Annotated in this window: 103 protein-coding genes and 3 pseudogenes (2 of these 106 only partly in view); 55 read left to right on the top strand and 51 right to left on the bottom strand. The window is 58.3% G+C overall.

What is annotated here, in order from left to right; all coding sequences use genetic code 11:
* Nucleotides 1-294, top strand: partial view of a bacterioferritin gene (bfr, locus tag ACW4TB_RS14525; protein ID WP_046787762.1) — the 3' portion only. 180 nt of this gene lie to the left of the window's left edge; the window shows 294 of its 474 coding nt (coding positions 181-474); its start codon lies beyond the left edge, outside the window; its stop codon occupies nucleotides 292-294.
* A 56-nt stretch (nucleotides 295-350) separates the two neighbouring features.
* Here the strand turns inward: bfr and grxD are convergent, their stop codons facing one another.
* Entirely contained in the window at nucleotides 351-686 is a 336-nt protein-coding gene (gene grxD, locus ACW4TB_RS14520) for a Grx4 family monothiol glutaredoxin (protein ID WP_012313029.1), read from the bottom strand.
* A 91-nt stretch (nucleotides 687-777) separates the two neighbouring features.
* The gene (locus ACW4TB_RS14515) at nucleotides 778-2,886 is read right to left on the bottom strand and encodes a molybdopterin oxidoreductase family protein (RefSeq protein ID WP_279929667.1); all 2,109 of its coding nucleotides are present in this window, start codon (nucleotides 2,884-2,886) and stop codon (nucleotides 778-780) included.
* 363 nt (nucleotides 2,887-3,249) lie between these two features.
* Between ACW4TB_RS14515 and argF the strand changes: the two genes are divergently transcribed.
* Both argF and ACW4TB_RS14505 read left to right on the top strand, forming a co-directional pair.
* On the top strand, nucleotides 3,250-4,170 hold the full coding sequence (gene argF, locus ACW4TB_RS14510) for an ornithine carbamoyltransferase (RefSeq protein ID WP_012313027.1): 921 nt from the start codon (nucleotides 3,250-3,252) through the stop codon (nucleotides 4,168-4,170).
* Nucleotides 4,167-5,276, top strand: coding sequence for an ABC transporter ATP-binding protein (locus ACW4TB_RS14505; RefSeq protein WP_012313026.1), 1,110 nt, complete (start codon nucleotides 4,167-4,169; stop codon nucleotides 5,274-5,276). Before argF ends, ACW4TB_RS14505 begins: the two co-directional genes overlap by 4 nt.
* Nucleotides 5,277-5,313: 37 nt before the next feature.
* Here ACW4TB_RS14505 and ybaK read toward each other — a convergent pair whose 3' ends face one another.
* Entirely contained in the window at nucleotides 5,314-5,784 is a 471-nt protein-coding gene (ybaK, locus tag ACW4TB_RS14500; RefSeq protein WP_279929662.1) for a Cys-tRNA(Pro) deacylase, read from the bottom strand.
* 300 nt (nucleotides 5,785-6,084) lie between these two features.
* Between ybaK and ACW4TB_RS14495 the strand changes: the two genes are divergently transcribed.
* The 4 genes from ACW4TB_RS14495 to glpD all read left to right on the top strand — a co-directional run bounded on the left by ACW4TB_RS14495 (nucleotide 6,085) and on the right by glpD (nucleotide 11,049).
* On the top strand, nucleotides 6,085-6,936 hold the full coding sequence (locus tag ACW4TB_RS14495; protein ID WP_012313024.1) for an MIP/aquaporin family protein: 852 nt from the start codon (nucleotides 6,085-6,087) through the stop codon (nucleotides 6,934-6,936).
* A gap of 41 nt (nucleotides 6,937-6,977) precedes the next feature.
* On the top strand, nucleotides 6,978-8,477 hold the full coding sequence (glpK, locus tag ACW4TB_RS14490) for a glycerol kinase GlpK (RefSeq protein WP_042111211.1): 1,500 nt from the start codon (nucleotides 6,978-6,980) through the stop codon (nucleotides 8,475-8,477).
* A 113-nt stretch (nucleotides 8,478-8,590) separates the two neighbouring features.
* Nucleotides 8,591-9,346 (top strand): DNA-binding transcriptional repressor GlpR, encoded by a 756-nt coding sequence (gene glpR, locus ACW4TB_RS14485; RefSeq protein ID WP_012313022.1) that lies wholly within the window; start codon nucleotides 8,591-8,593, stop codon nucleotides 9,344-9,346.
* Between the two features lie 173 nt (nucleotides 9,347-9,519).
* A complete protein-coding gene (gene glpD, locus ACW4TB_RS14480) occupies nucleotides 9,520-11,049 on the top strand; it encodes a glycerol-3-phosphate dehydrogenase (RefSeq protein WP_279929655.1) in 1,530 nt (509 codons plus the stop codon).
* 35 nt (nucleotides 11,050-11,084) lie between these two features.
* Here glpD and ACW4TB_RS14475 read toward each other — a convergent pair whose 3' ends face one another.
* Nucleotides 11,085-15,215 (bottom strand): NEL-type E3 ubiquitin ligase domain-containing protein, encoded by a 4,131-nt coding sequence (locus tag ACW4TB_RS14475; protein ID WP_279929653.1) that lies wholly within the window; start codon nucleotides 15,213-15,215, stop codon nucleotides 11,085-11,087.
* A 337-nt stretch (nucleotides 15,216-15,552) separates the two neighbouring features.
* Here ACW4TB_RS14475 and ACW4TB_RS14470 point away from each other — a divergent pair, with 337 nt between their 5' ends.
* The 6 genes from ACW4TB_RS14470 (at nucleotide 15,553) to aauR (ending at nucleotide 22,061) form a co-directional block, all read left to right on the top strand.
* Nucleotides 15,553-16,470 carry a glutamate/aspartate ABC transporter substrate-binding protein gene (locus tag ACW4TB_RS14470; RefSeq protein WP_254467220.1) on the top strand — a complete coding sequence of 306 codons (918 nt, stop codon included), beginning with the start codon at nucleotides 15,553-15,555 and terminating at the stop codon, nucleotides 16,468-16,470.
* Between the two features lie 142 nt (nucleotides 16,471-16,612).
* Entirely contained in the window at nucleotides 16,613-17,359 is a 747-nt protein-coding gene (locus ACW4TB_RS14465; protein WP_012313018.1) for an amino acid ABC transporter permease, read from the top strand.
* Nucleotides 17,360-18,031, top strand: a complete 672-nt coding sequence (locus tag ACW4TB_RS14460; protein WP_012313017.1) for an amino acid ABC transporter permease — start codon at nucleotides 17,360-17,362, stop codon at nucleotides 18,029-18,031. It abuts the gene before it with no gap.
* Entirely contained in the window at nucleotides 18,028-18,762 is a 735-nt protein-coding gene (locus ACW4TB_RS14455; protein WP_012313016.1) for an amino acid ABC transporter ATP-binding protein, read from the top strand. The genes ACW4TB_RS14460 and ACW4TB_RS14455 overlap by 4 nt, the downstream gene beginning before the upstream one ends.
* Before the next feature lie 69 nt (nucleotides 18,763-18,831).
* Nucleotides 18,832-20,736: a two-component sensor histidine kinase AauS gene (aauS, locus tag ACW4TB_RS14450; protein ID WP_279929649.1), complete on the top strand. Its 1,905-nt coding sequence runs from the start codon at nucleotides 18,832-18,834 to the stop codon at nucleotides 20,734-20,736.
* Nucleotides 20,733-22,061 carry a two-component response regulator AauR gene (aauR, locus tag ACW4TB_RS14445; RefSeq protein WP_012313014.1) on the top strand — a complete coding sequence of 443 codons (1,329 nt, stop codon included), beginning with the start codon at nucleotides 20,733-20,735 and terminating at the stop codon, nucleotides 22,059-22,061. The genes aauS and aauR overlap by 4 nt, the downstream gene beginning before the upstream one ends.
* A 29-nt stretch (nucleotides 22,062-22,090) precedes the next feature.
* Here the strand turns inward: aauR and ACW4TB_RS14440 are convergent, their stop codons facing one another.
* A complete protein-coding gene (locus tag ACW4TB_RS14440; RefSeq protein ID WP_279929646.1) occupies nucleotides 22,091-23,086 on the bottom strand; it encodes an alpha/beta fold hydrolase in 996 nt (331 codons plus the stop codon).
* A 196-nt stretch (nucleotides 23,087-23,282) separates the two neighbouring features.
* Between ACW4TB_RS14440 and metR the strand changes: the two genes are divergently transcribed.
* A complete protein-coding gene (gene metR, locus ACW4TB_RS14435; protein ID WP_012313012.1) occupies nucleotides 23,283-24,200 on the top strand; it encodes a transcriptional regulator MetR in 918 nt (305 codons plus the stop codon).
* Here the strand turns inward: metR and ACW4TB_RS14430 are convergent.
* The gene (locus ACW4TB_RS14430) at nucleotides 24,184-24,597 is read right to left on the bottom strand and encodes an NUDIX hydrolase (protein WP_254467218.1); all 414 of its coding nucleotides are present in this window, start codon (nucleotides 24,595-24,597) and stop codon (nucleotides 24,184-24,186) included. The genes metR and ACW4TB_RS14430 overlap by 17 nt on opposite strands.
* Before the next feature lie 116 nt (nucleotides 24,598-24,713).
* On the opposite strand from ACW4TB_RS14430, the gene ACW4TB_RS14425 reads away from it, so the two are divergent.
* From ACW4TB_RS14425 to ACW4TB_RS14405, 5 genes and pseudogenes are all read left to right on the top strand, one after another.
* On the top strand, nucleotides 24,714-28,988 hold the full coding sequence (locus ACW4TB_RS14425) for a DEAD/DEAH box helicase (protein ID WP_279929642.1): 4,275 nt from the start codon (nucleotides 24,714-24,716) through the stop codon (nucleotides 28,986-28,988).
* A 101-nt stretch (nucleotides 28,989-29,089) separates the two neighbouring features.
* Nucleotides 29,090-29,830: pseudogene (locus ACW4TB_RS14420) on the top strand (glutamate synthase-related protein); the annotation flags it as partial.
* Between the two features lie 738 nt (nucleotides 29,831-30,568).
* Nucleotides 30,569-31,483, top strand: coding sequence for a hypothetical protein (locus ACW4TB_RS14415; RefSeq protein WP_023661794.1), 915 nt, complete (start codon nucleotides 30,569-30,571; stop codon nucleotides 31,481-31,483).
* Nucleotides 31,483-31,926 carry a hypothetical protein gene (locus tag ACW4TB_RS14410; protein ID WP_023661793.1) on the top strand — a complete coding sequence of 148 codons (444 nt, stop codon included), beginning with the start codon at nucleotides 31,483-31,485 and terminating at the stop codon, nucleotides 31,924-31,926. The genes ACW4TB_RS14415 and ACW4TB_RS14410 overlap by 1 nt, the downstream gene beginning before the upstream one ends.
* 2 nt (nucleotides 31,927-31,928) lie before the next feature.
* The gene (locus ACW4TB_RS14405; protein ID WP_347882138.1) at nucleotides 31,929-34,040 is read left to right on the top strand and encodes an AAA family ATPase; all 2,112 of its coding nucleotides are present in this window, start codon (nucleotides 31,929-31,931) and stop codon (nucleotides 34,038-34,040) included.
* A gap of 132 nt (nucleotides 34,041-34,172) precedes the next feature.
* Here the strand turns inward: ACW4TB_RS14405 and ACW4TB_RS14400 are convergent, their stop codons facing one another.
* Nucleotides 34,173-34,538: a histone-like nucleoid-structuring protein, MvaT/MvaU family gene (locus ACW4TB_RS14400; protein ID WP_023661791.1), complete on the bottom strand. Its 366-nt coding sequence runs from the start codon at nucleotides 34,536-34,538 to the stop codon at nucleotides 34,173-34,175.
* A gap of 293 nt (nucleotides 34,539-34,831) precedes the next feature.
* Between ACW4TB_RS14400 and ACW4TB_RS14395 the strand changes: the two genes are divergently transcribed.
* Nucleotides 34,832-35,524, top strand: coding sequence for a DUF421 domain-containing protein (locus tag ACW4TB_RS14395; RefSeq protein WP_023661790.1), 693 nt, complete (start codon nucleotides 34,832-34,834; stop codon nucleotides 35,522-35,524).
* Between the two features lie 139 nt (nucleotides 35,525-35,663).
* On the opposite strand, the gene ACW4TB_RS14390 is transcribed toward ACW4TB_RS14395, so the two are convergent.
* Together ACW4TB_RS14390 and ACW4TB_RS14385 are read right to left on the bottom strand one after the other, a co-directional pair.
* Nucleotides 35,664-35,873 carry a hypothetical protein gene (locus ACW4TB_RS14390; RefSeq protein WP_128637189.1) on the bottom strand — a complete coding sequence of 70 codons (210 nt, stop codon included), beginning with the start codon at nucleotides 35,871-35,873 and terminating at the stop codon, nucleotides 35,664-35,666.
* Nucleotides 35,874-35,938: 65 nt separating this feature from the next.
* Nucleotides 35,939-36,166: a hypothetical protein gene (locus tag ACW4TB_RS14385; protein WP_128637187.1), complete on the bottom strand. Its 228-nt coding sequence runs from the start codon at nucleotides 36,164-36,166 to the stop codon at nucleotides 35,939-35,941.
* Between the two features lie 290 nt (nucleotides 36,167-36,456).
* Between ACW4TB_RS14385 and ACW4TB_RS14380 the strand changes: the two genes are divergently transcribed.
* The 3 genes from ACW4TB_RS14380 (at nucleotide 36,457) to ACW4TB_RS14370 (ending at nucleotide 38,309) form a co-directional block, all read left to right on the top strand.
* Nucleotides 36,457-36,690, top strand: a complete 234-nt coding sequence (locus ACW4TB_RS14380; RefSeq protein WP_128637185.1) for a hypothetical protein — start codon at nucleotides 36,457-36,459, stop codon at nucleotides 36,688-36,690.
* 288 nt (nucleotides 36,691-36,978) lie between these two features.
* Nucleotides 36,979-37,689, top strand: a complete 711-nt coding sequence (locus ACW4TB_RS14375; protein WP_023661786.1) for an OBAP family protein — start codon at nucleotides 36,979-36,981, stop codon at nucleotides 37,687-37,689.
* A 287-nt stretch (nucleotides 37,690-37,976) separates the two neighbouring features.
* Complete coding sequence (locus tag ACW4TB_RS14370; RefSeq protein WP_128637183.1) at nucleotides 37,977-38,309, top strand: stress-induced protein; 333 nt, start codon at nucleotides 37,977-37,979, stop codon at nucleotides 38,307-38,309.
* A gap of 89 nt (nucleotides 38,310-38,398) precedes the next feature.
* Here the strand turns inward: ACW4TB_RS14370 and ACW4TB_RS14365 are convergent, their stop codons facing one another.
* The 3 genes from ACW4TB_RS14365 to ACW4TB_RS14355 all read right to left on the bottom strand — a co-directional run bounded on the left by ACW4TB_RS14365 (nucleotide 38,399) and on the right by ACW4TB_RS14355 (nucleotide 41,580).
* Entirely contained in the window at nucleotides 38,399-38,671 is a 273-nt protein-coding gene (locus ACW4TB_RS14365; protein ID WP_023661784.1) for a PepSY domain-containing protein, read from the bottom strand.
* 56 nt (nucleotides 38,672-38,727) lie between these two features.
* Nucleotides 38,728-39,162, bottom strand: coding sequence for an NUDIX domain-containing protein (locus ACW4TB_RS14360; protein WP_023661783.1), 435 nt, complete (start codon nucleotides 39,160-39,162; stop codon nucleotides 38,728-38,730).
* A 96-nt stretch (nucleotides 39,163-39,258) separates the two neighbouring features.
* Nucleotides 39,259-41,580, bottom strand: a complete 2,322-nt coding sequence (locus ACW4TB_RS14355; RefSeq protein WP_260777131.1) for an ATP-binding protein — start codon at nucleotides 41,578-41,580, stop codon at nucleotides 39,259-39,261.
* A gap of 946 nt (nucleotides 41,581-42,526) precedes the next feature.
* Here ACW4TB_RS14355 and ACW4TB_RS14350 point away from each other — a divergent pair.
* A pseudogene (locus ACW4TB_RS14350) lies at nucleotides 42,527-42,727 on the top strand (general stress protein); the annotation flags it as partial.
* A gap of 1,032 nt (nucleotides 42,728-43,759) precedes the next feature.
* Here ACW4TB_RS14350 and ACW4TB_RS14345 read toward each other — a convergent pair.
* Both ACW4TB_RS14345 and ACW4TB_RS14340 read right to left on the bottom strand, forming a co-directional pair.
* On the bottom strand, nucleotides 43,760-44,050 hold the full coding sequence (locus tag ACW4TB_RS14345) for a hypothetical protein (protein WP_023661778.1): 291 nt from the start codon (nucleotides 44,048-44,050) through the stop codon (nucleotides 43,760-43,762).
* Between the two features lie 177 nt (nucleotides 44,051-44,227).
* On the bottom strand, nucleotides 44,228-45,778 hold the full coding sequence (locus ACW4TB_RS14340) for a sensor histidine kinase (protein WP_023661777.1): 1,551 nt from the start codon (nucleotides 45,776-45,778) through the stop codon (nucleotides 44,228-44,230).
* 157 nt (nucleotides 45,779-45,935) lie between these two features.
* Here ACW4TB_RS14340 and ACW4TB_RS14335 point away from each other — a divergent pair, with 157 nt between their 5' ends.
* The 4 genes from ACW4TB_RS14335 to tnpC all read left to right on the top strand — a co-directional run bounded on the left by ACW4TB_RS14335 (nucleotide 45,936) and on the right by tnpC (nucleotide 49,162).
* Complete coding sequence (locus ACW4TB_RS14335) at nucleotides 45,936-46,310, top strand: response regulator (protein ID WP_031324634.1); 375 nt, start codon at nucleotides 45,936-45,938, stop codon at nucleotides 46,308-46,310.
* Between the two features lie 590 nt (nucleotides 46,311-46,900).
* Nucleotides 46,901-47,233, top strand: coding sequence for an IS66-like element accessory protein TnpA (tnpA, locus tag ACW4TB_RS14330; RefSeq protein ID WP_009684096.1), 333 nt, complete (start codon nucleotides 46,901-46,903; stop codon nucleotides 47,231-47,233).
* Nucleotides 47,230-47,565, top strand: a complete 336-nt coding sequence (tnpB, locus tag ACW4TB_RS14325; RefSeq protein ID WP_009684097.1) for an IS66 family insertion sequence element accessory protein TnpB — start codon at nucleotides 47,230-47,232, stop codon at nucleotides 47,563-47,565. The genes tnpA and tnpB overlap by 4 nt, the downstream gene beginning before the upstream one ends.
* A gap of 61 nt (nucleotides 47,566-47,626) precedes the next feature.
* Nucleotides 47,627-49,162: an IS66 family transposase gene (gene tnpC / locus ACW4TB_RS14320; RefSeq protein ID WP_009684098.1), complete on the top strand. Its 1,536-nt coding sequence runs from the start codon at nucleotides 47,627-47,629 to the stop codon at nucleotides 49,160-49,162.
* Nucleotides 49,163-49,195: 33 nt separating this feature from the next.
* Here tnpC and ACW4TB_RS14315 read toward each other — a convergent pair whose 3' ends face one another.
* The 4 genes from ACW4TB_RS14315 to ligD all read right to left on the bottom strand — a co-directional run bounded on the left by ACW4TB_RS14315 (nucleotide 49,196) and on the right by ligD (nucleotide 55,650).
* Nucleotides 49,196-49,729, bottom strand: a complete 534-nt coding sequence (locus ACW4TB_RS14315) for an NUDIX hydrolase (protein WP_009684099.1) — start codon at nucleotides 49,727-49,729, stop codon at nucleotides 49,196-49,198.
* A 92-nt stretch (nucleotides 49,730-49,821) separates the two neighbouring features.
* Complete coding sequence (locus ACW4TB_RS14310) at nucleotides 49,822-50,673, bottom strand: universal stress protein (RefSeq protein ID WP_012316922.1); 852 nt, start codon at nucleotides 50,671-50,673, stop codon at nucleotides 49,822-49,824.
* 11 nt (nucleotides 50,674-50,684) lie between these two features.
* The gene (locus tag ACW4TB_RS14305; RefSeq protein WP_455828367.1) at nucleotides 50,685-52,172 is read right to left on the bottom strand and encodes a SulP family inorganic anion transporter; all 1,488 of its coding nucleotides are present in this window, start codon (nucleotides 52,170-52,172) and stop codon (nucleotides 50,685-50,687) included.
* Between the two features lie 697 nt (nucleotides 52,173-52,869).
* Complete coding sequence (gene ligD, locus ACW4TB_RS14300) at nucleotides 52,870-55,650, bottom strand: DNA ligase D (RefSeq protein WP_023662656.1); 2,781 nt, start codon at nucleotides 55,648-55,650, stop codon at nucleotides 52,870-52,872.
* Nucleotides 55,651-55,857: 207 nt separating this feature from the next.
* Between ligD and ACW4TB_RS14295 the strand changes: the two genes are divergently transcribed.
* Genes ACW4TB_RS14295 through ACW4TB_RS14285 form a run of 3 tightly spaced genes read left to right on the top strand, consistent with a single transcriptional unit; the run spans nucleotide 55,858 to nucleotide 58,665 of the window.
* Nucleotides 55,858-57,060: a zinc-dependent alcohol dehydrogenase gene (locus ACW4TB_RS14295; RefSeq protein ID WP_023662655.1), complete on the top strand. Its 1,203-nt coding sequence runs from the start codon at nucleotides 55,858-55,860 to the stop codon at nucleotides 57,058-57,060.
* Nucleotides 57,061-57,073: 13 nt separating this feature from the next.
* On the top strand, nucleotides 57,074-57,307 hold the full coding sequence (locus ACW4TB_RS14290) for a PLD nuclease N-terminal domain-containing protein (RefSeq protein ID WP_014859183.1): 234 nt from the start codon (nucleotides 57,074-57,076) through the stop codon (nucleotides 57,305-57,307).
* A gap of 32 nt (nucleotides 57,308-57,339) precedes the next feature.
* On the top strand, nucleotides 57,340-58,665 hold the full coding sequence (locus ACW4TB_RS14285; RefSeq protein WP_023662654.1) for an SDR family oxidoreductase: 1,326 nt from the start codon (nucleotides 57,340-57,342) through the stop codon (nucleotides 58,663-58,665).
* A 57-nt stretch (nucleotides 58,666-58,722) separates the two neighbouring features.
* Here ACW4TB_RS14285 and ACW4TB_RS14280 read toward each other — a convergent pair whose 3' ends face one another.
* Nucleotides 58,723-59,001 (bottom strand): hypothetical protein, encoded by a 279-nt coding sequence (locus tag ACW4TB_RS14280; protein ID WP_023662653.1) that lies wholly within the window; start codon nucleotides 58,999-59,001, stop codon nucleotides 58,723-58,725.
* 268 nt (nucleotides 59,002-59,269) lie between these two features.
* Between ACW4TB_RS14280 and ACW4TB_RS14275 the strand changes: the two genes are divergently transcribed.
* Nucleotides 59,270-59,722: a response regulator gene (locus tag ACW4TB_RS14275; RefSeq protein WP_023662652.1), complete on the top strand. Its 453-nt coding sequence runs from the start codon at nucleotides 59,270-59,272 to the stop codon at nucleotides 59,720-59,722.
* A 136-nt stretch (nucleotides 59,723-59,858) separates the two neighbouring features.
* Complete coding sequence (locus tag ACW4TB_RS14270; protein ID WP_128637320.1) at nucleotides 59,859-60,077, top strand: con-10 family general stress protein; 219 nt, start codon at nucleotides 59,859-59,861, stop codon at nucleotides 60,075-60,077.
* A 59-nt stretch (nucleotides 60,078-60,136) separates the two neighbouring features.
* On the opposite strand, the gene ACW4TB_RS14265 is transcribed toward ACW4TB_RS14270, so the two are convergent.
* A complete protein-coding gene (locus tag ACW4TB_RS14265) occupies nucleotides 60,137-61,480 on the bottom strand; it encodes a cation:proton antiporter (RefSeq protein ID WP_023662650.1) in 1,344 nt (447 codons plus the stop codon).
* Between the two features lie 165 nt (nucleotides 61,481-61,645).
* On the opposite strand from ACW4TB_RS14265, the gene ACW4TB_RS14260 reads away from it, so the two are divergent.
* A complete protein-coding gene (locus tag ACW4TB_RS14260; RefSeq protein WP_023662649.1) occupies nucleotides 61,646-62,062 on the top strand; it encodes a low affinity iron permease family protein in 417 nt (138 codons plus the stop codon).
* On the opposite strand, the gene ACW4TB_RS14255 is transcribed toward ACW4TB_RS14260, so the two are convergent.
* The 7 genes from ACW4TB_RS14255 to ACW4TB_RS14225 form a co-directional block, all read right to left on the bottom strand.
* The gene (locus ACW4TB_RS14255; RefSeq protein ID WP_023662648.1) at nucleotides 62,059-62,496 is read right to left on the bottom strand and encodes a response regulator; all 438 of its coding nucleotides are present in this window, start codon (nucleotides 62,494-62,496) and stop codon (nucleotides 62,059-62,061) included. The two genes, ACW4TB_RS14260 and ACW4TB_RS14255, sit on opposite strands and share 4 nt — an antisense overlap.
* 83 nt (nucleotides 62,497-62,579) lie before the next feature.
* Nucleotides 62,580-63,014, bottom strand: a complete 435-nt coding sequence (locus tag ACW4TB_RS14250) for an HhH-GDP family DNA glycosylase (protein WP_023662647.1) — start codon at nucleotides 63,012-63,014, stop codon at nucleotides 62,580-62,582.
* On the bottom strand, nucleotides 63,011-63,235 hold the full coding sequence (locus ACW4TB_RS14245) for a DUF2188 domain-containing protein (protein ID WP_031325469.1): 225 nt from the start codon (nucleotides 63,233-63,235) through the stop codon (nucleotides 63,011-63,013). Before ACW4TB_RS14245 ends, ACW4TB_RS14250 begins: the two co-directional genes overlap by 4 nt.
* A gap of 17 nt (nucleotides 63,236-63,252) precedes the next feature.
* Nucleotides 63,253-63,411, bottom strand: a complete 159-nt coding sequence (locus ACW4TB_RS14240; RefSeq protein ID WP_014859190.1) for a hypothetical protein — start codon at nucleotides 63,409-63,411, stop codon at nucleotides 63,253-63,255.
* Between the two features lie 45 nt (nucleotides 63,412-63,456).
* Entirely contained in the window at nucleotides 63,457-63,741 is a 285-nt protein-coding gene (locus ACW4TB_RS14235) for a DUF6555 family protein (protein WP_023662646.1), read from the bottom strand.
* A gap of 96 nt (nucleotides 63,742-63,837) precedes the next feature.
* The gene (locus ACW4TB_RS14230; protein WP_023662645.1) at nucleotides 63,838-64,893 is read right to left on the bottom strand and encodes a zinc-binding metallopeptidase family protein; all 1,056 of its coding nucleotides are present in this window, start codon (nucleotides 64,891-64,893) and stop codon (nucleotides 63,838-63,840) included.
* 32 nt (nucleotides 64,894-64,925) lie between these two features.
* On the bottom strand, nucleotides 64,926-65,450 hold the full coding sequence (locus ACW4TB_RS14225) for a hypothetical protein (protein ID WP_004573937.1): 525 nt from the start codon (nucleotides 65,448-65,450) through the stop codon (nucleotides 64,926-64,928).
* A 196-nt stretch (nucleotides 65,451-65,646) separates the two neighbouring features.
* On the opposite strand from ACW4TB_RS14225, the gene ACW4TB_RS14220 reads away from it, so the two are divergent.
* The 7 genes from ACW4TB_RS14220 to ACW4TB_RS14190 all read left to right on the top strand — a co-directional run bounded on the left by ACW4TB_RS14220 (nucleotide 65,647) and on the right by ACW4TB_RS14190 (nucleotide 71,502).
* A complete protein-coding gene (locus tag ACW4TB_RS14220; RefSeq protein ID WP_023662644.1) occupies nucleotides 65,647-66,504 on the top strand; it encodes a glucose 1-dehydrogenase in 858 nt (285 codons plus the stop codon).
* A gap of 367 nt (nucleotides 66,505-66,871) precedes the next feature.
* Nucleotides 66,872-67,375, top strand: coding sequence for a CinA family protein (locus tag ACW4TB_RS14215; protein ID WP_023662643.1), 504 nt, complete (start codon nucleotides 66,872-66,874; stop codon nucleotides 67,373-67,375).
* A gap of 65 nt (nucleotides 67,376-67,440) precedes the next feature.
* On the top strand, nucleotides 67,441-67,893 hold the full coding sequence (locus tag ACW4TB_RS14210; protein WP_128637318.1) for a hypothetical protein: 453 nt from the start codon (nucleotides 67,441-67,443) through the stop codon (nucleotides 67,891-67,893).
* Between the two features lie 9 nt (nucleotides 67,894-67,902).
* A complete protein-coding gene (locus ACW4TB_RS14205) occupies nucleotides 67,903-68,346 on the top strand; it encodes a DUF421 domain-containing protein (protein ID WP_023662641.1) in 444 nt (147 codons plus the stop codon).
* A 457-nt stretch (nucleotides 68,347-68,803) separates the two neighbouring features.
* Entirely contained in the window at nucleotides 68,804-70,618 is a 1,815-nt protein-coding gene (locus tag ACW4TB_RS14200; protein WP_164842906.1) for a glycoside hydrolase family 15 protein, read from the top strand.
* A 93-nt stretch (nucleotides 70,619-70,711) separates the two neighbouring features.
* Nucleotides 70,712-71,176 (top strand): hemerythrin domain-containing protein, encoded by a 465-nt coding sequence (locus ACW4TB_RS14195; protein ID WP_023662638.1) that lies wholly within the window; start codon nucleotides 70,712-70,714, stop codon nucleotides 71,174-71,176.
* Nucleotides 71,177-71,253: 77 nt separating this feature from the next.
* Complete coding sequence (locus ACW4TB_RS14190) at nucleotides 71,254-71,502, top strand: hypothetical protein (RefSeq protein WP_169774830.1); 249 nt, start codon at nucleotides 71,254-71,256, stop codon at nucleotides 71,500-71,502.
* A 90-nt stretch (nucleotides 71,503-71,592) separates the two neighbouring features.
* Here the strand turns inward: ACW4TB_RS14190 and ACW4TB_RS14185 are convergent, their stop codons facing one another.
* Both ACW4TB_RS14185 and ACW4TB_RS14180 read right to left on the bottom strand, forming a co-directional pair.
* Nucleotides 71,593-72,732, bottom strand: a complete 1,140-nt coding sequence (locus tag ACW4TB_RS14185; protein WP_023662637.1) for a glutathione-independent formaldehyde dehydrogenase — start codon at nucleotides 72,730-72,732, stop codon at nucleotides 71,593-71,595.
* Nucleotides 72,733-72,967: 235 nt separating this feature from the next.
* Entirely contained in the window at nucleotides 72,968-73,309 is a 342-nt protein-coding gene (locus tag ACW4TB_RS14180) for a hypothetical protein (RefSeq protein ID WP_023662636.1), read from the bottom strand.
* Nucleotides 73,310-73,448: 139 nt separating this feature from the next.
* On the opposite strand from ACW4TB_RS14180, the gene ACW4TB_RS14175 reads away from it, so the two are divergent.
* On the top strand, nucleotides 73,449-73,727 hold the full coding sequence (locus ACW4TB_RS14175; protein WP_128637316.1) for a hypothetical protein: 279 nt from the start codon (nucleotides 73,449-73,451) through the stop codon (nucleotides 73,725-73,727).
* Between the two features lie 37 nt (nucleotides 73,728-73,764).
* Here ACW4TB_RS14175 and ACW4TB_RS14170 read toward each other — a convergent pair whose 3' ends face one another.
* The 5 genes from ACW4TB_RS14170 to ACW4TB_RS14150 all read right to left on the bottom strand — a co-directional run bounded on the left by ACW4TB_RS14170 (nucleotide 73,765) and on the right by ACW4TB_RS14150 (nucleotide 76,188).
* Complete coding sequence (locus ACW4TB_RS14170) at nucleotides 73,765-74,151, bottom strand: hypothetical protein (protein ID WP_023662634.1); 387 nt, start codon at nucleotides 74,149-74,151, stop codon at nucleotides 73,765-73,767.
* Between the two features lie 25 nt (nucleotides 74,152-74,176).
* Nucleotides 74,177-74,905, bottom strand: coding sequence for a metallophosphoesterase family protein (locus ACW4TB_RS14165; protein ID WP_023662633.1), 729 nt, complete (start codon nucleotides 74,903-74,905; stop codon nucleotides 74,177-74,179).
* Between the two features lie 252 nt (nucleotides 74,906-75,157).
* Nucleotides 75,158-75,397 (bottom strand): hypothetical protein, encoded by a 240-nt coding sequence (locus tag ACW4TB_RS14160; RefSeq protein ID WP_128637314.1) that lies wholly within the window; start codon nucleotides 75,395-75,397, stop codon nucleotides 75,158-75,160.
* 17 nt (nucleotides 75,398-75,414) lie between these two features.
* A complete protein-coding gene (locus ACW4TB_RS14155) occupies nucleotides 75,415-75,810 on the bottom strand; it encodes a DUF6957 family protein (RefSeq protein WP_023662632.1) in 396 nt (131 codons plus the stop codon).
* Between the two features lie 3 nt (nucleotides 75,811-75,813).
* Complete coding sequence (locus tag ACW4TB_RS14150) at nucleotides 75,814-76,188, bottom strand: hypothetical protein (protein ID WP_256667764.1); 375 nt, start codon at nucleotides 76,186-76,188, stop codon at nucleotides 75,814-75,816.
* A 301-nt stretch (nucleotides 76,189-76,489) separates the two neighbouring features.
* On the opposite strand from ACW4TB_RS14150, the gene ACW4TB_RS14145 reads away from it, so the two are divergent.
* Nucleotides 76,490-76,900, top strand: a complete 411-nt coding sequence (locus ACW4TB_RS14145; RefSeq protein WP_256825424.1) for a helix-turn-helix domain-containing protein — start codon at nucleotides 76,490-76,492, stop codon at nucleotides 76,898-76,900.
* A 470-nt stretch (nucleotides 76,901-77,370) separates the two neighbouring features.
* Here the strand turns inward: ACW4TB_RS14145 and ACW4TB_RS14140 are convergent, their stop codons facing one another.
* The 4 genes from ACW4TB_RS14140 to ACW4TB_RS14125 are packed head-to-tail and all read right to left on the bottom strand — an operon-like array spanning nucleotide 77,371 to nucleotide 83,555.
* A complete protein-coding gene (locus tag ACW4TB_RS14140) occupies nucleotides 77,371-78,561 on the bottom strand; it encodes a site-specific integrase (protein WP_128637312.1) in 1,191 nt (396 codons plus the stop codon).
* Nucleotides 78,562-78,598: 37 nt separating this feature from the next.
* Complete coding sequence (locus ACW4TB_RS14135; RefSeq protein ID WP_169774834.1) at nucleotides 78,599-79,537, bottom strand: hypothetical protein; 939 nt, start codon at nucleotides 79,535-79,537, stop codon at nucleotides 78,599-78,601.
* Nucleotides 79,534-81,540 carry a site-specific integrase gene (locus tag ACW4TB_RS14130; RefSeq protein WP_128637062.1) on the bottom strand — a complete coding sequence of 669 codons (2,007 nt, stop codon included), beginning with the start codon at nucleotides 81,538-81,540 and terminating at the stop codon, nucleotides 79,534-79,536. The genes ACW4TB_RS14135 and ACW4TB_RS14130 overlap by 4 nt, the downstream gene beginning before the upstream one ends.
* The gene (locus ACW4TB_RS14125; RefSeq protein WP_128637060.1) at nucleotides 81,540-83,555 is read right to left on the bottom strand and encodes a hypothetical protein; all 2,016 of its coding nucleotides are present in this window, start codon (nucleotides 83,553-83,555) and stop codon (nucleotides 81,540-81,542) included. Before ACW4TB_RS14125 ends, ACW4TB_RS14130 begins: the two co-directional genes overlap by 1 nt.
* Before the next feature lie 40 nt (nucleotides 83,556-83,595).
* Between ACW4TB_RS14125 and ACW4TB_RS14120 the strand changes: the two are divergent.
* A pseudogene (locus tag ACW4TB_RS14120) lies at nucleotides 83,596-84,483 on the top strand (glutamate synthase-related protein); the annotation flags it as partial.
* Between the two features lie 114 nt (nucleotides 84,484-84,597).
* Here ACW4TB_RS14120 and ACW4TB_RS14115 read toward each other — a convergent pair.
* On the bottom strand, nucleotides 84,598-86,016 hold the full coding sequence (locus ACW4TB_RS14115) for an amino acid permease (RefSeq protein WP_279929578.1): 1,419 nt from the start codon (nucleotides 86,014-86,016) through the stop codon (nucleotides 84,598-84,600).
* Nucleotides 86,017-86,409: 393 nt separating this feature from the next.
* On the opposite strand from ACW4TB_RS14115, the gene ACW4TB_RS14110 reads away from it, so the two are divergent.
* The 3 genes from ACW4TB_RS14110 to ACW4TB_RS14100 all read left to right on the top strand — a co-directional run bounded on the left by ACW4TB_RS14110 (nucleotide 86,410) and on the right by ACW4TB_RS14100 (nucleotide 90,933).
* Nucleotides 86,410-89,547 carry a transglycosylase domain-containing protein gene (locus ACW4TB_RS14110; protein WP_279929576.1) on the top strand — a complete coding sequence of 1,046 codons (3,138 nt, stop codon included), beginning with the start codon at nucleotides 86,410-86,412 and terminating at the stop codon, nucleotides 89,545-89,547.
* Nucleotides 89,548-89,636: 89 nt separating this feature from the next.
* Nucleotides 89,637-90,182: a PadR family transcriptional regulator gene (locus ACW4TB_RS14105; RefSeq protein ID WP_012313006.1), complete on the top strand. Its 546-nt coding sequence runs from the start codon at nucleotides 89,637-89,639 to the stop codon at nucleotides 90,180-90,182.
* Entirely contained in the window at nucleotides 90,175-90,933 is a 759-nt protein-coding gene (locus tag ACW4TB_RS14100) for a siderophore-interacting protein (protein ID WP_279929572.1), read from the top strand. The genes ACW4TB_RS14105 and ACW4TB_RS14100 overlap by 8 nt, the downstream gene beginning before the upstream one ends.
* Nucleotides 90,934-90,942: 9 nt before the next feature.
* Here ACW4TB_RS14100 and ACW4TB_RS14095 read toward each other — a convergent pair whose 3' ends face one another.
* Entirely contained in the window at nucleotides 90,943-91,623 is a 681-nt protein-coding gene (locus ACW4TB_RS14095) for a Pr6Pr family membrane protein (RefSeq protein WP_279929570.1), read from the bottom strand.
* Between the two features lies 1 nt (nucleotide 91,624).
* Complete coding sequence (locus tag ACW4TB_RS14090; protein WP_279929568.1) at nucleotides 91,625-91,846, bottom strand: VF530 family protein; 222 nt, start codon at nucleotides 91,844-91,846, stop codon at nucleotides 91,625-91,627.
* Between the two features lie 241 nt (nucleotides 91,847-92,087).
* On the opposite strand from ACW4TB_RS14090, the gene ACW4TB_RS14085 reads away from it, so the two are divergent.
* From ACW4TB_RS14085 to cmoB, 7 genes are all read left to right on the top strand, one after another.
* Nucleotides 92,088-94,061, top strand: coding sequence for a TonB-dependent receptor (locus ACW4TB_RS14085; RefSeq protein ID WP_455843000.1), 1,974 nt, complete (start codon nucleotides 92,088-92,090; stop codon nucleotides 94,059-94,061).
* Between the two features lie 317 nt (nucleotides 94,062-94,378).
* Complete coding sequence (locus tag ACW4TB_RS14080) at nucleotides 94,379-95,725, top strand: carbohydrate porin (protein ID WP_012313001.1); 1,347 nt, start codon at nucleotides 94,379-94,381, stop codon at nucleotides 95,723-95,725.
* Between the two features lie 28 nt (nucleotides 95,726-95,753).
* On the top strand, nucleotides 95,754-98,165 hold the full coding sequence (locus ACW4TB_RS14075; protein ID WP_012313000.1) for a glucose/quinate/shikimate family membrane-bound PQQ-dependent dehydrogenase: 2,412 nt from the start codon (nucleotides 95,754-95,756) through the stop codon (nucleotides 98,163-98,165).
* Nucleotides 98,166-98,334: 169 nt separating this feature from the next.
* On the top strand, nucleotides 98,335-100,761 hold the full coding sequence (gene lon, locus ACW4TB_RS14070; protein ID WP_279929563.1) for an endopeptidase La: 2,427 nt from the start codon (nucleotides 98,335-98,337) through the stop codon (nucleotides 100,759-100,761).
* A 108-nt stretch (nucleotides 100,762-100,869) separates the two neighbouring features.
* Nucleotides 100,870-101,262, top strand: a complete 393-nt coding sequence (locus tag ACW4TB_RS14065) for a protease inhibitor I42 family protein (protein ID WP_012312998.1) — start codon at nucleotides 100,870-100,872, stop codon at nucleotides 101,260-101,262.
* Nucleotides 101,263-101,351: 89 nt separating this feature from the next.
* Nucleotides 101,352-102,095 carry a carboxy-S-adenosyl-L-methionine synthase CmoA gene (gene cmoA, locus ACW4TB_RS14060; RefSeq protein WP_012312997.1) on the top strand — a complete coding sequence of 248 codons (744 nt, stop codon included), beginning with the start codon at nucleotides 101,352-101,354 and terminating at the stop codon, nucleotides 102,093-102,095.
* Nucleotides 102,092-103,048 (top strand): tRNA 5-methoxyuridine(34)/uridine 5-oxyacetic acid(34) synthase CmoB, encoded by a 957-nt coding sequence (gene cmoB / locus ACW4TB_RS14055; RefSeq protein WP_012312996.1) that lies wholly within the window; start codon nucleotides 102,092-102,094, stop codon nucleotides 103,046-103,048. Before cmoA ends, cmoB begins: the two co-directional genes overlap by 4 nt.
* Before the next feature lie 161 nt (nucleotides 103,049-103,209).
* Here the strand turns inward: cmoB and pdxJ are convergent, their stop codons facing one another.
* The 10 genes from pdxJ to rpoE all read right to left on the bottom strand — a co-directional run bounded on the left by pdxJ (nucleotide 103,210) and on the right by rpoE (nucleotide 113,116).
* Nucleotides 103,210-103,932, bottom strand: coding sequence for a pyridoxine 5'-phosphate synthase (gene pdxJ / locus ACW4TB_RS14050; protein WP_420094545.1), 723 nt, complete (start codon nucleotides 103,930-103,932; stop codon nucleotides 103,210-103,212).
* A 61-nt stretch (nucleotides 103,933-103,993) separates the two neighbouring features.
* The gene (gene recO / locus ACW4TB_RS14045; RefSeq protein WP_012312994.1) at nucleotides 103,994-104,677 is read right to left on the bottom strand and encodes a DNA repair protein RecO; all 684 of its coding nucleotides are present in this window, start codon (nucleotides 104,675-104,677) and stop codon (nucleotides 103,994-103,996) included.
* Nucleotides 104,678-104,730: 53 nt separating this feature from the next.
* Nucleotides 104,731-105,633 (bottom strand): GTPase Era, encoded by a 903-nt coding sequence (gene era, locus ACW4TB_RS14040; protein ID WP_012312993.1) that lies wholly within the window; start codon nucleotides 105,631-105,633, stop codon nucleotides 104,731-104,733.
* Entirely contained in the window at nucleotides 105,626-106,315 is a 690-nt protein-coding gene (gene rnc / locus ACW4TB_RS14035; protein WP_012312992.1) for a ribonuclease III, read from the bottom strand. The genes era and rnc overlap by 8 nt, the downstream gene beginning before the upstream one ends.
* Nucleotides 106,316-106,476: 161 nt before the next feature.
* On the bottom strand, nucleotides 106,477-107,331 hold the full coding sequence (lepB, locus tag ACW4TB_RS14030; RefSeq protein WP_012312991.1) for a signal peptidase I: 855 nt from the start codon (nucleotides 107,329-107,331) through the stop codon (nucleotides 106,477-106,479).
* A 5-nt stretch (nucleotides 107,332-107,336) separates the two neighbouring features.
* Entirely contained in the window at nucleotides 107,337-109,127 is a 1,791-nt protein-coding gene (gene lepA, locus ACW4TB_RS14025; RefSeq protein ID WP_455843005.1) for a translation elongation factor 4, read from the bottom strand.
* A gap of 191 nt (nucleotides 109,128-109,318) precedes the next feature.
* Nucleotides 109,319-110,758: a DegQ family serine endoprotease gene (locus ACW4TB_RS14020; RefSeq protein ID WP_012312989.1), complete on the bottom strand. Its 1,440-nt coding sequence runs from the start codon at nucleotides 110,756-110,758 to the stop codon at nucleotides 109,319-109,321.
* A gap of 176 nt (nucleotides 110,759-110,934) precedes the next feature.
* Nucleotides 110,935-111,900 (bottom strand): MucB/RseB C-terminal domain-containing protein, encoded by a 966-nt coding sequence (locus ACW4TB_RS14015; protein ID WP_012312988.1) that lies wholly within the window; start codon nucleotides 111,898-111,900, stop codon nucleotides 110,935-110,937.
* 12 nt (nucleotides 111,901-111,912) lie between these two features.
* Complete coding sequence (locus ACW4TB_RS14010) at nucleotides 111,913-112,503, bottom strand: sigma-E factor negative regulatory protein (RefSeq protein ID WP_012312987.1); 591 nt, start codon at nucleotides 112,501-112,503, stop codon at nucleotides 111,913-111,915.
* 31 nt (nucleotides 112,504-112,534) lie between these two features.
* Nucleotides 112,535-113,116 (bottom strand): RNA polymerase sigma factor RpoE, encoded by a 582-nt coding sequence (rpoE, locus tag ACW4TB_RS14005; protein WP_003252049.1) that lies wholly within the window; start codon nucleotides 113,114-113,116, stop codon nucleotides 112,535-112,537.
* Between the two features lie 435 nt (nucleotides 113,117-113,551).
* Here rpoE and nadB point away from each other — a divergent pair, with 435 nt between their 5' ends.
* Nucleotides 113,552-114,811, top strand: the 5' portion of a protein-coding gene (nadB, locus tag ACW4TB_RS14000) for an L-aspartate oxidase (protein WP_012312986.1). The gene runs 345 nt beyond the window's last position; only the first 1,260 of its 1,605 coding nucleotides appear in the window; the start codon lies at nucleotides 113,552-113,554; its stop codon lies off the right edge, out of view.

Below are 114,811 nucleotides of genomic sequence, written 5' to 3'. Positions count from 1 at the left end.
CGTATTCTCTTTCTCGAGGGCATCCCGAACGTACAGGACCTGGGCAAGCTGCTGATCGGCGAGCACACCAAGGAAATGCTTGAGTGCGACCTGAAGATCGAGCAGAAAGGCCTGGTCGATCTCAAAGCCGCCATCGCCCACTGCGAAACTGTCGGCGACTTCGGCTCGCGTGAACTGCTTGAAGACATCCTCGAATCCGAAGAAGAACACATTGACTGGCTGGAAACTCAATTGAGCCTGATCGACAAGATCACCATCGAGAACTACCTGCAGTCTCAGATGGGCGAAGAGTAAATTTCGGCCCATAAAAAAACCCGCCATGAGCGGGTTTTTTTATGCTTGCCGAAAGATCAGGCTTCGGAAGCCTTGGCCTTGGCAGCGGCGTCCTTGATCAGCGTCTGCAGCTCACCGTTCTCGAACATCTCCAGCATGATATCGCTACCGCCGACCAGCTCGCCGGCTACCCACAGTTGCGGGAAGGTCGGCCAGTTGGCGTATTTGGGCAGGTTGGCGCGGATTTCCGGGTTCTGCAGGATATCCACGTAAGCAAACTTTTCGCCACAACCCATCACAGCTTGCGATGCCTTGGCCGAGAACCCGCATTGCGGGGCATTCGGCGAGCCCTTCATGTAAAGCAGAATGGTGTTGTTGGCAATCTGCTCTTTGATCGTTTCGATGATATCCATGGAACACCTCGTCTGAACTTTCCGACTCGATGGTCGGCACGGTGACGCATTGTATCGGAAACCTGAGCCTTGTGCTCGGCCTTGCCAGAGCTCACGCGGCGCTTACTTGTACGGGCACGCCATTGAGCGCCGCATTCCCGGAAACAGCATCACGCAGGCGCTCATCAGTCAGGTCATTGGCACTGATGCCGGGTTGCGCCTGGGCGATCTGCATGTTGACGCCACCGCGACCATGACCGAAGCCATGGGGCAGGCTGACCACGCCAGGCATCATGTCCTCGCAGGCCTGGACCTCGACTTCCAGGTCACCGGTGCGCGAGCGGATTCGTACCTGCTGGCCATCCTCCAACTGCCGCTGACGCATATCCTGCGGATGCATCAATAACTGATGACGTGGCTTGCCTTTGACCAAGCGATGGTAGTTGTGCATCCACGAATTGTTGCTGCGTACATGACGGCGGCCGATAAGCAGCAAATCACCCGTTACTGCCGGTACGAATTCGGCCAGACGGCGCAAGTCGTCCAGCACGACCTGGGGCGCCGCTTCCACGGCTTTGCTGGCAGTCGCCAAACGCCCTCGCAGGTTAGCGCACAGGGGGCCCAGATCGAGGCCATGCGGGTATTGATCAAGTGTTTCAAGCGACAGGTTAATAGGACTTTCGTCGCCATAGCGGCCCTTGCGCAAAGCCAGATCGATCATCTGCGCAGGTGGGATGGTCGGTTTCAGTGCCAGTTCTGCACGCTTGGCAAAGGCTTGCGCCAGGCCAACGAAAATTTCCCAGTCGTGCAGGGCGCCTGCAGGCTTGGCCAGTATGGCCCGGTTGAAGCGGGTGACATTGCGCACAGCCAACAGGTTGAAGGTGCTGTCGTAATGGTCGTTTTCCAGTGCTGAAGTGGATGGCAGGATCAGATGGGCGTGACGGGTCGTCTCGTTGATGTACAGGTCGATGCTGAGCATGAACTCCAGCCCCTGCAGCGCCACATCCACCTGCCTGCCATTGGGTGTAGACAGCACCGGGTTACCAGCGACGGTGACCAGGGCCCGCACCTGCCCCTCGCCCGGCGTGAGCATTTCCTCGGCCATGGCCACAACGGGCAGCTCACCACCGTATTCGGGCAACCCCGACACGCGGCTCTGCCAGACATTGAAATGACCGCCGGAGGTGCTCGCGACCAGATCCACAGCAGGCTCGGTGCACAGCGCACCACCTTGACGATCCAGGTTGCCGGTTACCAGATTGATCACTTGCACCAGCCAGTGGCACAGGGTGCCGAAAGCTTGTGTCGATACGCCCATGCGGCCATAACAGACCGCCTTGTCTGCAGCGGCGAAATCCCGTGCCAACTGGCGAATGCTGGCAGCGTCGATCCCGCACTGGGCGCTCATGGCCTCGGCGGTGAACGGCTTGATCGCCGTGCGCACCTGCTCCAGGCCGCTGACCGGCAAATGCGAACCACGCGCCAGGCCTTCGTCGAAGAGGGTATTGAGCAAACCGCACAGCAACGCTGCATCGCCGCCGGGGCGCACGAACAGGTGCCGGTCTGCCATGGCCGCGGTTTCACTGCGCCGCGGGTCCACCACAACCAGTTGCCCACCTCTCGCTTTCAAGGCCTTGAGGCGCTTTTCCACATCCGGCACGGTCATAATGCTGCCATTGGAGGCCAAAGGGTTGCCACCGAGGATCAGCATGAAATCGGTATGGTCGATGTCCGGGATCGGCAACAGCAGGCCATGGCCATACATCAGGTAGCTGGTCAGGTGCTGGGGCAACTGGTCCACCGAGGTGGCGGAAAAGCGGTTACGCGTCTTGAGCAGTCCCAGGAAGTAGTTGCTGTGGGTCATCAAGCCGTAGTTGTGCACGCTCGGGTTACCTTGGTAAACCGCCACCGCGTTGCGCCCATGTGCCTGCTGTATCGACCACAGCTTGTCAGCGGCCAGGGCAAAAGCCTCCTCCCAGCTGATGGCCTCCCATCGTTCACCAACCCGTCGATGCGGTTGGCGCAGACGGTCCGGGTCATCCTGGATATCCTGCAAAGCCACGGCCTTGGGGCAGATGTGACCACGGCTGAACGGGTCCTGGGGGTCGCCCTTGATTGCGCTGATGCGCGCGCCCCCGTCGATTTCATGACTAACTTCGATATTCAGCCCGCAGATCGCCTCACACAAGTGGCAGGCACGGTGATGCAGGGTCTTGGTCATGGCTGCCTCTGCCTCGCAATTGTCGAGCGTCGACTATGCCCCCTGCCCCCTGCACCCTGCCAGCGCGCTTCGCAGCGTGAATCTCCCGACATCAGGCGCACGATTTGCGACAGCCATTTGCCAAATTGCCAGCAAGCCGTGTACAACCTCTGTAGCAAATAAAAAACAGCGCAGGCTCAAGGGGTAATGACACCCTTTGCAACAGAGCCGCTGTTCCCCCTCTTGGTTTCAGGCGACATTTAATTATAGTATTGCGCCTTTCCCTATTTCGTCCGCCCCGTGCGGCTTACGCCGCAGGTCACTCCCGTTGTCAAAAAAACCATACGGTCGACCTGCATACCGTTGCAGATAAGGTAGTCAATCATGAGCGCTAGGCACTTTCTCTCCCTGCTGGATTTCACCACCGACGAATTGCTCGGTGTGATCCGCCGAGGCATCGAGCTGAAGGACCTGCGTAAGCGCGGCGTGCTGTTCGAACCGCTGAAAAACCGTGTCTTGGGCATGATCTTCGAGAAATCCTCCACCCGGACCCGGGTGTCGTTCGAAGCCGGCATGATCCAGCTCGGTGGCCAGGCTATCTTCCTGTCGCCACGCGACACACAACTGGGCCGGGGCGAACCGATCAGCGACAGCGCCATCGTGCTGTCGAGCATGGTCGATGCGGTGATGATCCGCACCCACGCGCACAGCACCCTCACCGAGTTCGCCGCCAATTCACGCGTACCGCTGATCAATGGCCTGTCCGATGAGTCGCACCCCTGCCAATTGCTGGCCGACATGCAGACGTTCCACGAGCACCGTGGCGCTATCCAGGGCAAGACCGTGGCCTGGATCGGCGATGGTTTCAATATGTGCAATTCGTACATCGAGGCTGCCCGCCAGTTCGATTTCCAACTGCGCATCGCCTGCCCGGAAGGTTATGACCCGGACCCACGCTTCATGGCACTGGGCGCAGATCGCGTACAGATCATCCGCGATCCGCGTGAAGCCGTACGTGGTGCGCACCTGGTGACCACCGATGTCTGGACTTCCATGGGCCAAGAAGAGGAAACTGCACGGCGTCTGGCGCATTTCGCGCCTTACCAGGTCAACCGCGAACTGCTTGACCTGGCGGCACCCGATGCCCTGTTCATGCACTGCCTGCCCGCCCATCGCGGCGAGGAAATCAGCCATGACCTGCTCGACGACCCCCGTTCGGTCGCGTGGGACCAGGCTGAAAACCGCCTGCATGCACAGAAGGCCCTACTCGAATTCCTTGTCGAACCGGCTTACCACCACGCATGAGTCCACCCCTACTGCTAAACCTGCGCAACCTCGCCTGCGGCTACGGCGACCAGCGCATCGTCCAGAACCTCAACCTGCACCTGAACGCAGGCGACATCGGTTGCCTGCTGGGTTCTTCGGGGTGCGGCAAGACCACCACCCTGCGCGCCATCGCCGGCTTCGAGCCGGTACACGAAGGTGAGATCCAGCTCGCGGGCGAAGTCATTTCCCGCGCCGGTTTCACCCTGTCCCCGGAGAAACGCCGCATAGGCATGGTGTTCCAGGACTATGCGCTTTTCCCGCACCTGACCGTGGCGCAAAACATCGCCTTCGGCATCGCCAAGCACCCATCCCAAGGGCATGTGGTCGAAGAAATGCTCGAGCTGGTCAAGCTCGGTGGCCTCGGCGGGCGGTATCCGCACGAGCTCTCAGGCGGCCAGCAACAGCGCGTGGCCCTGGCCCGGGCGCTGGCGCCCGAGCCACAATTGCTGCTGCTGGACGAGCCTTTTTCCAACCTGGACGTCGAATTGCGCCGCCGCCTGAGCCACGAGGTCCGTGACATCCTCAAAAGCCGGGGTACCAGTGCGATTCTGGTTACCCATGACCAGGAAGAAGCTTTCGCGGTCAGCGACCATGTGGGTGTGTTCAAGGAAGGCCGCCTGGAACAATGGGACACGCCCTACAACCTCTACCATGAGCCGCAGACACCATTCGTTGCCAGTTTCATCGGCCAGGGTTATTTCATCCGCGGTCAGATGAGCAGCCATGAGTCAGTCAACACCGAGCTCGGTGAACTGCGGGGTAACCGCGCCTACACCATGGCCCCCGGCAGCTCGGTAGACGTGCTGCTGCGCCCTGACGATATCGTTCCTGACGCGGACAGCGCACTGCGCGCAAACATCGTCGGCAAGAGTTTCCTGGGCGCATCGACACTGTATCGCCTGCAGTTGCCGACAGGCAGCCAGCTGGAAGCGATCTTCCCGAGCCATATCGATCATCAGGTAGGCGAGCAGGTCGGTATTACCGTCAAAGCTGACCACCTGGTGTTGTTCCCGGTACCCGGCAGCGTCGCGGCGCAGTTGCCGCGGCAGGAAAACGGGGTGCGCCGCTTCAGCTCGGCAACCTGATTCGGCAATGTGGGGCCGCAAGTCGGCCCCATGCCGGTCAACCCCGACCGATACCGGCGAAAGTGCCCTGGGTCTGCTCGGCAAGTACAGCTGCAGCCAGTTCCACTTCCAACCCCCGCCGCCCGGCACTGACATGGATGGTTGCAAAATTCCGCGCCGAATCGTCGATGAAGGTGCGCAGACGCTTTTTCTGTCCAAGCGGACTGATTCCACCCACCAGATAGCCTGTGGCACGCTGAGCTGCCGCGGGGTCAGCCATCTCGCATTTCTTCACGCCTGCGGCATGGGCAAGCGCCTTGAGGTCCAGCGTCCCCACAACAGGCACCACGGCAACCAACAACTCGCCCTTCTCACTGCTGGCCAACAAGGTCTTGAACACCTGCTGCGGTTCCAGCCCCAGTTTTTCAGCCGCCTCCAGCCCATAAGACGCCGATTTTGGATCGTGTTCATAACTGTGCACGCGATGTTGCGCGCGCGCCTTTTTCAAAAGTTCGAGGGCCGGGGTCATGCAGTGCTCCGCTCCGAGACAATTCGGCGGCTACTTTAGGGCAAATCCTACACTCCAGCCAGTTCGCAGCTGACACGCCGCTCTAGCTCGGGATTCACACCCGCATTCAATGCTCAGATCGTGACCGACCGTTCACTTTCGACCTTTGACATAAGCGTTTCTTGTCTATATTTTTTCGTTTCTGAATAAATGGTGCACTTTTTAAGTGCATTCCTACCTGCGCCCGAAGTCAATGGGGATGGACGCCGGGCTTTGCTGTCGAGCGCTTAGCGCCTCACAACAAAAAAAAAGAGGTCATACATGACGACTGCTCTACGCGAACCTACGCTGTCCAGCCAGTGCCTGGCCGAATTCCTCGGCACGGCGCTGCTCATCTTTTTCGGCACAGGATGCGTCGCCGCCCTCAAGGTCGCGGGCGCCAGCTTTGGGCTGTGGGAAATCAGCATCATCTGGGGCGTCGGCGTGAGCATGGCGATCTACCTCACCGCCGGTGTATCCGGTGCGCACTTGAACCCGGCCGTCAGCATCGCCCTTACCCTGTTCGCAAGCTTCGACAAACGCAAACTGCCGTTCTACATGCTGGCCCAGGTTTGCGGCGCCTTCTGCGGCGCGGCGCTGGTCTACACCCTCTATAGCAGCCTGTTCTTCGATTTCGAACAAGCCCACGCCATGCTGCGCGGGAGCAGCGAAAGCCTGGAACTGGCGGCGGTGTTCTCCACCTACCCGCACCCTTCGCTTTCCATCGCACAGGCGTTCCTGGTCGAAGTGGTGATCACTGCAATCTTGATGGCGGTCATCATGGCCCTGACCGACGACAACAACGGCCTGCCCCGTGGTGCGATGGCACCGCTGCTGATCGGCCTGTTGATCGCCGTGATCGGTAGCGCCATGGGCCCGCTGACCGGCTTTGCGATGAACCCGGCCCGCGATTTCGGGCCCAAACTGATGACCTTCCTGGCCGGCTGGGGCGAAATCGCCTTCACTGGCGGTCGGGACATCCCTTATTTCCTGGTTCCGGTGTTCGCACCGATCTTCGGCGCTTGCCTGGGTGCTGCGACCTATCGTGGCTTGATCGCCCGCAACCTGCCGACGGCGCAAAGCGCGAACCCAGAGACAAACGGCAATCGCCAGGGCGATACTCAAGCCAACTGATGCTGGCGCCCTGACCTCCTCATTTTGCAAGGCCTATGACCATGACAGATACCCAGGACAAGAACTACATCATCGCCCTGGACCAGGGCACCACTAGCTCGCGGGCCATCATCTTTGACCGCGACGCCAATGTGGTTGGCACCTCCCAGCGCGAGTTCGCCCAGCATTATCCGCAAGCCGGCTGGGTCGAGCATGACCCCATGGAGATCTTCGCCACACAGAGCGCGACTATGGTCGAAGCCTTGGCGCAGGCCGGCATCAGCCATGCGCAGGTTGCCGCACTGGGCATCACCAACCAGCGTGAAACTACAGTGGTGTGGGACAAGGAAACCGGGCGCCCGGTATACAACGCCATCGTCTGGCAGTGCCGCCGCAGTACAGAGATCTGCGCACAACTCAAGCGCGACGGGCATGAACAATACATTCGCGAGACCACCGGCCTGGTCACCGATCCGTATTTCTCCGGCACCAAGCTCAAGTGGATCCTCGACAATGTGGAGGGCGTACGTGAACGGGCCGAACGCGGCGAACTGTTGTTCGGTACCGTGGATACCTGGCTTATCTGGAAGTTTTCCGGCGGCAAGGTACACGTCACCGACTACACCAATGCCTCGCGCACGCTGATGTTCAACATCCACAGCCTGCAGTGGGATGAAACGCTGCTCGGCATTCTCGGCATCCCGCGCCAGATGCTGCCACAGGTCCGCCCCTCCTCCGAAGTCTACGGCCACACCAAGAGCGGCATAGCCATTGCCGGCATTGCCGGTGACCAGCAGTCCGCGCTGTTCGGCCAGATGTGCGTGGAACCCGGCCAGGCCAAGAACACCTACGGCACGGGTTGTTTCCTGTTGATGAACACGGGCGACAAAGCCGTAACCTCGTCCCACGGCCTGCTCACTACCATTGCCTGCGGACCACGTGGCGAAGTGGCCTATGCCCTGGAAGGCGCGGTGTTCAACGGTGGTTCCACCGTGCAATGGCTGCGCGACGAACTCAAGATCGTCAACGACGCCCTGGACACCGAGTACTTCGCCAGCAAGGTCAAGGACAGCAACGGGGTTTACCTGGTGCCCGCCTTCACCGGCCTGGGCGCACCGTACTGGGACCCTTACGCCCGCGGCGCGCTGTTCGGCCTGACGCGCGGCGTGAAAGTCGACCACATCATCCGCGCAGCGCTGGAGTCAATCGCCTACCAGACCCGCGACGTGCTGGACGCGATGCAGCAGGACTGCGGCCAACGCCTGTCCGAGTTGCGTGTCGACGGTGGCGCGGTGGCCAACAATTTCCTCATGCAGTTCCAGGCGGACATCCTCGGCACCTGCGTGGAGCGCCCGAAAATGCGCGAAACTACAGCTCTTGGCGCCGCTTACCTGGCCGGCCTGGCCTGTGGTTTCTGGAGTGGCCTGGACGAGTTGCGTGACAAGGCGATCATCGAGCGCGAATTCAGCCCGCAACTCGAGCAAGCGCAGAAGGAAAAACTGTACGCCGGCTGGCGCAAAGCCGTCGAGCGTACCCGCGACTGGGAAGATCACGAGGCCTGATCGCACTGGACAGGGGCTGCTTCGCGGCCCCCGTCAGCCCATGGCCCACTGGCCGTAGTCCCTTTCGTACGGCATCATTGCAGAATTTGTCCGGCAGCCCATAAGGACCGCCCATGAATCTGCCCCCACGCCAACAACAAATCCTCGAGCTGGTCCGCGAACGCGGCTACGTCAGCATCGAAGAAATGGCACAGTTGTTCGTCGTCACCCCGCAAACCATCCGTCGCGACATCAACCAGCTCGCCGAACTCAATCTGCTCCGCCGCTACCACGGTGGCGCCGCCTATGACTCGAGCATCGAGAACACTGCTTACGCCATGCGCGCCGACCAGATGCGTGATGAAAAACAGCGCATTGCCGACGCCGTGGCCCGGCAAATTCCCGACCATGCCTCGCTGTTCATCAACATCGGCACCACCACCGAATCCATTGCCCGGGCGCTGCTCAACCATAGCCACCTGAAGGTCATCACCAACAACCTGCACGTTGCTGCGATCCTTGCCGCCAAGGATGATTTCGAAGTATTGGTCGCAGGTGGCACTGTACGCCGTGACGGGGGCGTGGTCGGCCAGGCCAGCGTCGATTTCATCAGCCAGTTCAAGGTCGACTTCGCCTTGGTCGGCATCAGCGGTATCGATGAAGACGGCAGCCTGCTGGATTTCGACTACCAGGAAGTACGCGTTTCTCAGGCAATCATCGCCAACGCCCGTCAGGTCATCCTGGCTGCCGACTCCAGCAAATTCGGGCGCAACGCCATGGTACGCCTGGGCTCGATCAGCTTGGTCGACTGCCTGGTGACCGATCAGCCTCCATCACCTGCACTGGGTGAGCTGCTCAATCAGTACAAGATCCGGCTCGACGTGGTTTGAAACGCCAGCGGGTCTACAAGGGCCCGCCATTTTCGATATTGTTCACTTTCGTGCCATCTCATCAGTTTTTTCTATGAAGAGCGACTGGCGATGGGCGTTCTGTTGCGCTAGTATTTTCGAAAACGAACATTAATGTTCATATTCGCTGTGAACAGCCTCAGGAGGCCTTGCCCGTGTCCCAGCCCGTTTCGTCCCAGCCCCTACTTGCCGATTGCTATGATCTTGCCGTGATCGGCGGTGGCATCAATGGCGTGGGCATTGCTGCCGACGCCGCCGGGCGTGGCCTCAAGGTCTTCCTCTGCGAAAAGGACGACTTGGCCGAGCACACCTCCTCGGCCAGCAGCAAGCTGATCCATGGCGGCTTGCGCTACCTGGAACACTATGAATTCCGCCTTGTACGCGAGGCCCTGGCCGAGCGCGAAGTGCTATTGGCCAAGGCACCGCACATCGTCAAACCGATGCGTTTCGTGCTGCCGCACCGTCCGCACCTGCGCCCGGCCTGGATGATCCGTGCCGGCTTGTTCCTCTACGACCACCTGGGCAAGCGCAAGCGCCTGGGCGCGTCGCGCAGCCTGCGCTTTGGCCCGGGCTACCCGCTCAAGCCGGCCATCACCCGCGGTTTCGAATATGCAGACTGCGCGGTAGACGACGCCCGCCTGGTGGTGCTCAATGCCATGGCTGCACGCGAGCAAGGCGCGCACATTCATACCCGCACCCGCTGCCTGCGCGCAGAACGCGTCGATGGCCTGTGGCAGGTAGAGCTGCAGCATGCCGACGGCAGCCTGCAGACGATTCGCGCCCGTGCCTTGGTCAACGCCGCCGGTCCATGGGTCGCCAAGTTCATCAAGGATGACCTCAAACTCGATGCACCATACGGCATACGATTGATCCAGGGCAGCCACCTCATCGTGCCGCGCCTGTACGAGGGGGATCACGCCTACATCCTCCAGAACGAGGACCAACGCATTGTCTTCTGCATCCCGTACCTGGACCGCTTCACCCTGATCGGCACCACCGATCGCGAATACAGCGGCGATCCGGCCAAGGTGGCGATCACCGAGCAGGAAACCGACTATCTGCTCAAAGTGGTCAACGCACATTTCAATCATCAGTTGAGCGCCAGCGATATCCTGCACACCTACTCCGGCGTGCGTCCGCTGTGCAACGACGAATCGGACAACCCGTCTGCAGTCACGCGTGACTACACCCTCGCGCTGTCCGCAACCCAAGGCGAGGCGCCGTTGCTATCGGTGTTTGGCGGCAAACTGACCACATACCGCAAACTTGCCGAGTCGGCCATGGCAGAGCTCAAACCGTTCTTCAGCCAAATGGGCCAGAGCTGGACTGCCAGTTCAGCGCTGCCCGGCGGTGAAGGCATGAGCACGCCCCAGAACCTGGTCGACGAGCTGCTCTCCCAGCATCAATGGCTTGCACCGGATATCGCCAAGCGCTGGGCAGTGACCTACGGCAGCCGCACCTGGCAGCTGCTGAAGGGCGTTAATGGCCCTGACGATCTGGGCCAGGCGATCGGCGGTGGCTTGTTCACCCGTGAAGTTGATTACCTGCGCGAAACCGAGTGGGCCTTCAGTGCACAGGACATACTCTGGCGGCGTACCAAACTGGGCTTGTTCACCAGCGAGGGCGAGCAACGGGCACTGGCCGATTACCTTGCGCAAAGCGACGTTCGCAGCGACGCCGCCTGAATCTTGCACGGCGACCGCCTGGCGGTCGCCGGCTCTCAGACTTCCCGCTGGTATGCCTCTCTGGCCAGCTCAAGGTAAAGCGCACGCTCTTCGGCATTGAGGGCTGCCATCAATACGTCGGCACGTTCAAGGTAAAGCTGCTCGCCAGACTCGCCCGCCTCGCGCTCATACCCCTCCAGCTGCTCATGAAAAGGCGCAGCGAGCGCTTCAAAACGCTCTGGATAGCGATTGCGTGCATACCCTTGCCAAAACTCCCGCTGTGCCAGCGCATTGCTCAATACCTCGATATTCTCACCGGCAAGGACCTCCGCGCGGGCGCGCAGTATGCGTGTTCCTGTTACGCCGCTATGCTCGGGGTAATTCATATGCCGTGGCTGGGCCGGCAAGCCGAGCCTGTCAGCCAGGTTGACCCGATAGGCAAGGTAAACCTCAATGTCATCCACCACCGCGTAAGGATTCTGGCGCATTTCCTCAATATGCCGGGCGGCGATACTGTCTACCTGATCCAGACGATAGAGTGAGCGCCCCAACCGTAACAAGGTTGCTTCGGCGCGCTCAGTGCTGGCGTCTGCGCTATGCAAGGCGATGTGCGTTCTGACTTCCAGTTGGCTGAGTATGAGCAGCAGCTGATCCTCACAGGTTCTGGGGCCTCGCACTTGCCAGAAAACTGCCTCACGCACGTCGGTGTTGTCTGCGCAAAGTTCGAGGACCCGCCATACCCTGGCACGGTAGTAGCGCGGGTGGTCTTGAAAATCGTCAGAACCGGCAAAATCCGCCAGAAATCTGAACAGGTCTGCCGATTGCGGTTCCTCGGACAACCTCGTCCAGAGTTCTCTGCGCTGCGCTAGCAAGTCACCGGAAACGCTGCCCATCCATTGATTTTGCAGGTTGGTATCTGCGATGGCGTGGTGGTAAGAGCTGCGCCGATTCGCTGGGTAGTCATCACTGCTGCTGCGCGAAAGCAGTGACTCGCTTGCCTCGTCCAGCGGGTTGTCGTGTAACGACAGGCGCTGCAATCGACCATTCAGGCTGCGCAAATCACCGGTGACCTGGCGGATCTGGTTTTCACGAATATCCACAAGGCCCCTCCACGGCATCACGGCAGCTTCAGGCAAGGCTTGTAGCCCAGTGGCGCGTAACGATACTTCGCGCAAGTGGCGTAACCCGGAAAGGTCGGGGACCAGGCCCAGCGGGTTATAGGTCAGATCAAGCTGCTGCAGCATGGAAAGGCTTGCCAGCCGGAGGTTGCCCTGAGCATCGAAGGCAATCCGATTTCCTGCCAGATGCAGCCTGCGCAGACCGGTCAGGCGCTCCAGGCCCTCCGGTATGGTGATCAACTGATTGTCGCGTAGGTCGAGTTCACGAAGGCCGGTGAACCTGAGCAGGAAATCTTCATCAACTCGGTCAAGGCTCATGTTGCGCAACGTCAACCGCTGCACATGGGCGAACTCGAGGCCTGCTGGTAAATTCGGCAGGCTGCCTACCAACTCACCCTCGATATGCAGGCTGAAATCGTCACCTGCCAGGCCTGCCGTCTTGCGGCGCCAGGCGCGACGGATCTGGCTGGCCACGCGCTGTCGCCTGCGCCCATCCATGAAGCTCACGCGCTCACGCTGCCAGGCATCCAGCGCTTCGCGCAAGCTATCCAGCTGCTGCCGCAGCCTGCTGAGGTGGTCCCAGAGTCCGATGCGGCGCTCCATCAGGTCGCCCAGGTAAGCGTCAAGTTGCGCGTCCGTCAGGGTTGGGAAAATTTCATGTATCCCGCGGCGAATAGCCTGACGGCTACTTTCTCCACCTCCACTGAGTGCATAGCCGACACGGCCGTCGGCGAGGCGCTGCGGCGGGCGAAAGCGTTCTCCGATCGGCCGCAATCCCAGCAACTGCGCTGTCTTTTGCCGGTCAGCGCTAGCCACTTGAGCAACCCTGTTGCCTAGAGTGCGGGCATCTATCAGGCCATCCCCGAGCGCCACTTTCTGGCCCTCCTCAAGTGTCTGGATCAGGCAGGACAATAATCCTTGTCCAATTGTTGGTTGCGTAGCATCACTCAACTGGTAGCCCTGCTCGGTCTGAACAAGGCACCGGATCCGTGTCGCAGTGTTGCTCCCTACCGATGCAACCAACCGCCCCTTCGCTTCGCCCAGCCGCAGTTCAATGCGAACTGAAGCCGGCCAGGGCGCGAGCTCGTTGACCCACTTCAGAACCAGCCGCTGAGTAGCATCATTGATCGCGCCTTCGTGCTCGAACCCCAACAACGCACGATCCAGGCGACTCTCGCGCAAGATCCAACGAGCTCGCTCAGCCATTTCCAACGGTATACGGCTGCTGGTCAGCAGCGCCTTGATCTGCTCACCACTGGCCTGTTCCAGGACGCTTTCAGCGCCGCGAACGGAAAGGCCGGGGAATGCCCTGATCAGCAACGCGCCAGCAGCAGAGGGCTGGTCTTGCCGAGCTGCCAGCTCACGCTCCAAGGCGGCCCCCTGCAGGTGCGGCTCCAGAGCATGGAGTTCGTGGCGCTCATGGGCATCGAGCAGGCGAGCGGGGGGAGCATCCCCCTGCAGATGCAGGTTGCGCAAGTGATCCTGCTCAAGCCCGGTGACGCGCAGTACAGTTTCGGCAGCTTGGTCTGATGTTTGCGCCCAGCGCCCACCAAAGCGGCGCAAAAGTGCCCCTCCACCGTCGATGTGGTGAGCCGAAGCGGGCCAGTCCGCCAGCCGGTACCGGCCCTCGCCCTCGTACAAGGGGGTGAGCGCATCGACAAAGGGGACGCGCTCAAGCACCCGGCCCACGCCTATCTGTGCGGCGCCGACCACCGTACCGACCGCCAGGTTCTCTGCCACACCGAACAGGTGATCCAATGCCCCCTGGCGGTCGCCAATGCGCCAATCGGCATAGCCTTTATACACTTCACTGACAACGTCCACCGCTGCCACTGCGAACATCACCTCGCCCAGTACCGGAACGAAAAGCGCAGCCAGGTTGAGCAGATCGAAGCCAGCGCTCTTGAGCACTTCCAGCCGCTGATGCCGCTCGATCGCAGTCTCGTCAGCGGTGGGCACTGCCAGGACTCTTGCGTCATCGAGCATCTTGTCGACCTGCTGGCCCCGCAGATAGGCGAACAAGGACGTATCGATCGAGAAATTGCGCCCATCCAGATCAACCGGCACCTTCGCAGTGCTCGCCCGGATCAGGCGCTCGAGGGTTGCCGTAAAGGTCGGTTTATCACGCTCACTGATGAATCGACGGAAAAAAGAACGGTAATGAGGCGCACGCAGCTGTTTGGCCAACGACTGATAGAAGGCAGCCCAGGTAGCGTACCTGGCGATCTGCCGATAGGGATCTTGCGGTATCCAGCTGATGATCCCCGACAGCGGCCCTCCGGCACTGTCGCGCATTTCGAAGACAATGGGCCCATGGATGCGTTTGCCCAACAGGTACAGTTGGCGAGGCGTGGCAATACCTGAGACCGCCGGCACGATGGGTTTGCTTGCGCACACAGGCAACAAACGCAGGTAGTCGGCATCGTCCAGCTCGGACTTGATCCTTGCCATACGCACCGCAACTTCCATCTTCGCGCGCAGATTTTCTTCGAGCAAGCGCTCCACCCCTGCGCGGGCAAAACCCTCTGGCGCGGGGGGTCTGCTTTTCGGAAACAGCCGCGCGCGCAACACTTGCTGATAGCGCCCTCCTATATCCAGCGTTCTGCAACAGCTGGCAAATGCTTCAAATGCCAGCGGCAGCTTACTGCCGTCAGCATTCTGCAGATGAGCACGGCGATGAATGGAGGGGAGCGTCTCGTCCTCGTGAAAGTTGTGCAGTGCCGCCGTCAGCAAGGGCTGCACGCTATGTAGCGTCCTCCACGGTGTATGCAGACGTGGCGCGGCACTAGGCAAAGGCACATCGTCCTCAATGTAGACTTGCATGTTGCGCACGTCTGCGTCGGCCAGGCCACTTTCTCGCAGCGCGCTCTCGAGCAGCGGCGTGGCAAAGGCCTCAAGGCTTGGCGTCTGCGCCAACATGTTTCTGACGCCTTCAGCAGCGGCCTGCTGATGACGCAACGCTCTGTGCAGGGTCAGAAGCAGGTCGACATCGGCAGACCTCAACCAGCCTGACAGCTGGCCAGCGATGAAGGCATCGACGGAATCGGAAGGAATCGAAATGGCGGACACGGTATGAGCTCCTGGTGATTAGCCAGCGAGCTCATCATTTGCTCCGCGCCCTCAGGTATTACTTAAATCTGGCGACAGGAGACTGCGGGAGCAATCGTTCGGATTGCCGAACACCATCCACCAACTCATTCGGCGTTCCGACCGATGGATAATGCGGAAAAACCTTCACAGAGGGTTCATGCCCAGGCTTTGCGCGGGGTTATGATCATTCGCAGAGCTTGGCACGACTCATGCTCTACACTTGGTAGCCGAATGCACTCGCTTCTTGCTGTATTCGTTGAACGAAAGAGTCCGCCAACGGCTCCATAAAAAAAACAAACACGTCGAGGAAAATTTGATGCGTATCGTTCGTCAATTGCTGGGCGCCGCCATCGCGGCCGCTGTGATCGCTTCGCCGGCCATGGCCGAAGAACTCACAGGCACCCTGAAGAAGATCAAGGAATCGGGCACCATCACCCTGGGCCACCGCGACTCCTCCATCCCGTTTTCCTACCTGGCCGGCAAACCCGAGCCCGTGGGCTACTCGCATGACATCCAGCTGGCTGTCGTCGAAGCCCTGAAGAAGCAACTGGGTACTGACATCAAAGTCCGTTACAACCTGGTCACTTCGCAAACCCGTATCCCGCTGGTGCAGAACGGCACCGTAGACCTGGAGTGCGGCTCCACCACCAACAACGTCGAGCGCCAGCAGCAGGTCGCCTTCTCGGTGGGTATCTTCGAAGTCGGCACGCGCCTGCTGACCAAGGTCAAGGATGGTCAACCCTCCTACAAAGACTTTACGGACCTGGGTGGCAAGAACGTGGTAACCACCGCCGGCACTACCTCCGAGCGTATCCTCAAGGCAATGAACGCCGACAAGCAGATGAAGATGAACGTGATTTCCGCCAAGGACCACGGTGAAGCCTTCAACATGCTCGAAAGCGGCCGTGCCGTGGCCTTCATGATGGACGACGCCCTGCTGGCCGGTGAGATGGCCAAAGCGCGCAAGCCTGCGGACTGGGTCATCACTGGCACACCACAATCTTACGAGATCTATGGCTGCATGATGCGCAAGGGTGACGATACCTTCAAGAAAGCCGTCGACGATGCCATCGTGGGCTATTTCAAGTCGGGCGACGTCAACAAGAGCTACGACAAGTGGTTCCAGCAGCCGATTCCGCCAAAAGGCCTGAACCTTCAGTTCCCGATGAGCGATGAACTGAAAAAGCTGATCGCCGAGCCGACCGACAAGGCCGCAGACGAGAAGAAATCCTGATCCTCAGTTAGTGGCTTGGTGCGCAAGCGCACAAATCAACGCTGCAAGCCGCTCATTAGTGTCTAACCTTTGGTCCGAGGGCGCCAAGCGCCCCCGGATGCTCGAAGGTGCCCGTGAAACAACCGTCTGAGGGGAAATCCCGATGAATTACAACTGGGACTGGGGCGTGTTCTTCAAGTCCACCGGCGTGGGCAGCGAAACCTATCTGGACTGGTACATCACCGGCCTGGGCTGGACCATTGCCATCGCCATTGCCGCCTGGATCATCGCGCTGCTGCTGGGCTCGCTCCTTGGTGTCATGCGTACCGTGCCGAACCGCCTGGTATCGGGTATCGCCACCGCCTACGTGGAGCTGTTCCGCAACGTGCCTCTGCTGGTGCAACTGTTCATCTGGTACTTCCTGGTACCAGACCTGCTGCCTGAAGGCCTGCAGGAATGGTTCAAGCAGGACCTCAACCCGACCACCTCGGCATTGATCAGCGTGGTCATCTGCCTGGGCCTGTTCACCGCTGCGCGCGTCTGCGAACAGGTGCGCACCGGCATCCAGGCATTGCCGCGCGGCCAGGAAGCTGCAGCACGCGCCATGGGCTTCAGCCTGCCACAGATCTATAACAACGTACTCTTGCCACAAGCGTACCGGATCATCATTCCGCCGCTCACCTCCGAGTTCCTCAACGTGTTCAAGAACTCTTCGGTAGCCTCGCTGATCGGCCTGATGGAGCTGCTGGCACAGACCAAACAGACCGCAGAGTTTTCCGCCAACCTGTTCGAGGCGTTCACCCTGGCCACGCTGATCTACTTCACCCTGAATATGGGCTTGATGCTGCTAATGCGCCTGGTCGAGAAAAAAGTCGCCGTGCCTGGCCTGATTTCCGTGGGGGGCAAGTAAATGGAAATGGATTTCAGCGAAATCATCCCGGCCCTGCCCGCCCTCTGGGAAGGTATGGTCATGACCCTCAAGCTGATGGTCATGGGCGTGATCGGCGGTATCGTGCTGGGCACCCTCCTGGCATTGATGCGCTTGTCGTCGAACAAGCTGCTTTCGAACATCGCCGGTGCCTACGTCAACTACTTCCGCTCGATCCCGCTGCTGCTGGTGATCACATGGTTCTATCTGGCGGTGCCGTTCGTGCTGCGCTGGATCACCGGCGAGGACACCCCGGTGGGTGCCTTCACATCCTGCGTGGTCGCCTTCATGATGTTCGAGGCCGCGTACTTCTGCGAAATCGTCCGCGCCGGCGTACAGTCGATCTCCAAAGGTCAGATGGGCGCGGCACAGGCACTGGGCATGAACTACGCCCAGACCATGCGCCTGATCATTCTGCCCCAGGCCTTCCGCAAGATGACCCCGCTGCTGCTGCAGCAGAGCATCATCCTGTTCCAGGACACCTCGCTGGTCTACACCGTGGGCCTGGTGGACTTCCTCAACTCGGCACGCTCCAACGGCGATATCATCGGGCGCTCCCATGAGTTCCTGATCTTCGCCGGGGTCGTCTACTTCCTCATCAGCTTCTCCGCTTCGTGGCTGGTCAAGCGCCTGCAAAAAAGGATCACCGTATGATTTCCATCAAGAACGTCAACAAGTGGTACGGCGACTTCCAGGTACTGACCGACTGCAGCACCGAGGTCAAGAAAGGTGAAGTGGTAGTGGTATGCGGCCCCTCGGGCTCGGGTAAATCAACGCTGATCAAGTGCGTAAATGCCTTGGAACCGTTCCAGAAAGGTGACGTCGTGGTCGATGGCACCTCGATTGCCGACCCCAAGACCAACCTGCCCAAGTTGCGTTCGCGGGTCGGTATGGTGTTCCAGCACTTCGAGCTGTTCCCGCACCTGACCATCACCGAGAACCTGACCATCGCCCAGCGCAAGGTACTGGGCCGCAGCGAAGCAGAGGCCACCAAGAAGGGCCTGGCCTTGCTCGAGCGGGTTGGTCTGAGCGCCCATGCCAAGAAGCACCCCGGCCAGCTCTCAGGTGGCCAGCAGCAACGTGTGGCGATCGCTCGCGCCCTGGCCATGGACCCGATCGTCATGCTGTTCGACGAACCGACCTCGGCGCTGGACCCGGAAATGGTCAGCGAGGTGCTGGATGTAATGGTGCAATTGGCCAACGAAGGCATGACCATGATGTGCGTGACCCACGAGATGGGCTTTGCCCGCAAGGTCGCCAACCGGGTCATCTTCATGGACAAGGGCAGCATCATCGAAGACTGCACCAAGGAAGAGTTCTTCGGTGACCAAGGTGCCCGCGACCAACGCACCCAGCACTTCCTCAGCAAGATCCTGCAACACTAAGCCGGCCACAGTATCCGCTGCCCCAGGCCCCACCGGGCAGCGGATGCTGGTCGTGACAAGGCCACTGTGATGAAATGCGACCCCTCGCTACTTCTCCCTGCCAAGCCTGCCGTGAAATCCCGCCTGATCCGCCAATTGCTGCTGCCGCCCCTGATCATCCTGCTGATGGTCGGGCTGGGCCTGGCTGGCTACCTGATCAGCGAAAGCAACGGCATACGCGCCCTGAGTGAAAACGGTGAGCGGCAGCTGGAGTTGCACGCGCGTACGGTCGAGAGCGAAATCAGCAAGTACACCTACCTGCCAAGCCTGCTGGAGCTGGAAGACAGCGTCTCGCACCTGCTCACCGACCCAGACGGCGGCTCACGCCAGGCCGTCAACGAATACCTCGAAGGCCTCAACCGCCGCAGCCGCAGCCGGGCTATCTTCGTCCTCGATACCAATGGCAGGGTACAGGCCACCAGCAACTGGCGCGATGCCGACTCGTTCCTCGGTGAAGACCTGTCCTTCCGCGCCTATTTCCAGACCGCAGTGCGCGGCGAGCCGGGCCGTTTCTACGGCATTGGCAGCACCACCGGCGAGGCCGGCTATTACCTGGCCCATGGCCTGGAAGAGCACGGCAAGATCATCGGCGTGGCGGTGATCAAGGTGCGCCTGGACACCTTGGAAGAGCGCTGGCAACGCGCCCGCCTGGAAGCGTTCGTCAGCGACGAAAACGGCATCATCATCCTCTCCAGCGACCCGGCGCGGCGCCTGAAGTCGGTGCGCCCCATGACACCGCAGATCAAGGAGCGCCTGGCGCGCAGCCTGCAATATTACTGGTGGCCGCTGAACGAGCTGCAACCGCTGGCCCGTGAGACGCTGGCCGATGGCGTAGAGAAGCTGACCTTCCCGGCCAACAGTGAAACCGCCCACGGCAAACCTCATGAGGTGGCCTACCTTGCGCAAACCCGGCGCCTGGTGGATACCCCCTGGCATTTCACCCTGCTCACTCCCCTGCAGGACCTGCGTCGCGAGTCGATGGTGCAAGGCATTCTGGTAGGCGTCGCGTTCGCCCTGCTGGCGATCCTGGGTATCGCCTGGAATGAGCGACGCAAGGTGATCGCGACCCGACTGGCTGCACGCGAAGCGCTCGAAGAAGCCAACAGTCAGTTGGAGCGGCGCATTGCCGAGCGCACCGCCGACCTGCGTGCCAGCAACGAAAGGCTCAAGGGGCAGATCCGCGAACGCCGTCACGCCGAACAGACCCTGCGCCACGCCCAGGACGAACTGGTTCAGGCCGGCAAATTGGCAGCCATCGGGCAGATGTCCACCAGCATCGCCCACGAGCTCAACCAGCCGCTAGCGGCGCTGCGGACACTGTCCGGCAACACCGTGCGCTTTCTCGAACGAGGCGCGCTGGACACCGCCAGTACCAACCTGCGCACCATGAACGAACTGATCGACCGCATGGGCCGCATCACCGCCAGCCTGCGTTCGTTCGCCCGGCGTGGCGACGACCACGGCCAGGCATCGCTGGCCAAGGCAGTAGAGGCCACCTTGCAGGTGCTGGCCACTCGCATCAGTGGCTGCCACCTGAAGCTGCACAGCCAGTTTGAAGACCTGCAACTGGCCATTGACCAGACCCGCCTGGAGCAGATTCTGGTCAACCTGATCGGTAACGCCCTGGACGCCATGGCTAGCCAGCCAGCACCTGAGCTGTGGCTGGAAGGCGAATTGCAGGGCGACAAGTATCGCCTGCGGGTACGCGACAATGGTCACGGCATTGATGACGAGGCGCGCAAGCACCTGTTCGAACCCTTCTTCACCACCAAACCGGGCGAACACGGCCTGGGCCTGGGCCTGACCCTGTCGGCGAGCCTTGCCGCCGCCGCCAAGGGCAGCCTCAACGTCGAGCACCCTGCCAGCGGCGGAACGGCCTTTGTTCTAGCCCTGCCGCTGGTGTCCCCCTCTAATGAATCGGCAGAGCTCCCATGAACCAAGCGCCTCTAACCGTCCTGATCGTCGAAGACGACCCGCATGTGCTGCTCGGCTGCCAGCAGGCGCTGGCCCTGGAAGACATCGCCTGCGAGGGTGTCGGTAGCGCCGAACAGGCGCTGGAACGGATCGGTGATGACTTCGCCGGTATCGTCGTCAGTGACATCCGCCTGCCGGGCATCGACGGCCTGGAACTGCTCAACCGCCTCAAGGCGCGCGACCGCAGCCTGCCGGTGGTACTGATTACCGGCCATGGCGATATCGACATGGCCGTCGGCGCCATGCGCAATGGTGCCTACGACTTCATGGAGAAACCCTTTTCGCCGGAACGCCTGGTCGACGTGGTGCGCCGCGCACTCGAACAGCGCGGGCTATCGCGCGAAGTGCTGGCCCTGCGCCGCCAGCTGGCCGAACAGAGCAGCCTGGAGGGCCGCATCATCGGCCGCTCGCCTGCCATGGAGCAACTGCGTGAGCTGATTGCCAACGTTGCCGACACCTCGGCAAACGTGCTGATCGAAGGCGAGACCGGCACCGGCAAAGAGCTGGTCGCCCGTTGCCTGCACGATTTCAGCCGGCGCCAGGGCCAGCCTTTTGTGGCGCTCAATTGTGGCGGCCTGCCGGAAAACCTGTTCGAAAGCGAGATCTTCGGCCACGAGGCCAATGCTTTCACCGGCGCGGGCAAGCGTCGTATCGGCAAGATCGAGCACGCCAACGGCGGTACCCTGTTCCTCGATGAAGTCGAGAGCATGCCGATCAACCTGCAGATCAAACTGCTGCGGGTATTACAGGAGCGCACCCTGGAACGCCTGGGCTCAAACCAGAGCATTGCAGTGGACTGCCGCGTGATCGCTGCGACCAAGGCCGACCTCGATTCGCTTGGCAAAAGCGGGCAGTTTCGCAGCGACTTGTACTACCGCCTTAACGTGGTGACCCTGGAGTTACCACCGTTGCGCGAACGCCGTGAAGACGTCCTGCAGCTGTTCGAACACTTCCTGCAGCAATCGGCACTACGCTTCGACCGTGAAGTGCCGACACTCGACAGCCAGACACTGTCGCGCCTGATGGCCCATGACTGGCCCGGCAATGTGCGTGAACTGCGCAACGTTGCAGAGCGCTATGCCCTGGGCCTGCCAGCGTTCAAGAAAGGCCCGAGCGGTGGCGCCAGCCAAGGGCTGGGCTTTGCCGAAGCGGTGGAGGCGTTCGAGCGCAACCTGCTCAGCGACGCCCTGCAACGCACGGGCGGCAACCTGAGCCAGGCCAGCCAGGAGCTGGGCATGGCCAAGACCACGCTGTTCGACAAAGTGAAAAAATACGGGCTGGGCTGAAAGGCTGTGAGAGGGGGCCTACGCCACTTTCATAACCCTGCGATATGTGTCACGTCCTCGCGATGTGATTGCAGGTAAGGCAGCACGGCCCCCAGCAACGGTGCCTTGAATGGCTCCTGGAAACGATGCGCCAGCCCCGGAATCAACCGCAGCTGACTACCGCGGATATGCGCCGCCAAGTGCACCCCATGCATCACCGGCAACAAAGGGTCAGCCGTACCATGCACCACCAATGTCGGTACGCGCAGCTGGTTGAGCAGTGCTACCCGGCTTGGCTCGGCCAGGATCGCCATGATCTGACGCTTGGCACCTTCAGGGTTGAACGCTCGGTCATAGGCCTGCGCAGCCTGCTGCAACAAAGCGGCCCGATCATCACGCACCTGGGGGCTGCCCAACGCCGCCAGCAGGTCGGCCTGTTGCTCGATGGCCACTTCCCGATTGGGCGCACTGCGCCGGGCCAGCAGTTGCACCAGCGCTGGGGCTGGCGCCGGCAGTCCGGCAGCGCCAGAGCTGGACATGACCAGTGTCAGGCTGCGCACCCGCTCCGGCGCCATTGCAGCCATGTGCTGGGCGATCATCCCACCCATGCTGACACCCAGAACATGGAATTGACCAATCCCCAATGTGTCCATCAGGCGCAGCCCGTCACCCGCCATGTCGGTCAGCGTATAGGGCGCGGCAACCGGCAGGCCGAACTTGTAGCGCAACAGCTCGACCGTGAGATTGGCCGAGGGGGGCTGTTGGTTCCAGCGCGACAGGCCAACGTCACGGTTGTCATAGCGAATGACACGAAAGCCTTGTCGACACAACGCCTCGACCACATCATCCGGCCAGTGGATCAGTTGCCCACCCAGGCCCATGACCAGCAGCAAAGCCGGGTCCCGTGGCGCGCCGACACTTTGGTAAACCAGGCTCAGATCGCCTGCTTCGGCCCGTTGAACCGGCACATGAGCATCACAACGCTGATCGGCGAAGCTCGCCGGCACGCTGACAAGGAACAAGAAAAAAAGCAAAAAAGCCCGCATGAAAGAAACACCAGAATGCAGATCCCCAGTAGAGCGCGAGTCTGATGAAATTCGTTCGGGCGCGCTGCCACAGTTCCGTGACAGTTTGATGAAGCCTGCCCAGTGGTCCGGCGCAAGGTCCAGTCGACAGCGGGACCAACATGAGAGAAACTCAACTCATTCGCTATTCACTCAAATTATGTTCTCGGAGTCAGCCGTGCTGGAGATCCGCCACCTGAAAACCCTTCATGCCCTGCGCGAGGCTGATAGCCTGGTGGAGGCCGCCGAACGTCTGCACCTGACCCAGTCGGCGCTGTCGCATCAGTTCAAGGAACTTGAAGAACGCCTGGGCCTGCCGCTGTTCGCACGCAAGACCAAACCTATCCGCTTCACCAGCGCCGGCCTGCGCTTGCTGCAACTGGCAGATGCCACCCTACCGCTGCTGCGCGGCGCAGAGCGTGACATCGCCCGCCTGGCCGGTGGTACTGCCGGGCGCCTGCACATGGCCATCGAATGCCATAGCTGCTTCCAATGGCTGATGCCCACCATCGACCAGTTCCGTGATGCCTGGCCGGAAGTGGAGCTGGACCTGGCTTCGGGCTTCGCATTCGCGCCGCTGCCCGCCCTCGCCCGTGGCGACCTGGACCTGGTAGTGACCTCCGACCCACTGGACCTTGCCGGCATCACTTACGTGCCGCTGTTCACCTACGAAGCCATGCTCGCCGTGGCCAACCAGCACCCACTGGCCAGCAAGCCTTACATCGTGCCCCAGGACCTGCTCGACCAGACGCTGATCACCTACCCAGTGGAGCGCGACCGGCTGGACATCTTCACCCGCTTCCTGGAGCCGGCCGACATCGAGCCGGCGGCCGTACGCACCTCGGAGCTGACCGTGATGATGATGCAACTGGTGGCCAGCGGCCGCGGTGTGTGTGGCATGCCGCACTGGGCGCTGCACGAGTACAGTTCGCGCGGTTATGTGAAGGGCAAGCGCCTGGGCGAGAAAGGCCTGTTCGCCACGCTCTATGCGGGAGTGCGCACCGACATGCTCGATGCCCCCTACATGCGCGACTTCCTGCTCACCGCCAAGGACACCTCGTTCGCCACACTCGATGGGGTCAGCGCGGTACGCTGAGGGCCTTGCGGTAGAGCGGCAGTATCAGGTCACGGGTCAGCGGCGCCAACTCAGGCATCGGTGCCTGGTCAGCGGCCAGCCAGATCACTTCCTCGATTTCCGCCGCCGGGACCACGGCCTCGGCGCTGTCGACGCGGAACAGCTCGGCCTGCACCTCAAAGCCGGGTTCGTTGGCGGCCGGTGCGCTGAAACGGCCCATCGGGATGGCCCGAGCAGGGTCAATGCGCAACCCTAATTCCTCATGCAGTTCGCGCACCAGTGCGTCAAGCGGCGTTTCACCCGCATCGATCTTGCCCCCAGGCTGCATGAACGCCTGGGTACCACGTTTGCGTACCAGCAGGGTTCGACCCAGTGGGTCGATCAACAGGGCAGCGGCAATGCGGATAACGTTGGGCATGGTCAGGCTCACTCAGAAAAGCCCGTGAGGATCCCATGGAGCCCTGTCGCCGGCAAGCCGGCTTCACAGACGAACGGTCCCTTGCCAATCTGCCAGCGACCCTCCATAACCTTCTCATGAACCTGCCTGCCCATCAACACCCGGTGCTGGAGCTGTTCCACCCCGCCATCGGCACCTGGTTCCGTCGCCATTTCGCCACGGTCACCAACGCCCAGGCCCGCGCCTGGCCGTTGATTCACGCACGCCAATCGATGCTGCTGGCCGCGCCCACCGGCTCGGGCAAAACCTTGAGCGCCTTTCTCGCGGTGCTCGACGAACTGTTCCGTCAAGGCCTTGAGCACGACGGCGAACTGCCCGCGCAAACCCAGATAGTCTACGTTTCACCGCTCAAGGCTCTGTCCAATGATATCCGCCTGAACCTGCAGGCACCGCTCGAAGGCATCAGCCAGGCGCTGTTAGACCAGGGGCTGACGCCACCTCGTATCACTACTGCCGTGCGCACCGGCGATACGCCGCAAAAAGAACGCGCGGCCATGCGCAAGTTGGCCCCGCACATCCTCGTTACCACGCCTGAGTCGCTTTATGTGCTGATGGGGTCTGCCTCGGGCCGTGCTGGCCTGAGCGGCGTGCACACGGTGATCGTCGATGAGATTCACGCCTTGGCCGGCAACAAGCGCGGCGCCCACTTGGCACTGACGCTGGAGCGCCTCCAAGCGCTCACCGGGCAAGGCCTGCGGCGCATCGGCCTGTCCGCGACCCAGCGCCCGGTGGAGCGCGTGGCCGCGTTCCTGGCCGGTCACCAACGCCCTTGCGCAATCGTCGATATCGGCCACACCCGCCAGCGCGACCTTGCCCTTGAAGTGCCCCCCGTGCCCTTGGGCGCGGTCATGGCTACGGATGTGTGGAACCTGGTCTACGATCGCCTGGCAATTCTGGCCCGCGAACACCGCACCACGTTGGTGTTCGTCAACACTCGGCGCCTGGCCGAGCGCCTCACCCGCCACCTCAGCGACCGCCTTGGCAAAGAGGCCGTGGCCGCACACCACGGCAGCCTGGCCAAGGAGCTGCGCCTGGATGCGGAGCAGCGCCTGAAAAACGGCCAGTTGCAGGTGCTGGTAGCCACGGCTTCACTGGAGCTGGGCATCGATGTCGGTGATGTCGACCTGGTTTGCCAGATCGCCTCCCCAGGCTCCATCGCCGCCTTCTTGCAGCGGGTCGGCCGCTCCGGGCACCAGGTCGAAGGCATCCCCAAAGGGCGCCTGTTCGCCACCTCGCGGGATGATCTGATCGAGTGCACGGCACTGCTCGACTGTGTTCACCAGGGCGAGCTCGACCAGTTGCACATACCCCATGCGCCACTGGACGTACTGGCCCAGCAGATCGTCGCTGAAACCAGCAACCAGCCGTGGCAGGAACAGGCATTGTTCGACTGCCTGCGCCAGGCAACGCCCTACACCGAACTGGACACCAGGCATTACCAAGCCCTGCTAAGCATGCTCGCCGAGGGCTACAACGGGCGCCAAGGCGTCCGCAGCGCCTACCTGCACCGCGACGCGGTGAGCGGTACCTTGCGCGGGCGCCGCGGTAGCCAACTGACCGCGCTCACCAGCGGCGGGACCATCCCCGAGACCGCCGACTATGCTGTGCTGCTGGAGCCGCAGGCGCTGAACATCGGAAGCGTCAACGAAGACTTTGCCGTGGAGAGCATTGCTGGCGACATCTTTCAGTTGGGCAACGCGTCCTATCGCATCATGCGGGTGGAACCCGGCCGGGTAAGGGTCGAAGACGCCCACGGCCTGCCGCCGACCATTCCGTTCTGGCTCGGAGAAGCGCCGGGACGCAGTGATGAATTGTCCGCTGCCGTTGCCCGCCTGCAGGCACGTATCGATGAGCAACTGGGGCTTGGTAACGGCGCTTTGGCCCCAGTGCTGTCATGGCTGCAGAATACCTATGCGCTGGACGAGGCCTGCGCCAGCCAACTGCTCGATTACCTGGGGCGTACCCGTGAAGTGCTGGGCGCCCTGCCCTCGCAAGACACGCTGGTGATGGAGCGCTTCTTCGACGAGTCCGGCGGCACCCAGTTGATCATCCATTCTCCCTACGGCAGCCGCATCAACCGCGCCTGGGGCCTGGCGCTGCGCAAACGCTTCTGCCGCACGTTCAATTTCGAATTGCAGGCGGCAGCCAGCGAGGACGCCATCGTGTTGTCACTGTCGACCAGCCACAGCTTCGAGCTGGACGAAGTCTGGCGCTACCTGTCCAGCCGCAACGCCGAGCACATTCTCATCCAGGCCCTGCTCGATGCGCCCTTGTTCGGGGTGCGCTGGCGTTGGAATGCCGCAGTGGCAATGGCCTTGCCGCGCTACGTCGGGGGACGCAAGGTCGCGCCGCAGATCCAGCGCATGAAAAGCGAAGACCTGATTGCCGCCGTGTTCCCCGACCAGATCGCCTGCCTGGAAAACATCGCCGGTGAACGGCAGATCCCGGATCACCCGCTGATCGAGCAGACCCTCGACGACTGCCTGCACGAAGCCATGGACAGCGAGGGCTGGCTGGCGCTGTTGAGGCGCATGGAAAGTGGCCAGGTGCGCTTGCTGAGCCGCGACCTGCCGGCCCCCTCGCCGCTGGCCTCTGCCATCCTCAACGCCAGGCCTTACGCGTTCCTTGACGATGCCCCGCTGGAGGAGCGCCGAACCCAGGCGGTACTCAACCGACGCTGGAACGAGGTGCACAGTGGCGATGACCTGGGCGCGCTGGACGCCGATGCCATCAGCGCTGTCCAGGCAGAGGCCTGGCCGCAACCCGGCAACGCCGACGAGATGCACGAAGCCTTGATGACCCTGGGCGCGATCAGCCAGCACGAAGCCCAGGCGAACCCAACCTGGGGCTTGCTGCTCAGGCAACTGGCCAAGGCAGGCCGAGCGGCGCGCTTGCCCGACGAACACCTGTGGCTGGCCCGCGAGCGCCTGAGCCTGCTAAAAGCGCTGTATCCGGATGCACGCCTGGAGCCCGACCTCCACGTGCTCCCCGGCTTCGAACAGACCCTGGACCCGGACAGCGCTCTGAGCGAGCTGCTGCGCGCCCGCCTGAGCGGCCACGGCCCGCTGACCCTGGCGCAGATCGCCGCTCCACTGGGCAAGCCGCAGCCTGCCATCGAACAGGCACTGGCCCGCCTGGAAGCAGAGGGCTACGTGCTGCGTGGCCAGTTCAGCCCAGGTGAGGTCCAACGCCAATGGTGCGAACGCCACCTGTTGGCGCGCATCCATCGCTACACAGTCAAGCGCCTGCGCCGGGAGATCGAGCCGGTAAGCCTGCAGGACTTCATGCGCTTTATGTTTGACTGGCAGCACCTGGCGGCCGACGAAAAACTGCGTGGGCCGCAAGCCGTAGCTGAAGTGCTTGAGCAGTTGCAGGGGTTCCCTGCCGCGGCCGGCGCCTGGGAGGCAGAACTGCTGCCGGCACGGATCAAGGACTACAGCACTCACTGGCTCGACGAGGCGTGCCGCAGCGGGCAGTTCGCCTGGAGCCGCCTGGCGGGCAAGGTGTCGAGCAGTACGCTGGCGAGCACGCCACTGGTGCTGTTGCCACGTCAACACCTGGGCCTGTGGCGCAGCCTTGTGCCTGCGCCGGCTCTGGACGAGCTGAGCCCGCGTGCGCAACGTGTGCATGAAGTACTGCAGGCGCATGGCGCACTGTTCTTCGACGAACTGACCCAGCAAGCCCACTTGTTGCCCAGCGAGCTGGAAACGGCGTTACAGGAATTGGTCGGTTCCGGCCTTGCAAGTGCCGACAGCTTTACAGGGCTGCGTAGCCTGATCACCCCGGCGGCGAAACGCTCATCGCGCAACAGCCGGCGCGGCCATGCGCCGATTTCCACCAGCATGGCGCATGCCGGGCGCTGGGCGCTGTTACGCAGGGGCAATGCCGAAGTGGACGACGTGCAACGGCTGGAACACGTCGCCCGCACCCTGCTAAGACGCTACGGTGTGATCTGCTGGCGGCTGCTGGAGCGCGAAAGTGATGTGCTGCCACCTTGGCGTGAGCTGCTGCGCTGCTGCCACCGGCTTGAGGCACGCGGCGAGATTCGCGGCGGGCGCTTCATCGCCGGCTTGGCTGGGGAGCAGTTCGCCCTGCCGGAAGCGGTCGGGCTGCTGCGCCAGGTGCGCCGGCGCGAGATGGAGGGCGCGCTGGTGGTGGTCAGCGCCAGTGACCCGCTGAACCTGATCGGGTCGCTGCTGCCCGGAGCGAAGGTGCCGGCGGCCGGTGGCAATCGTCTGTTGTACCACGATGGCGTGCCGGTGGCAGTGCGAATTGCCAACCGGTACACCTACCTGGTGCAAGCGACGAATGAAGAGCAGCAACGGTGGCGGCAGAAACTGCTGCGCGAATGATTTTCGATACCCCGATTTTCATGTTCAGCGCCGCGCAACCGGGCTATGGTCGGGGTTTGCCCCAGGCCCTGAGCCTGACCGCGCCATCGTAAGGACCCCGTATGAGCCTGTCACTTCTCAGTCGCTATGCCGTGTTTGCCGCCTGTGTTCTGTTCACCGTGGCGAGCCTGCCGTTCCTGAACCATGAATGGCTGTGGCCGTTCACACTGATTACGGCCGTGCTCAGCCTGATCGGCTTGTTCGACCTGCTGCAGCGACGCCACGCGGTACGCCGCAACTACCCGATACTGGGCAACATCCGCTACCTGGTCGAGGGTATTCGCCCGGAGATCCGCCAGTACCTGCTGGAAGCCGACAGCGATGCCCTGCCCTTCTCACGCGCCCAGCGCTCGCTGGTGTACGCGCGGGCCAAAAACGAAGCGTCGGACAAGCCCTTCGGTACGCTGATCGACGTTTACGAGTCTGGCTTCGAGTTCATCGGCCACTCCATGCGCCCGGCCCCGCTGGCCGATCCATCAAGCTTCCGGATCATCATTGGCGGACCGCAGTGCAGCCAGCCCTATTCGGCATCGATCTTCAACATTTCCGCCATGAGCTTTGGCTCGCTGAGTGCCAATGCCATCCGCGCGCTCAACCAAGGGGCCAAGCTGGGCAACTTCCACCATGACACCGGCGAAGGCAGCATCAGCCCCTACCACCGCGAACACGGCGGCGACCTGGTGTGGGAACTGGGCAGCGGCTACTTCGGCTGCCGCACTGCGGACGGGCGCTTCGACCCCGAGCGCTTTGCCGCCCAGGCACGCAGCCCGCAGGTGCGGATGATCGAGATCAAGATGAGCCAAAACTTATATTGTCAAGCTGTTGATCACATCTTTATTGCCTAATATTGACTGATCAACGTAGGAAAACCGTGACCTCTAGGCCCACTAAAGCGGCCTGCTGCTACAGAATCCGGGTCAACAGATGCTCTGCTACCAACCGAATTGTGTTGACCTTCAAGCTTCTTGGCAAAGCATCCCTTTTAGGCTCTGACTTCTTGTGTGGAGAGTACGAGTTAACGATAACGAATCCTCATTCAGGTTCATCTGCTCACCCATTTCGGTGAACTGTTCATGCTTACCTGCTAGCAACGCATAGTCGATGATTTCGCTCGCGGCTACGAACGCTACACAGATCCAAAGGGGCGCCATAGTCCTCGCGAATATGCCGAAATGATGGCCGCTGACAGGGCCGTAAGACTCGTGAGATACGAGGTCTATCGCTTAAGTACTTATGAGCCCGGCCATCCCAACGCTGCGGAGGTGTTCATCATCTTCTACCGCTCCTTGAGCATTACACTGTTCAGCCAGCTTGATGAAAACAGTCCTCAACGCAGCGTAGATATTCTATGCAACACACTTTAACTGGATATATAACCAGTTAAATTAGGTTGTCAATTTACGCTCAAATGTAGACCTTAAACTGGCCATTTGATAGCGTCGTAGCACCGAGTGAGAAGTACCACCTACACGATACCCGAGGCACGGCTAAGTTTTCCTCGGAAATGGACTAACCGACACGCGTGGCAAGGCAGGCGAGCTTTGATTATTACACCAGCAGGCCCCTTCAATGGAACGACTTGGGAGGCGACGCTTCAGCTCGTTCTGAAATCGAAATTTGGCGCCGACGGCTACCAACATGTGCCTGCCACACCAGGTGACTTTGGCATCGAAGGCTTCACCAAGCACACCGGACTCGCCTTCCAATGCTACTGCCCTGATGCGTTGTATGAGCGCACCGTACTGAACAGGAAGCAGCAGGACAAAATCACCCGCGACCTCAAGAAGCTCAAGGACAACCAGGCTAGCCTCCAAGGAATTTTGGGCCCAACTAAAATCAAGGACTGGTATTTCATCACCCCGGAAATCGCCCACAATGCGCTGCTAACCCATGCGCAGAGGAAGCAGGATGAAGTCAGGGCGTGGGCCCTTCCGCACCTTGATGAAAATTTTACGGTACTGGTTCAAGATATAGACTTCTACATCCAAGAAATAAACCAGCACCGAATCTCGGCTGGAGTTCCAATCTCTATTGGTCAAGACAAACAGACAATCCCGAAAGTCAACGAGGACTTGACCTCTTATGACGAGAATCTGGAGCGAAAGACTCAACTACGTATGTCTGAAAAAGGCGAGCGAGCTATTGCCGCGCTTTTCAAAATGACCAAAAACTCCTTCCTTGATCACGATAGTTTCTTTCAAGGGCTCTATGACAAATCGCCTCAGACCTACTTCCAAGTTGCGAAGACCTTAAATGGTTTCGAGGAAAATGTTGAAGAATGGAGCTTGACCACTTCAGCGCATCCCGATGTACTGGTCGAGATGATCAAGGATCGTCTAGCCGCTCGACTGTTGGGCGATGACCAGCTGAACATTGATGGAAAACTCACGGACGACATAGTGCGCAGAACAGTCGCCCGTTGGCTCGCTGTCTGCCAACTGGACTTCTATAGCTGATGGCAACGATCAAGTTCACACCAAGACCCATGCCGGTTCTGACTGAGCTCAGGCCTATGTACAAGATTTGCCAGGCGCTGCTGATCCTCCACCTCTGTGGCCATGGTAACAAGTGCAGTTTGGTCAAACTTCACCTGATGCACTGGGCCATGAAGTCCCCTAGGCGGATGGAAACGATGACCTTGGCCGCAAAGCTTGGCCAGATTAGCCTTCCCGTCTGGGGGTTCGATCCTGCGCTCTCTATCGCCTTGCAACTTGCATTTAGAGATGGGCTGATCGAAGCTACCACCACCGGTTTCAAGTTGCTTCCCAAAGGCCTACAACTGGTAACGGACATCATGAGTGATGGCACCGTTATGGCTGACGAGAAAACCACGCTTTCCAAGATTGGCCGCAAGATCACTGAAAGCATGGTCAAAACCATATCCAAGGAATGGGAATAGCCTTGTTCATCAAACGTATCAAAATCGCAATCGAAACGACCGGAGGCCCGTTCGGCTTCATGGCTGAGTTTTCACGCAACCTCAATATTATCCGTGGTCGAAACTCCGCAGGTAAAAGCACCATTGTCCACAGCATCCTCTATGCCCTTGGCATGGAGGAGTTGATTGGTGCTCAGAATGCCGAGGCGCTGACGTATGTGCTGAAAGACCACGTTGAGTTTGATGACACGAAGCACTATGTAATTCGCTCCATGGTCATCATGGAAATAGAGTCGAACGGCAAGACGATCACCATCACTAGAAAGATCAAAGAAGATGGGGTAAACCCGAAGCTGGTCGAAATCCAAGAGTGTGCGGCCCTCCCTAAAGGGGAAACAGCTCCGATTCTCTACCGGTTCCTACATGACGGCGGAAGCGCTCAGCTGCGAGAGGGGTTTTATACCTATCTGGAGCATTTCTTGGGGCTGAGATTGCCCATGGTGCCCCACACGAACGGTAAGCAGGTCAAGCTGTACCTTCAATACATCTTTGCGGCGATGGCCATTGAGCAAAAGCGAGGTTGGACGGATTACATTGCCAACCTACCCTACTTCGGCGTTAAAGAAGCCCGGATCAAGATTGTCGACTTTTTGATTGGCACCAATGTGTTTGAGATGGATGCTATTCGTGCCCGTCTCGACCATGAGTCGCAAGAGTTGAATACGTCTTGGCAAGATACCTACAGGGCAATCACTAACGACGCACTGAAAAGCTCGATGAAGGTGCAGAAGCTCCCAAGAAGTCCGGTAGTGGAATTCCAACCGGCGAGCGTGACCTACATGAAGTCCACCCTCCAGGGCCTGATTGATCTGGACACGCACAAGAGTAATCAGATTCAAGCCCTGAAGAGGTTGACTGATGAAGAACTCAAATGGAAAGACTCTGCGCCAGAGGATACGCTAAAGCTCATTGAGCAAGAGACCGCCAAGCTTCAAGAGCTGACAGTTGCATTCGAAGCATGCATGGGTGAGCTCACGTTGCACCGTGCAGCGAGAAACGCCAACGCCCTTCACCAACGCCAAGCCGAGGAAGAGCTGTCGAAAAATCAGGCAGCCCAGAAACTGATTCGATACGGTGCATCACTGGAGTTAGATGTTGCCAGTGACGTCTGTCCGGCATGCCAGCAGAATATTGGCCACTCCCTTACCGACCTCCATGAAAGCACTCCGCACATGGATATCGCGACCAACATCGATTATCTGAAGTCCCAGATAAAAATGCTGGAGCGTGATACTGCTGGGATCGAGCAGTCCGTCAAAGAGACGATAGTTGTCAGAGAGGAGCTTTCCAAGCGGATTGCTCAGTCCAAGGACAAACTACGCGCGCTGAAAGCTGATCTCACGACCAATGCCGTAGTATCGAAGGCCAATCTGCGCCAGCAGCTGCAGATTGAGCTGAGCATTGAAGAGGCCTCCCTGTTTCTTCAACGTAATGAGGAGCAGCTGGAAACGCTGGTCGAGCTTTCGGCACGTTTCAAGCAGAACCAGAAAAGTAGGTCTGAACTGCCAAAAGAGCACTACTCAGATGCTGACCTAGCCAAGTACGACTTGTTTGGAAAGATTTTCCGCTCCAACGTCGCGTCGTTCGACTACCATAGCGCCCCTGTTTCAGACATCAAGTTCAACGTAGACAATCTGCTGCCAGAACTCGACAAAATCGAACTTCGAGAGATTTACCGGAAAGATTTCAGCGAGCGCAAGGCTGCCGCTGCCTCCAGTGCCTCCAAGACCAGTTCTAACATCGCACGCGAGTCGAGTGCCAGTGACTTCGTAAGGCTGATCTGGAGCTATATCCTCTCTCTGTACGAGACGTCGGCGCATTTTACGGTTAACGGAAATCATCCTGGCTTTATCCTGCTCGACGAGCCAGGTCAACACTCGATGGCCACCAAAAGTCAGCTCGCCTTGCTTCAAAAACTCTCCGCTTCAAAGAACCTGCAGAGCATCGTTGCCGCTTCGTTCGATGACAGTGACGCAGCCTACAACGAGGCCACTCACAACGTTCAGTTCAAGCTCATTCACCTTGGTGACAAAGCTATCGTACCGAATGGGGATACGGTGCTAACAGGGGATTGAGTGGCAGGATTTCTTGGGTGCATTGGGATGCGGCCTACGCTGTCGATTCAGTTGACATGTCGAAACACGTCACTCCAACGCCACAGAAAAGCCCCCAATGGGGGCTTTAGCAAACAACCGACAGAGCGTCTTCTAGGCGAGCCAGCCTTCAACTTCATCAGCTCCGTACTGCGCCTTCCACTCCTTTAGCAGCTTGTGGTTGCCGCCTTTGGTTTCAATCACTTCGCCATTGTACGGGTTCTTGTACTGCTTCACTTGGCGAGCGCGGCGCGGAGCCTTCTCGACATCAGCAGGAGCTGCGGTACGGCGGTTGGCCTGAGGATCCAAGATGTTGATGATGTCACGCAGGCTGTAACCATATTTGTTCAGCAGATCACGCAATTTGGTCTCAAATTCAATTTCCGCCTGCAGCTCGGAGGAGCCTTTCATAGCTTCGAGTTCGGCCAGTTGTGCGGCCAATGTTTGCTCGAGCTTACGGAATTCTGCGAGACGTGACATAGATGCTTCCTCAAATACCGGATGAAGTTAGTCGCTTACTCTAAACCATTTTCAGCTCGCCCTACTTAAATTTTGAATACGCATTTCCATTCTTGTTCAATTTCTATGCTATGGCGTTCAAGTACACGCGTCTGAATCAGCAATGCGAATAGCTGAGCCTGCCAGCGCCACGAGAGAGCGGCTTGACTCCTGGTGAGCATGAATACTTGTCTCCCTGACCCCAGCGCATGAACCTAGACCGAAAATTGCCGGTCAATCTGTAATAGGAGATAGCAACAGGTGGGAAACAGCGAATGGTTACATTTGATCTGCAAAGGATGCTCATTGGCGAGTTCCCGCTGACCTTTCTCTTGGAGGTCGCCCTTCGTGTTACAGCGGCGTTTCTAGCCGTGTTTTTCTTTTTGAAATTCAGTGGTCGACGTGGAATCAGGCAGCTGTCCCGATTCGAGCTCGTGGTGATCCTCACCTTGGGCTCAGCCGCAGGCGATGTGACCTTCTACGAAGATGTACCCCTCCTCCCGGTCGCATTGGTTTTCCTCACGCTTTTGCTGCTCTATCGCGGAACCGTCTGGATGATGAGGCGCAGCAGGACATGCGAGGCCTGGATCGATGGGTTACCCATCACGGTGGTAAAGGATGGAATGTACGAGATCCATTCGTTGCGAAACTTGAACATCTCGTCCAACGAGCTTTTCATGGAGCTGCGCCAACAAGGCGTGGAGCATCTTGGCCAGGTTCGACTCGGCCTATTGGAAACCGATGGCGATCTCAGTCTGTATTTCTATGGGCCAGACGACACCCGGCCAGGGCTGTCGGTGCTGCCAGTTGAACATCGTCCAGAATACCTAGCACCGCTGAACGCTGGCCTACACTGTTGCGTCAGCTGCGGCTTCCCGACCTTCCATGAGCCTCAAGACTCAGTCGTGTGTGAACGCTGCGGACATAACGTCTGGTCACCTGCACTGGATACCATACGCAACCGCTAGACCACATCCACTTAAGAGCGCGTTGGTTGGACGATCTGCATAGCATTTTGTGGAAAGTTCTGGAGGTCTACCCATCAGCTCCGTCGTCCCATGTTTTACATTGAGGACTCATGTTGGCGACCGACATTATGGCAGGTTGCTAATGGCCTTTCTCTGGTGGGTCGCCAAGAGTTCGGAGCTGGTAATCGGTGACAGCCTGGAATCGATGTTCAGCCATCAACCGCAGGCGCTCCAGCTCTGCTCCAATTACGCCTTCAGCCTGGGCTTGGTGGTACAGCTTGAGTGCTTCCACAGCCTCGGAATACAGAGGGTGGTCAGGCATGAGCAACTTGTCCAGATCTCTTTTCACGATCTCATCCTTTCGTCAAAGCGATCCCACACCACGCCTCGCCACTCAGGCGTGTGTTTAGCCTACTACTGCTGATCAGTTTGGACGGAATGGGCGTACATCAATGCTTCGTCCGCGAGCTCTAACATATCGGCCAAGGTTCCTGAGTCTACGGCATGCGTATCACGTAATGCGTATGCATGATGCAGAAGCTCCCTGTGATGGTTCTTAGGTGCGAGGAGCAGGGCCTCGGTGTCGTTGAGCAGCTGCCGCCACTCTTGGATCGACATTACCGGCAGATTGGTGCCTGTCATGATGGCATCCCCTTTAACTGTATGCGCATACAGTATTCTGAAAAAGCCCGGCTGCATAGGTAGTGCGGACGAAGTGCGCCTGCGATGAGACAGATCAGGCGCTGGAACGAAGTCCGTTTCGCTGGAGTGGCAATGTCTCGCCCAGATGGAGAGATTGTTCCAGGTAACTTAACGCCACGACCCAATGCGGCCACGCCCCAATGCGCGAATGTAGGATGGAAATTTGTCACACTTCGATGACGCACGATTTCGACGTGTTATGTTTGGGCTATCACCCTAGGAGCGGGATCGTGGATCAGATTACCGAACTCGACGATAGCATCGAGCGTTTGGCCAGTATCGCGGATGAGCTTGAACAGCAAGTAGCGCCGTGCCCCGCACCCCGATTGAGATTGATCGCCTGGGTCACCGACTGGGTAGGTAGTCCGTCAAGATTGACCGAGCTTGAGCAGGGTTTACCGAGCGTTCCGCAGAGCCTGGTTTCAGCTTACAAAGCATGGATTAAGGCAAGCGGTTTGCGATAGACCTCGCCCGATACCATTCATGCCCTTTTCACATGCGGTGTGGGAACGTTAGCTATCCCTACGTGTGATAGAAGCTCCCTTGCCCGCCTAGCAGCGGGCTTTCTTTTGTCCGCAATTCTTCATCGACTCGGGCCATTCGTCCGTTGGGCTGTCCGTTTCATCGGCCAAGGCTGTCCTCTAAGGACACCAGCCAGAGCCTTTCTCATGCGACAGCTATTCCAATCGATAACTCTTCCCCTCGCCTGCACTCTGCTGTGGGCCTGCTCCGCTCCCGAAACGAAGTCTCCTATGGAGACACCAGGCCGGCCAGAGTCGGCAAAAACCCAGTTGCTGGAAGCCGGCGCCGCGACGCTGCAGTCCAAGCCGCCCATTGAGGGCATCAACGCCTATTTGGATGGCTTTCACTTCTACAACGGGCATCCGGACGTGCAGATGGAAGCGCACCACTACTGCTCCATCCTCAACGAGGATGTCATTCAGTGTGTGATATTCGACGGCAATACCAAGGGTGCGAAGATCATGGGCATCGAGTACATCATCGACGAGAAGCTTTTTGCCGGATTACCACCCAAGGAGAAGGCGATGTGGCACAGCCATGGTTACGAGGTCTCTTCTGGGCAGTTGATCGCTCCAGGCATACCGGCACCTGCAGAGCATGCCCTGATGAAGCGCTTGGCGCATACTTATGGGAAGACATGGCACACCTGGCACACCGACCAGGATAAAGCGCTGCCTGTAGGTGTGCCGCAGTTGATGATGGGCTTTACCGCAGATGGGCAGGCTGACCCGGCGATGGTCGAACAGCGCAATCGGCGCCTGGGTCTGGATGCCGCAAAAACCAAAGCTGAGCGGGCTGACATCCGAGTCCCTGCAGCTGATCCCCAGGCTGATGGCTGGCAGTACGGTAACGTCATCCAAATCACCGATCCAACCGGTACCCATCTGCACCGCCCCGCTACATCGACTCCGGCAAATACCAACAGCCGTTCCAGCCAATAGCATTTGAAACAGTTGCTTGTAGCTATGCCTTGGGCGTGCCCCTACAGGGACGGCTGTCGTAAACGCTTGGTCAAATCAGCGTGCAATTTCCCATGAAGCCCGTTAAACGCGCTTAGATCGCCACAAACTGCGATGCCATGGCACCGGTCTTTATCACACGTTATGTTGCCCTAAACGACCTTTCGTGCACCCTGTCAGCTGGCACGAAAGTAAAGGGAGCGTCCCCGTACTCGCCGGCATCCCAAGGAAACACAGGTTCGCTGTGTGACTCCACGAGGTGCAAGATCATGGCAAACGATCAAGACAAGACCGGTCAGCAAGGCGGCATCACTCAAAACAATCCCGGTAGCTTCGAGAATGATCCACACCGGCCATCTGAGCCTGGTCAAAGAGGAGGACAGACGCTAGGAAGCGACCCTCAACGAGAACTCCCTCAAGGTGGTCAGGACTTGGGCGGAGGGAACCAAAGCGATCACCATGGCTCAGCTGGTGCAGCTCATCAGGGGGGCATGGGAGGTCATACCACAGGGCCCAAATCAGACAATGGGCAAAGCGAAATTGATGAAGCTTCGCAAGCAGTACAGGACGAAGACAGCGGCATGACTGAGGACAACCGATAACGTTGTTCGGGCCAAAGAGAATGGACTGCCAGCCGAAAAAAAGCCCGCGCTCCACGCGCGGGCCGCTCAGAGAGCAATAGCCGCCCTGATCAATTATCCAGTTCGTCTTTAATGATCTTGCCGTCGTGGGGATCAACCTGGAATTCATACCGCTTGCCATCAGCCTTGAGGCCTTCGCCTTCCCAGTGACCATCGTCGGCTTCAATTTTGGTGATCTGGGTGTAGCCTGCGCCTTTCAAGGCGGCCTCAGCCTGATCCTTGTTCACCTTCCAGTCAGCACCGGGCGTATCAGCCCATGCAGAAGTAGCCCCCATAGCACCAACCAAGGCCAGACCAGTGAATAGTCGAGTCATCGCTTTCATCGCTAACACCTTTTTCATGGGATTTAACGATCCGACCCGCACGCCGATCTTACCGTTCAGTTTGTGTTGAAGGCCGGCGCTGACGCCGAGCGTCCATCTTGGTGAATGAGCTCCTGCAGATCTTGTGACAGCAAGGCAGCGGCTTTTGGCTTCAGCATAGTTGGCCTCAACTTATCCCAATAAACCCATTTGCAGGCAACGATGCCTCTGCCAAGCACGACGCTACTACCGTCTGGGAGGTCTGTCGTAAAAATATGGTGGATAACGTTGCCAACCTCGACGGTGCCTACAGCGTTCAAACCTGTGCAATGAAGCGCCAAGGCCCCCCAAATCTCGCGGGCAGCGGTAACGATTGGCGCCTCACCGGTCACAAGCAGGCCGCTTGGAAACTTCCATTTGGCACCCTTCCTGCGAATCAGAAGAACCTGGTCATTTCGAGAGCAGATGATCGTTACCTTTGCCTTGGCTAGACGATGCTTGATGACGCTCATAAGGGATCGCACCTGATGAATGCGCGACATCCTGAACGCTGGGACGAACTTCCTTATGCTGATGACTGACTGGTCGGAAGTTGAGTTCCGCCCCTCTCAAATCTGGGGGTGGTGAAGCATACCGGTCACCTTATTCACGAGTACCTGAATGTCGAACGGCTTCGTGATCACAGCAGTGCTAGGCGTCAGAAATCCGCCTTTCAAAACCGATCCCTCTGCATAGCCGGTCACGAAAAGCACCCGAAGATCTGGAAAAGCCTCCCGAGCAGCATCTGCCACCTGCCGTCCATTCAATGCGCCTGGAAGCCCGACATCGGTGACAAGCAGATCATAAGGCGGACACAAGCGAAGCGTTTGCATAGCGCTGGATCCATCTTCAGCTTCGTCGACTTCGAACCCGGCCTCCATCAAGGCTTCCACGATGGACATGCGCACGATAGGCTCGTCATCGACGACAAGGATTCTTCCAGCACTTTCACTGCTGAGGATTGGCTGCTTCGATTCGCCCACTTCGGGAAGCTCCAACTGCCCCTCGAACTTGGGGAGGATGAGCCGAATCGTCGTGCCCACGCCTTCTTGGGAATGCACATCTACCTGCCCTCCAGACTGGCGAACGAAACCGTGCACCATGGAGAGCCCTAAGCCGGTACCCTGGCCCAGCGGCTTAGTGGTGAAGAACGGATCAAATATCCGCTTGATGTTCTCTTGCGAAATTCCGCTTCCCGAGTCAGTGACTGAAATAGCGATGTACTCTCCAGCAGGAAGGTCGGCACGCATTGCCATCAGGTCGTCGAGTTCGATGGTCTGCGTCGTGATGGAGATCGCGCCTCGTCCTTCGGGCATGGCATCACGCGAGTTGATCGCCAAGTTGAGCAGCGAACTCTCCAACTGGGCGGGGTCAATCCGGGCCAACCCAAGATCTGGCTCCAGTTGCGTGATGACAGTAATGGCCGGCCCAACAGAGCGGTTGATGAGGTCGACCAGATCTTCAATGAGTGCGTTGATGTCTGTAGGGCGTGGATCAAGTGTCTGCCGTCGCGAAAATGCAAGCAGGCGCTGGGTCAGCGACGCTGCTCGCTTGGCGCTGACTTGAATCCCGTCAAGCAGGCGCTCGGTAGCGTCCCATTTGCCCTGTTTCAATCGTCGGGATAGCAAATCAGCGCTTCCCAGTATCGCTGCCAGGATGTTATTGAAGTCGTGGGCAATTCCGCCGGTTAGCTGCCCTAGCGCCTCCATTTTCTGAGCTTGGCGCAGGGCTTCGTTGGCCTGTGACAGCTCATCAGTGCGTTGAGCAACCCGCTCTTCAAGCGTGGCCTTCGCTTGCTGTACCTGCCGATAAAGCTGTGCGTTGTCGATAGCCACTGCTGCCTGAGAGGCCAATGCGACCACCAGCCGTTCGTGTCGCTCTGTGAATTTTCCTGGTTCGGGGTGACCGAAAAACAGTCCTCCTAAAACATCGCCTGTTCTCGATACAACTGAGATCGCCAAGTAACTTCGCACTGGCAGATGCCCCTTGGGCATTCCGCGATGCGGCTCGAACTGGCCGTAACGAGGGTCGGCTAGGATGTCCAAGGATCGAACGACGCCCTCATTTCGGAAAGTAGGTGCAAACACTGGGGTAGCGCGCGGATGACCTAACTTTTCGAAGGCCGACCGATCAGCCCCCGACAAGGTATACAGCTTCAGGTGGGCACCGGCCTCATCAACCTCGTTGGCAAAATACGAACCAAAAGCTGCTCCTGTGAGCGATGTTGCCGCATCCGTGAGGTTTTGCACGATCCGCTCAAGATTTAAGTCACTGGCGAACGCCGCGTTGATATCTCGAAGGATCTCAAGTGTTCGACTCTCCTCTCTCAGCGCCCGCTCGGTTTCCACTCGATTAGTGACATCGAAGCCTTCGCAAAAAATACCGGTGACTGCACCGACATCATCGAAAACTGGCTCATAAACGAAATCCAGATAGCGGGTTTCAACCGCCCCTGATTCCCAGAGCAGCGAGATAGGCGTGCCTGTAGCGACGAAGCGCTCGCCCGACTTGAACACGTCATCCAGCCAAGAGAAATAACCCTGCCCCTCAAGGTCTGGGAACACTTCTCGGACAGATCGATTGATGTAGCCTCGATCACCAAAGCTTCGCCTGAAAGCCTCATTAACGAATTCGAATACGTGATCAGGGCCTCTCAGGATTGTGATGAAGCCCGGCGCTTGATCGAACATGCGTCGGTCTCGACCCAGGGTAATGTGCGACGGTAGCGGCTCAAGAGCTGATGGATGGACTTCTTGACCTTGCACCAGAACAGCGACAATGTGCCCTTCTGGGGCCCTCAAAGGACTCAAGCTGAAAGCCCACGGTTTCTCACGATCCAGACGAACCGGAAACTCCGAATCGGAGAGCAGCAACAGGCTTGCCTTTTCCATCACAGCTTCGAGCTGCAAACTGACCCGACCCCAAACCGCCGTCCAAATCTCGTGCGCAGGCCTACCTAGGCCTCGGGGATGACGATGCCCCATGGCAGGGATCCAGGTGTCGTTGTAGAGCAGTGTTCTATCGGCGCCCCAAAGAATTGCAGTGGGCAGATCTGAGCTAAGCAAGAAATTCACGGCGTGCTGTAGCGGAACCGGCCAATGCCCTGGATCACCAAGCGTGGTACTAGCCCAGTCCACTTGAAGCATCTGGTTGGCAATCTGCCCGTCGTGCGTTACGAACGATCCAATTGCTGAACGCTGATCACCGCAATCCATATGAAAAGTACCACCGGGGGAGACCTATAAATCTAACCCAAGATCTACGCATCGGCGTGTCTGTCTGACAAAGAAGCTCGCCGGCGTGATGTTTATGCTATCGCTTGACGTGAAGTTTCACCCCAGAATCGGGCTGGCCAAGTCGGCCATGTCTCAAAGTGAACGCTCAGCTCACCGCGATACTCCATGTACCGCGCCGTGTTTAGCGATCAGCACGGCGAGGGAGGTATCCTGATCACCATCCACGGAGAGGAAAGCTGTGAGCATCACCTTGAGATGTCTCAAATGCGGTGGACAAGACCTTGTAAGACCACAGAGGTTGAACAAGAAGGCCATCCTCACGTGCCGAAGGTGTGCCGCCGTTGCCAATAACGGCGATCTGATGGAGGCAGAAGGTAGAAGGCTCATCGCCGACATCCGGCAGCGCCTGCCTCTCCTTGAAGCCGGGTAGTCGCGCCCCCAGCGCGGACAGCTGCCAAAGCTACGTCGCAACCTTTATCACACGATACGTTACTCTTCACGATCTTTCGCGCACCCGGTCAGATAATACAAAAGTAAAGGGAGCCTCCAGAATTCGTCCAGTATCTGAACAGAACACAGGCTCTCTGTGTGAATACACGAGGTGCGAGATCATGCGGACGATCAAGACACGGTACGTCAGCAAGGCGGCACCGCACAAAACAATCCTGGTAATTTTGAAAACGACCGTAAGAAGGCTTCGGAGGCCGGCCATAAAGGCGGCCAAGCCTCAGGCGGCAATTTTGCCAATGATCCACAGCGGGCATCGGAAGCAGGCCAAAAAGGGGGTCAAATGTCCGGGGGAAGATCTGAGGATCAACAAACAGGTCATGGTAGCGGCAGTGAATTACAGGAAGATGATCATCAGCGTGCCGGTGGCGCAACCCAACGCGGTGGTCAGGGAGGACACACCACTGGCAGTAAAGCTGACCAGGAGCAAGGCATGGATGAAGGGTGGCAAGCTATTCAGGATGAAGACAGCGGGATGACGGAAGACAACCGCTGAGCAAATAGCCAGGGACACGGATAGCCCTGGCTTCCAAAACACCTTTGAAGCCACGCTCCCGCCTACCGTAAGGTCGGTATTGGAATAGCAATTGCACCCTTCAAAGAGACAGCTTTTTTGGGGGTAAGCTTAAATGGTACCGAGAGACCATTACTTCATGCTGATCGTGGTTATAGCCGTGATTGCTATTGATGTCGTGGCCCTGATCATCTACCGAAAAAACAAGCCTTGAACTCCCAGACTGGGGCCAACGCTCCGCTACTTAGGGGCTTATCTGCGAAGTTGTTCATTTGCCATAAAATCGTCGCCAAGCTCAAGCAGTGACCTTGCTTCCTCAAGGGAAAGTGATCCCCAAGCCAAAATTTCGCACCTCCGCCGAGAACGTTGAAGGGCGCGCTAGAAGGGCTTACGGGTGTTTTTCTGGGCCGTCAGGTCTATGGATTTGGCATACCAATCATCGGCATTCCATGTGCAGTCGACCGGTGATTCCGGTAATCTCCCGCCGCATTTTCGCCATCCTGGCGGAAATGAGTCATGCGGGAGTTGATCAATGAGCAATGAGGGCTCTGATGCAATGCTGGCATGGCGAAATCGCTTTCTTCAAAATGGCACGCTGTGTGAGGACAGATACCATGAGGCTTGGCAGGACGCTGAACAGTTGGAGCGATCACGCCTGATCAGTGTTGAGCAGTGGATTGGACTGACGAAATTGGCGAACAGGGCGTTACACGCCGGTGAGGATGCGCCGAGCTTGTAGCTGCACCTTGATCCCTAAGAGGAAGTGGCCGTACCACTTATGCAGGACGGCCACCTGAATGCTTGGCGACCGACTTAGGCTACCTGCGCAACAGCAGGCCGCTGATCCGTAGCGAGACGCCGCGCCCGCCCGACGCCCCACGCCAACGCTCGGGTCATGGACTCGCCTGGTCGGGAGTCGAAGGCTTCTTCGTGAATCGCCATACCGCTCCTGGCATACACGCCAATAAACATCTGGGTCTGACCTGTACGTGAAAGCCTGACCTGGACATCGATGGTCGTGCCGTCATCGAGTTCCTCGTCATGGCTCCGATGATGAAGCACTGGATCAGCCCACTTCCAAAAAATTTCACCGCGAATACGCATGCCGCCCTCCTACGACTTTAGTCTTATACGGACTATTAAAGATAGCCAAGCGAGACGGCTTTTCAATTGCATTGTGTCGGATGGATCACCACAAGCGCCAACGAGGTTGGTTCCGACGCTACGGTTAGAGTGGTACCACCTGTAAGAGGGTTTAGCCCCAGCCAAAACTCTGTGTCGCTACAGCTTGAAGCGAACATGAATGGTACTGTGCGTCTGCGCCCGATCAATCGTGATAGCTGTACTGCCGTAGCCCGAATAGCTTTTCACCAACCGCATGCCCAAACCGGTTCCGCTTGCTTTCGGATAGTTCTCGGGAAAGCCTTCACCCTCATCACTCACGGTGATCAGCGCATGGTCATCTTTCTCCCTGACCACGACTTCGATGGTGCCCTTGCCGTATTTCAGGGCGTTAGTGATCAACTCTGAGATCACCAGGCCCAATGGTGCCATGCGCTCTGGCGGCAAAACGAAAGCGTCGGCATCAAGCACGATGGTGCGGTCAGCCAACGCTTTGCCCAGATCTCCGAGCAAGGCACGCAGATAATCACAGGCCAGAACATCTTGTTTTGATGCGGTCTGGTACAGACGCTCGTGCACACTTGCGATGGTTACGACTCGCCCTGCGGCAGTTTCCAGTTGAAGTTTTACCGCCTCGTCTGGCGTTAGATTCGCCTGGAGCAGAAGCAAGGTGTTCACCAAGTGCAAACTGTTTTTGACGCGATGATGGATTTCTTCCATATACAAGTCACTGGTGTTCAGCTTCGAGTTCTGGGTCTCGATCAGCGAGATCAATTCGGCTTCGTGCTGATGTCGCTCGGTAACGTCCCTCGAGACCGCGATCAGCTGCTGCACTTGCCCACTCTGACTCAGAATGGGCGCCACCGTGACATCCCACCACTTGGGCTCGTCAGCTGCCGTGGGGCAGTATGCTTCGAATCGGGTGGTCTCTCCGGCAACAACCTTGGTCACTGCTTCGATAACCAGTGCAATGGACTCGTCAGGCCACAAGCTCGACCACGCCTGACCTTTGACCTGCGCCAGGTCGCCGATGTGCATCAGGCGCATGCCAGCATCGTTCATGAATTCGATATCGCCGGCAATGGAAAGAATTTTCACACAGTCTGGGCTGGCGTTGAGAATGCTTTCAGAATACGGTGCAGGCAACGCGTCCGCATGATCCCCGGCCAGGCGCTCGACAGCCATGGAGATGACGTTCGAGATTCCTTCCAGAAATACCAGGTCGCTTTCAATGAAGTCGTCGCCATTGGTGCTGTCAGCCTCAAGCACCCCGAACGGTGCCAACGTCCCTCGGATCGGCACATTGATTGCGCGCTCGATGCCATATTTTTTTAATAATTCGGGTGTTCTGAAACGATGTTCCTGACCCAGGTGGTTGGAAAGGACGGGGCGGTAGGTGGAAATGGCATAACCGGCTGGACTGGCTACATCCGCTCCAACCGTCGCAGAGCCGATGTCCGCTTCGTCCCAACCCACCCCGTGCGACAGCAGGAAACCGTCTCCTTCTCCTAACGGCACGAGGATCTTGGCGTAGCGGGTCTGCATGCCCTGGGCAACCGCTACACAGGACTCGGTGAGTAACACATCCAGATCGCTTGCCTTAAGCGCCCTGACGCCAAACTCGACCACAAGCTGATGCTGTTTCTGCAAGCGAGCATACGATTTTTTCAGTGCGGCACGTATTGTCTCGTCAAGGGGCAGCTTTTCCATGGGGAGCATCCGCAGTGGGAAATGAGAAGAATGACAGCGAAGCGGTAGAGTCATGCGGGCAAAAAACTAATTAACGATGATGTACACCGTCCATCGCATCGGAGCAACGACGAAAGCCGTCTAAGCCCTAACGGTTATGACGTGCGAGTACATAACCATGCGCAGAAGTATTCTGGTCGTTGAAGATGATGACATTCTCCGTGAGGTAACGGCGGAGTGCCTCGCTTCGTTGCCCAGTGTGCAAATAGCGGAGTGTTCCAACGCGGATGACGCCTTGTTGATGCTAGCTGATGGGTTCGCACCTGATCTCGTCTTCACCGACGTTCACATGCCTGGCCAGCTGGATGGTCTGGATCTGGCAATCGAAATCTGGAACCGCTGGCCTGCGCTGCCGGTTCTTCTCACCTCCGGTGACGTGACACCCGGCGTCGAAGATCTGCCTGGCAACACCACGTTTCTCTCGAAACCTTGGTCTATCTCAGCATTGTTCGAAGCCCTTCGTGCTCGCTTACCGGGCCTAGAGGAAGGTTGAAGCGGACGTAGGCATCAGCCACTTCTAGTGAAATTCTCTTCACCAGCCTGGTGGAGATCATTACGCATTGAGCACTCAAATTCGGCTTCAGCCCGGGTGGGGAAACCCATAGTGAGGCGAATCTTGTCGTGGGTATCGTACAGATCGTAACCCTCCCCCAACGCGCTAGGAAAACCGAGGCGCCGGGGGAAAGTCTCCTTTTCGGTAGGCACAGCGGGAATTACAACAAATCGCATCGGCATGCTCCTCCCTCTTAGCAGTTATTTAGTATTAGACCCACTACAGCAAGGCATCAACACGACTCATGCCTTGAGCGCAACCCGCCACGAATCGACACCACTGTACCCTGCGCACTAGACGAAGCAGGCTAAGCTCGTTGAACGGAGATTTAATCAGGAGGCATGGATGCGTTATCGAGGCGAAATATTTTGGGCTTGGGCTGATCCTGTACTGAAACATTACACGCACCAGGTACGGCTACCAGATGGTAACCGTCCGGCCAACTCACCTTCCTGACCCCGACGCCAAAGGCGATGGTGTCCACCTAATTTAAGTGGACACCATTTCTAGCCTTTTAAGCGGGTCTTTCCATGCAGTCACAACGCCGTTCCTATTCAAAATCCTTCAAGGCCCAAGTTGTCCAAGAGTGCGCCCAGCCCGGCGCATCGATTGCCAGCGTCGCGCAGAAGCACAGCCTTAACGCGAACCTCGTACATAAATGGATTAGGGTACTCACGAACAAAACTATGGCGCTGCAACCTGCTTTCATTCCAGTGCCCTTGCCGCTAGCCGGAGGACATTCGCAGGCAGCTTCATCAAGTATCTGCATTGAAATCCAGCACCCGCGTGGCACCGTCAAAGTGAACTGGCCGACCGAAAGCGCTGTCGCCTGTGCCACCTTTCTGCGAGACCTGTTGGAATGATTCGGATCGATGCCATCTGGCTTGCCACCGAGCCTATGGACATGCGCGCCGGTACCGAGACCGCGCTGGCCAGGGTGATCGCGGTGTTCGGTGTGGCGAAGCCGCACTGCGCATACCTCTTCGCTAATCGCCGTGCCAACCGAATGAAAGTCTTGGTGCATGACGGTGTGGGCATTTGGCTGGCAGCGCGACGATTGAACCAAGGCAAGTTTCATTGGCCCGGCATCCGTCACGGATCGGAAGTCGAACTCGATAACGAGCAACTTCAAGCCTTGGTACTGGGTTTGCCGTGGCAGCGGGTCGGCGCAGGCAGCGCGATCACAGTGCTTTAGCCCCTGCCATTAGCCCATCGGTTTATCGCTGTTGACGACCTGCTCTGACACAATCAGCGGCATGACTTCCTCGCCCAATCTCGACCAGATGACACCGGAACAGCTGCGCGGCTTGGCCGAACAGGCTATGCAGTTGCTGTCCCAGGTCGACTCCATGAGCCAGAAAATCCAACGCCTCGAAACGGTCAACGAGCAACTGGCTCATGAAATCGCCATCCTCAAGCGACACAAGTTCGCCAAGCGCAGCGAGCAACTGAGCCCCGACCAAGGCAGTCTGCTTGATGATCTGCTCGATACCGATATCGCAGCTATCGAAGCCGAGCTGAAGGCAGCCAATCCGCCGGCCGCACCGGCCGAGCCACGTCATAAGCCCAAGCGTGCACCACTGCCGCCGCAGTTTCCGCGAACCGTGATCCGTCACGAACCAGAGAATACTCAGTGCGTGTGCGGCTGCCAGCTTCAGCGAATCGGCGAAGACGTCAGCGAGAAGCTCGATTACACTCCGGGCGTGTTCACAGTTGAGCGGCATGTGCGTGGAAAATGGACGTGCCGTCAGTGTGAAACACTGATCCAGGCGCCTGTACCGGCCCAAGTGATCGACAAGGGCATCCCGACCGCAGGCCTTTTGGCCCACGTGATGGTGGCGAAGTTCGCCGACCATTTACCGCTGTACCGGCAGGAGAAGATTTTTGGTCGGGCCGGACTGCCCATCGCCCGTTCGACACTGGCGCAATGGATCGGACAGACCGGTGTGCAGCTCCAGCCTCTGGTCGATGCGCTGCGTGAGCATGTGTTGGCCCAGGGCGTGATCCACGCCGATGAGACCCCGGTTCAGATGCTCGCACCAGGCGAAAAGAAAACCCACCGCGCTTACGTGTGGGCCTATAGCACCACGCCTTTCTCGGCCCTAAAGGCCGTGGTCTACGACTTCAGCCCCAGCCGTGCCGGCGAACATGCGCGTAACTTCCTGGGCACGTGGAACGGTAAGCTGGTCTGCGATGACTTCGCCGGCTACAAGGCCAGCTTCGAGCTGGGCATCACCGAAATCGGCTGCATGGCCCATGCACGCCGCAAATTCTTCGACCTGCATGCAGCCAATAAAAGCCAGTTGGCGGAGCAGGCGCTTCACTCGATTGGCGGGTTGTATGAAGTCGAGCGACACGCCAAGGAAATGAGCGACGAAGCCCGCTGGCGATTACGTCAGGAAACAGCGGTGCCCATCGCTGAAAAACTGCATGAGTGGATGTTGGCCCAACGCGAACTTGTGCCCGAGGGTTCGGCCACGGCCAAGGCCCTGGATTACAGCCTTAAACGCTGGGTAGCGCTGACGCGCTACCTGGAAGATGGTGCTGTGCCCATCGACAATAACCAGATCGAGAATTTGATCCGGCCGTGGGCGCTTGGGCGCTCGAACTGGTTATTTGCCGGGTCGCTGCGCAGTGGAAAAAGGGCGGCGGCAATCATGAGCCTGATCCAGTCGGCGCGTATGAATGGGCACGATCCGTATGCCTATCTCAAGGATGTACTGATGCGGCTTCCGACACAGCGGGCGAGCGAAATCACGCAATTACTCCCGCAGCATTGGATGCTTGCCTGAGGCAGGCTAAGTGGACTTCGCCAAATAGTCAGCTCAAAGGCTGATTGGCATCAACAATTCGGAAGCGACTTTTCTCAGCATGTAGGTTTCGCGCAGAATTGACTGCCCCATCGAAGACTCGTGACGCTGCATGACGGCTTCATTGTGTGCGATGGCTTCATGCAGGTTGATCCAGACAGGCCGCATACCATTAGCGATTTCGTGGCTTTCCATTCTCACCGGCTCTAGCTGGGGCGCTACTTCGCATTGATAAAAATGCGAGGTCATGTGCATCAGATCGTACTGTGGCTTTTGGTAGGGCCGGTACTCCTCGATGTAACCGTAGTGCTGGAGCACCTGTATTTCACGAGCACCAGTCTCTTCCTCAAGCTCACGCTTCAGGCCTGCGACAATGTCCTCGTCACCATCAAGGCCGCCTCCAGGAAAGCTGAAATCGTTATAGCGCTCGGTGAACAGCAACAGGATCTGTTCACCCCGCATCACGATGCCGCGAGCTGCATGTCGACGGAATACTCTGCCCTGCTTGGATTTCAGCTCGGGGTGAACAATTTCAGTTATGAGTTGCATGTGGTCTCGTAGCGGCAAGATCAGTTAGTCATCGTCCAGGGTGGCCACGGTATTTCCTCAGTTCTGGAAATACTGTGGCCAGTGGAACTGGCTCAGCGAAGCAGCAATAAGGGTACAGTGGATGTACGCAGCATCGTCGTGGTCGTGCTGCCTATCAGAAACTGCCTGATGCGTGAGTGCCCGTACGCCCCCATGACCAAGAGGTCAATGCCGTGCTCTGCCTGATACGCATGCAGTGTGGACTCTACTTCGCCTGGGCGGATCTCGGAATGCACCAGCGAGCCGGAAGACGCAAGCGTGGTTCGTGCCTTCTCCAGCGCGTTCTGGTTGTCTTCAGAATCCGTTCCAACCATGACGATATGAATTGGCAGGCCTTCGCACAGCGGGCTTGAAGCAAGCATCTGTAAGGTCTTGTGGCCTGTTGCGCTGCCGTCAAATGCCACCATGACCGTTTCAGGTTTCCTGAAATGGCTGGTTGTAATCAGGGTGGGGCGGTGGATAGTTCGGACTATCGCTTCAATCTGGCTGCCAAGACTTTGGGCACTGCGCGTGCTGTCCTCACCGACTCTTCCAATCACCAGTAACCGAATATCGTCTTGGAGATCGCTCAGGCTCTCGACGAGATGGCCATGGCGCTGCTTCATATCAGGTGACATGGCGCCAGAGTGAACTGTTCGCTCGCGAGCTTTTTCAAGCATGTGCTGCCCATGCTCCAACGCCAGTTTTGCCCGCTGCGCATCCAGCATGGCCAACTCTTCCAGCAGATGTTCTCTGCTACCGAGACCGATATTGCCGCTGAGGTCAGCGGATGCAGGATATTTCTCCTTATCCAGCACATGAAGCAAGGTCAGGGGAGCGCTGAGTCGTTGCGAGGCCCATGCTGCGTAATCGCAGACCGCCAATGAGGATTGTGAGTTATCAATGCATGCCATTACGCGGGTCATTGTCGTTCTCCTTAGTGGCTCATGAGCTTGTCGATGGCACCGGGTTTGTCATGCACGCCGAAGCGGTCAACGATTGTCGCGCTGGCTTCATTGAGACCGAGCACTTCAACCTCAGCGCCTTCGCGTCGGAACTTGATCACGACCTTATCCAGCGCTGCGACGGCGGTGATATCCCAGAAATGCGCCTGTGTGAGATCGATGGTGACCTTGTTGAGCGCCTCCTTGAAGTCAAAAACCTCAGTGAACTTGTCCGCAGAGCTAAAGAACACCTGGCCCACGACGCGGTAAGTCCGATGCGATTTCGTCTCTTCAAGAGTGCTCTTGATATCCAGGTAGTGCCCGACCTTGTTTGCGAAGAACAGGGAGGCCAGCAGCACACCTACCAGTACGCCGTAAGCCAGATTGTGAGTGGCCACGACGACCACGACGGTCGCCACCATGACGAGGTTGGTCGACAGCGGATGCTCTTTCAGATTACGCAAGGAATCCCAGCTAAAGGTGCCGATGGACACCATGATCATCACAGCCACGAGTGCCGCCATAGGGATTTTGGAGAGCCACTCGCCAAGAAATACCACCATCAGCAGCAGGAAAACGCCGGCACACAATGTCGAGAGACGGGTGCGGCCACCAGATTTCACGTTGATGATCGACTGGCCGATCATGGCGCAACCTGCCATGCCGCCAAGCATGCCGGCAGCGATGTTGGCCACACCCTGGCCTTTGCACTCGCGGTTTTTGTTGCTGGTGGTGTCGGTAAGGTCGTCGACGATGGTCGCGGTCATCATTGATTCGAGTAGACCCACTACTGCCAACGCAGCCGAGTACGGGAAAATGATGCGCAGGGTTTCAAAATTCAGCGGAACTTCAGGCCAGAGGAAGATCGGGAGCGTATCAGGCAGTTGGCCCATGTCACCGACGGTGCGGATATCCAAACCGAGGTAAATGGCGATGACAGTCAGCGTCAGAATGCACACCAATGGAGAGGGAATCACCTTGCCGATTTTCGGTACATACGGGAACAGGTAGATGATTCCCAGGCCCGCAGCGGTCATGGCATAGACATGCCAGGTGACATTGGTCAGCTCAGGCAATTGCGCCATAAAAATCAGAATCGCTAATGCGTTTACGAAGCCGGTGACTACCGAGCGTGAAACAAAGCGCATCAACGAGCCGAGCTTCAGGTAGCCGGCAAGGATTTGAAGTACGCCACATAGTAGCGTCGCGGCCAGCAGGTACTGGAGTCCATGCTCTTTTACCAGCGTAACCATCAGCAGTGCCATGGCGCCTGTCGCCGCCGAGATCATTCCGGGGCGCCCGCCGACAAAGGCGATGACAGCACAGATACAGAAGGAGGCGTAGAGACCGACTTTGGGATCTACCCCGGCGATGATGGAAAAGGCGATGGCTTCCGGGATCAGCGCGAGTGCGACCACCAGCCCCGCGAGCACGTCGGCACGGACGTTGGAAAACCACGTTTGTCTAAGTTTTTGCAGCATATAAATATCCAAGGCAAAGCATCGCGCACGCCAAGGGAGTGGCGAGCGAATCGATACAAATTCAAATTTTGAGGATTTTTTGCTGTGTGCTTAAGGTGTAAAACCAGGCGTACAGCAGTGAGCACCCGCGAGCGAGGCTAGCGGAAGCAGGTTGTTGCGAGGGGGCGTAGCGCTAAGGCGGCGTAGGCTGCCAGTAGATCGTTTGGAGTACAGTCATGCTGATGTTCCTGTAGCTCAAGGGGTATGCGGAGCCGAAGTATACAATGAAGCCATCGTCGATTGCGACCCGCTGGCAGGCTCTGCATGACCTACGTCAGATACAGGCTTATTCAATGGGTATACCTGCGGGCAAGGCTTTGTTTTCCACCCGTTCTTGTCCGAGCTGGTCTGTGTGCTGAGGGGTGAGTTGGCCAGACGGTTACACCAGATGGAGCTTGGCTGGATATTCAGGCTCGCGTATCCAGCACGGACGTTACTCAGCTCTTCATTGGCATCTACGAATCCTCAGACTTTGCTCGGATTGAAGAGGCCTATGCAAAGCGACCTGGTGAGACTGTTTCCAGAGCCATTGCATGGGCGACTGACAGGGGCCGCACTCGCTTATGACCGGGCATCGGCGAGCTCAGTCGGCAGGTTAATAAGTGGATAACAGCAAAGATGACAACTGCTCAGGTCAGCGAACGAGTTGTCCATCGTTCTACTCCTCCTGTTTCATGCCGATTCGCTGGCTCATCTCTGAAGTGATGAGTTGCTTAGTTCTGGCCATGCCTGCCCAAGGATCATCGCCGGCAAGCTCATCCAGGCGCTCCTGAAGGTTGGTGATGTTCCACCTCGCTGCGGACTTGAGCTCGACGATCTCTTCTCGGTAAATCGGGACAGATACAGGTAGTCCTTCACGGGCTCGGGCCGCATAAACATTGACCGTCGTCGAGCCTTTAGCGTTTCGTAGGTAATCGATGAAGATCTTACCGATGCGGTTCTTCGGGCCAAGCACAGCGGAAAAGCGATCAGGGATGAGCTTGGCGATGTACCTCACCACAGTCTGGCTGAACGACTTCACCTCTTCCCATGAAGCCTTCGGCGTAAGCGGCACCATGATGTGGATACCCTTGCCACCGCTGGTTTTCAGGAACGACTGCAACCCCAGCTCATCCAACACCACTAGGGTCAGTTGTGTCGCCTCGACCATCGCCTTCCAGGGCAAAGCAGGATCTGGGTCGAGATCGAGTACGAAGCGATCTGGCTGATCAATGTGAGCTGTCGTGCCGTTCCAAGAATGCAGTTCGATGGTGCTCATCTGCACGGCGCCGACCAAGGCCTCGACGCTATCGATCACCATGCCTACTTTGCCTGCTTCAGCTTTCGGTACGGTCGTGATATTGGGTATTGCCAAGCGCTCAGCATTCTTCTGGAAGAACAGTTCGCCAGTGATGCCCTCAGGCGCTCGCACGAGCGCAACGGGCCGATCTTTGAGGTGAGGCAGGAGCCAAGATGAGACCTGGGCATAGTATTCGGCCAGATCGCGCTTCGTGAGGCCACTACTGGGGTCGATGACTCGCTCGGGGTGCGTAATCCTAACCTTACTGCTTGTTGGCTTGGTCGCCTCCGCCTTGGCAGATGTCGCCTTTTTTGGCGCGGGCGCCGGCTTCTCTTCCGTGATGTCTTTGGCGGGTTTGTCAGTGCGGAGGCCATGGAAGACGGCGTGCCGCACCACCCCATCTGAGGTAATCTCAGCGAACATGACCTCAGCCAGGAGCTCCGGCTTTAACCAGTGGATGCCCTTGATGTCGACACCCTTTGGCGGATTCGCCACCGGCACCTCCTTCTGCTCCAAGGGCTGCAGCTTCTTCAAGATGGTGGAGAGGGTCGACTCGGTGAACCCGGTGCCAACCTTGCCGGCGTACCGAAGCTCTCCGCTGTCCTTTTCAGTCAGGGCCAGCACCAGTGCCCCAAAGCCGCTTCGAGCACCCTTAGGATCGGTGTAGCCAACGATCACGAACTCCTGGCGATGCTTACACTTCAACTTGATCCAAGAGTCGCTGCGCCTCGATACGTAGGGGCTACCGGAGCGCTTCCCAATCAGGCCCTCCATCTTCATCTGGCACGCGCTGTTCATGAGTGCGTCCACGTCTTCGGTGAAGTCGTCGGAGAATCGGAGCAAGGGATTTTCGTTGCTGTCCATGATGTCCTTGAGAGCAGCTCGTCGCTGCTCTACAGGCACCAGGCGAAGGTCGGCGCCGTTGAGGTATGGAAGGTCAAACAGGTAGTAGATGATGCCCTGACTCTTGCCCGCGTCGAACGCGTTCTGCAGCAGCTGGAAATCGGGCACGCCGTCAGCATTCGGTACGATGATCTCGCCATCCAGCCAGGCGCTTTCCAGGCCAAGCTCCTTGATGGCTGCGGCCTGCTTCGGCAGCTTATCAGTCCAGTCATGACCATTGCGGGTGAACAGGCGCACGTCCTCAGCTTCGACTCGGCAGAGCATCCGATAGCCATCGAACTTGATCTCAAAGCGCCATTCACTTCCCTGGGGACTCGACTCGACGAGCGTGGCCAACTGCGGTGCGAGCTTCTCTGGAAGGTCTGCCGGCACGGCATGAGCCGTTCGAAGCGGCTCTGCTTTAGCTGCTGAATCAACGGACGCTGATGACTTGGATTTACCTCGTTTCTTGGGGATGAGGATACGGTCGCTTAGCACGCTGTTCGGTTGTTCCGCCACTACATCGAAGTCAGCCAGCGTTTTAGCCGACTCGTCCTGATGCTTGATGAGGAACCACTGCTCCTGCTTACCCTCGATGTTGGTTCGAACCAGGCTCCACAGGCCGGACAGCTTCTCCCCCTGAAGCTGAAATTTCAGGCGTCCCTTCTTATACGCCTCAGCTGGATCGCCTTGAGGAAGCCAGATACCACGATCCCAGACGATCACATCACCAGCACCGTAATGGCCTTCGGGAATGGTGCCTTCGAACGAGGCATAGTCCAGCGGGTGATCCTCCACGTGCACCGACAACCGCTTCACCTTCGGATCGAGGCAGGGCCCTTTGGGGATCGCCCAACTCTTCAACGTACCATCGAGCTCCAGGCGGAAGTCGTAATGCAACCGTGTGGCGTCATGCTTCTGTACGCAAAACTGGAGAGCCTGAATCGTCCGCGTCGACTGTTTACGAATTCCAGAAGGCTCAGGTGATGCGTCGAAATCTCGCATCCGGTTGTACTTTTCAAGGCTGGAGCCATTGGCATTGGTTGGTGCATCGGGCTCGATGACGGCCTTGTCCAAAATCATTTCAACTAGCTTGTCCAGGGTTTTGCGCTGAGCCTTTGCTTCAGCACTGAGGATCTGTACAGCCATGGTTTCGCGAAGATCCGGGAGTGCTTCGCCAGCTTCCAAAGCCTCCGCTTCTGTCAGCGCTCGTACCTGCGCAAGCACCTTGGGATGTGAGGCCGCGAACACCATGAATGCCAACATCGTGTCGTCCATCGCCAGGCTCCTCGTTTAATTGGCCTGCCCTTCTCGCAATGACTCAGATGGTTGGATACCTGCCTGATCAGGAATGTTCAGCTTGAAAGGGGGGCGTCGAGAATGTGTTTTAAGTACCACCGGACTTGTTGGTCTGAACTTTGCCATCTGTCATGGCTTCCCCTGCATACCGATCACGCAAATACACGGCTGCAGGAGCTGACGTTTATGAGAGCACTGACCTACCACGGAGCACACGACGTCAGGGTCGATAACGTTCCTGATCCCATCATCGAGCAAGAAGACGACATCATCCTCAGGGTCACCGCGACAGCTATTTGCGGCTCCGACTTGCACCTCTACCGAGGCAAAATCCCAGAAACCGAAGCCGGCGATATCTTCGGCCACGAGTTCATGGGCATCGTCGAGGACACCGGGAATGCAGTCACTGATCTCCAGATCGGCGACCGCGTGGTGATTCCCTTTGTGATCGCTTGCGGCAGCTGCTTCTTCTGTCAGCACGATCTGTTCGCTGCCTGCGAAACCACCAACACAGGTCGTGGCTCGATCATCAACAAGAAGGGCATTCCCCCGGGCGCCGCGCTGTTCGGATACAGCCATCTCTATGGCGGTATCCCTGGCGGCCAAGCGGATTACGTGAGGGTGCCCAAGGGTAACGTCGGCCCGTTCAGAGTGCCCACCGACCTGGCCGATGACAAGGTGCTGTTCCTCTCGGACATTCTGCCCACCGCTTGGCAGGCGGTCATCAATGCCGAGATTGGCCAGGGTTCATCGCTGGCGATCTACGGTGCCGGGCCGGTGGGCTTGCTGAGCGCCGCCTGTGCGCGAATGCTCGGGGCACAAACCATCTTCATGGTCGATGACAACGACTACCGCCTGGCCTACGCCCGCGAGGCTTACGGCGTCATACCGATCAATTTCGAGCAGGACGACGATCCAGCCGACAGCATCATCCGTCAGACACCAGGCATGCGCGGGGTCGATGCGGTGATCGACGCGGTAGGGTTCGAGGCCAAGGGCAGCACCGCCGAAACGGTGATGACGGCCCTGAAGATTGAAGGCAGCAGTGGCAAAGCATTGCGCCAGAGCATTGCTGCCGTGCGGCGTGGCGGCATCGTGAGTGTCCCCGGAGTATACGCGGGCTTCATTCACGGGTTCATGTTCGGCGACGCGTTCGACAAGGGCCTTACCTTCAAGATGGGCCAAACCCACGTTCAGAAATATCTACCTGAGCTGCTGGAACACATCGAAGCAGGACGTCTACAACCGGAATTGATCGTCACACACCGCTTAGCCCTCGAAGAGGCAGCCATGGGCTACAAGATGTTCGATCAGAAGCAGGACAACTGCCGAAAGGTCATCCTCGTGCCAGGCGCGGCAGCGGGCACCTTGGGCCCTGACTTCGTGTAAAGGAGACAAGCACATGAACGGTCTCGCCAGCTACTTCTGGATTGCCGTGGCAGCAATCCTTTTACTCATCGATCTGTGGGCCATCGTCAGCGTCTTCCGGAGCGACAAGTCAGATGCAGTCAAAGCGGCCTGGGCCCTGCTGATCGTCGCGCTACCACTGGTTGGCCTGGGGATCTGGGGCGTTGCTGGCCCACGCGGCATCAAGCGAGGTACCGGGCCCACTTCCGACGAGCACAGCAAAGGCTGACATTTCCCAGCGCCACTTACAGGGGTTTCAACATGATCGATCAAGCGACAGGCATGAAATCAGGCGAACGCTATCGCGTGGAAAACGTGGAGCGCGCTCATCAGTTCCCCGGCTTCTTTCAAGACGGGAAGTATTATCTCGGCCCTGAGCTTCTTACCGCCGTGGGCTGGCTCGAAGGTACGCGCTTCATCTACGACAGCCTGAATGCCGAAGGTGAGCCCGTATTTCCAAACCGGGAGGCAGGCACGGTCGAAGGGCTGACGTTGATTCTGGTCGACGGCACCTCCCTTGAGCTCTCGCGGATCGAGGCCAGCGACCCCATTGCACCCCTTGACCCCAGCGCCTCGGCTGCGAAACGAGAAGCGCCTGACCGTGGCGCTCCGCTCAAAGGGCCTCTGTGCGGCAAGGTCGTGGTCATCACTGGCGCTTCCAGCGGTATAGGTCGAGCCGCCGCCCATGCCTTTGCATGCAAAGGTGCTCGCCTGGTACTCGCCGCACGCGATGAAGAGGCGTTGTTCGACGTCCTCGATGAATGCACCGATTGCGGTACGGATGCCATAGCGATCACGACCGACGTCACCCACAGCGACCAGGTTCAAGCGCTGGCCGCTCAGGCTGCAGACTTTGGCCAAGGACGGATCGATATCTGGGTCAACAATGCGGGGGTCGGCGCGGTCGGCAACTTTGAAGAAACGCCGTTGGAGGCGCACGAGCAGGTCATCCAGACCGACCTGATCGGTTACCTGCGAGGTGCCTACGTCGCCCTTCCCCTCTTCAAGGCGCAGGGTAGCGGCATTCTGATCAACACGCTGTCGCTGGGCAGCTGGGTGGCTCAACCCTATGCAGCCGCTTATTCAGCGAGCAAGTTCGGCTTACGTGGGCTGACCGAGGCGTTGCGGGGCGAATTGACTGAATTCCCCAACATCCACGTCTGCGATATCTATCCAGCAGTCATGGACACACCAGGCTTCCGAGACGGCGGCAACTACACCGGGCATGCACTGACACCGCCAGGCCCCGTATACGATCCCGAAATGGTGGCGAAGGCTATGGTGGCCTGCGCAATCTCGCCTCGTGCTCACACCACGGTTGGCGCTGCGGCGCGCCTCGCGCATTTGGCCAGCTACCTGATACCAGGGCTGCCTCTGTTGTCAGGAAGGCTGTCGCGCTGGGGGATAAATCGCAGCCCCATAGCCGAAACATCGTCAGGCAACCTCTTTGAGCCTCCGAGTGGCAGGAGGGGTATCGACGGAGGTTGGAGGAAGCCAAAAGATAAAACGCCCCTGCTGATCGGCGCAGCGGCGCTGGGAATCCTTGTGGGTTTTAGCCTCACACATTCACGACGCAGGGATAGATAGAGAAGGTCTGCTTACAGAGGAATGAGCGTGGTTTCATTGCGAGATCACGTTCGATCCCTACTTTGCTAACGAGCTCGTGGGATTAACATGGCGATAGTCCTCCCCTGCTACCGCTCTCAGGTAAGCAGCGTCAGCCTCCAGACGAAGATCGCGCCATTCCTGCCAGCAGATAATCCCTCGACGATCCATCTCATCGGCCTGGCGAAGCAGTTCCTCGTGATAGTCGTCAGGCGAGTCCATGCGCAATGCCCTGTCTTTAAGTACCCGATACCAAACCGCCAAACAATTGAGCTTCAGCAATTGGGCGGCAGACAGGTTTTTCTCGAGCGTTCGCATCAGGAGGCCTCATACGCTGATGGAGGGTTGAGTCATCCTTGCTCCCAGAGGTTCAGCAGAGCGGTGTCAGCGGCATGGATGCGTCCCGAGGATCGCCCCCGCTATAGATCCGCTCACGGATGCGAATTGATGGTACTGACTCAAGTTGGAGTGAATTTCTTGAACGCTCGCGATGTCGTAGTGATGGCGCGCTGCTACGTCTTGCTGGAAGTAAGCAAGCAGACCTGGATGTCCCTCCCGTCCTGCAGCCGCATATCCGAGTACCCGTATGAAAGAGCTGCTTTCCGCTGCGAAGATAATTCGCCCAACTGTTCTTATCGTTGAGGACGAACCCATGATTCGAGAGCTTTTGACCTTGTACCTGGAAGAATGGGGGGCCATGGTGACAGCGGTGGCGACTGCCGATGACGGCAATGAGGCGTTGAGGAAGCAAGATTGGACGCTGCTGATAACGGATGTACAAACGCCCGGTTTACTCAATGGGGTTGATCTTGCCTGCATGGCAAGCCAGCAAAAACCTCAGACGCGCATCATTGTCATGAGCGGATACTACGAATTTGCAGGGAGAGTGTTGCCGCCAGGTGCGGAGTTCCTTCCTAAGCCGTGGCCAATCACCCAGCTCCAAGAACTGCTTTGCGCTCAGCTTAACCACGCCGAGGGGGCTGGAAGGTCGGCGTCTGCAAAGCTTGATCCTTTCCAAACGTTCGCGAACAAAGCTTAAGGACACCACACACGCCTGCACCGGTTCTTTCGCGCAACCTGTCGGCCTCGGCTAAAACCCTCGGAGTAAACACCCCGCGCCCCGACGTCCGAGTTGAACACAGACTTTCCTGTGTGACGACATGAGGTGAAAGATCATGGCTAACAACCAAACCCATCGTGGCCATCAAGGTGGTACTGCTCAGAACAATCCTGGCAATTTTGCCAATGATCGCGAGAAAGCGTCGGAGGCAGGTCGCAAAGGCGGGCAGAGTTCAGGCGGCAATTTTGCCAACGACCGTGAGCGTGCCTCCGAGGCAGGCCGTAAAGGCGGGCAAAGCAGCCACGGCGGCGGTCGCGGTAGCGAAAACCGCTAACTGGCGGTGATTCAGTGCCAGGGCAATAGCTGCCCTGGCACCTTTCTGTTGAATAGCCATCAGGAAACCCTCTCCTTCCACGCTTCGTATCTGGCAAGTAGCGGCTGAACGCTCAATCCATGTAGCAGAATGCTCAACGCCACCACTGACAGCACCAGGTTGATGCTCTGCGCGGCCAAGGCGGGAAGCAGCCCATGATTGAGGGCATAGAACAGGTAGTAGAAGCTGCCGATACCTCGGATGCCAAACCAACCCAAAAGCCCTCGCTGCCGGACATTAAGCATTCCCCTAACCGGAAACAGGAGGACGCTCAAGGGTCGCATCAGCAGGAACAGCGCTCCGGCGACCGGCAATGCCCGCCAGACCCAATGCTCAATCAGCACTACCCCTAGCATGGTGACGAGGAAAACTTCCATTGCCCGTTCGATCAAGCTGCCGAATGCCAACATGTCACCCAACATGATCCCCGCAGCCACCTGCGAGTCATCGAGCCCTTCCACATCACCTTTGACAGCCTGCTCCGGCGCGACATGCTGGTGTCCTACCACAGGCTGTACCAGATGTTCTGCAGCTGGATCTTCGGGGCTATTTGAGGTCTGAACCTCGGCCTGGCGCAAACCGAGGCCCGCAGCGAAAACCGCGAGAAACCCATAGGCCTGAATAGTCTCGGCGCTCACATAAGCCAGCGCGATCAGGGCAAGGGCGAGATAGTCGTTGGGCGACACGGTGCTGTCGTCATTGCGCAAACGCAAGAAAAGCGTGAACTTGCCCAAGCCACGCCCCATCCAGTAGCCCAGCAGCAGACCTGCAGTGACTGCCCACAGCATGTCCTTGAGGAGCCAGCTAGAGAACCAGGCTTGCCCGGTATCCTGTTGCAGGAACAGGCCGAGGATGACGAAGGGAAAAGCCACTCCATCGTTAAGCCCTGCCTCACCGGACAGGCTGAAACGGACAGGATCATCGTCCTGGGCATCAACCACCTGTACCAGGGTTGCCAGCACCGGGTCTGTGGGTGCCAGGATAGCTCCAATCAGAACGGACACTCCCCACCCCAGGCTGAGGCCGTAATGCAGCACCAGCGTTACCCCACCGATGCAGAGCAACATCACCGGCCCCGCCAGATAGAAAGCGCTCAACCAGCTGCGGTTGCGCAAGGGCAAGCGCAACTTCAGGCCACTGAAGAACAGCGAAAACAACACCGCGACTTCGGTGAGGTGCTCCATCCAGCCACTCGACTTGCTCAAGTCGAGCTGTAGGAAACCCAGGCCCGATGTTCCCAGAGCCATACCTAACCCAAGGCACACAACGGATGTTGTAACGGGAATCCAGCGCAGGTACGAGGATGAAAGCGAGAGCAGCAGGAGCACTGCACCCAGCATGGCGAACCAGACGATGAAGGTCATCTGCGCAGAAGCCTTGGGAGAATTTTCGATTACTTTTTGACTTTCTGGCTAAACACGTCGTTCCGCTGCACTTATTGCGTTCGTCCATCATCACGGCGAAATGTAAAAAAAGATTTCAGCGCTCCTCTGCTGTCAAAACCGATAGGTCGCATTGGAGTTACCGTCATGAAATTCGCCCAGTTCTGCCAATGGCTCGCCAACCACGCCGGTAAGCCGAGCACCTTCTTGATCGCCGTGGTGTTGATTGCCATGTGGGCTGCATCAGGCCCCTGGTTTCACTACAACGACACGTGGCAACTCATCGTTAATACGTCGACCACCATTATCACATTCCTGATGGTTTTCCTGATCCAGAATACCCAGAACCGGGACAACGACATCATCCACGTGAAGCTCGACGAGCTTATCCGTGCTACGAAATCAGCAGAGCAGTCGGTGCTCGATCTTGAAGCGCTCGACAATCGAGAGATCCATAAACTTCGCAAGGAATATCAGGCGATGGGCAGCCACTGCGAGACGCCCCACCAAATGTCTAGCGAGCAGCGGGCGGACGATGCAGATCGAGACAACCTGCAGCGCTAAAGAGCGTTATGGTCGGACGATGCGGGCAGAGCTGGCGGAACACTTGCAGAGCTGAGCGCCTGGTTGATAGCTTCAGCGAGCTCGTCAATTGACCATGGTTTGAACAGGTAAGTGACAGGTGGGGTGACCTGCGATGGATCAAGCTGGTAACCAGAGGTCAGGATGGCGGGCAGCCCAGGCCACCTTTCGTGGGCCATGGAGATGAACTCCATGCCTTTGATACTTCCAGGAACACCGTGATCGACAACGATCAACGAACAGTCGCTCTTGAGCGCCATCAAGTGAATCAAGGCGTCTTCGGCGTTATCGAACGTATCGCACGCAGCGCCCAACTCAATCAGGATATCCACCAGCAGGGTTTGAAGCGTTGGATCATCTTCCACGACAACTACTGTCTTCCCTAACAGCGACAAACCCTCGATGTCGAGCTTCATCACCCTCTCCAGTCCATAATTGATTTTTCGAGTGTTCCACTCATCTGGACGCGTGTCGACGGAGGCTAATGGCCATTATTCGCTCAATGGCTGCCAGACACAGACAAATAGACAAGTGCTTCTCGCATGAAAATCTCCACCGTCTTAGGGCCTATACCCTCGAAGCTTAGCAGCCAGCGCTTGAAGCCCTCACAACCTGGATCGTCCCGCAGCGCCTCAAGTTGAACATCCAATTCCGCGTCGGCCTTCTTACCAAGGGCATGCAATCGTCGGGCAGTGGATTCATCGTATCGCGCATACCCAGCCTGCCCGAGCAGCCTCACAAGGGTCGCATGTGTAGCCTGCGAAAGCTTATACGGCGTATCTAGTCCCTGCTCATCGGCAAGCATCCGGTATGCCCTCATGGCGACTGTAGATCGGATGCGCTTGCCCATGAGAAAGCTGGCCAGCAACCACCTGAACACTCCCCCGACATCCGTCACTTCGATGCCGAGGTCAGAGGCAGTTACGGTCTTCAACCTTCACTACGGCGCGGGTCAGCAGATCGGGGGTAGGTGCGCTCCTCTTCGATAGTGCCATCCGCCTTATGGATCTTCACCGATGCCGTCTTGCCATCGAAGAAATCTGCGAGGGCGCTGACCAATTCATGCTTAGTCGCCGCTCGCTTGGAGGCGCGTTCAGCACCGGCTTTCTTCAATTCCCATCCATTTGCTGTAGGGCTGAGGTGGTAGTTGTCCATCGTGTGCTCCTCCTAGCTTAAAGGGATTGGCCGTCATCCTCGATGTCTTCCTCTGCCTCGGCTGCCTCAGTGGCATCAGCGTCATTCAAAGGAGGCGACGTGGGCTTTTCCGGATCATTAATGAAAGGTAAGTCGCTTGGGCCTTTCTCTTCAGAGCCTTCGGTTTTAGGCTGCATGGCAACACCTCCAGGCACGTTGACGGAATGCAGGTCTCAGGCCCCTTAGGTAGCACCTGAGAATTTGCCGACATCGATAGGTTGCGGAACGAATTCGGGGCCCTCGCCAGCCACCCTCCACTTCACCTTGGCAACGCCATAACGCTCAGCCATCGGGCGACTGACCAGCTTGATGTTCTGCTGACTGAATCGCGGGATGATGCCAACACCGGCATCGCAACTGGCCCAGTGCCACGCGACGCCGTTGTCCATCTTCTCCAGACGGATGATGAATGTCCGAGGCTCACCGTGAAGCTCGTACTCAATGACATAGAGTTGCTGTCCGACCACCAGAATTCCCTCCCTAGCTCATGCGATATTGAGCAAGCACGGGAGAAAAAAATTCCATCGAAATCGCTTGTGGGTAAGGCATGCTTGCGATTCGGGCTATGTGTCTTGTGTACCTGTAAGGAATTCGAACAAGGTCTCAGCGCAGCCCGTAATCCCCCCCAGAAGCACCATCTCGAAGCCATGGGTATTTTCGGTCGGTATCGCAATGCAACCGGCCCGGGCATCGATCCCCGCACTCAATACCGCACTTGCATCCGACGCAAAATCGACGAGCAATGCCGCCTGCGGCTCATAACCGGCCTTTCGGCCAGCGGCGATCAGGCCCTGCACCACGGTGCGGCTGTAGTATCCCTTCTGGTCGCCGGTATTGATGATCGGGTTGGCCGAAAGCTCCGTGCCATATTCCTCAAGTACAGGGCCGACCTCGACCGCGATTGTGGTGTCGCCGGGCAGCCGGGAAGCTGCGTACATGGCGCCGGCATTCCACTCTTCCTCCAGCGTCGTAAGCACGAACCAGACGTCCTGCTTCAGTTTTTCTCGCCGTTCGTTCAGCAGCTTCGCGCAGAGAATGACAGCGCTCAGCGGAGCTCGGTCGTCGAGGAAGTGAGCCGCAATACAGTCATGTACCTTGAAAGGCTTACGCCAGTGCTGGCTGAGCACGACTCGAGTACCAGGCCGAACGCCCAGCTCCTGAAGTTCCGACTTGCTCTTGCGCGTGACGATGTAGACATCTTTCCACTGAACATTGCCTGCCAGCACGTCTCTTCCATTCGAAGTCCGACCGCTGTTGTGCATTGAGCCGTAGGATAAAACACCAGGCAGGATGTGTTCATCGCCCAGGATATCGACAGGGCAGACGCCGAAGCTTATCGGTTGTGAACCCCCTAGAGCGAGCACCTCCAGGGTGCCGTTCTCCAGCACATTCTTGACGATCATCGCGATCTCATCGAGGTGGGCCATAACGCGTATGGCTGCCTCTGGGCTACCAGCGCGGCCACCACGAATGACCCCCACCACGTTGCCAGCAGGGTCGATGTGCGTGTCATCACAGAATAGGCGCAGCTCGCGCAGACAAATGGCCCGTACTTCATCTTCTTTTCCGCCCGGCCCTCGGGCATTAAGGAGCTCGGTCAGTACTGCCTCAATCTTCAAAACGTTACCTCCATGTTTGCACGCAAACGTGTTCAGGCCAGCTGAATGTAAACCGAGTAGCTACCCAATAACACCCAGAACACCAGAAAGATCCATGGCGTCCGTAGCGAGAACAGCAATGACTTTCGATGCCCTGCACGCGAGGTTTCCGCCTCACAGAACAGCGGCGACTCGTCGTAAGCCAACCCCATCAACGGCTCGCTGCGCAGCAGATGGCTCTGCTTGAGCTGCCAGTGATCGATGATGTTGTATGCCGCCCGGATGCCAGGCCAGGCGTTGAGCGAGCTCAGCACCCCGAGCAAGGCGAGGAAAGCGGGTACGATCAGGGTGAACATCTCGCCCCATCCTTGATTGAGGTTCCCCATGGAGGAGACGAAGGCGATGACCAGGAACGACTGGGCCGCTAGGTACGCATCCGTGCGGTTGGCCAGGATGCTGGTTTCGTACTGGATCTCACGCCGGTAAAAATCCAGGCGCTCCTTGGGAGAGCCAAACATCCTGGCATTGTGCTCGCTGATCTCGTGCTCAGGGGTCGCGGGGGTAATGATTCGAGGCACTCGCTACTCCGGGAATTGGGCTCCGAGCGAAGAGATGAGCCTGGAGCTGAGTTCGGTAGAACAGGCGATGGGGCATGGAATTCAATTGAATTGATATCCCGCACCGCTCGTCGTACCAACCGCAGATTGAAACCAACACGAGCAGGTCGGGCCTTTCGAACCGGTATGAACGTTCTCAACTGCAGGAGCTTCTACCATGCGAGACTTCCCTACCCCGCCCTTCCCTTCGCAGCCTCAAGATGTCCCCGGCTCACAGCGCAGGATGGAGCCCTACCCGGATTGTGGCGAGCAGTCGTATACCGGCCACAATCGACTCGAAGGCAAGATTGCACTCATCACCGGAGCAGACAGCGGCATCGGGCGGGCAGTCGCGATTGCCTATGCCCGTGAAGGCGCCGACGTCGCCATCGCTTATCTGAATGAGCATGAAGACGCGCAAGAAACCGCGCGCTGGGTTGAGTCCGCAGGCCGTCAATGCCTGCTGTTGCCCGGAGACCTGGCGCAGAAACAGCACTGCTACGACATCGTCGAAAAGACAGTCACCCAGTTCGGGCGTATCGACATCTTGGTCAACAACGCGGCGTTCCAGATGTCCCACGAGACCTTGGAAGAAATCGACGATGACGAATGGGTGAAGACCTTCGATACCAACATCACCGCCATCTTCAGGATCTGCCAGGCGGCTCTGCCTTCCATGCCCAAGGGAAGCTCAATCATCAATACGAGCTCGGTCAATTCCGATGATCCATCTCCCAGCCTGCTGGCCTATGCCACGACCAAAGGAGCCATTGCCAACTTCACTGCTGGCTTGGCTCAGTTGCTAGCCAAGAAAGGCATCAGGGTCAACAGCGTCGCGCCAGGCCCTATCTGGACGCCTTTGATTCCCGCAACCATGCCGGACGAGGCCGTCAAGAACTTTGGTTCCAGCTACCCGATGGGGCGCCCGGGGCAGCCGGTCGAAGTCGCGCCGATCTACGTGCTGCTGGGCTCCGACGAGGCCAGCTACATCAGTGGCTCACGTTACGCAGTGACTGGCGGTAAACCGATCCTTTAGCGAAAAGAGGCTCGCCGAGTAGGCGAGCCTCAAACCCTTTTCGTGGGCAGTTTCAGCGTTTTTGCTGATCGTGATCACGGGCCGTTTTTTGCGCCGTGGAGTCGTGGGCTGTCCCCGTTGATCCGTCCGGACGATGAGCATCGTTGTCTCGCTCCTCTTCCCCATGCGGCCTCGTCTGCGCACCTGCCTTTTGCCTATCGCTCTCTTTCTTCATCATGCTCTCCTACCTTGTCTTTGAATAAAAAGAAGCCAATGTACGAGGGAAAGTTCAGGTCAGGTTCACTCCTCGAGATAGCCGGGCATTAGATGCGATGAACCAAATACCCGAGCATCGCGTCCACCGCAAAACAAGCGAGTCGACTCTGAAATGGAAAACGACCCTGTACTAGCCGCTCTCGGCTACCTCAAAAACAACAAACTGATTTTGAGCACAGCAGAATCGTGCACTGCGGGCTGCCTTGTGGCTTTGTTGGCGGCGGTACCGGGTACCGGAGAGGTGCTGGAAAGCGGCTATGTTGTCTACTCGCCCAGCGCCAAGAAGCGCTTGCTGGGCGTCAGCGCCGAAACCATCGAACGATATGGCCTGACCAGCGAAGCAGTAGCTTGGGAAATGGCCCTTGGCGCCTTGAGAGACAGCGATGCGAACGTGGTGATCGCCACCACCGGGATAGCCGGGCCGGCACCCGAATCCGGGATACCACCGGGGACGATGTGCTTTGCGTGGGCTTTCGCCGGCGAGCCAATTGCCGTGTTCACGCGCACTCAGCGTTTCTTCGGCGAGCGATCTGAAGTTATGCGCCAAGGCGCCCTTTTCGGGTTGACCCGGCTTTCCCACTATCACCAGCGCTGGTTACGCGGCGAGCGCGCCTGAGGGCTGTGATCATGTCGGAAGATGAACTGCTATCCAGGCGTCACCCTGTTCATGAAGATATACCGATGCAGCAGCGCGTCTGGCGCTTCGAGCGCGTGGGCTGGTACGTGCTCGTGGCCATCGTATTGCTTGCCTTGGCAGGCCTGTTCGGTAATGGCCCGTTGAGCGATGCCGAGGTGGTGAGCCAGGATGGCCGGGTACGGGTTGAGTACCAGCGCCTCAGCCGAAGCGGCACGACAGACAGTCTATTCATCACCGTTCAGGGTATCCCTGGTCAGCCGGTGGAAGTGCAAATCGAGGGATCATTGCTCCGTGACGCCAGTATCGAGACGTTGCAACCGGAGCCACAACAGTCGATGTCGCATGGCCAGGCCCTGCTGTTCCAATTGGGTACTAAAGAAGATGGGGTCGCCACCTTGTACTTGACCCTTCGAAGTGAGCACGTAGGCACTCTGGAAGGCAGCGTCAGGGCTGGCCCTGAAAGCGTCGTTCACTTCTCCACATTTCTTTACCCCTAGGAGTGCGTCATGGATTCGATCCTCCGCGCAGCCGGAATGTATGTCGCCCTCATGCTGCTGTTTCGCGTGGCCGGGCGGCGCTCGCTGGCCGATTTGACGACCTTCGACTTCGTGTTGTTGCTGATCATCGGGGAAGCCACCCAGCAGGCGCTTCTGGGTGACGATTTTTCATTCACCAATGCCATGCTGGTGATCGCCACGCTGATCGTACTGGACGTCGGCCTTTCACTCGCAAAGCTGAACTCCAAGCCCTTGGCCCGACTTCTGGACGGGCACGCTACCCTGGTTGTTGAGAATGGGCGCTTTCTGCATCACCGCATGCGTCGGGCACGACTCACGGAGGACGATATCCTCGAGTCAGCACGAGACAGCCAAGGCATCGAAAAAATTGAGCAAGTGAAGTTCGCTATCGTCGAACGCAATGGAAAGATTTCAATCATTCCTGCCGAGTAAGACAACAGGCTGCCAGTGGTAGAACCCATGTCTGTTTAGAGTGCCAATATCGCCTGGCTATGGTCGATGGTAGGGATGGGCATCAGTTCGCGCCGAGATACCAGCCAGGCCCGCATCCGCTCGGTATCAAAAATCTGACCCTCTTCCATCATCACCAGTATGAGCGCTTGGGACATTCGGTAACAGCCGCATTGAGAACAGTGTCGCTCTTCCCAGCCACCGGTGCATTCAACGGACTCAGCTTGCCCCGCGCAAATCAGACAACTCATCTAAGCCCCCTTTTGTTCTTGTTCCCTGCAGGGTAAATGCGAGGCAACGAAGCTCCCTTGTATCTCGCTTTAAATGAGATATCCATGCCAATTCTAAATTCCCTCTATTTACGCAGCGCTCACATAAGACGAACCAGACGCCAGATAGCCCTGTCGGAATCAGAACACGTGATCTCGAAGGCATGCTGATGGAAAGAGAACCGGTAGAAGCTCAACAGGGTGCACCTCAACGAGATGAGGGCGGATGGTTGCCCTTGGAGCAGTATGGTGCGCTCGGCGATGGGCGTTCCGTGGCACTGATTGGCCTGGACGGTTCCATCGACTGGTGGTGTGTGCCGCACATGGATTCACCACCCCTATTCGACAAGCTGCTGGCCCCTGAAACAGGAGGCTTCTTTTCCATTACCCCTAGCGAGCCGTTCGTTGCTGAGCGCCGCTACTTAGCAGACAGCAACGTCCTTGAGACAATTTTCATCACCAGTCAGGGTCGTGCCCGGCTGACGGAATCCTTGAACAGCGGGCCAGCCGGACGCCTGCCTTGGGCCGAACTCGCCAGGCGCATTGAGTGTGTCGAGGGTGCGGTCGATTTCGAGTTAGCCATCGACTTCGGAACCCAAGCCGACACGGTAAGCCCCTACGTGGCGCCGAATGACAATGCCTGCGTTTTTCATGCGGGGCGAATACTCGGCATGTTCCTGCACGACCATCATGTGCACATCGAACGCAAAGACGACATGGGCGTCCGTGCTGTCCTTAGCCTTGCAGCAGGACAACGCTCAGTGGTCGCAATCATCGCAGGACGAGATGAGCCCCTGGTCGTACCCCCATTGGCCTTGATCGATGAACGCGTCGACGGCTCGCATCGGGAGTGGTGCCAGTGGTCGAAGGGGCTGGTCTACGACGGCCCGTACAAGACCCAGGTAGTCCGCAATGCGCTGGCCCTCAAGCTTCTGCTGTCCTCTCCAAGCGGCTCGATCATGGCGGCAGCGACCTCATCCCTTCCCGAACGGATTGGCGGCCGTAATAACTACGACTACCGCTTCTCCTGGATACGCGATGCCGGCTACACCATCGAAGCGTTTCTGGGCATCGGCGCACAGCCAGAAGCCAAGGCTGCATTCACTTGGCTACTGCGCCGGTTGGAGGAACATGGGCCACGGGTGTTTTATACCCTGGACGGTGCAATCGGTCATTGCGTGCGCCCGGTCGACCTGCCTGGCTATAAGAACTCCCCTCCAGTCGTTGGCAATGACGCCCGCGACCAACTTCAACACGGGGTGTTCGGCGATATCTTCGAAACAGCGCGATGCTTCATCGACAGCGGCAACATTCTTGATTCCCCGAGCGCCATGCTCCTCTCGGGCCTTGCCGACCAGTGCGCCGACTGTTGGCGTCAGCAGGATGCCGGTATATGGGAGTTGCCGGAAAAGCAGCATTACACGATGTCCAAGATCAGTTGCTGGCAAGCCTTGAGCCGGGCCATCGAACTGGCAGATGGTGGCCACCTTCCCACCACCTGCCGTGAACGCTGGGATCGCGAGCGACAGCGCATCCAGGCATGGATCGAGGCGCACTGCTGGAGCGAAGAACGCCAAGCCTATGTGTTCTATCCAGACAGCGAGCGACTGGACGCTTCACTGGCACTGGCCGTCAGGTTTGGCTACCCCAGCAAGGAACGTCTGCGGAGCACGCTGCAAGCCATTGATCATGATCTGGGGGCCGGCGCTTTCCATTATCGCTACACCGATGCACAGAAAGAGGAAGGTTGCTTCCTGGCCTGTACGTTCTGGCTTATCGAAGCCTGGGCCATTCTAGGTAACCAGGATCGCGCCGACGCCGCCTATGCAGATGCTTTGAAAGGGCTATCACACGGTGTAGGCATCTACTCGGAGATGATCGATCCGCAGACTGGACAGTATCTGGGCAACCTTCCGCAGGGCCTGACTCACCTGGCAGCCCTCAAGGCCGCAATGGCAATTGGTGGTTCCCATCCTGAACGATGACGCCAAACATCATCTGCGTTGAACCGTCTCGCTTGGCGGCTACTCAACCACAGGCAAGTTCTCCATTCTTTCAATCCGTGATGAGGTAACGCCATGAACGCTATCGACTTACTGATTCAAGACCACAAGCTGGTGAAGAGGCTGCTCGAAGAGCTGTCGACCACCAGCGAGCGAGCGGTGAAAAAGCGGGCCGATCTACTCCACAGGATCGAGCAGGAGCTGCAGATTCACACCGCGCTCGAAGAAGAAATTCTCTATCCGGCCATCAAGGAAGCGGGTGGCAAGGAAGAAGCGAAAATGTACTACGAGGCCAAGGAGGAACACCGGACTGTCGATTCCCTCGTCCTACCCGACCTCCTGCATACCGAAACCGGCACCGTCGAATTCGCCGGGAGAGTCAAGGTCATGAAAGAGTTGCTGGAGCATCACATCGAGGAAGAAGAAGGCGAGCTCTTCCCCACGGCGAAGAAGCTGCTCAGCAAGGACACCCTCGAGGAGCTTGGGCAAACAATGGAAATGCAGAAAAAGATGCTCAAAGGCGAGCGCCGAGCCGCTTAGTGGAGCCATCACCTGCCAGCTCTTTAGAAGCTGGCAGGTGATCAGCTTCAGATACCCATTATCAGTTGGAAGGTTTCATGGAATATTGGATTGGGTTACTCGAATGGCCCGCCATGGTGATGACCGTGCTGGCAGCTTGGTGCATCGGTTCGCGCCGTCCTGGTAGAAGGAAGGTAGGATTCTGCTGTTTCATCGCAAGCAACCTGCTGTGGGCTGTGTGGGGCTGGCAAGCACATGCCTGGGCTCTGATCATCCTACAGTTCTGCCTCTGCGCCATGAACCTGCGAGGGTGGCGCAAGAACACGCAACTGGAAATCGCCGGGTGATAACGCCCTGACAAGCCGGTGAAGGCTAGTTTAAAGCATGCAGGTCTCCCTTCTCGCCAAGCTTCCTTCCCTGGAAGCAGAGAGAGCGGATCACGCAGCAGGCTTGAGCACCACTTTCGTCCAGCCATCATCCCGCGCATCGAAGTGCTTGTATGCATCCGGGCCTTCGGCCAATCTCAAGCGATGAGAGATGATCTGCGAGGGCTTGGCGCGCCCATGATGGATGAGTTCTGCCAGGCGGCGATTGTAGGCCTTCACATTCGCCTGGCCTGTCCGGATCTGTTGGCCCTTGAACCAGAACGCACCGAAGTCGAAGGCCATTTTGCCCTCCTTCGCCAGTTCGTTTTTCGCTCCAGGATCTTCTGGCACGAACACACCCACCACGCCGATGCCGCCTGTGGCCTTGGTTGAAGCGACCAGGTTGTTCATGGTGAGGTAATTCGCTTCATGCCCATGCTTGTCGCAGCACTGGTAGCCCACGCACTCACAGCCCCGGTCGGTGCCTTTGCCATGGGTCAGGTTCATGATCTCTTCCACGGCCTTCTGCTCGACTGCGTTGATTGGGGTTGCCCCCAGCTGCGCGGCAAGTTGCAGACGATCCGGCTGGTTGTCGATGACGAACACCTGAGATGCGCCTTTGATGATTGCCGAATGAGCCGCCATCAGGCCGACAGGCCCTGCGCCGTAAATCGCAATGCTCTCACCAGGAAGTAGCCCGGCCAGTTCAGTTGCATGCCAACCGGTGGGAAAAATGTCCGAGAGCATGACGTAGTCGTCCTCACGCTCCTCGGCATCTTCCGGCAATACCAAGCAATTGAAATCGGCATACGGGACGCGCAGCAATTCGGCTTGACCGCCTTGATATGGCCCCATCTCTGCGAAACCATAAGCGGCGCCGGCAGCACCAGGATTGGCTGTAAGGCAGAATCCGGTGAGCCCCTTTTCACAGTTTTCGCAGAACCCGCAGCCGATATTGAACGGCAGGCAGACCCTGTCACCGACCTTGACCCGGTCAACCCCCTCACCGACTTCAATTACCTCACCGAGGTTCTCATGGCCAAATACACGTCCGACCTCAAACGAGGTACGGCCTTCGTACATGTGCAAGTCAGAACCGCAGATGTTGGTAGTGGTAATGCGCACCAACACATCCGTAGGTTTCTCGATTTTTGCGTCCGGTACATCCTTGACCGCGACGTCCCGTGGGCCGTTGTACACGATTGCTTTCATGCTGAACTCCCAAAATTAGGGGCGGCAGAAATCCGCCCTACTCTGTTCAGGCGAACTGGTGAGCCAATATGTTCAGCGAGGTAGCGGTGGGCTCAGACCGGTGGCGCTAAATGCTGTCGCTCCCATACTTATAGGAAGGCCCAGACCGGCAACGAGTGGTCAGCCGCCGATCTTGTTCCAATGTCAATGGCCGAGCCTCTCGACTCATGCTTTCTGCCAAGTTGACCCTGGCATATCAATGCTTAACCGAGGAATTCTCTCGCGCATCATGACTTGCCCAATCGCAGACCACATAGCGACTGCTCAGCGTTTGCACTACCAGATACCCATGGATCTCTTCAGAGGCCATGATTAAGGAGGTTCGAATAGGGTCACCATCATCGAACCGCTTCTCACGATCACAGAACACGATGCCCTTCAGAAAGAGCTCTCCGGAGCCGTATTCAACTGATGACAGAAAAGCTGTGATCTCCCAACCAAAATCGATCTGCATCGCTTTGGTCACGCTGCTGGGCATAGCAGCCAAAGGTGTGTCGACGATCTTGGATGAGGAAAGCGGTGTCCTGCGTCTGACCATGTGAAACCTCATGTGTTGGCGCCCCCTATCTCGCCAGCTTCGCTGCGAGAAGAACGGTAACTCTATGTGCCGGCGAGTAACAGGCGAATGAGTGTGCGCATGATAACCTCGGGCCAGGTTCAACCAAGGAGCGCCCTACTTGAGCAATCCACCTGTTTCTGGCTACTACGAAACTCTTCTGAAAGCTCCTGTCTTCTCCGCCGACCCCATCGGTCGCCGGCAGAGTCAGCGCTGGCAACTGATCGTTCATGACATCCACCACAGCACCTCTGTAGATGATCTGCGTGAAGCTCGGGGCAAAGCTGAAGGCTACATTCGAGGACTTGTAGATGCTGGACACCTCTCCCACGACCGTATCCGGGATTACACAATCCTGAGTAGCATTCACCGACGTCGAACACTGCTGTCGGAAGCCTGATCGAAGCATCGTTCATCCAGCGCACGGAGGCGTCTGGCTACGTTGTTTGAATCATCTCCGCAATGAGCGCTCGTAAGCTCGCCCTTCCCAATCCCCGCTTGAACGACGTCAGTACAAACCGTCCCTTCTCCGTCGTGATCACCCAGTAACGCCCTACCTTCTTCAGATGATCGATGCGGGACGTCTGCAGAATGTGCCCATCCGCGCGTTGCTCAAACTGCCCTGGCTCGGTGTGACCGAAAACGATGCCGACCGCGCACTCCGAAGAAATGAAGACATCGCTCAAGTAGGCGGTGACAGGTGGCGAGTACCTGTAAGCCATCGCTCTCATGATCCGCTTGAGCTGGAAATCCGACAGGCTCTTGCAGTGGTACTCAATGTTGATCTCAGCTGACATCAGCTCTTCCTTTTTCAAATCTGACATTGTCCGCACCTGCAGGCGCACCCTGTCAAACCTCTATGGTGAAGTCCGGCGAAAAACCAGTGCGCTCTCCTGGATAGCCTCGCGGATTGGAGATAACCCGGCAGCCCGAGACGATAGTGTCGACTACATAGTGCGTATGACCGAAAATCCAAACGTCAGCCAAGGCAACTAGTTCGTGCCATTCATTGAAGTAGGCGGCCCCCAGATGACCTTCGTGGCCATTACCCGCGACCTCTCGGATTGGGCAGTGATGAGTGATAACCACGGTCTTCCCTACGAAATCCTTCGCGAGCTCAGTCATCAGAAAATCACGAGTGGTGATGTTTCGAGCGATGAGGTCGGCAGGTCGAAGCTTGCTGTAGCCCTCTCCGATGCGGATACGCTTGAAGTCGTTCATCCATTCCGCGCACACCCTCATTGCTACCCTGTAGTCCCCGGTCGCGGTGAAGTCTGTCCAGGCCGTTGCTACCAAAAACCTGGTGTCGCCAATGATCAGGGACTGGTTCTCCAGGATGTGTACACGTTCTGCAGCCGCATCGCGCATCTTGGTCAGCGTGCGGTCGATGTGGCCTTTGTAGAACTCGTGGTTGCCACAGACGTAGATCACCGGACAGTTGAAGGTGTCGTTGGCCCAGGTCACTCCGCGACTACGCACCGAGATGTCGCCAGCCAGCACCACCAAATCGCACTCCGTCGCAGGAGGCTGGAAGTCCGCGAACTCCAGATGGAGATCTGAGTAGATCAAAATTTTCATCGAGTCAGCAGAGTCCTGTACGAGGGCTGATCGTGTCTCCGGTGACTCCATGGAGGCCCGGCTACTGATAGTTACTTGAGGGTGCCCGGAAGCGCTGGATAAGAGCAGCGGTGTTGGCTATCGAAACCTGGTGGCGGCTGTTCAACACCGTTCAGGCATCTGATCGGAGCTCCCAGATGAATAGTCCAAATAGGGCCGCCGGCGAAAAGCTCGCTCCTTCGGCTTTAGCCGGCTAGCGGTGGAAGATTCGAGTCACTCAGGATCACCCCAAACCCGACGCATCTCGTCCTCATCTGCAATGCCCCATTTATCTTGTCGCATTCGTTCAATGAGCTCTGCTCGAAGCTCTTCAAGGCTAACTTGGCCGTCTACATAACCCTGTAATCGAGCCAGGCGTTCAGCAGCAAGCCGGCCTCCATCTAGAGCTAAACAAGCGATTTCTGCTGCCACGGCTTCACGACGGCGTTCGCGTTCGATCTCATCAATTTCCATGGCACCTCCCAAATCGGTTATGAATGCTGCGAGAAGACCACATCAAGGGTCGCTCCCTTCCTGTACCCATCGCCAAGAAGTAAATAGACGGTACTCCTCGTTTCAAACATGCTCCGATCAGGGAGAGAAACTGCATAGGTCGTTCGAACCCAATGCCCAGGATCGAAACGCCGCCTGCTGTCTTGAACAACCTCATGAGCGAAGATCACCATCGGTGGGATTTCTGCCGGCGATAGCTCACCCTCATTGGCTACGACATCGATGAGGATCCACCGCTTGATCAAGCAGAAAGGTTTGCCAGGAAAACGCTGTTGAGCTGCATGGACGAGGTCTGCAGCATTACCAGCCCATCCTTCTACCAAGTCGCCTGGGCCATAGAGAAACGACATGATCTCGTCTAGAGATGCAGCCATAGCTCAACCCCTCGCGCTCGAGTAGACCTGCCCATCACGCGTAACAAATTCGTAGATAGGGTTCGGTTGACTACCCTTCTGGATGCGAATCTCCGATAGCACCTGCATGGAAAACTCGTTCTGCTTTGTCATCGACGGAGGAGCCATCAGCTGAATCTTGTTCACGCTCAAGAACTCCGCCGTACCCCCTTTGCACAGCGAATCGACAGCCTCCACGCTCGAGACAATGCTCATAGAAGGCCCAAGGCATCCGTCGACGAAGCCACTCCCTTCTACGATGAAGTAGTAGGAATCTGCGTTCAGGCTCGCCGAGTTCCAGAGCAAGCGCAGGTGATCCGGCGCCAAAAACTGGCCTTGCAAGTCGTCTCGCTTAGTCACCAACACAACTCATCCCCCGCTTTTTCTCGGGCTATAAGCTAGTGTTAAGCCCTACAACAATTAATATAAATTGACACCTTTCCCTGCCGTTAGCTGCAATAACGCTCAATTTCACACGTTCCGGGACAGGTGAGGCACAATAACACCAATCCACATTCACTGACTATATTTCATAGATGTGGATTTTGCGCTGTGGCCTTATCCTTCCCTTTACCCGGAAGTCTTGATGCCCTCGCCCCACTCCCTAGCAGCTGTGTTGCGCACCGTGCGTGCTGCTCGAGGCCTTTCACAAGAGCAGATGGTGAAAACGCTGGAGGCCCGGCACCTGCACAACGTTGAGCATGGCTTGACGAACATGACGCTCAAAATGCTTGAGGGTATCAGCGGCCACCTGGAGGTCGACCCAGTAGCATTGCTGGCTGCCGCTTCGAGTTTTGACCGCCACGAGACTCTCGACGAGTTCATGGTCTACCTACGAGGCGAGCTGGATAAGCTTCGTGCAATGAGGGTCATGGATAATGTGCCAGCGCAGTTCTCTGATGGCGTGCTGATCGCAGCCAAGGGAGGTAAGCCAGCTACCTCTGCCGAGAAAATCAGAGCCGTTCTTGATTGCAAAGCCGATGGACTGACCCAGAAAGAGACGTCGGTAAAGCTAGGCATACCCAAGTCCACAGTGCACAAGATTTGGCACATGCCACCAGAAGGCGGCTGACAAGGCGAGGCAATGATGAGGATTGCGAACGAACGCCGCATCCTCCCGCCTATGAATCCTCACCTTCTGGCCTGGAGAATTGGGGTGAGCAGTGCTCGTGTCCCTCTTGAGCAAGCTAGCGGCCATGCCGACAGACCTAACATCCTCAAATTTCCCATGCTGCTGCTAAGGTTGTGTAAACAAACCGTGTATCGTTGCGTATAGCCCCCTCCCGAGCGCTTGAAGAAAGCTCGCCGCACCTGGGATGGCACACACCTCTCGCAGTACTTGTAGCCAAAACGCTGGAATCGTCCGCAGCTGGTTGATAACACTGTCTCCAGCTTAAGCAGCTCTTGGCATCTGTATGCCGTGAGCATGCCAATCTTGGTAATGAGGGCATTCTGGAGTAACGCAGGAAAAAACCACAGTAACGTCAGCTTCAGCTTTATGCGACGAAAATTCGGCATTCCCCTGATAGTAAAAGTAGAGGCTCAGTCTTTTTCTTTAACAGAATGAGGCTCAAAAAAATCTATCACTGCTGCCAATACCTCACTAGGCATTTCACGGTTTACAGCTTGCTCCAGATGAGGAGTTAGCTTTGGCAACCAAACATCTGTATGCGTTCGAATAACAGTTCTAATGTAGCGTTTGGTCACCTCAAAATCCGAATGCCCTAGTTGCGCGCGTAGAGCCTCATGAATGTCATGTGCATAAGCCAAGTTAGGGGTTAGCCCATGAGCCTTAAAATAGTTATAAACAATATAAGTTGCATAAGTATGCCTCATGTGGTGGGGCACAACTCGCCTGCCAAACTTCTCGGAAGCCTGTTTGAAAGCGGCCCAAATATCATTTTTCTCTACAGGTTTTCCAGTCGCTGTTAGCCACAACGGAGCTGTTTGAGAACGGAAGCGCTCAGAGAAAATTTTTATTCGATCCTTTCGGTGTCCAATGACATACTCGTTGTGCAGTTTTTTAAGCGCCGCAGCAGGCACAATGCAATCAAGAACTCTCTTATTACCTTTTGGCAAATACCTTAGCTTCTGAATAAGTGCCCCGTCAGCCTCCAATTCTGGATATCGAAGCCAGCGTGGATTCAACTTATTACTGCCGAGGGGGAGTTGCATGACGCCACCAATACGCAGACCAGTTGTAACCATCATATAGCTGATGCTGCTATATACAGGATCTACCTCATCCAGAAATCCAGCAAAACGTGCATACTCTTCCATATTTAGCACACAATCCTTATAGTCAAGAATTGTGGTAACAGCTTCCAAACCTGGATCAATCTGTACAGCACGACCGGTAGATCGATTGTTAAAGTTCCGCGACTGACCGAAAAACTGTGCTCTACCCTCAATTTTAGGCGGAAAGCTCATTACAGCAGAAATACCTTGCTCCTCACACCACTCATAAAATCCTCGCCAACTCCGATAGTAGCCATTGATTGACTCTGGCTGAACACCGTTAGAAACCAGTGCCTTTTTCAACGATTGAAGATGAAACTCATATGTCACCACATCGAAAGAAACGCTTTGATCCGCGCAAAAATCAAACCATATTTTCAAATGCTTATAAACATTACAAATAGTGGTAGGCTCTCGATATCCACCCTTTTTCATAGGAGTCTTACGTAACCATATCAAATACTGCGCTAATGGATAATGAAGCTTACCTTCCACATGCGGTATCGGCGTACCATCTAGGTTCCAAACTGACTCAACGTACAAAACTACCCTCCCCCCGCACCATCACGATTTCGTCAAAAAATTCTGATACATCCTCTAATGATGGTTGCTCGAATGATTCAAACATTGATTTTAACTTCTCAAACGGCAGCTGTTTATCGCTCTCCCGTAGATTGTTTCTTTTCTTTAGCGTTGAAAAGGTCACATAGAATACTACAGCCACAATTTTCGTGCTGGGATACTTTCGCCCCAAAGACAAGACTTCATATCTATCAGCTCTCGTCAAACAGCATGCATCAAAAATTATAGAGAAGTTATTCTGATACGATTGATTCAGCGACCAAGTGCTTTTGCCACTCCCTGGAGCACCAACGGTGATATATAAAGTCTTTTCGATAGGCCTATCTAATTCGACACGCAACTTATCGAGCGCCATTACCCAAGCCTTTTTAAGCGAAAGTGAATCCACACCCTTTCGAAATAAATCAGGACTGATGATATGTGGTTTCGAACCAAAGCCTACAATTGATCGCTTATCAGATGTCGCGAACAGCAAACTGTCCTCAAGCCTCCCCGAATGAGCTTGAAGCTCTTCAAGCTGTTTTCCCTTAGAGGAAAGTAACTCCTGCATTTTAGCTCGGGATTTCTCAAGATCACTAACAGATTCCAGAAGTCTGTAATTTTCAATTAGCGCGTTTTCAAGCTTTTTTGATATTGAAGCCTCAGACCCCACCTGTTCAGGAGATCTTTGGCGGTTCCGAAACTCATTAATTTCTTCGCCCAAGGAAACCCACGCTCGACGCTTACTTTCATCCGGCGTATTAACTTTCCCATAGAAATATTTGCGATCGACGTTAGCCAAGCGTGCCACAGCAGATATTGTAAGCCTTGCCCCAGAGTGCTCAGCGTCTTTTTTTAACTTATCAAATGCTAGCTTCGCACCTTCCAGTGTGTCTTTTTTAATCTTCATCTTATCAACTCAAGAACTGGGCTGTAGGATCCAACAAATTGCCTGGCAGAATCTATAATATGAAGATTCCGAGCATAATCTTCGTCAATTGCACCACTTAATAAATCATTATAGAAGCTTAGAGACTGTTCGATAAGTGGAGCCTGACATTTAGTCATCAGACAATGATTGCAACTAACCCCGACACAGTTACTCACCAAAGGCAAGCCACTCGACGTATCCTCGCAACCCAAGTTAGTCACAGGGACTGTCTTAGCACAAGGCTTACTCGTCTGATCTGATGGATCAAAAACGCATACGGCCATTGGCGTTAGCAGGAAATGCATATTACCGTGCTTAGCTCTTTCTCGCAGATACTCCTCCATAGTGGCCCCAAGAACGTCACCAGTTAGGCCTTTAAAAAGTGGATCCTCATTAAGGCTGTCCTTAATACGCTCACCAATAACCCCTGCTAGCTTTCCAGATTGCGCAGACTCACCAATACCCTTTACAATTTTCAAGGACTGCTCGAGTAGTATCTCCTGCCTTGCCTTGACGATCAGAGGGTTGTTCTTCAAATACATTTCGGTCATCGCAATTGAATTATGAGAAAATAGTCTCATCACCAAGAGAGGCCCCAACACTGGACTATTGAGCACAAACCAACCGGCAATTGTTTTCCTAAATTGATGAGGATGAGGCTCATACCCCACCCCTACATCTTTTGCAAAAGCCTTGACATAATTTATAATAGTGGTAGTGGTAACCTGACTACTGACATGATCAGATCTTTCGTTAGACTGCAGAGGACTAATTAAAACATTATCTCGTCGAGTTAATGTGCCTAGCTTTTCCAGTACCTTTACGGCCAGATAGGTGATCTTCGGCACTGGCAGCGAAACCACCTGACCTTGGTAGTACTCTTTGCTCGTTTTTTTCACTACAAGGGTAAGACGATAAAAGTCGTCGACACCCTGGCTAATATCAGGAACGCAACAGCCAACTTCAAGCTCACGTGCCTCCCGATTACGCAATCCAGTTGTAAAAAATATAACAGTAATAGCTGCACGCTTAATGTGAGATATGCAACGCTCTGCTTCTTTTCTTTCTAGCCTATAAGTAAACTTCGAAGGATGACTGGGCGGCCAGTACTTATTGAAGCGCAACTCAAATGGCAAACCGCTAGCTAAATCATCGACTTCAATACCAAGCGCTGCGCACTCCCTTGCGACTGCACCGCGCGATACAGATGCCTGGCTAGCTAATATACCCTCATTAATCACTTGATGGTATCTAATAAGAGGTTCAGAAAATTTTTCAATATACTCTATGGCAGCATTAGCTATAGGAAATGCATATTCGAGAGGAATGGCTTGCCAGCCAGAATCGTCGCCGTCTTCATCAGGCGAACACTCATTTTTGCTACTACTAAAGCCCTTAAAATCTTTTAGTTTTCTACCTTCAAATGGGTCACTTTCCAGCTTCATGAAATCGGGAAGTTTTTGTTCATCCCGAGAGTTCTTCCACCACTCTAATAAGAATCTAACCCTATCATGCTTAGTGTTCTCATGTAGCTTTGACGAGCTAACTTCACCAATATAATCAAGAAGAACATCCGGGGATATGTTTCTTGGTAATGAAAACCAGCCACCTTGACGATCCGCTATCAGACACTTTCGCTCCACCAACAATCTAATTAAAGGCTTTGAGGCGTATAAAATATTGTAAACTGTTCGCGGAGCCCGATCAATCAACGCATATTCTTTAAGCATGCAGTAAGCAACGATCTTAAGTAAGATTATAAGCGGCAAGCAGTCTCCATCGGAAGCTCCTACTAACGCACGAAAATTAATCCTATAACTCAAACCCTCAGTCCGAAAATCCCAAACATCATCACGCAGCACACTCAGATGGCTAACTCGCCTATCACCAAAAGATCTGAGAACTAAATTCAAAATCTTCCATCGTCTCTCGACTACGGAATTGCTTTCTACCCCTACCTCTAAATTCTTAGTGACTTCCATTACACTCTCGCAACAACCAACGGCAATTTCACTTGACCACTTTTAGCTAGTAGCCAAGCAGCATCTACCTCCTTTTGATCTGACCACTCTGCAAGGAGATTATTTGCACGCGCATGCTTCTTACCGTAATGATATTCCCATTGCTGTTCTGACATCATTGATTTCATGGAATCGTATTGCATGATTCTTGCAGCAATGCGAGGTAAATGAATGCCGAAAACGCGACTTTTGCTGCAACCGAAGCACATATCATACTCTTGGCAACTAATTCCAGTGCGCTGAGATGCTCCTTCAAAATCTGGCTCTTGGGGTGCTGAACAACTCGAGTACAGGCCTGGCACACCTACTGGCAGCCCTTGCTCTACTCTTAGCCCTCTAAATTTTCGCGCCTCACTCACATACTCGTTTTGCAATGTAAATATCCCAATATCTACAACCGCGCGAGAAATTCCTACCGACAAATAGCTGGCCAATGTGGTGTCAAACTCCTTATGACTTAATGCGTGCTTCAACCGCTCACTTAACTCACGATGATTTTCAGAAGAAGCAACTGCCTTCAAGAATTCCCTCGCAGCATAAACTTTGCGAAAACGACGACTATCCAGAGTTCTCAAACGTTCCTTGACCATTTCACCGTTGTCACCCATGACAAAGTCCCAAATAGCATGCCGACTCAAGAATTGTTTCGAGCTCGAATGAAAACCATCATTAAAAAAGAGATCAGTAACGCCATTTTTTCCAACATAGAGCCAGAGAGCATCTTTAGCTTCACCTTCTAAAAGATCCTGCAATGGATCGGTATACCAAAGTAAGAATTCCAATACCGGGTAGATCTCACTTGAATCTTGAAAGAAGGTATCGTCAAGTTCTATTGACGTCGGCCCCTTCCTATTCTTCCACCCACGCAGTCTGCACTTAGACGGATCCAATGGGTCTTTCCAGTCGAGCGGGGAAACCGCAAAATCACCGATTCTGTATTTTCGTCGCCATGACTGCACGACTTCCTTGTTCTTTCCTGAAAAAATCAAAAAAAACAACAGAAACACAAATATAGTACTTAGCGTAGGAATTTCTTTTTCTGACAACCATCCATGAGAATTTGAACTTTTCTTAAAACTAATTTTTCGTAAGCTTGCGGATCCCTCATCGTAAACCTCGGATTTTTTTCCGCAACTATTTTGAACCACATAAACTGTAGATCCAAAACCGACAACCTCAAAAGGCTTCGAAAAAAGTTCTCCATACTGCGAGAAACTTCCAGCCGAACCCATGATAGAATCAGCATCTCTCGAAGTAATATTACTTCCTTCAGAGTTCGCCTTCTGCACTTTAGACAAAGCGGACTCCCGAGCATGCTTCATCACCTTTGAAATATCGCTTACGCACGCTCCAATTAGCTGATACATCACAGAATCACTGTATAAGGGAAGGTGCTCAGGGGCGTCCGATGTATAGATTGGCATGGTAAACTTATTGGAGAGAACTTCTGTCTTCATAAGCTTCTCCAGCACTACACATACCCGTCGAAACATCGTAGCCTTGTACCTACTACCCATATTAAGCAAGCGAAGATCGCCACGCCATGCGCAGATCAGGTTATAGTCAAGATCCTCTGCAACTTCCAACTTAGCTTTTGCTTTGCGGCAATAACCAAGAAAATATCCAATGGCATTCCGCTTATATGAGGCTTCTTGGTGTGAACAACGACTCTCCAGGCAGTAACTTTTAAGGCCACGCCCTAGCACGTCTACCGCCCAAGGGTACTCGCCCTTAAATTCTGAGTAGAAATGCCTATGTTCGTTCTTACCTTTCGCTAAAAGCTCTTTGGCGGTCGCGACCCTAGCGTCAATCGTTAGAGAAACGATTTTTCCTCGTCCCTTTCCCGCCTTTGGCTGCCACCGCCAAGTAGGGGAAAATGGGTAAAGGCCATCATTATCCTTGAGGTTCAGGCGCTGCATCACCTCCTCTGCGGCTACCACCTCACCGATGTCATGCTTTACATGCTTCCTGCCCATCATGTACTCCTAGGTCAACAGATCTATAGTACATAAGTTTATGAGCCAGGGCGCCAAGCCCGGCCACGGCGGCATCCTGCCCAAGCACAAGGTTACCCGGGAAATTGCCGATACCCGCGGCATTCTCATGGGTGAGGACTGCATCTCGCCCTCTCGCCACAGCGCGTTCTCCACCCCCATCGAGATGATGCAGTTCATCGCCAGGCTACGTGAGCTGTCCGGCGGTAAGCCGGTGGGCTTCAAGTTCTGCCTGGGCCACCCGTGGGAATTCATGGGCATCGCCAAGGCCATGCTGGAAACAGGCATACTGCCCGACTTCATCGTGGTCGATGGCAAGGAAGGTGGTACCGGTGCCGCACCGGTGGAGTTCACCGACCATATCGGTGTGCCGCTGCGCGAAGGGCTGCTGTTCGTGCACAACACCCTGGTCGGCCTGAACCTGCGCGACAAGATCAAGCTCGGCGCCAGCGGCAAGATCGTCAGCGCCTTCGACATCGCCAGCGTGCTGGCCATCGGTGCCGACTGGGCCAACTCTGCTCGCGGCTTCATGTTCGCCATCGGCTGCATCCAGTCGCAGAGTTGCCATACCAACAAATGCCCTACTGGCGTGGCCACACAAGACCCGTTGCGCCAGCGTGCGCTGGTGGTCCCGGACAAAGCCCAGCGGGTCGTGAACTTCCACCACAACACCTTGCGCGCCCTGGCAGAAATGCTCGCAGCCGCCGGCCTGGAACACCCCGCGCAACTGGAAGCCAAGCACTTGGTGCGGCGCGTGTCGGCTACCGAAATCAAGCTGTTCTCGCAGATGCACGTGTTCTTGAAGCCGGGGGAGCTGCTGACTGGCGAGGTGGACGGGCAGTTCTATTCGCGGATGTGGCAGCTGGCGCGGGCGGACAGCTTTGAGCCGCACAGTGAGGTGGCGGCCTGATAGAACCCTGGGGCTGCTGCGCAGCCCTTTCGCGACACAAGGCCGCTCCTACCGGGATACGCTATCTGCTGTTGTGTCGCGAAAGGGCCGCAAAGCGGCCCCGACTATCTCACATCAGGAAGCGTTACCGGCTACACCCTGTAGTTCTTTCGGCGCCAGGCGGAACGCGTAGTACAGCACCGTCAGCAGCACCAGGAACGCCGGGCCAATATACAGAGCCACACGGGTATCCTCGAAGTACGCCATCAAGCCAACCACCAGCACCAGGAAGCCCAGCGCCAGGTAGGAGCTGAGCGGCCACAGCCACATCCGGTACTTCAGTGCCTTGCGCTCGGTGGCCGACAGCCCGGCGCGGAACTTGAGCTGCGCCAGCAGGATCATCACCCAGGTCCAGATCGCGCCGAAGGTAGCGATCGACGTCACCCAGACGAACACCTTCTCTGGCACCAGGTAGTTGGCCAGCACACCCAGCAGCAAGGCACCGATGGACAGCAGCAGCGCATTGCGTGGCACACCGTTTTTCGAAGTACGGGCAAAGACGGCCGGCGCCTGGCCATTTTGCGCCAGGCTGTAGAGCATGCGCCCGGTGCTGAAGATACCGCCGTTGCAGGACGACAGGGCGGCAGTGATCACCACGAAATTGATGATGCCGGCGGCAGTCTTGATACCCAGGCGCTCGAAGGTCATGACGAACGGGCTACCCTGGCTGCCGATTTCATTCCACGGGTAGATCGACAGGATCACGAACAAGGCACCTACGTAGAACAGCAGAATGCGCCAGAACACCGAGCCAATGGCCTGCGGGATGGTTTTTTGCGGGTTGCGGGCTTCGCCGGCAGTCAGGCCGATCATTTCCACGCCCAGGTAGGCGAACATCACCATCTGCAGCGACATCAGCACACCGGTCACGCCATTGGGCATGAACCCGCCATTGCTCCATAGGTTGGAGATACCGACTGCCACACCGTCGTTGCCCAGGCCGAAGGCGATGATGCCGATGCCGCCCAGGACCATGGCGATGATGGTGACGATCTTGATCAGGGCAAACCAGAATTCGAACTCGCCGAAAGCCTTGACCGCAACCAGGTTCACCGCGCCCATGCTGCCCAGCGCCGCCAGCGCCCAGATCCAGCGTGGCACGTCCGGGAACCAGATGCCCATGTAGATAGCCACGGCGGTGATTTCCGCGACGCAGGTCACCAGCCACAGGAACCAGTAGTTCCAACCGGTCAGAAAACCCGCCAACGGGCCAAGGTAGTCCTGGGCATAGCGGCTGAATGACCCGGCGACAGGGTTGTGCACGGCCATCTCGCCGAGGGCACGCATGATCACCAGGATCGCCAGGCCACCGATGATGTAGGAAAGCATGATCGCGGGACCGGCCATCTCAATGGCTTTGGCCGAACCGAGGAAAAGACCGACGCCGATACAGGCGCCCAGCGCCATCAGACGAATGTGCCGTTCGCCCAGTTCACGCTTGAGCGGGCCGCCTTGTGCGGTCTCGCCATGGGCAGGGTGGTTGCCGACGGGCATAGCAATACAACCTCATTTTGTTATTGGATTAGACCTTCGTGCAGCGCCGGCCATGCCGATAGGCGTGGCGTTGGCTTGCCAGGCTGGCCTTGTGGGCCGGCCCGTGTGCCGGTGTAGAGCGGCCCGGCAGGGCGAAGGGGCCGAGCAGTATAGGAAGCTCGCTGTAGGGCTTTTCACTATAAATAACCAAAAATTTGGAGAGAAACCCGCAGGCCTATCGCTATCTCCTGCCTCACCCCAGCTACCCTAGCAACTTAGTTGTCCGAAGAAACCCACACCAAAGGCGCATATCCCACATGAGGTTTCTGCACTTTCTACAAATTTTTCACCTACTGCCTTCAACGTCTAAGCTTCAGACAAGCAAGACGAAAATACCTGGCCGGATTGAAGACTATGGGCGCACTGTGGCAATCGGAACCATCCAGAACGGAAGCACCCGAAACACCTCTGGCCGACACGCCGCAGCCAAAGTCCCCACGTCAGCGTCGGCTTTGGTGGCGGCTGATCCTGCTGATCCTGCTGGTGGCGATAATCGCCATCGGCTTTGCCGCCTATGACGAGTTCCGTACGTCCGACCTGCAGTCCCGCGAGTTCAGCAAGCTGGCAAGCACCCTTACCTATTCACTGCAGCCGGGGCCCAGTGACGCCATCGTCTACCCTGGCGAGGGACCGTTCGACAAACGCCTGGGCTATAGCGCGCTGGGCGAGTTCCTGCCGCGCCTGCTCAAGCGCGACTACCTGATCAGCGAGCAGGTAAGGTTTTCGCCTGCCTTGATGAACTACGTGGATCACGGCCTGTTCGCGCCCTACATCGAGAAAATCCAGGCCGGATTGTCGATCACCGATTGCCGCGGCGACACGCTGTACCAGTACAACTATCCGCAATATCTGTATCCGAACTTCGCCGCAATCCCTCCGGTGATGGTCAACAGCCTGCTGTTCATCGAAAACCGCGACCTGCTGGACCCGAAGGATCCGAAAAACAACCCGGCAGTCGATTGGCCGCGCTTCGCCAAGGCCGCCTACAGCCAGGTGGCCAAATACCTGGCCTTGCCCGGCCAGTCCGCCGGTGGCAGCACGCTGGCCACGCAGCTGGAGAAATACCGCCATTCACCGGACGGCCTGACTGTTTCCGGTACCGAAAAGATCCGCCAGATGATTTCCGCCAGCGTGCGCGCCTACCAGGGCGGGCCAGATACCACCGAGGCACGCCAGCGCATCGTGCGCGACTACCTCAACAGCGTGCCGCTGTCGGCGGTGCCCGGCCATGGTGAAGTGCATGGCATGGCCGAAGGCCTGCGTGTGTGGTACGGCGCCGATTTCGACCAGGTCAACCAGGCCCTCACCTCGACCGCGACAGACCCCGAAAGCATGGCCGCACGTGGTTTGGCATTGCGCCAAGTGCTGTCGTTGATGATCGCCCAGCGCCGCCCCTCGCATTATCTGACCAAGGGCCGCGTCGAACTGGCCGAGCTCACTGATTCGCACATCCGCGTGCTCGCTGCCAACGGCATCATCGAGCGCGCCCTGGCCGACGCGGCGCTGGCCAGCAAGGCGCTGTACCGCGACTGGGTGGCACAGCCAACCATCGTTCCGATCATCACCAACAAAGGCATCAGCCTGGCCCGCAACCGCCTGTCAGGCATGCTCAACCGCCCGCTGTATGACCTGGACCGCCTCGACCTCTCGGCAACGAGCACCTTGCAGGCCGATCTTCAGCTTCAGGTCAGCCAGTACCTGAAGAACCTCTCCGACCCTGAATTCGCTGCGCAGATCGGCCTGATCGGTGAGCGCCTGCTGACCAGCAAGACCACCGACCAGGTGCGCTACAGCTTCACCTTGTTCGAACGCACCGCCGATGGCTCAAGGGTGCGGGTGCAGACTGACAGCACCGACCAGCCCTTCGACATCAACGAAGGCAGCAAGCTTGAGCTGGGCTCAACGGCCAAGCTGCGAGTGCTCACCACCTATCTGCAGATCATCGCCGAACTGCACGACAAGTACGCCGGCATGCCAGCCGCAGAGCTGAAGAAGGTCGAGGTCGCCGAGCTCGATCGCATCACCCAATGGTCACTGGAATGGCTGGCGCTGAACAGCAAGAACCAGAGCCTGGATGCCATGCTCGACGCAGCCCTGGAGCGCAAGTACTCGGCCAATACCGGCGAAGCATTCTTCACCGGCGGCGGCATGCACGTGTTCAACAACTTCCGCAAGGAGGACAACAGCCGCAACCCGACCCTCAAGGAAGCCCTGCGCGAGTCGATAAACCTGCCCTTCATTCGCCTGATGCGCGACGTGGTGCGCTATGTGACCTACCAGCAGCCATTCAACCGCGTGCCGCTGCTCAAGGACGATTCGGACCCGCGCCGCCAGGAGTACCTGGCACGTTTTGCCGACAAGGAAGGCACCAGCTACCTGATGCGCTTCTGGCGGAAGTACCAGCGCAAAACCTCGCAGCAACGCCTGGATACCTTCCTCGACAGCATGCGCGTCACACCGCAGCGCCTGGCCGCAGTTCACCGCTATCTGTTCCCGGCAGCTGGCCAGGAAACCTTCAATGCATTTGTCCGCGCGCACATCAAGGAAGACAAGATCGCCCTGAGCAGACTTACCGATGGCCGTCTGGCAGAGATGTACGAGGCCTACGGCCCAGGCAAATATGACCTGCCTGATCAAGGCTATATCGCCAAGGTTCACCCGCTGGACCTGTGGCTGCTCGGCTACCTGCTGAAGAACCCGAGCGCCTCACTCACAGAGATGGTCAATGCCAGCCGCTTCGAGCGTCAGGAAGTCTATGGCTGGCTGTTCAAGAGCCGCCATCAGGGGGCCCGTGACAGCCGTATCCGCACCATGGTGGAAATCGAAGCCTTCCTCGATATCCACCAGCGCTGGAAGAGCGTGGGTTACCCCTTCGATCACCTGGTGCCGTCGCTGGCCACCGCCATCGGCAGCTCCGGCGACCGTCCTGCGGCTCTTTCCGAACTGGTCGGCATCATTCAGAACGACGGTGTGCGCCTGCCCACGCTGCGCATCGATACGCTGCACTTCGCCGCCGATACGCCCTACGAAACCAGGCTGAACAGCGACCCCGACCGTGGCCAGCGAATTCTTCCGGTAGCAGTGGCCCGGGCACTCAAAGGTGCCATGTCGCAAGTGGTCGACGCAGGTACGGCGCGGCGTATTTCCGGCAGCTTCAAGCTGCAGGACGGCACCCCGCTGGTGATGGGCGGCAAGACCGGCACAGGCGACAACCGCATCGAAAGCTTCGGCGCAGGTGGCCGGTTGATCGGCTCGCGCTCGCTGAACCGCACCGCCACCTTCGTGTTCTTCCTCGGCGACAACCACTTCGGCACGCTGACCGCCTTCGTGCCCGGGCGCTCCGCGGAGGCGTTCAAGTTCACCTCGGCGCTGCCTGTGCAGGTGCTCAAGGGGATGGCGCCCATCCTCATGCCGTACCTTGAACCTGGCAATCCGAACGCGTGCAAACCGCCGCAGGTTGCGATGCTCCCAAGTGACCCATCTAAAATTTAAATGATAATCATCGGCATTTGACCGCTTGTGTTTAGATATATCTTGAGTAATATCTTGCGATATATCTAAACACACGGAGCCTCACTGCCATGCGTGAACATTCCGCCCACGACCCTTTCGAACGCCGCCCCGGCCGGGGTGAACGCGGACCAAGGGTATTCGCTCCCGGCGACCTCAAACTGTTGATGCTGTCGCTGCTGGCCGAGCAACCTGGCCACGGCTATGACCTGATCCGCCAGATCGAGAACCTGTTCGATGGCAGCTACACGCCCAGCCCCGGGGTCATCTACCCCACCCTCAACTTTCTCGAGGAAGCAGAGCTGATCAGCGGCCAGGTGCAAGGTAGCAAACGCCTCTACGCCATTACCCAGGCCGGCCGTACCGCCTTGGCTGAACAAGCCGTGGCGCTGGACGGCGTGCGCATGCGCATCGAAGTCAGCAAGCGCGCCCTGCGTGGCCACGACCGTCCGCCAGAAATTCACGAAGCGGTCGGCAACCTGCGCCATGCCCTGCACATGCACAGCGGCCGCTGGGCGCCGGACGAAATCGAACGGGTCCGCACCCTGCTCAACGACACTGCCAAGGCCATCGCCGCCGGGCCGGCCGCCCCTGCTAAGGAGAACCTCCATGAGTGACACCATCCACCGCGTCAATCACGAAATCCGCCAGCGCCGCCTGCAGGTACTGCGGGTTACCGACCTCACCCCGCGCATGCGCCGCATCACCCTCGCGGGCTCCGAGCTGGAAGGCTTCACCAGCCTGGGCAGTGACGACCACATCAAACTGCTGTTCGCCGAAACCGCCGAACAACAGCAGGCCATCGACGCCCGCAATATGGGCCGCGACGGCGGAGCGCGGCCTACCATGCGCGAATACACGCCGCGGCGCATCGACCTGGTCAACCAAGAACTGGACATCGATTTCGTCCTGCACGGCGATGGCCCTGCATCAACCTGGGCTGCACAGGCTGAACCGGGGCAGACGCTGACCATTGCCGGGCCACGGGCTTCGATGGTGGTCCCGGATATCTTCGACAGCTACCTGCTCATTGGTGACGAAACAGCCATTCCGGCCATCGGGCGACGCCTTGAAGAACTGCCGGCAGGCCGGCGGGTGCTGGCGGTCATCCAGATCGAGGATGAGCAGGAGCGCCAACCTCTGCCGAGCAAGGCTGAAGTGGAAGTCATCTGGGTGAAGCGGGATGAGGATTTACTGGCGCTGGTGCAGGGGTTGAACTTGCCTGAGGGCAAGCTGTACAGCTGGGTGGCACTGGAGAAATCGCTGACCCGGCAGACCAAGGCGCTGCTGCTGGAGAAAGGTGCGCCGGAAGATGCCCTCAAAGCGGCTGCCTACTGGCGGGCAGAAGGGACAGCGGACGACGAGTGATGTGCGTCGTCAGGCCCGGTCCTTTCGCGGTTTTACCCGCGAAGGGGCCTGTACAGGCCGAGCAAGCCGCCGCCCGCGCCAGCGATCGAGCCCAAGTAGTACCAGCGCAATTGCCCAGAACCCCGCCAGTACGCCCAAGGCATTGAGCATGACCTGCCCGTAGCCAAGGCTTGCAACGTCGATGAACGGATACGGGTATACCCCGATCTCACTCCCCCGCCACAGTGCGTAGCCGAAATACACCGCCGGGTACAGCGCCCACGGCCCCAGATGCCAGAGCCGCAAATGCCCCTTGGGCACGGCGAACCACCAATACACAACGTAAAGGGCCGGCATCACGTCGTGCAGCAGTTCGTCCGCCAGCCATTGCCAACCCTCGGGTTGCCACAGATGCCGCAGCAGCACGCTGTAGGCCAGTGCCACCAGCACGATGCTTGCGGCCACAGCGGAACTTACCGAGGGCGAAAGGAAGAAGCGCTTCACGCCCGATTCTCGCCCGAACGCCGCATAGCTGAGCACCGTCGCCACCAAGGTATTGGTCAACACCGTGAAATAGCCGAACACATTGATCAGCCCGCCAATCAGGCTCGCCGCTTCCTGCCAGCGCGCCAGCAGCACCAGGTACACCTGCACAGCAAGGCCCAACCAGCCAAGCACTGCGGCCAGGGTCAGCCAGGGATGACGCGGCATCTCAGGCGTTGCGCTGCAGTTTCACGTAGAGCTGCTCGACTTTCTCCCGAGCCCAGGGCGTCTTGCGCAGGAAGGTCAGGCTCGACTTGATGCTCGGGTTGCTCTTGAAGCAGCGCACATCCACGCGCTCGGCCAGGCCCTGCCATTGGTAGTGCGCCACCAGCTCGGTGAGGATCTGCTCGAGGGTCTTGCCGTGCAGCGCGTTGTGGTTGGCCGTGCTCATGCCAGTACTCCCGCGGATAAAAAGATGCGCACATTACACGAGTGTAGTGAGGAAGGGGACGCAGCAGCACCAATACAAAAACCGCTGGCAAACGGTGAAACCTCTGTGCTGAAATAGTGATGTTATATAGTAACAATACAAAAGCCTCTGCCAAGGACCGCCACTCTCCATGTTGTGCTCTCCCCTACGCCTCTCCCCCCTCGCCGTCGCCCTCTGGCTAGCCTCATCACCCAGCCAGGCTGTGGAACTCGAACCCCAGATCATCACCGCCAACCCACTGGGCAACCGCGAGCTGGCTGCCCCCAGCACCGTGCTCGAAGGCGACGAGCTGCTGCAGCAACAGCACGGTAGCCTGGGCGAAACCCTCAACAAACAGCCCGGCGTCGCCTCCACCTGGTTTGGCCCAGGCGCCAGCCGCCCGGTGATTCGCGGCCTGGACGGTGACCGTATCCGCATCCTGCGTAACGGCGTCGGCGCCCTCGACGCCTCGGCGCTGTCGTACGACCATGCCGTGCCACTGGACCCGGTAACCGTCGAGCGCGTCGAAATCGTCCGTGGCCCCGCCGCCTTGCTCTACGGCGGCAACGCCATCGGTGGGGTGGTCAATACCTTCGACAACCGCATCCCCGACGCGCCCATCGAGGGCATTCACGGTGCCGGTGAACTGCGTTACGGCGGTGCCGATACCACGCGCAGCAGTGCCGGCAAGCTGGAAGCCGGTGACGGCACCTTCGCCCTGCACCTGGATGCCAACAGCCGCCAGTTCAACGACCTGCGCATCCCAGGCTACGCACGCAGCTCGAAAGTGCGCGACGCTGATGAGCCCGGCAGCAAACACCGCCTGGAAAACAGCGACGGTCGCCAGGATGGCGGCGCAGTGGGCGGTTCCTACCATTGGGATCACGGCTATGCGGGCCTGTCCTACAGCCGCTACGACAGTAACTACGGCTCAGTGGCCGAGTCCGGTGTGCGCCTGGACATGAAGCAGGATCACTACGGCTTCGCCTCCGAACTGCGTGACCTCGAGGGCCCCTTCAGCTCGGTCAAGGTCGATGCCGGTTACACCGATTACGAGCACAGCGAAATCGAAGAAGGCGAAGTGCACACCACCTTCAAGAACAAGGGCTATGAGGCGCGTATCGAGGCTAGGCACCAACCGATCGGCCCGCTGGAAGGCGTGATCGGCGCCCAGGTCAGCCGCAACGAATTCTCGGCACTGGGTGAAGAAGCCTTCGTACCGCACACCGATACCGATAGCCTGGCGTTGTTCATGCTTGAGCAATGGCAGGCCACCGAACGCCTCAACCTGAGCCTGGGTGCGCGCCTGGAACACACCCGCGTCGACCCGGATGCCAAAGGCAACGAAAACTTCGTCGATGCCGACAGCGCCAGCAGCTTCAATGCCTTGAGCCTGTCTTCGGGGGCGGTGTACCAACTCGACCCGGTCTGGGCGCTCGCTGCCAACGTCGGTTACACCGAGCGTGCCCCGACCTTCTACGAGCTTTACGCCAACGGCGCCCACGTCGCCACCGGGGCTTATGAAGTCGGTGATGCCAGCCTGAACAAGGAAAAAGCCATCTCCGCCGACCTGGCACTGCGCTTCGACAATGGCACCCACAAGGGCAGCGTCGGGGTGTTCTACAGCCATTTTCGCAACTACATCGGCCTGATCGGCACGGGCAACATGCGAGAGGGCCATGACCACGACCATGGCGACGATGATCATGACCACGATCACGACGATGGGGATTTCCCTGAGTATCAGTACCAGGGCGTGCGGGCGCGTTTCTACGGCATCGAAGCCCAGGACCGTTGGCAGTTGGTCGAGAACCGCTACGGCAGTTTCGCTCTCGAGCTTTCGGGCGACTACACCCGAGCCAAGAACCTCGACAGCGGCGAGCCGCTGCCGCGCATTGCGCCTTTGCGGCTGAACAGCGGACTGGTCTGGGAGCTGGACCGCTGGCAGGCGCGCGTTGATGTGCAGCATGCCGCGTCGCAGCATCGCAAGCCGGCGAATGAAACCAGTACTGATGGTTACACCACCCTGGGAGCGAGTGTGGGGTATCGCTTCGATATCGGGCAGAGCCAGTGGCTGGCGTTCGTGCGCGGTGAGAACCTGACGGATCAGACCGTGCGTTACGCCAGTTCGATTCTGCGCGATATAGCACCGGCGCCGGGGCGTAGTGTGGAAGTAGGCCTGCGCACGACCTTCTGATCATCAAGGGGGCGCTGTGCGCCCCATTCGCCGGCAAGCCGGCTCCTACAAGGACCGTGCAGAGCTCAAGGGCACCGCTGAACCTGTGGGAGTCAGCTTAACGGCGACGGGCTGCAGAGCAACCCAACTCCCGCACTGTTACCCAGGCTGTAACAATCAACTGCGACAATTTGTCTTTTTTTCTTACAAGTTCCCCTATATCCTCCCCGCCGCAAGCTGAATCGCTTCACTCACCTTACCTGTCGCCATTTCCATCGAAGAGCTAGCTCATCGGTGCGCTTGCCGTTCTTTCGACAATCAAAAGATAGCGCTATCTCATGTTCTCACTGCCCAACATTCGCTACACCGGCACCGCTCTGATTGCCTTGACCGCCTGTTTTTCGTCCACAGCCAGCGCCAGTGAAATGTTCGCCAGCGACTCGCCATGGATGCTTGGTGACTGGGGCGGCACCCGCAGCGAGCTGCTGGAAAAAGGCTACGACTTCACCCTCGGCTACACCGGCGAGATGGGCAGCAACCTGCACGGCGGTTACGACCATGACCGCACCGCGCGGTACAGCGACCAGTTCACCTTCGGCAGCCACCTGGACCTGGAAAAAATCCTGGGCTGGCAAGACACCGAACTGCAGCTGACCATCACCGAACGCCATGGGGACAACATCAGCAACGACCGCATCAACGACCCGCGGGTCGGCGGCTTCACTTCGGCCCAGGAAGTCTGGGGCCGGGGTGAAACCTGGCGGCTGACCCAGATGTGGATCAGGCAGAAATACTTCGATGGCGCCCTGGACGTGAAATTCGGCCGCTTCGGTGAAGGCGAGGACTTCAACAGTTTCCCCTGCGACTTCCAGAACCTGGCCTTCTGCGGCTCGCAAGTAGGCAACTGGGTCGGAGGCATCTGGTACAACTGGCCCGTCAGCCAGTGGGCGCTACGTGTGCGCTACAACATCAACGACGCCCTCTATGCTCAGGTCGGGGTGTTCGAGCAGAACCCCTCCAACCTCGAATCCGGCAACGGTTTCAAACTCAGCGGCAGCGGTACCCAGGGTGCCGTAATACCGGTCGAACTGGTGTGGAGTCCGCAGGTCAATGGCCTGAAAGGGGAATATCGCGCCGGGTACTACTACAGTAATGCCAAGGCACAGGATGTTCTCAAGGACAGCAACGGCCAGCCGGCAGCCATCAGTGGCGCCGCCTACCGCAGCAGTTCGAGCAAGCACGGCCTTTGGATCGGCGCCCAGCAGCAGGTTACCTCGCTGGCCTCCGACCAGTCGCGCGGCCTGAGCCTGTTCGCCAATGCCACAGTGCACGACAAGAAGACCAATGCCATCGACAACTATGTGCAGGCAGGACTGGTATACAAGGGCCCCTTCGATGCCCGCGCCAAGGACGACATCGGTTTCGCCCTCGCTCGCGTGCACGTCAACCCCGCCTACCGCAAGAACGCCCGCCTGGCCAACCAGGCGGCAGGCCACTACGACTACGACAATCCGGGTTTCCTGCCCGTGCAGGACACCGAGTACAGCGCTGAACTCTATTACGGCATTCACCTGGCCGACTGGCTCACGGTGCGCCCGAACCTGCAGTACATCCGCCATCCGGGCGGGGTGTCGCAGGTGGACGACGCCCTGATCGGTGGCCTGAAGATCCAAAGCACTTTCTGACAACCCTTCACCTAACGGAGAACATACGATGAGCACTGACGGTGCCAAGAATGGAAGCCGCTGGCTACCGCGCCTGATGGGCGTACTGCTGTTGCTGATGGGCCTGGCCTTGCTGGCGGGCGGCATCAAGCTCAGCCAGCTCGGCGGGTCGCTGTATTACCTGATTGCCGGTATCGGCTTTGCCGTTTCGGGCGCACTGCTGCTGGCTCAGCGCCGACTTGCCCTGGGCCTGTACGGCCTTGTGCTGCTGGGCAGCACGGTATGGGCACTGCTGGAGGTGGGCCTGGACTGGTGGCAACTGGTGCCGCGCCTGGCCATCTGGTTCGCCATTGGCGTGGTACTGCTGCTGCCGTGGGCACGCCGCCCGCTGACCGGCCCGGCCAACAAGGCCAATACCGCCCTGCTCAGCCTTGCCGTGCTCGCCTCTGGCGCTTGCGCGCTGGGCAGCCAGTTCACCCACCCGGGCGAAGTGTTTGGCGAACTGGGCCGCGACAACAGCGAAATGGGCAGTGCCGCACCCGCCATGCCCGACGGCGACTGGCAAGCCTATGGCCGCACCGAGCATGGTGACCGTTATTCGCCGCTGCGCCAGATCACCCCGCAGAATGCCTACCGCCTGGAAGAAGCCTGGCGCATCCGCACCGGTGACCTGCCAACGGACAACGACCCGGTCGAGTTGACCAACGAAAACACCCCGCTGAAGGCCAACGGCATGCTCTACGCCTGCACCGCCCACAGCAAGGTGCTGGCCCTGGACCCGGACACCGGTGCCGAGATCTGGCGCTACGACCCGCAGATCAAGACCCCGGTGGGTACGTTCAAGGGCTTCGCCCACATGACCTGCCGCGGCGTTTCGTACTATGACGAGAACAGCTACGTCAGCCGCGATGGCAGCCCGGCGCCGAAGGTATCCGACGCAGGCCAAGCTGTCGCCCAAGCCTGCCCGCGCCGCCTCTACCTGCCGACCGCAGACGCCCGCCTGATCGCCATCAATGCCGACAACGGCAAAGTCTGCGAAGGCTTCGCCAACCAGGGCGCGATCGACCTGACTACCGGTATTGGCCCGTTCACAGCCGGCGGTTATTACTCCACCTCGCCGGTGGCGGTCACCCGCAGCCTGGTGATCATCGGCGGCCATGTCACCGACAACGAGTCGACCAACGAGCCTTCCGGCGTGATCCGCGCCTATGACGTGCACGATGGCCACCTGGTCTGGAACTGGGATAGCAACAACCCCGATGACACCCAGCCACTGGCCCCGGGCAAGACCTACAGCCGCAACTCGGCCAACATGTGGTCGTTGGCCAGTGTCGATGAAGACCTGGGCATGGTCTACCTGCCGCTGGGCAACCAGACACCCGACCAGTATGGCGCCAACCGTACCCCGGGTGCGGAGAAGTACAGCGCTGGCGTGGTCGCACTGGACCTTGCCACCGGCAAGGCGCGCTGGAACTACCAGTTCACCCACCACGACCTGTGGGACATGGACGTCGGCAGCCAGCCAACCTTGGTTCACCTGAAGACCAAGGAAGGCGTCAAGCCTGCGATCATCGTACCGACAAAGCAGGGCAGCCTGTACGTGCTCGACCGCCGCGACGGTAGCCCCATCGTGCCGATCCGTGAGATCCCGGTACCGCAAGGTGCGGTCAAGGGTGACCACACTGCACCGACCCAGGCCCGCTCCGACCTCAACCTGCTCGGCCCGGACCTGACCGAACAGGCCATGTGGGGTGCCACACCGTTCGACCAGATGCTGTGCCGCATCCAGTTCCGCGAACTGCGCTATGAGGGCCAGTACACTCCACCGTCCGAGCAAGGCTCGCTGGTCTACCCGGGCAACGTAGGTGTGTTCAACTGGGGCAGCGTCTCGGTCGACCCGGTGCGCCAACTGCTGTTCACCTCGCCCAACTACATGGCCTTCGTGTCGAAGATGGTACCGCGCGAACAGGTTGCCGCCGGCAGCAAGCGCGAAAGCGAAACCAGCGGCGTGCAGCCCAACACTGGCGCGCCTTACGCCGTGATCATGCACCCGTTCATGTCGCCGCTGGGCGTGCCGTGCCAGGCACCGGCCTGGGGTTACGTGGCGGCCATCGACCTGTTTACCAACAAAGTGGTGTGGAAGCGCAAGAACGGCACCACCCGTGACAGCACTCCGATACCGATCGGCATGCCGGTAGGTGTGCCGAGCATGGGCGGCTCGATCGTCACTGCTGGTGGTGTCGGCTTCCTCAGCGGCACTCTGGACCAGTACCTGCGCGCTTATGACGTGAACAACGGCAAGGAACTGTGGAAAGCCCGCCTGCCAGCGGGTGGCCAGGCCACGCCGATGACCTACACCGGCAAGGACGGCAAGCAGTACGTGCTGATCGTCGCCGGCGGCCACGGTTCGCTGGGCACCAAAATGGGCGATTACATCATCGCTTACAAACTCGCCGACTAAGCTACAAGCGGCAAGCTACAAGCTACAAGCTACAAGCGAAAGCGGGGCCTGAGAGGTCCCGCTTTTTTCTTGCAGCTTGAAGCTTGCGACTTGCAGCTTCTAGCTTGAAGCTTGAAACCCATTCCCCCGCGCCCCATCTAAGCACCATAGCCATTCACGCAGGTGCCCCATGAGCGACCAGCAGGATTTTCCGGAACAACCCGACGACAACAGCGATATCGAACACCTTGATGGTCAGGCCCAAACCGGCCATGGCCATGCTCTCGCCCTGCCCGGCCAACAATTGCCGGACAAGGTCTACGTGATTCCGATCCACAACCGCCCGTTCTTCCCAGCACAAGTCCTGCCGGTCATCGTCAACGAAGAGCCTTGGGCCGAGACCCTCGACCTGGTGGCCAAGACACCGGATCACTGCCTGGCGCTGTTCTTCATGGACACCCCCCCCGAAGATCACCGCCATTTCGACACCGCGGCCTTGCCGGAGTACGGCACCCTGGTCAAGGTGCACCATGCCAGCCGCGAAAACGGCAAACTGCAGTTCGTCGCCCAGGGCCTGACTCGGGTACGCATCCGCACCTGGCTCAAGCATCATCGCCCGCCCTATCTGGTCGAAGTCGAATACCCACGCCAGCCAAGCGAGCCGACCGACGAGGTCAAGGCCTACGGTATGGCCCTGATCAATGCGATCAAGGAACTGCTGCCGCTCAACCCGCTGTACAGCGAGGAGCTGAAGAACTACCTCAACCGCTTCAGTCCCAACGACCCATCGCCACTTACCGACTTTGCCGCCGCACTCACCTCGGCCACCGGCAACCAGTTGCAGGAAGTGCTCGATTGCGTGCCCATGCTCAAGCGTATGGAAAAAGTCCTGCCGATGCTGCGCAAAGAAGTCGAAGTCGCGCGCCTGCAGAATGAGATTTCGGCCGAGGTCAACCGGCAGATCGGCGAGCACCAGCGCGAATTCTTCCTCAAGGAACAACTCAAGGTCATCCAGCAGGAGCTTGGCCTGACCAAGGACGACCGCAGTGCCGACCTCGAACAGTTCCAACAGCGCCTGCAAGGCAAGACCCTGCCGGAGCAGGCAAAAAAACGCATCGATGAAGAAATGGCCAAGCTGGCCATTCTTGAAACCGGCTCTCCCGAATACGCCGTCACCCGCAACTATCTGGATTGGGCCAGTGCCCTGCCCTGGGGCGTGTATGGCAAGGACAAGCTCGACCTGAAGCATGCGCGCAAGGTGCTCGACCAGCATCACGCGGGCCTCGATGACATCAAGGAACGCATCTTGGAGTTCCTCGCCGTGGGCGCCTGGAAGGGCGAGATCAGTGGTTCGATCGTACTGCTGGTGGGCCCGCCTGGCGTGGGCAAGACCAGCATCGGCAAGTCCATCGCCGAATCGCTCGGCCGCCCGTTCTACCGGTTCAGCGTTGGCGGCATGCGCGACGAGGCCGAGATCAAGGGGCACCGGCGCACCTATATCGGCGCCCAACCAGGCAAGCTGGTGCAGGCCCTGAAGGATGTCGAGGTGATGAACCCGGTGATCATGCTCGACGAGATCGACAAGATGGGCCAGAGCTATCAGGGCGACCCTGCCTCGGCGCTGCTGGAAACGCTGGACCCTGAACAGAACGTCGACTTCCTCGACCATTACCTGGACCTGCGCCTGGACTTGTCCAAGGTGCTGTTCGTGTGTACCGCCAACACGCTGGATTCGATCCCCGGCCCACTGCTCGACCGTATGGAAGTGATCCGCCTGTCCGGCTACATCACCGAAGAGAAACTGGCCATCGCCAAGCGTCACCTGTGGCCCAAACAGCTGGAAAAGGCCGGCGTGGCCAAGACGAGCCTGGCCATCAGCGATAGCGCCCTGCGCGCAGTGATCGAGGGCTATGCACGCGAAGCCGGCGTACGCCAGCTGGAAAAACAGCTGGGCAAACTGGTGCGCAAGGCCGTGGTCAAGCTCTTGGAAGCCCCGGATGCCAAGCTCAAGATCGGCGCCAAAGACCTGGAGGCCGCGCTCGGCATACCAGTGTTCCGCAGTGAACAGGTGCTGGCAGGCAAAGGCGTGATTACCGGCCTTGCCTGGACCAGCATGGGCGGCGCGACATTGCCGATCGAGGCAACCCGCATCCACACCCTGAATCGCGGCTTCAAGCTCACCGGCAAGCTGGGTGACGTGATGAAGGAATCTGCCGAGATCGCCTACAGCTACGTCAGCTCTAACCTCAAGCAATTTGGTGGTGATCCGGCTTTCTTCAACGAAGCCTTCATTCACCTGCACGTGCCAGAAGGTGCCACGCCCAAGGATGGTCCGAGCGCCGGTATCACCATGGCCAGCGCACTGCTGTCGCTGGCCCGTGACCAGGCACCGAAAAAAGGGGTGGCCATGACCGGCGAGCTGACCCTGACCGGGCAGGTGCTGCCGATTGGTGGCGTGCGGGAGAAGGTGATCGCAGCGCGGCGGCAGAAGATCTTCGAACTGATCCTGCCAGAGCCCAACCGCGGGGACTTCGAAGAATTGCCTGAGTACTTGCGTGAAGGGCTGACCGTGCACTTTGCCAAGCGCTTTGCCGACGTGGCTAAAGTGCTGTTCTGACCCGCAAAGGCCTCATCGCCGGCAAGCCGGCGATGAGGCCGGCACTGATAACACAAAACCCGTCTATCATCGGTTATCCTCAGGCCTTCGCCAGCCTCTGGAGCTACCATGACTGTCCCTCGTCTGCTCGTTCCCCTGAGCCTCGTCCTGCTTTCCGCTTGCGCCCAGCAGCCCAGGCAAACCGTCGAACTTGACGCTGAAAGCGAATGCCCCAAGCACCTTCAGGTCGGCCAGCCGCTCACCCTGACCCTGCCCAGTAATCCCTCTACCGGCTACCGCTGGCTGGTGCAGAACCCGGCCTCGAACATCTTGCGCAGCCTCGGCCCCGAGGTCTACAGCGCCCCCGAAGAAGCCGGCATCGTCGGCAGCGCGGGCATGTCCACCTGGCGCTTTGAAGCCCGTGCCGCAGGAGAAGGCCATCTGGTGCTGGTCTATCAGCAGCCTTGGGCCCCGGAAGTTCGGCCGGTACAGACCTTCGATTGCGCGGTTCGGGTCAACTGAACGCACAGCGCTGGTCAGCCGACCATGCATCCTTGGCGCGGTTTGGCTAGAATGCCGGCCCTGCCAATTGTCAGCCGCCTGGATTCACCGTGAGCAAACAACCCGACCGCCTTTTCGCCCAGCCTCTGGAGCAAGTTCCCGACTTCGTGTTCAACGAAGACGTGGTGCGCGTATTCCCGGACATGATCAAGCGCTCGGTGCCCGGTTACCCGACCATCGTCGAGAACCTTGGTGTGCTCGCGGCGCGCTTCGCCCAGCCCAATACCGCCCTGTATGACCTCGGCGCGTCGCTGGGCGCCGTTACCCAGTCGCTGCGCCGCCATGTGCGCAGCGAGGGCTGCCGGGTGATCGCGGTGGACAACTCCGCGGCCATGGTCGAACGTTGCCGCCAGTACCTCACCGCGCAGGACTCGATGTTCCAGGAACTGCTGCCGGTTCAGGTACTGGACGCCGACATACTGGCCCTGCCCTTCGAGCCCGCCTCGGTAGTGGCGATGAACTTCACCCTGCAGTTCATCGCCCCTGAACAGCGCCTGGCGTTGCTCAGCCGCATCCGTCAGGCATTGCTGCCCGGTGGCGCGCTGATCCTCTCGGAAAAACTGCATTTCGCCGATGACCAGGAGCAGAATCTGCTCAATGAACTGCACCTGGACTTCAAGCGTGCCAATGGCTACAGCGAACTGGAAATCGCCCAGAAGCGCAGCGCCATCGAAAACGTGATGAAGCCAGACACCCTGCACACCCACACCGAGCGCCTGCGCGCGGCGGGCTTCAGCAAGGTGGTGCCTTGGTTCCAATGCCTTAATTTCGCCTCGCTGATAGCCCTGCCATGATCGATCTGTCCCCCCTCGTCCGCCGCCTGGCGGGCACCCCACTGGCTTGCTGGTCGCAAGGCCTGCAAGCACAACTTCAAGCCAAGCTGGAGAAAGGCCACGGCGATCTCGAGCGCTGGCGCGGTGCGCTGGACGCCCTGCCGGCACTGCTTCCAAGCGAAATCGACCTGGTCGACGGCCTGCGCCTGGACTGTGACTGCGACGACGGCACCCGCGCGCAGATGCGCCAGGCCCTGATGGGCCTGTCGCCCTGGCGCAAAGGGCCGTTCGACCTGTTCGGCGTACATGTAGACACTGAATGGCGCTCGGACTGGAAGTGGTCGCGCGTGGCTCCGCACCTGGACCTGCAGGGCAAGCGTGTGCTCGATGTCGGTTGCGGCAACGGCTATTACCAATGGCGCATGCTCGGTGCAGGCGCCGACATGGTCATCGGGGTTGACCCCAACTGGCTGTTCTTCTGCCAGTTCCAGGCCGTGCAGCGGTATCTGCCCGACTTGCCGGCCTGGCACCTGCCGTTTGCACTGGAAGAGCTGCCAGCCAACCTGGAAGGTTTCGACACAGTGTTTTCCATGGGGGTGTTCTACCATCGCCGCTCCCCCATCGAGCACCTGCTGGCGCTCAAGGATTGCCTGGTCAAAGGGGGTGAGCTGGTACTGGAGACGCTGGTGGTCGAGGGCGACGAGCAGCAGGTACTGGTGCCCGAAGACCGCTACGCGCAGATGCGCAACGTCTGGTACCTGCCGTCTGTCCCGGCGTTGGAGCGCTGGTTGCGCCGTGCGGGTTTCAGCGATGTGCGCTGCGTGGATGTCAGTGTGACCAGCGTCGAGGAGCAGCGCAGCACCGAATGGATGCGCTACCAATCGCTGGGGGACTTCCTAGACCCGAACGACCACAGCAAGACCATTGAAGGGTTGCCCGCCCCACGCCGCGCAACGCTGTTGGCACGCAAATGAAAAGACCCCACCGGGACTGCGCAGCTCTTGAGGCCTGCGCTCTACCTGTGGGAGCCGGCTTGCCGGCGATGGGCCGCAAAGCGGCCCCAAATCGCATAACTGAATGGCATTAACCCATGGGCCGCCTGCGTACAGCAGCGCAGTAGACGTAGCGCAGATGATCAGCGCGAAGCTGCGACGATCAGCGCTTTCATCTCTGCCACCGCCGCCTTGAAACCTACGAACAGCGCATGGGCCACCAAGGCATGGCCAATGTTCAATTCATTGATGCCCTTGATTGCCGCCACCGCCTCGACGTTGTGGTAATGCAGGCCATGGCCGGCATTGACAATCAGCCCCTGAGCAACGCCAAAAGCGACGCCATCGACGATCCGCTTGAGCTCCTCGGCAACTTCAGTCGGCGTTTGGGCATCAGCATAACGACCGGTGTGCAGCTCGATGGCCGGGGCACCCACGCGGCGGGAGGCTTCGATCTGCCGCTCGTCGGCGTCGATGAACAGCGACACTTCAGCACCAGTGCGCGACAGGCGCTCTACCGCAGCCTTGATCCGTGCCTCCTGGCCAGCCACATCGAGGCCGCCCTCGGTGGTCAGTTCCTGGCGTGTTTCAGGTACCAGACAGATATGCGCCGGGCGAATCTTCTCGGCGAACGCCATCATCTCTTCAGTGACGCCCATCTCGAAGTTCATGCGGGTTTGCAGCACGTCCTTGAGCAGCACCACATCGCGCTCCTGGATGTGCCGGCGGTCTTCGCGCAAGTGCACGGTGATGCCATCGGCGCCTGCCTCTTCGGCATCCAGCGCGGCCTTGACCGGGTCCGGATAGCGTGTGCCACGGGCCTGGCGCAAGGTAGCCACGTGGTCGATGTTGACGCCGAGAAGCATGCGGTTGCTGTGAGTCACGAAAGGCTCTCCTGAAGATTTAGCCCCACAGCATACGACGTGCTCAGCGCTTGCGAAACAGTTCCCGGCTGACCAGCGGTTTTGGCCCCAGATGGACCGCCAACGCCTGACGCATCAGGCGCTTGGCCGCGAGCAGGGCACCAGGCGCATCCCAGTCGGCCTGGGCAAGGGCCAACAGTTCGGCACCATTGAACAAGCCGGGCTGAACCAGATAAACGCGTTCAAGGCCGGCATCGACCTGCAAGCGGTACAGCCCGTCGGCTTCGATCGGCTCGTCGCTGACGTCGTGGTCAAGCGCAAAGGCGTAACCCAGGTCTTCCAGCAGGCGCCATTCGAAGGAGCGCAGCAGTGGCTCCAGCGGGCGCCCGGCCGCCAGGGCCTGCAAGGTCAGGGCGTAATGCTCGAAAAGTTCGGGTTGTGGTGCTTCGGCAGGTAGCAGGCGCATCAGCAGCTCATTGAGGTAAAGGCCGCTGAACAGTGCATCGCCGTGCAGCCAGGCGGCGATGCCCATGCTGTCCAGACGCCCGACGTTCTTAAGCTCACTGCGTCCTCGCAGTTCCACTTCCAGCGGCACGAACGGCCGCACCAGGCTGCCACCCTTGCCCCGTGCTCGGCGCAACACCGCGCGCACGCGCCCCTGCGGCGTGAAGAAGTCCACCAGCGCGCTGGTTTCCTTGTAGGCACGGCTATGCAGCACGTAGGCCGGCTGACCGACAGGTTGTTCCATGAAGTGTGGCCTGAAAGCAGAGCGGCCCGGAGAGATCCGGGCCGCTGGAAGGGTTACAGGTCGCCGTAGCCCAGCGAGCGCAGTGCGCGCTCGTCATCGGACCAGCCGCCTTTGACCTTGACCCAGAGGTTGAGCATGACCTTGGCGTCGAACAGGGTTTCCATGTCCTTGCGCGCATCGGAGCCAATGCGTTTGATGCGCTCGCCCTTGTCGCCAATGATGATCTTCTTCTGGCCGTCACGCTCGACCAGGATCAGCGCATGGATATGCAGCACATGGCCCTGCTGCTTGAACTCCTCGATCTCCACGGTGATCTGGTATGGCAACTCAGCACCCAGCTGGCGCATGATTTTCTCACGCACCAGTTCAGCGGCCAGGAAGCGGCTGCTGCGGTCGGTGATCTGGTCTTCCGGGAAGAAGTGATCGTTTTCCGGCAGGTGCTTGGCAATCAGCGCCTCGAGCGCTTCGAGGTTGTGCCCCTGCTGGGCAGAGATGGGTACGACTTCGGCATTGGGCAGTTGCTCCTGCAGCCACTGCAGGTGCGGGATCAGCTCTGCTTTCTCGTCCATGCGGTCGGTTTTGTTGACTGCAATGATCAGCGGGCCGGTCACGTACTGAACGCGTTCGAGCACCAGTTGGTCCTCATCGGTCCAGCGCGTACGGTCGACCACGAAGATCACCACATCGACGTCTTTCAGGGCCGCCGAGGCATTGCGGTTCATGTAGCGGTTCAAGGCCTTGTCGTTGGCCTTGTGCATGCCGGGGGTGTCGACGTAGATGGCCTGAACATCACCCTCGGTCTTGATGCCGAGCATGTTGTGGCGGGTAGTCTGTGGCTTGCGCGAGGTGATCGCCAGCTTCTGGCCGAGGATATGGTTGAGCAAGGTCGACTTGCCCACGTTGGGGCGGCCGACGATGGCCACGTAACCGCAGCGGGTCGGATTGTTCTCAGTCATTGCCATTCTCCACGCCCAGGGCGATCAATGCGGCGGCGGCGGCGACTTGCTCGGCAATACGCCGGCTAACGCCCTGGCCACGGCTCTTGTTGTTCAGCAGCACCACTTCGCATTCGACGAAGAAGGTACGGCAGTGCGGTTCGCCCTGGATGTCCACCACCTCGTAACGAGGCAGCTCACAGCTACGCGACTGCAGGAACTCCTGCAGGCGGGTTTTCGGGTCTTTGTTGGTGTCGACCAGGGTCAGGCTTTCGAACTCGTCAGTCAGCCAGGCCAACACGCGCTCGCGGGCGGTCTGCATGTCGGCATCAAGGTAGATGGCGCCGATCAGGGCTTCGAGGGCATCGGCCAGGATCGACTCGCGGCGGAAACCGCCGCTCTTGAGTTCACCGGAGCCCAGGCGCAGGTACTCACCCAGGTCGAAACCGCGAGCGAGCCGGGCCAGGGTCTCGCCCTTGACCAAGCGGGCACGCAAGCGCGACAGCTGGCCTTCGCGGGCCTGCGGGAAGCGCTCGAACAGCGCCTCGCCGGCCACGAAGTTGAGAATGGCATCACCGAGAAACTCCAGGCGCTCATTGTTGCGCCCGGCGTAGCTGCGATGGGTCAGGGCCAGCACCATCTGGTCCTGGTCTTTGAAGGTGTAACCGAGCTTGCGCTCGAGACGGGCAAGGGAAGCACTCATGCAGCCACCCGTTGGTTGTTCAACGCGTTGTTCAAATCAACATCCTGAAAGACTGTTTGGCTGTGGCCCGTCGCGGCGAGCAACGAATCTCTCGATCCCTGAGAACACAGCCTATGTCAGAAATGCATTCGGCGCTGTCTGCTGGACAGCGCCGAAGGGTATCAATGGATCAGGCCGACCCGCGACAGGTTGGGCAAGTGGCTGAGCTTTGGCTCTGGCCAGCTCATCCAGACCGCGAAGGCCTTGCCGACGATGTTCCGGTCCGGAACCATGCCGTGCAGTTCCTTGGGAATGTTCGGGTCATCCCAGTAACGGCTGTCGTTGGAGTTGTCGCGGTTATCGCCCATCATGAAGTAATGGCCGGCCGGCACGGTCCACTGCTGGTCCGGCGGCATGCGATAACGGGTCATTTCCTTGCGGATCAGGTGCTCGGCTTCGCCGAGTTTTTCCTTGAACAGTTCGGCGCTGCCCAGGGTACCTGGCTCGGCGCCAACCAGTTGCTCGGCAACCGGCTGGCCATTGACGAACAGCCGCTTGTCGCTGGTGTAGCGGATCTGGTCGCCAGGCAGGCCCACCACACGCTTGATGTAATTGACGTTCGGGTCGCTTGGGTAGCGGAACACCATCACATCACCGCGTTGCGGGTCACCCACCTCGATGACCTTCTTGTCGATCACCGGCAGGCGAATGCCGTACGAGAACTTGTTCACCAGGATGAAATCGCCCACTTCCAGGGTCGGTTTCATCGACCCCGAGGGGATCTGGAACGGCTCTACCAGGAACGAGCGCAGCACCAGTACGATGAACAGCACCGGGAAGAACGACTTGCCGTACTCGACCAGCAGCGGTTCCTTGTTCAGGCGCTCGACCACGGCCATTTCTGGCTGAGTGACGCTACCCTGGTAGTTGGCGACTGCCGCTCGCCGGCGCGGGGCCAGGAACAGCAGGTCGATCAAGCCCAACAGACCGCAAACGGCTACGGCGATGACTAGCAACAGCGGAAAATTTAGCGACATAGGACCTAGCTATCCAACCTGAGCACGGCGAGGAAGGCTTCTTGTGGAATCTCCACGTTGCCCACCTGTTTCATGCGTTTCTTACCGGCCTTCTGCTTCTCCAGCAGCTTTTTCTTACGGCTGACGTCACCACCGTAGCACTTGGCCAGTACGTTCTTTCTGAGCGCCTTGACGGTTGTCCGCGCAATGATCTGGCCGCCAATGGCTGCCTGGATCGCCACATCGAACATCTGCCGAGGGATCAGTTCCTTCATCTTCTCGGTCAACGCACGGCCTTTGTAGGCCGCGTTGTCGCGGTGCACGATCAATGCCAGGGCATCGACCTTGTCGCCGTTGATTAGTACATCCAGCTTGACCAGGTTGGCCGACTGATAGCGATCGAAATGATAGTCCAGCGAAGCATAGCCGCGGCTGGTCGACTTGAGGCGGTCGAAGAAGTCCAGCACCACTTCGTTCATCGGCATGTCATAACGCACCTGCACCTGGCTGCCGAGGAACTGCATGTCGCGCTGTACGCCACGCTTCTCGATGCACAGGGTGATGACGTTGCCCAGATGTTCCTGCGGCACCAGGATGGTCGCGGTGACGATCGGCTCGCGGAAGTCGGTGACAGACGAAACATCAGGCAGCTTCGACGGGTTGTCGACAACGATGGTTTCGCCGGTCTTGAGTTCCAGCTCGTAGATCACGCTCGGAGCCGTGGTGATCAGGTCCAGGTCGTATTCGCGCTCCAGGCGCTCCTGGATGATCTCCATGTGCAGCATGCCCAGGAAGCCGCAACGGAAGCCGAAGCCCAGTGCATCGGAGCTTTCGGGCATGTACTGCAGCGACGAGTCGTTCAGGGTCAGCTTCTGCAGGGCGTCGCGGAAGTCCTCGAAATCGTCGGAGCTGACCGGGAACAGGCCGGCATAAACCTGCGGCTGGATCTTCTTGAAACCTGCCAGCATTTCGACTTCTGGGGTCGAGGACAGGGTCAGTGTGTCACCGACCGGCGCACCATGGATGTCCTTGATGCTGGCAATGATGAAACCTACTTCACCGGCTTTCAGATCAGCGGTCTGGGTATGTTTCGGGGTGAAGACACCCACGCTGTCGACCAGGTGCACCTTGCCGGTGGACTTGACCAGGATCTTGTCGCCCTTCTTGACGCGGCCCTGACGCACGCGCACCAACGAAACCACGCCCAGGTAGTTGTCGAACCAGGAGTCGATGATCAACGCCTGCAGCGGGGCATCGATCTCGCCCACAGGCGCCGGAATGGTGTGGACCAGGCGTTCAAGCACCTCGTCGACGCCCATGCCGCTCTTGGCACTGCACGCCACCGCGTCGGTGGCGTCGATGCCGATGATCTTCTCGATCTCGTCCTTGACCCGATCAGGGTCGGCCTGGGGCAGGTCCATCTTGTTCAGGACCGGCATGACCTCAAGGCCCTGCTCGATGGCGGTATAGCAGTTGGCCACGGACTGGGCTTCGACGCCCTGGCCTGCGTCCACCACCAGCAGCGCACCTTCACAGGCCGCCAGCGAACGCGAGACTTCATAGGTGAAGTCGACGTGGCCGGGGGTATCGATGAAGTTCAGCTGGTAGGTCTTGCCGTCCAGCGCCTTGTAGTGAAGCGTGACGCTGTGGGCCTTGATGGTGATCCCGCGTTCGCGCTCCAGGTCCATGGAATCCAGAACCTGAGCTTCCATTTCGCGTGCCGACAGGCCACCGCACATCTGGATGAAACGGTCGGCCAGCGTCGACTTGCCATGGTCGATGTGGGCGATGATGGAGAAATTGCGGATATGACTCAAATCACTCACGGGTCAACACTCGAAAAGGCTGCGAGCCGGACGCCCGCCGAAAAATAGCCGGGAATTGTACCTCAACCAGCAGGGATATGGGAGATTCCTCTGACGCACGATACAGGCTGACTCCCGCCAAGAATTGTGAACTCTCATGAAAAAGGGCAGCCGAAGCTGCCCTTTGCGACTGGCAAGCCGGCTTATTCAGCAAGCTTGAAGGTGATGAAGCTCGCCCGGCCCTGGCGCAGCACGCGCATGGAGACCGAACGGTTCTTCGGCAGGTCCTTGGCAATTTCGGTGAACTGCTTGGCCGAGGCGATCGCCTGGTTGTTCAAGTGGCTGATAACGTCACCCGGACGCAGGCCAATCATGGCTGCCGGGCCATCCTGGACTTCCTTGATGACAACGCCACCCTTGAGCTCCAGCGACTTCTTCTGCTCGGCGGTCAGGTCAGAGACGGAAACACCCAGGCGGTTGCTGCTGCGCTCTGCGCTGCCATCGGCACCCGTACCGGTACCGATATCGGCATCGTCATCAGGCATCGCACCAATGGTCACATCCAGGTTCTGGCGCTTGCCATTACGGATGATCTCAAGCTTGGCCTTGGCGCCAGCCTTCAGGGTACCTACCAGATGCGGCAGGTCGGCCGACATGACGATCGGCTGGCCGTTCATGCTCAGGATCACGTCGCCCACCTGCAGGCCGCTCTTGGCTGCTGGGCCATCTTCCAGCACCTGCGCCACCAGGGCGCCGGCCGGCTTGTCGAGGCCGAAGGATTCAGCCAGGTCCTTGTTGACCTCCTGAATGACCACGCCCAGCCAGCCGCGGCTGACCTTGCCGTCCTTCTTCAACTGGTTGGAGACATCGATCGCGACATCGATCGGGATGGCGAACGACAGCCCCATGAAACCACCCGAACGGGTGAAGATCTGCGAGTTGATACCCACTACTTCGCCATTCATGTTGAACAGCGGCCCGCCGGAGTTGCCCGGGTTGATGGCCACGTCGGTCTGAATGAAGGGCACGTAGGTGTCATTGGGCAGGGTGCGGCCCTTGGCACTGACGATACCCTTGGTCACCGAATGATCGAAACCGAACGGCGAACCGATGGCCAGTACCCACTCACCTACCTTGAGCTTCTCGGAGTCGCCCAGTTTGACGGTGGGCAGGTTCTTGCCGTCGACCTTGAGCAGGGCCACGTCGGTGCGTGGGTCGGTGCCGACCAGTTTGGCCTGCAGTTCGCTGCGATCCGACAGACGGACGATGATCTCGTCGGCATCGGCAACCACGTGATTGTTGGTCAGCACATAGCCGTCACTGGAAATGATGAAGCCTGAGCCCAGCGACTGGGCCTCGCGCTGGCGGTCACCACGGGGCGAACGCGGCTGTTGCGGCATGTTGCGCTCGAAGAACTCGCGGAACATCGGCGGCAAGCCTTCGAGGTCCGGCATCTGACCGGCAGCAATACGGCGGTCAGGCAGCTTTTGCTTGGTACTGATGTTGACGACGGCCGGCGAGGCCTGCTCGACCAAGGTGGTGAAGTCCGGCAGGGCCTCCTCGGCCTGGGCGCTCAGCACCTGGCCGAGCATCAGCACGGCGGCGAACATCGATAAGTAGGATTTCAAGCGTGGTATTGACATACGGCTCCCGTCACAACGAGCGTAGTTAGCGTAAGACCGCCTGCAAAAGCAGGAAAGGCCAGACTCCAAGAAGCCTGACCTATAGAAAATTTACAGATGGATTGCAAATGACAATGCTTTAATTTCATTTCAGCCGCATGTCCGTGCGCCTTGGCATGAGCCGAAAAAGGGCGCCATTACTGGCGCGCCTGAGCATCCTGTGGCCGCATCGACAATGCGACGCGCTCTGCAGTACCCAGCGGAATTTCGCCGACCACGGTGACCATCACCTTGCCCTTGGGCGTGTTCAGGCGACGTGAAACGGCCGAGGTAGGGCCCAGTTGAGTACGCACATCTGCACTGGCATCTTCCGTGACCGGCTCCAGAAATACCGAGAAGCGCGCCAGCCCGTCGTCGTACATCAGACTGCTGATAGTGCTATTGCGAGAAGGGTCACGCCGTACGGTACTGTTGATCAGCTCGAAACCCGGCGGCAACCAGTCCGAGCGCCAGCCTGCAACGGCCTCGGTCTTGGTGCTGGCCACACGCTCCACCGGTTTACAGGCGGCACTGGCCTTCAAATCGGCATCGGTAGGCAGGTCATCGGTATCAAGGCGCGTCATCTGGAAGCGTTCGAGCAACTGCCCCTTATCGTTGAGCATCAACGAGCGCAGCGGCAGACCGGTCTTGCTGTCCAAGTGCAATTCGAAAGCGTAGCGATGCTGGTCGCGAGGGGTAAGCGTGACAATGACCGCGTCGCGTCCGGCGACCCGTGCCTTGCCTGCTACAGCCAAATCGTACCAGCTCATCAATTTGAGGGGGTCAAGCATGCGCGGTGCGGCATCAGGCAAGTTGCTCACGCCACTAGCCAATGCACCACTGACACATTGCACCTTGCCGTCCACGCGCACGATTTCCTGGGCGGCACCGTCAAGCTGGAGCAGCCGCTCGCTGACCTTGCCGTCCTGAACCCGATGCCAGATGTCGTGGGAGGAAAAGCTGCCGTTTCGTTCGTAAACGAAGGAGCCCTGGTAACTCTGCTTTTGTTCGGCCTGTGCCAGCTTGTTCAACCATTCGCTTGCCTCAGGCGACGAATTGGCTGCCAACGCTGGCACCGTCATGCAACTGCCTACAAGCAGCGACAAGAGAGGTAGCGCGCGCATGATCCTCCTTACTTAGCGGTTTTCCAGGCTGGCGGCGCGGGCATACGGCAGGGCAGTTTCAGTACCCTTGAGCGCGGATTCCTGCGCATGCTGACGCAGGTACCCCGGCAGACGCTGATCCCAGCCAGCCTGGTTCTGCAGCACGCCATTGGCCATCGGCCCGGTCGGTTGCTCACTGCTTTCACTATAGCCTGCCAAAACAGCCGGGCCCTGAGTTTGTGGCATGCTCAGGCCTTGCTGGGCAGGTTGTTGCGCAGCCAGCTCAGCGCCGGTGATCTCGTCCTGGTTGTACATGCGCACGCCAGCCAGCACAGCAACGGTGACCGAGGCGGCAACGGCCAGGCGGCCAATACTGCGCCACGGGCCTTGCTTGACCTTGGCCGGTACGGCTTCGTCAGCCAGGGCGGCAGACACCGCCGAGGCGATATCCAGTTTCGGCAGCAACAGCTCCTTGTGCATCGCTGCGCGGGCAACCTGGTAACGCGACCAGGTGGCACGGGTTTCGGCATCGTCGACGGCGCTCAGCACCCGTCGCAATTCCAGTTCGTCCGCTTCGTTATCCATTACCGCGGACAGCGATTCCTGCAAAGCTTCACGACTCATGGCGGTTCCTCTCTTGGCTGTCGCCGCTGTCTCAGGTTTCCTGCAACAACGGCTGCAGGGCTTTGTCTATGGCCTCCCGAGCGCGGAAGATTCGAGAGCGCACGGTACCCACCGGACATTGCATGACACTGGCAATGTCTTCGTAACTCAACCCGTCGAACTCACGCAGGGTCAATGCCGTGCGCAAATCTTCAGGGAGTTGCTGGATTGTGCGATGGACTGTGCCTTCGATTTCATCCCGCAACAGGGAGCGCTCTGGGGACTCGAGATCCTTGAGACCATGATCGCCGTCGTAAAACTCCGCATCCTCGGAGCTCACATCGCTGTCTGGCGGCCGTCTTCCACGGGACACCAGATAGTTCTTCGCCGTGTTGATGGCGATGCGGTACAGCCAGGTATAAAACGCACTGTCACCGCGAAAATTGCCGAGCGCACGGTAGGCCTTGATAAAGGCTTCCTGCGCCACATCCTGGGCCTCGTGGGTATCGTGAACGAACCGCACGATCAACCCGAGAATCTTGTGCTGATACTTCAGCACCAACAGATCGAACGCTCGCCTGTCACCGCGCTGCACGCGCTCTACAAGCTGCTGATCCTCTTCCTGGGTTAGCATGAACACTCCTCAGTGAACTCGAAGGAGCGTTGCATCAGCCATCGTTCAGGCTTGCAAACATAGACTCGGGCTTTTCGCAAAAGTTCTCTCCTCCAAGCAAGTTTCCTGCGGCCCTTGACTGGCTCGCACGGAAGACGCGGCGCGGGCAAGGCCGGCAGCGTCGATAATCAGGTTTCGGATACGCAGGTGTCAGCCCGGATAGAGCCGCCGCCACGCGTCGCCGCGCGAAATGATGGCGCACGGGCAGCCTTCATAGGATTTCCAGCCATGTAGGAAAGTTCCCACGAAGATTGCCCTCACGTCGCAAGTGGCATGGAAATTGGCCACCGCAGGCTGCTATAAAGGCAACCCGGCCTCTATTCACGATAGTTTCACAATGCCATCTACGCGTGACTATTGTGCCGTGCCCCCTCTAAAGATTACTAGTGTCCCGACATGAGCCAACAATTCCAACATGATGTCCTGGTGATCGGCAGCGGCGCAGCCGGTCTCAGCCTGGCACTCAACCTTCCCGCCCACCTGCGCATCGCCGTACTGAGCAAGGGCGACCTGGCCAATGGCTCGACCTTCTGGGCCCAAGGTGGCGTGGCCGCGGTGCTGGACGACACCGATACCGTGCAGTCCCATGTCGAGGACACACTCAACGCCGGTGGCGGCCTTTGCCACGAAGACGCCGTGCGATTCACCGTCGAGCACAGCCGCGAAGCCATTGAGTGGCTGATCGAACAGGGCGTGCCCTTTACCCGCGATGAGCACTCCAGCGTTGACGATGGCGGGTTCGAATTTCACCTGACCCGTGAAGGCGGGCACAGCCACCGACGCATCATCCATGCTGCCGATGCCACGGGCGCGGCCATTTTCACCACGTTGCTTGAGCAAGCCCGCAAACGCCCTAACATCGAACTGCTTGAGCAACGTGTAGCGGTCGACCTGATTACCGAGCGGCGCCTGGGCTTGCCCGGCGAGCGATGCCTGGGCGCCTATGTGCTGAACCGCAACAGTGGTGAGGTGGATACCTTCGGAGCGCGCTTTACAGTGCTTGCCACCGGCGGTGCCGCCAAGGTCTACCTGTATACCAGCAACCCCGATGGCGCCTGCGGCGATGGCATCGCCATGGCCTGGCGCGCCGGCTGTCGGGTTGCCAATCTGGAATTCAACCAGTTCCATCCGACCTGCCTCTACCATCCGCAGGCCAAGAGTTTCCTCATCACTGAAGCCCTGCGCGGCGAAGGCGCCCTGCTGCGCCTGCCCAATGGTGAACGCTTCATGCCGCGCTTCGACCCACGCGAAGAACTCGCACCGCGCGACATCGTGGCCCGGGCCATCGACCATGAGATGAAGCGCCTGGGTGTGGACTGCGTCTACCTGGACATCACGCACAAGCCGGCTGACTTCATAAAAAGCCATTTCCCGACCGTCTATGAGCGCTGCCTGACCTTCGGTATCGACATCACCCGCCAGCCGATCCCGGTAGTGCCCGCCGCCCACTACACCTGTGGCGGGGTGGTGGTCGACGATCGCGGCCATACCGACGTACCGGGCCTGTACGCCATCGGCGAGACCAGCTTCACCGGCCTGCACGGCGCCAATCGCATGGCCAGCAACTCGCTGCTCGAGTGTTTCGTCTACGGCCGTTCCGCTGCCGCGGACATCGAGGCCCGTCTGGCGCAGATTGCCATGCCCAAAGCCCTGCCA

It is taken from the genome of Lelliottia jeotgali, assembly GCF_977070485.1.
The sequence above is the reverse complement of the archived record's forward strand: the minus strand, read 5'-3'. Positions and strand labels throughout refer to the sequence as shown.

Excerpts from the sequence above, each read along its gene's own strand:
- ACW4TB_RS14365 (WP_023661784.1), bottom strand. The coding sequence starts at position 38,671 with ATGAAAGCGATGACTCGACTATTCACTGGTCTGGCCTTGGTTGGTGCT.
- ACW4TB_RS14155 (WP_023662632.1), bottom strand. The coding sequence starts at position 75,810 with ATGGCTGCATCTCTAGACGAGATCATGTCGTTTCTCTATGGCCCAGGC.
- ACW4TB_RS14400 (WP_023661791.1), bottom strand. The coding sequence starts at position 34,538 with ATGTCACGTCTCGCAGAATTCCGTAAGCTCGAGCAAACATTGGCCGCA.
- ACW4TB_RS14240 (WP_014859190.1), bottom strand. The coding sequence starts at position 63,411 with ATGCAGCCTAAAACCGAAGGCTCTGAAGAGAAAGGCCCAAGCGACTTA.
- ACW4TB_RS14315 (WP_009684099.1), bottom strand. The coding sequence starts at position 49,729 with ATGCAACTCATAACTGAAATTGTTCACCCCGAGCTGAAATCCAAGCAG.
- aauR (WP_012313014.1), top strand. The coding sequence starts at position 20,733 with ATGAACCAAGCGCCTCTAACCGTCCTGATCGTCGAAGACGACCCGCAT.
- ACW4TB_RS14460 (WP_012313017.1), top strand. The coding sequence starts at position 17,360 with ATGGAAATGGATTTCAGCGAAATCATCCCGGCCCTGCCCGCCCTCTGG.
- lon (WP_279929563.1), top strand. The coding sequence starts at position 98,335 with ATGAGCGACCAGCAGGATTTTCCGGAACAACCCGACGACAACAGCGAT.
- ACW4TB_RS14305 (WP_455828367.1), bottom strand. The coding sequence starts at position 52,172 with ATGCTGCAAAAACTTAGACAAACGTGGTTTTCCAACGTCCGTGCCGAC.
- ACW4TB_RS14375 (WP_023661786.1), top strand. The coding sequence starts at position 36,979 with ATGGAGACACCAGGCCGGCCAGAGTCGGCAAAAACCCAGTTGCTGGAA.
- ACW4TB_RS14205 (WP_023662641.1), top strand. The coding sequence starts at position 67,903 with ATGGATTCGATCCTCCGCGCAGCCGGAATGTATGTCGCCCTCATGCTG.
- recO (WP_012312994.1), bottom strand. The coding sequence starts at position 104,677 with ATGGAACAACCTGTCGGTCAGCCGGCCTACGTGCTGCATAGCCGTGCC.
- ACW4TB_RS14090 (WP_279929568.1), bottom strand. The coding sequence starts at position 91,846 with ATGAGCACGGCCAACCACAACGCGCTGCACGGCAAGACCCTCGAGCAG.
- ACW4TB_RS14135 (WP_169774834.1), bottom strand. The coding sequence starts at position 79,537 with ATGAAGATTAAAAAAGACACACTGGAAGGTGCGAAGCTAGCATTTGAT.
- ACW4TB_RS14075 (WP_012313000.1), top strand. The coding sequence starts at position 95,754 with ATGAGCACTGACGGTGCCAAGAATGGAAGCCGCTGGCTACCGCGCCTG.
- argF (WP_012313027.1), top strand. The coding sequence starts at position 3,250 with ATGAGCGCTAGGCACTTTCTCTCCCTGCTGGATTTCACCACCGACGAA.
- ACW4TB_RS14255 (WP_023662648.1), bottom strand. The coding sequence starts at position 62,496 with ATGAAGCTCGACATCGAGGGTTTGTCGCTGTTAGGGAAGACAGTAGTT.
- ACW4TB_RS14110 (WP_279929576.1), top strand. The coding sequence starts at position 86,410 with ATGGGCGCACTGTGGCAATCGGAACCATCCAGAACGGAAGCACCCGAA.
- ACW4TB_RS14355 (WP_260777131.1), bottom strand. The coding sequence starts at position 41,580 with ATGGAAAAGGCAAGCCTGTTGCTGCTCTCCGATTCGGAGTTTCCGGTT.
- ACW4TB_RS14210 (WP_128637318.1), top strand. The coding sequence starts at position 67,441 with ATGCAGCAGCGCGTCTGGCGCTTCGAGCGCGTGGGCTGGTACGTGCTC.
- rpoE (WP_003252049.1), bottom strand. The coding sequence starts at position 113,116 with ATGCTAACCCAGGAAGAGGATCAGCAGCTTGTAGAGCGCGTGCAGCGC.
- ACW4TB_RS14170 (WP_023662634.1), bottom strand. The coding sequence starts at position 74,151 with ATGTCAGATTTGAAAAAGGAAGAGCTGATGTCAGCTGAGATCAACATT.
- ACW4TB_RS14505 (WP_012313026.1), top strand. The coding sequence starts at position 4,167 with ATGAGTCCACCCCTACTGCTAAACCTGCGCAACCTCGCCTGCGGCTAC.
- ACW4TB_RS14125 (WP_128637060.1), bottom strand. The coding sequence starts at position 83,555 with ATGGGCAGGAAGCATGTAAAGCATGACATCGGTGAGGTGGTAGCCGCA.
- cmoB (WP_012312996.1), top strand. The coding sequence starts at position 102,092 with ATGATCGATCTGTCCCCCCTCGTCCGCCGCCTGGCGGGCACCCCACTG.
- ACW4TB_RS14260 (WP_023662649.1), top strand. The coding sequence starts at position 61,646 with ATGAAATTCGCCCAGTTCTGCCAATGGCTCGCCAACCACGCCGGTAAG.
- tnpC (WP_009684098.1), top strand. The coding sequence starts at position 47,627 with ATGACTTCCTCGCCCAATCTCGACCAGATGACACCGGAACAGCTGCGC.
- pdxJ (WP_420094545.1), bottom strand. The coding sequence starts at position 103,932 with ATGCTTCTCGGCGTCAACATCGACCACGTGGCTACCTTGCGCCAGGCC.
- ACW4TB_RS14180 (WP_023662636.1), bottom strand. The coding sequence starts at position 73,309 with ATGGTCAGACGCAGGACACCGCTTTCCTCATCCAAGATCGTCGACACA.
- ACW4TB_RS14200 (WP_164842906.1), top strand. The coding sequence starts at position 68,804 with ATGGAAAGAGAACCGGTAGAAGCTCAACAGGGTGCACCTCAACGAGAT.
- ACW4TB_RS14215 (WP_023662643.1), top strand. The coding sequence starts at position 66,872 with ATGGAAAACGACCCTGTACTAGCCGCTCTCGGCTACCTCAAAAACAAC.
- ACW4TB_RS14190 (WP_169774830.1), top strand. The coding sequence starts at position 71,254 with ATGGAATATTGGATTGGGTTACTCGAATGGCCCGCCATGGTGATGACC.
- ACW4TB_RS14275 (WP_023662652.1), top strand. The coding sequence starts at position 59,270 with ATGAAAGAGCTGCTTTCCGCTGCGAAGATAATTCGCCCAACTGTTCTT.
- ACW4TB_RS14115 (WP_279929578.1), bottom strand. The coding sequence starts at position 86,016 with ATGCCCGTCGGCAACCACCCTGCCCATGGCGAGACCGCACAAGGCGGC.
- ACW4TB_RS14020 (WP_012312989.1), bottom strand. The coding sequence starts at position 110,758 with ATGTCAATACCACGCTTGAAATCCTACTTATCGATGTTCGCCGCCGTG.
- ACW4TB_RS14310 (WP_012316922.1), bottom strand. The coding sequence starts at position 50,673 with ATGACCCGCGTAATGGCATGCATTGATAACTCACAATCCTCATTGGCG.
- ACW4TB_RS14515 (WP_279929667.1), bottom strand. The coding sequence starts at position 2,886 with ATGACCAAGACCCTGCATCACCGTGCCTGCCACTTGTGTGAGGCGATC.
- grxD (WP_012313029.1), bottom strand. The coding sequence starts at position 686 with ATGGATATCATCGAAACGATCAAAGAGCAGATTGCCAACAACACCATT.
- ACW4TB_RS14095 (WP_279929570.1), bottom strand. The coding sequence starts at position 91,623 with ATGCCGCGTCATCCCTGGCTGACCCTGGCCGCAGTGCTTGGCTGGTTG.
- ACW4TB_RS14465 (WP_012313018.1), top strand. The coding sequence starts at position 16,613 with ATGAATTACAACTGGGACTGGGGCGTGTTCTTCAAGTCCACCGGCGTG.
- ACW4TB_RS14335 (WP_031324634.1), top strand. The coding sequence starts at position 45,936 with ATGCGCAGAAGTATTCTGGTCGTTGAAGATGATGACATTCTCCGTGAG.
- ACW4TB_RS14430 (WP_254467218.1), bottom strand. The coding sequence starts at position 24,597 with ATGCCCAACGTTATCCGCATTGCCGCTGCCCTGTTGATCGACCCACTG.
- ACW4TB_RS14385 (WP_128637187.1), bottom strand. The coding sequence starts at position 36,166 with ATGACAGGCACCAATCTGCCGGTAATGTCGATCCAAGAGTGGCGGCAG.
- ACW4TB_RS14130 (WP_128637062.1), bottom strand. The coding sequence starts at position 81,540 with ATGGAAGTCACTAAGAATTTAGAGGTAGGGGTAGAAAGCAATTCCGTA.
- ACW4TB_RS14265 (WP_023662650.1), bottom strand. The coding sequence starts at position 61,480 with ATGACCTTCATCGTCTGGTTCGCCATGCTGGGTGCAGTGCTCCTGCTG.
- ACW4TB_RS14010 (WP_012312987.1), bottom strand. The coding sequence starts at position 112,503 with ATGAGTCGTGAAGCTTTGCAGGAATCGCTGTCCGCGGTAATGGATAAC.
- ACW4TB_RS14360 (WP_023661783.1), bottom strand. The coding sequence starts at position 39,162 with ATGAGCGTCATCAAGCATCGTCTAGCCAAGGCAAAGGTAACGATCATC.
- glpK (WP_042111211.1), top strand. The coding sequence starts at position 6,978 with ATGACAGATACCCAGGACAAGAACTACATCATCGCCCTGGACCAGGGC.
- ACW4TB_RS14160 (WP_128637314.1), bottom strand. The coding sequence starts at position 75,397 with ATGGAAATTGATGAGATCGAACGCGAACGCCGTCGTGAAGCCGTGGCA.
- ybaK (WP_279929662.1), bottom strand. The coding sequence starts at position 5,784 with ATGACCCCGGCCCTCGAACTTTTGAAAAAGGCGCGCGCGCAACATCGC.
- tnpA (WP_009684096.1), top strand. The coding sequence starts at position 46,901 with ATGCAGTCACAACGCCGTTCCTATTCAAAATCCTTCAAGGCCCAAGTT.
- ACW4TB_RS14195 (WP_023662638.1), top strand. The coding sequence starts at position 70,712 with ATGAACGCTATCGACTTACTGATTCAAGACCACAAGCTGGTGAAGAGG.
- rnc (WP_012312992.1), bottom strand. The coding sequence starts at position 106,315 with ATGAGTGCTTCCCTTGCCCGTCTCGAGCGCAAGCTCGGTTACACCTTC.
- era (WP_012312993.1), bottom strand. The coding sequence starts at position 105,633 with ATGACTGAGAACAATCCGACCCGCTGCGGTTACGTGGCCATCGTCGGC.
- ACW4TB_RS14220 (WP_023662644.1), top strand. The coding sequence starts at position 65,647 with ATGCGAGACTTCCCTACCCCGCCCTTCCCTTCGCAGCCTCAAGATGTC.
- ACW4TB_RS14280 (WP_023662653.1), bottom strand. The coding sequence starts at position 59,001 with ATGCGAACGCTCGAGAAAAACCTGTCTGCCGCCCAATTGCTGAAGCTC.
- ACW4TB_RS14495 (WP_012313024.1), top strand. The coding sequence starts at position 6,085 with ATGACGACTGCTCTACGCGAACCTACGCTGTCCAGCCAGTGCCTGGCC.
- tnpB (WP_009684097.1), top strand. The coding sequence starts at position 47,230 with ATGATTCGGATCGATGCCATCTGGCTTGCCACCGAGCCTATGGACATG.
- ACW4TB_RS14345 (WP_023661778.1), bottom strand. The coding sequence starts at position 44,050 with ATGCGTATTCGCGGTGAAATTTTTTGGAAGTGGGCTGATCCAGTGCTT.
- ACW4TB_RS14270 (WP_128637320.1), top strand. The coding sequence starts at position 59,859 with ATGGCTAACAACCAAACCCATCGTGGCCATCAAGGTGGTACTGCTCAG.
- ACW4TB_RS14470 (WP_254467220.1), top strand. The coding sequence starts at position 15,553 with ATGCGTATCGTTCGTCAATTGCTGGGCGCCGCCATCGCGGCCGCTGTG.
- ACW4TB_RS14100 (WP_279929572.1), top strand. The coding sequence starts at position 90,175 with ATGAGTGACACCATCCACCGCGTCAATCACGAAATCCGCCAGCGCCGC.
- ACW4TB_RS14165 (WP_023662633.1), bottom strand. The coding sequence starts at position 74,905 with ATGAAAATTTTGATCTACTCAGATCTCCATCTGGAGTTCGCGGACTTC.
- ACW4TB_RS14425 (WP_279929642.1), top strand. The coding sequence starts at position 24,714 with ATGAACCTGCCTGCCCATCAACACCCGGTGCTGGAGCTGTTCCACCCC.
- ACW4TB_RS14290 (WP_014859183.1), top strand. The coding sequence starts at position 57,074 with ATGAACGGTCTCGCCAGCTACTTCTGGATTGCCGTGGCAGCAATCCTT.
- ACW4TB_RS14105 (WP_012313006.1), top strand. The coding sequence starts at position 89,637 with ATGCGTGAACATTCCGCCCACGACCCTTTCGAACGCCGCCCCGGCCGG.
- ACW4TB_RS14245 (WP_031325469.1), bottom strand. The coding sequence starts at position 63,235 with ATGGACAACTACCACCTCAGCCCTACAGCAAATGGATGGGAATTGAAG.
- ACW4TB_RS14080 (WP_012313001.1), top strand. The coding sequence starts at position 94,379 with ATGTTCTCACTGCCCAACATTCGCTACACCGGCACCGCTCTGATTGCC.
- ACW4TB_RS14395 (WP_023661790.1), top strand. The coding sequence starts at position 34,832 with ATGGTTACATTTGATCTGCAAAGGATGCTCATTGGCGAGTTCCCGCTG.
- lepB (WP_012312991.1), bottom strand. The coding sequence starts at position 107,331 with ATGTCGCTAAATTTTCCGCTGTTGCTAGTCATCGCCGTAGCCGTTTGC.
- ACW4TB_RS14295 (WP_023662655.1), top strand. The coding sequence starts at position 55,858 with ATGAGAGCACTGACCTACCACGGAGCACACGACGTCAGGGTCGATAAC.
- ligD (WP_023662656.1), bottom strand. The coding sequence starts at position 55,650 with ATGGACGACACGATGTTGGCATTCATGGTGTTCGCGGCCTCACATCCC.
- ACW4TB_RS14410 (WP_023661793.1), top strand. The coding sequence starts at position 31,483 with ATGGCAACGATCAAGTTCACACCAAGACCCATGCCGGTTCTGACTGAG.
- ACW4TB_RS14340 (WP_023661777.1), bottom strand. The coding sequence starts at position 45,778 with ATGGAAAAGCTGCCCCTTGACGAGACAATACGTGCCGCACTGAAAAAA.
- ACW4TB_RS14065 (WP_012312998.1), top strand. The coding sequence starts at position 100,870 with ATGACTGTCCCTCGTCTGCTCGTTCCCCTGAGCCTCGTCCTGCTTTCC.
- ACW4TB_RS14015 (WP_012312988.1), bottom strand. The coding sequence starts at position 111,900 with ATGCGCGCGCTACCTCTCTTGTCGCTGCTTGTAGGCAGTTGCATGACG.
- ACW4TB_RS14185 (WP_023662637.1), bottom strand. The coding sequence starts at position 72,732 with ATGAAAGCAATCGTGTACAACGGCCCACGGGACGTCGCGGTCAAGGAT.
- ACW4TB_RS14370 (WP_128637183.1), top strand. The coding sequence starts at position 37,977 with ATGGCAAACGATCAAGACAAGACCGGTCAGCAAGGCGGCATCACTCAA.
- ACW4TB_RS14285 (WP_023662654.1), top strand. The coding sequence starts at position 57,340 with ATGATCGATCAAGCGACAGGCATGAAATCAGGCGAACGCTATCGCGTG.
- ACW4TB_RS14455 (WP_012313016.1), top strand. The coding sequence starts at position 18,028 with ATGATTTCCATCAAGAACGTCAACAAGTGGTACGGCGACTTCCAGGTA.
- glpR (WP_012313022.1), top strand. The coding sequence starts at position 8,591 with ATGAATCTGCCCCCACGCCAACAACAAATCCTCGAGCTGGTCCGCGAA.
- ACW4TB_RS14440 (WP_279929646.1), bottom strand. The coding sequence starts at position 23,086 with ATGCGGGCTTTTTTGCTTTTTTTCTTGTTCCTTGTCAGCGTGCCGGCG.
- aauS (WP_279929649.1), top strand. The coding sequence starts at position 18,832 with ATGAAATGCGACCCCTCGCTACTTCTCCCTGCCAAGCCTGCCGTGAAA.